At 45.5% G+C, this 115343-nt stretch carries 99 protein-coding genes and 1 riboswitch (1 of these 100 only partly in view); of the genes, 55 read left to right on the top strand and 44 right to left on the bottom strand.

Annotation, left to right across the window (positions count from 1 at the left end):
* Positions 1-432: 432 nt before the first annotated feature.
* A complete protein-coding gene (locus Q4592_RS07150; protein ID WP_303511549.1) occupies positions 433-903 on the bottom strand; it encodes a carbohydrate-binding protein in 471 nt (156 codons plus the stop codon).
* 421 nt (positions 904-1324) lie between these two features.
* Here Q4592_RS07150 and Q4592_RS07145 point away from each other — a divergent pair, with 421 nt between their 5' ends.
* Positions 1325-2359: a carbohydrate-binding protein gene (locus Q4592_RS07145; RefSeq protein WP_303511548.1), complete on the top strand. Its 1035-nt coding sequence runs from the start codon at positions 1325-1327 to the stop codon at positions 2357-2359.
* A 73-nt stretch (positions 2360-2432) separates the two neighbouring features.
* Here Q4592_RS07145 and Q4592_RS07140 read toward each other — a convergent pair whose 3' ends face one another.
* On the bottom strand, positions 2433-3386 hold the full coding sequence (locus tag Q4592_RS07140; protein ID WP_303511546.1) for a choice-of-anchor A family protein: 954 nt from the start codon (positions 3384-3386) through the stop codon (positions 2433-2435).
* A 492-nt stretch (positions 3387-3878) separates the two neighbouring features.
* Between Q4592_RS07140 and Q4592_RS07135 the strand changes: the two genes are divergently transcribed.
* The gene (locus Q4592_RS07135) at positions 3879-7295 is read left to right on the top strand and encodes a DUF5060 domain-containing protein (RefSeq protein WP_303511544.1); all 3417 of its coding nucleotides are present in this window, start codon (positions 3879-3881) and stop codon (positions 7293-7295) included.
* A 90-nt stretch (positions 7296-7385) separates the two neighbouring features.
* On the opposite strand, the gene Q4592_RS07130 is transcribed toward Q4592_RS07135, so the two are convergent.
* Entirely contained in the window at positions 7386-8261 is an 876-nt protein-coding gene (locus Q4592_RS07130; protein ID WP_303511542.1) for a LysR substrate-binding domain-containing protein, read from the bottom strand.
* A 191-nt stretch (positions 8262-8452) separates the two neighbouring features.
* Here Q4592_RS07130 and Q4592_RS07125 point away from each other — a divergent pair, with 191 nt between their 5' ends.
* Together Q4592_RS07125 and fghA are read left to right on the top strand one after the other, a co-directional pair.
* Entirely contained in the window at positions 8453-9583 is a 1131-nt protein-coding gene (locus tag Q4592_RS07125) for an S-(hydroxymethyl)glutathione dehydrogenase/class III alcohol dehydrogenase (RefSeq protein WP_303511540.1), read from the top strand.
* 12 nt (positions 9584-9595) lie between these two features.
* The gene (fghA, locus tag Q4592_RS07120; protein ID WP_303511539.1) at positions 9596-10435 is read left to right on the top strand and encodes an S-formylglutathione hydrolase; all 840 of its coding nucleotides are present in this window, start codon (positions 9596-9598) and stop codon (positions 10433-10435) included.
* Between the two features lie 62 nt (positions 10436-10497).
* On the opposite strand, the gene Q4592_RS07115 is transcribed toward fghA, so the two are convergent.
* Positions 10498-11613, bottom strand: coding sequence for a DNA alkylation repair protein (locus tag Q4592_RS07115; RefSeq protein WP_303511538.1), 1116 nt, complete (start codon positions 11611-11613; stop codon positions 10498-10500).
* Positions 11614-11767: 154 nt separating this feature from the next.
* Here Q4592_RS07115 and Q4592_RS07110 point away from each other — a divergent pair, with 154 nt between their 5' ends.
* On the top strand, positions 11768-13057 hold the full coding sequence (locus tag Q4592_RS07110) for a hypothetical protein (RefSeq protein ID WP_303511537.1): 1290 nt from the start codon (positions 11768-11770) through the stop codon (positions 13055-13057).
* Between the two features lie 41 nt (positions 13058-13098).
* On the opposite strand, the gene Q4592_RS07105 is transcribed toward Q4592_RS07110, so the two are convergent.
* Positions 13099-14133, bottom strand: a complete 1035-nt coding sequence (locus tag Q4592_RS07105) for an acyltransferase (protein WP_303511535.1) — start codon at positions 14131-14133, stop codon at positions 13099-13101.
* A gap of 172 nt (positions 14134-14305) precedes the next feature.
* Here Q4592_RS07105 and Q4592_RS07100 point away from each other — a divergent pair, with 172 nt between their 5' ends.
* Positions 14306-15712: a sensor domain-containing diguanylate cyclase gene (locus Q4592_RS07100; protein WP_303511861.1), complete on the top strand. Its 1407-nt coding sequence runs from the start codon at positions 14306-14308 to the stop codon at positions 15710-15712.
* Between the two features lie 46 nt (positions 15713-15758).
* Here Q4592_RS07100 and Q4592_RS07095 read toward each other — a convergent pair whose 3' ends face one another.
* Positions 15759-16286, bottom strand: coding sequence for a DUF4136 domain-containing protein (locus Q4592_RS07095; RefSeq protein WP_303511534.1), 528 nt, complete (start codon positions 16284-16286; stop codon positions 15759-15761).
* A 152-nt stretch (positions 16287-16438) separates the two neighbouring features.
* On the opposite strand from Q4592_RS07095, the gene tcdA reads away from it, so the two are divergent.
* Positions 16439-17212 (top strand): tRNA cyclic N6-threonylcarbamoyladenosine(37) synthase TcdA, encoded by a 774-nt coding sequence (tcdA, locus tag Q4592_RS07090; protein WP_303511532.1) that lies wholly within the window; start codon positions 16439-16441, stop codon positions 17210-17212.
* A gap of 183 nt (positions 17213-17395) precedes the next feature.
* The gene (locus Q4592_RS07085; protein WP_303511530.1) at positions 17396-19030 is read left to right on the top strand and encodes a methyl-accepting chemotaxis protein; all 1635 of its coding nucleotides are present in this window, start codon (positions 17396-17398) and stop codon (positions 19028-19030) included.
* A 67-nt stretch (positions 19031-19097) separates the two neighbouring features.
* On the opposite strand, the gene Q4592_RS07080 is transcribed toward Q4592_RS07085, so the two are convergent.
* From Q4592_RS07080 to Q4592_RS07070, 3 genes are read right to left on the bottom strand one after another with little or no spacing between them, the layout of a single operon-like run.
* Positions 19098-22169 (bottom strand): efflux RND transporter permease subunit, encoded by a 3072-nt coding sequence (locus Q4592_RS07080; protein ID WP_303511528.1) that lies wholly within the window; start codon positions 22167-22169, stop codon positions 19098-19100.
* Between the two features lie 11 nt (positions 22170-22180).
* Positions 22181-23302, bottom strand: coding sequence for an efflux RND transporter periplasmic adaptor subunit (locus Q4592_RS07075; protein WP_303511525.1), 1122 nt, complete (start codon positions 23300-23302; stop codon positions 22181-22183).
* A 16-nt stretch (positions 23303-23318) separates the two neighbouring features.
* Positions 23319-23885, bottom strand: coding sequence for a TetR/AcrR family transcriptional regulator (locus Q4592_RS07070; RefSeq protein ID WP_303511524.1), 567 nt, complete (start codon positions 23883-23885; stop codon positions 23319-23321).
* 169 nt (positions 23886-24054) lie between these two features.
* On the opposite strand from Q4592_RS07070, the gene rep reads away from it, so the two are divergent.
* From rep to Q4592_RS07050, 4 genes are all read left to right on the top strand, one after another.
* Positions 24055-26079: a DNA helicase Rep gene (gene rep, locus Q4592_RS07065; protein WP_303511522.1), complete on the top strand. Its 2025-nt coding sequence runs from the start codon at positions 24055-24057 to the stop codon at positions 26077-26079.
* Positions 26080-26283: 204 nt separating this feature from the next.
* Entirely contained in the window at positions 26284-27387 is a 1104-nt protein-coding gene (locus Q4592_RS07060) for a phosphotransferase (RefSeq protein ID WP_303511520.1), read from the top strand.
* 274 nt (positions 27388-27661) lie between these two features.
* On the top strand, positions 27662-30667 hold the full coding sequence (locus Q4592_RS07055; protein ID WP_303511518.1) for an alpha-amylase family glycosyl hydrolase: 3006 nt from the start codon (positions 27662-27664) through the stop codon (positions 30665-30667).
* A gap of 68 nt (positions 30668-30735) precedes the next feature.
* Positions 30736-33807 (top strand): alpha-amylase family glycosyl hydrolase, encoded by a 3072-nt coding sequence (locus Q4592_RS07050; RefSeq protein WP_303511517.1) that lies wholly within the window; start codon positions 30736-30738, stop codon positions 33805-33807.
* 87 nt (positions 33808-33894) lie between these two features.
* Here Q4592_RS07050 and Q4592_RS07045 read toward each other — a convergent pair whose 3' ends face one another.
* On the bottom strand, positions 33895-34578 hold the full coding sequence (locus Q4592_RS07045; protein WP_303511516.1) for an ABC transporter substrate-binding protein: 684 nt from the start codon (positions 34576-34578) through the stop codon (positions 33895-33897).
* A 519-nt stretch (positions 34579-35097) separates the two neighbouring features.
* Between Q4592_RS07045 and Q4592_RS07040 the strand changes: the two genes are divergently transcribed.
* Positions 35098-36288 carry an ROK family transcriptional regulator gene (locus Q4592_RS07040; protein WP_303511515.1) on the top strand — a complete coding sequence of 397 codons (1191 nt, stop codon included), beginning with the start codon at positions 35098-35100 and terminating at the stop codon, positions 36286-36288.
* Positions 36289-36347: 59 nt separating this feature from the next.
* Here the strand turns inward: Q4592_RS07040 and Q4592_RS07035 are convergent, their stop codons facing one another.
* From Q4592_RS07035 to Q4592_RS07025, 3 genes are read right to left on the bottom strand one after another with little or no spacing between them, the layout of a single operon-like run.
* Positions 36348-36761 carry a YeeE/YedE family protein gene (locus Q4592_RS07035; protein ID WP_303511514.1) on the bottom strand — a complete coding sequence of 138 codons (414 nt, stop codon included), beginning with the start codon at positions 36759-36761 and terminating at the stop codon, positions 36348-36350.
* The gene (locus Q4592_RS07030) at positions 36754-37182 is read right to left on the bottom strand and encodes a YeeE/YedE family protein (RefSeq protein WP_303511512.1); all 429 of its coding nucleotides are present in this window, start codon (positions 37180-37182) and stop codon (positions 36754-36756) included. Before Q4592_RS07030 ends, Q4592_RS07035 begins: the two co-directional genes overlap by 8 nt.
* Positions 37183-37201: 19 nt before the next feature.
* On the bottom strand, positions 37202-37501 hold the full coding sequence (locus tag Q4592_RS07025) for a helix-turn-helix transcriptional regulator (RefSeq protein WP_137674058.1): 300 nt from the start codon (positions 37499-37501) through the stop codon (positions 37202-37204).
* 241 nt (positions 37502-37742) lie between these two features.
* On the opposite strand from Q4592_RS07025, the gene Q4592_RS07020 reads away from it, so the two are divergent.
* Positions 37743-39425 carry an FAD-dependent oxidoreductase gene (locus Q4592_RS07020; RefSeq protein ID WP_303511510.1) on the top strand — a complete coding sequence of 561 codons (1683 nt, stop codon included), beginning with the start codon at positions 37743-37745 and terminating at the stop codon, positions 39423-39425.
* 60 nt (positions 39426-39485) lie between these two features.
* Here the strand turns inward: Q4592_RS07020 and Q4592_RS07015 are convergent, their stop codons facing one another.
* Entirely contained in the window at positions 39486-41816 is a 2331-nt protein-coding gene (locus Q4592_RS07015) for a starch-binding protein (protein ID WP_303511508.1), read from the bottom strand.
* Between the two features lie 466 nt (positions 41817-42282).
* Here Q4592_RS07015 and Q4592_RS07010 point away from each other — a divergent pair, with 466 nt between their 5' ends.
* Positions 42283-43920 (top strand): alpha-glucosidase, encoded by a 1638-nt coding sequence (locus Q4592_RS07010; protein ID WP_303511506.1) that lies wholly within the window; start codon positions 42283-42285, stop codon positions 43918-43920.
* Positions 43921-43924: 4 nt separating this feature from the next.
* Here the strand turns inward: Q4592_RS07010 and Q4592_RS07005 are convergent, their stop codons facing one another.
* Positions 43925-44170: a DUF2498 family protein gene (locus tag Q4592_RS07005; protein WP_137674062.1), complete on the bottom strand. Its 246-nt coding sequence runs from the start codon at positions 44168-44170 to the stop codon at positions 43925-43927.
* Positions 44171-44290: 120 nt separating this feature from the next.
* Positions 44291-45193: a DMT family transporter gene (locus Q4592_RS07000; protein WP_303511505.1), complete on the bottom strand. Its 903-nt coding sequence runs from the start codon at positions 45191-45193 to the stop codon at positions 44291-44293.
* 189 nt (positions 45194-45382) lie between these two features.
* Here Q4592_RS07000 and Q4592_RS06995 point away from each other — a divergent pair, with 189 nt between their 5' ends.
* Both Q4592_RS06995 and Q4592_RS06990 read left to right on the top strand, forming a co-directional pair.
* The gene (locus Q4592_RS06995) at positions 45383-46255 is read left to right on the top strand and encodes a GyrI-like domain-containing protein (RefSeq protein ID WP_303511504.1); all 873 of its coding nucleotides are present in this window, start codon (positions 45383-45385) and stop codon (positions 46253-46255) included.
* A 13-nt stretch (positions 46256-46268) separates the two neighbouring features.
* Positions 46269-47186 (top strand): transglutaminase domain-containing protein, encoded by a 918-nt coding sequence (locus Q4592_RS06990; protein WP_303511503.1) that lies wholly within the window; start codon positions 46269-46271, stop codon positions 47184-47186.
* A 13-nt stretch (positions 47187-47199) separates the two neighbouring features.
* On the opposite strand, the gene Q4592_RS06985 is transcribed toward Q4592_RS06990, so the two are convergent.
* Positions 47200-47538: a hypothetical protein gene (locus Q4592_RS06985; RefSeq protein ID WP_303511502.1), complete on the bottom strand. Its 339-nt coding sequence runs from the start codon at positions 47536-47538 to the stop codon at positions 47200-47202.
* Between the two features lie 159 nt (positions 47539-47697).
* Here Q4592_RS06985 and Q4592_RS06980 point away from each other — a divergent pair, with 159 nt between their 5' ends.
* Positions 47698-48126, top strand: a complete 429-nt coding sequence (locus Q4592_RS06980; RefSeq protein ID WP_303511500.1) for a hypothetical protein — start codon at positions 47698-47700, stop codon at positions 48124-48126.
* 90 nt (positions 48127-48216) lie between these two features.
* Positions 48217-49584, top strand: a complete 1368-nt coding sequence (gene yegD / locus Q4592_RS06975) for a molecular chaperone (protein ID WP_303511498.1) — start codon at positions 48217-48219, stop codon at positions 49582-49584.
* A 47-nt stretch (positions 49585-49631) separates the two neighbouring features.
* Here yegD and Q4592_RS06970 read toward each other — a convergent pair whose 3' ends face one another.
* A complete protein-coding gene (locus Q4592_RS06970) occupies positions 49632-50891 on the bottom strand; it encodes a sensor domain-containing diguanylate cyclase (protein WP_303511496.1) in 1260 nt (419 codons plus the stop codon).
* Positions 50892-51031: 140 nt separating this feature from the next.
* On the opposite strand from Q4592_RS06970, the gene Q4592_RS06965 reads away from it, so the two are divergent.
* The gene (locus Q4592_RS06965; RefSeq protein ID WP_303511494.1) at positions 51032-51664 is read left to right on the top strand and encodes a hypothetical protein; all 633 of its coding nucleotides are present in this window, start codon (positions 51032-51034) and stop codon (positions 51662-51664) included.
* Between the two features lie 44 nt (positions 51665-51708).
* Here the strand turns inward: Q4592_RS06965 and Q4592_RS06960 are convergent, their stop codons facing one another.
* Both Q4592_RS06960 and Q4592_RS06955 read right to left on the bottom strand, forming a co-directional pair.
* The gene (locus tag Q4592_RS06960; RefSeq protein WP_303511493.1) at positions 51709-53535 is read right to left on the bottom strand and encodes an ABC transporter ATP-binding protein; all 1827 of its coding nucleotides are present in this window, start codon (positions 53533-53535) and stop codon (positions 51709-51711) included.
* 208 nt (positions 53536-53743) lie between these two features.
* On the bottom strand, positions 53744-54958 hold the full coding sequence (locus Q4592_RS06955; RefSeq protein ID WP_303511492.1) for a DUF3179 domain-containing (seleno)protein: 1215 nt from the start codon (positions 54956-54958) through the stop codon (positions 53744-53746).
* Between the two features lie 129 nt (positions 54959-55087).
* Here Q4592_RS06955 and Q4592_RS06950 point away from each other — a divergent pair, with 129 nt between their 5' ends.
* Positions 55088-55981: a LysR family transcriptional regulator gene (locus Q4592_RS06950; protein ID WP_303511490.1), complete on the top strand. Its 894-nt coding sequence runs from the start codon at positions 55088-55090 to the stop codon at positions 55979-55981.
* A 102-nt stretch (positions 55982-56083) separates the two neighbouring features.
* Complete coding sequence (locus Q4592_RS06945) at positions 56084-56833, top strand: hypothetical protein (RefSeq protein WP_303511489.1); 750 nt, start codon at positions 56084-56086, stop codon at positions 56831-56833.
* On the opposite strand, the gene Q4592_RS06940 is transcribed toward Q4592_RS06945, so the two are convergent.
* Positions 56830-57729 carry a LysR family transcriptional regulator gene (locus Q4592_RS06940; protein ID WP_303511487.1) on the bottom strand — a complete coding sequence of 300 codons (900 nt, stop codon included), beginning with the start codon at positions 57727-57729 and terminating at the stop codon, positions 56830-56832. The genes Q4592_RS06945 and Q4592_RS06940 overlap by 4 nt on opposite strands.
* 156 nt (positions 57730-57885) lie before the next feature.
* On the opposite strand from Q4592_RS06940, the gene maoP reads away from it, so the two are divergent.
* The 11 genes from maoP (at position 57886) to Q4592_RS06885 (ending at position 66317) form a co-directional block, all read left to right on the top strand.
* Complete coding sequence (gene maoP, locus Q4592_RS06935; protein ID WP_303511485.1) at positions 57886-58242, top strand: DUF413 domain-containing protein; 357 nt, start codon at positions 57886-57888, stop codon at positions 58240-58242.
* A 42-nt stretch (positions 58243-58284) separates the two neighbouring features.
* Positions 58285-59190 carry a 30S ribosomal protein S6--L-glutamate ligase gene (gene rimK, locus Q4592_RS06930; protein ID WP_303511484.1) on the top strand — a complete coding sequence of 302 codons (906 nt, stop codon included), beginning with the start codon at positions 58285-58287 and terminating at the stop codon, positions 59188-59190.
* A 9-nt stretch (positions 59191-59199) separates the two neighbouring features.
* Positions 59200-60207, top strand: a complete 1008-nt coding sequence (locus Q4592_RS06925) for a succinylglutamate desuccinylase/aspartoacylase family protein (protein WP_303511483.1) — start codon at positions 59200-59202, stop codon at positions 60205-60207.
* A 17-nt stretch (positions 60208-60224) separates the two neighbouring features.
* The gene (locus tag Q4592_RS06920; protein WP_303511481.1) at positions 60225-60779 is read left to right on the top strand and encodes a mechanosensitive ion channel domain-containing protein; all 555 of its coding nucleotides are present in this window, start codon (positions 60225-60227) and stop codon (positions 60777-60779) included.
* Complete coding sequence (locus Q4592_RS06915) at positions 60772-61197, top strand: RimK/LysX family protein (RefSeq protein WP_303511479.1); 426 nt, start codon at positions 60772-60774, stop codon at positions 61195-61197. Before Q4592_RS06920 ends, Q4592_RS06915 begins: the two co-directional genes overlap by 8 nt.
* A gap of 62 nt (positions 61198-61259) precedes the next feature.
* A complete protein-coding gene (locus Q4592_RS06910) occupies positions 61260-62630 on the top strand; it encodes a magnesium transporter (protein ID WP_303511477.1) in 1371 nt (456 codons plus the stop codon).
* Between the two features lie 34 nt (positions 62631-62664).
* Positions 62665-63636 carry a magnesium transporter CorA family protein gene (locus Q4592_RS06905; RefSeq protein ID WP_303511475.1) on the top strand — a complete coding sequence of 324 codons (972 nt, stop codon included), beginning with the start codon at positions 62665-62667 and terminating at the stop codon, positions 63634-63636.
* A gap of 172 nt (positions 63637-63808) precedes the next feature.
* Positions 63809-64102: a hypothetical protein gene (locus Q4592_RS06900; RefSeq protein ID WP_303511473.1), complete on the top strand. Its 294-nt coding sequence runs from the start codon at positions 63809-63811 to the stop codon at positions 64100-64102.
* 29 nt (positions 64103-64131) lie between these two features.
* Positions 64132-64719 (top strand): AAA family ATPase, encoded by a 588-nt coding sequence (locus tag Q4592_RS06895; protein WP_303511472.1) that lies wholly within the window; start codon positions 64132-64134, stop codon positions 64717-64719.
* 211 nt (positions 64720-64930) lie between these two features.
* Positions 64931-65611, top strand: a complete 681-nt coding sequence (locus tag Q4592_RS06890) for a YoaK family protein (RefSeq protein WP_303511471.1) — start codon at positions 64931-64933, stop codon at positions 65609-65611.
* Positions 65601-66317 (top strand): RluA family pseudouridine synthase, encoded by a 717-nt coding sequence (locus Q4592_RS06885; RefSeq protein ID WP_303511470.1) that lies wholly within the window; start codon positions 65601-65603, stop codon positions 66315-66317. Before Q4592_RS06890 ends, Q4592_RS06885 begins: the two co-directional genes overlap by 11 nt.
* A 62-nt stretch (positions 66318-66379) precedes the next feature.
* Here Q4592_RS06885 and Q4592_RS06880 read toward each other — a convergent pair whose 3' ends face one another.
* Positions 66380-67270 (bottom strand): aspartoacylase, encoded by an 891-nt coding sequence (locus tag Q4592_RS06880; protein WP_303511467.1) that lies wholly within the window; start codon positions 67268-67270, stop codon positions 66380-66382.
* 86 nt (positions 67271-67356) lie between these two features.
* On the bottom strand, positions 67357-68535 hold the full coding sequence (locus tag Q4592_RS06875) for a DNA-binding transcriptional regulator (protein WP_137674086.1): 1179 nt from the start codon (positions 68533-68535) through the stop codon (positions 67357-67359).
* A gap of 284 nt (positions 68536-68819) precedes the next feature.
* Between Q4592_RS06875 and xylB the strand changes: the two genes are divergently transcribed.
* The 6 genes from xylB to xylA all read left to right on the top strand — a co-directional run bounded on the left by xylB (position 68820) and on the right by xylA (position 77640).
* Positions 68820-70271 carry a xylulokinase gene (xylB, locus tag Q4592_RS06870; RefSeq protein WP_303511465.1) on the top strand — a complete coding sequence of 484 codons (1452 nt, stop codon included), beginning with the start codon at positions 68820-68822 and terminating at the stop codon, positions 70269-70271.
* Between the two features lie 141 nt (positions 70272-70412).
* Entirely contained in the window at positions 70413-71627 is a 1215-nt protein-coding gene (locus Q4592_RS06865; protein WP_303511463.1) for a XylR family transcriptional regulator, read from the top strand.
* Positions 71628-72097: 470 nt separating this feature from the next.
* The gene (tal, locus tag Q4592_RS06860) at positions 72098-73057 is read left to right on the top strand and encodes a transaldolase (protein ID WP_303511461.1); all 960 of its coding nucleotides are present in this window, start codon (positions 72098-72100) and stop codon (positions 73055-73057) included.
* A gap of 27 nt (positions 73058-73084) precedes the next feature.
* Positions 73085-75088 (top strand): transketolase, encoded by a 2004-nt coding sequence (tkt, locus tag Q4592_RS06855; RefSeq protein WP_303511460.1) that lies wholly within the window; start codon positions 73085-73087, stop codon positions 75086-75088.
* A 202-nt stretch (positions 75089-75290) separates the two neighbouring features.
* The gene (locus tag Q4592_RS06850) at positions 75291-76025 is read left to right on the top strand and encodes a hypothetical protein (RefSeq protein WP_303511458.1); all 735 of its coding nucleotides are present in this window, start codon (positions 75291-75293) and stop codon (positions 76023-76025) included.
* 292 nt (positions 76026-76317) lie between these two features.
* Complete coding sequence (xylA, locus tag Q4592_RS06845; protein WP_303511456.1) at positions 76318-77640, top strand: xylose isomerase; 1323 nt, start codon at positions 76318-76320, stop codon at positions 77638-77640.
* 64 nt (positions 77641-77704) lie between these two features.
* On the opposite strand, the gene Q4592_RS06840 is transcribed toward xylA, so the two are convergent.
* The gene (locus tag Q4592_RS06840) at positions 77705-78061 is read right to left on the bottom strand and encodes a GFA family protein (protein WP_303511455.1); all 357 of its coding nucleotides are present in this window, start codon (positions 78059-78061) and stop codon (positions 77705-77707) included.
* Between the two features lie 117 nt (positions 78062-78178).
* Between Q4592_RS06840 and Q4592_RS06835 the strand changes: the two genes are divergently transcribed.
* Positions 78179-79021, top strand: a complete 843-nt coding sequence (locus Q4592_RS06835) for a DNA ligase (RefSeq protein WP_303511454.1) — start codon at positions 78179-78181, stop codon at positions 79019-79021.
* A 3-nt stretch (positions 79022-79024) separates the two neighbouring features.
* On the opposite strand, the gene Q4592_RS06830 is transcribed toward Q4592_RS06835, so the two are convergent.
* Positions 79025-79561 carry a RimK/LysX family protein gene (locus Q4592_RS06830; protein WP_303511453.1) on the bottom strand — a complete coding sequence of 179 codons (537 nt, stop codon included), beginning with the start codon at positions 79559-79561 and terminating at the stop codon, positions 79025-79027.
* Positions 79562-79687: 126 nt separating this feature from the next.
* On the opposite strand from Q4592_RS06830, the gene Q4592_RS06825 reads away from it, so the two are divergent.
* Complete coding sequence (locus Q4592_RS06825; RefSeq protein WP_303511451.1) at positions 79688-80428, top strand: ABC transporter substrate-binding protein; 741 nt, start codon at positions 79688-79690, stop codon at positions 80426-80428.
* Positions 80429-80431: 3 nt separating this feature from the next.
* Here the strand turns inward: Q4592_RS06825 and thiH are convergent, their stop codons facing one another.
* From thiH to Q4592_RS06780, 9 genes are all read right to left on the bottom strand, one after another.
* Positions 80432-81544: a 2-iminoacetate synthase ThiH gene (gene thiH / locus Q4592_RS06820; RefSeq protein WP_303511450.1), complete on the bottom strand. Its 1113-nt coding sequence runs from the start codon at positions 81542-81544 to the stop codon at positions 80432-80434.
* A gap of 12 nt (positions 81545-81556) precedes the next feature.
* The gene (locus Q4592_RS06815) at positions 81557-82324 is read right to left on the bottom strand and encodes a thiazole synthase (protein WP_303511448.1); all 768 of its coding nucleotides are present in this window, start codon (positions 82322-82324) and stop codon (positions 81557-81559) included.
* 12 nt (positions 82325-82336) lie between these two features.
* Positions 82337-82540: a sulfur carrier protein ThiS gene (thiS, locus tag Q4592_RS06810; protein WP_303511446.1), complete on the bottom strand. Its 204-nt coding sequence runs from the start codon at positions 82538-82540 to the stop codon at positions 82337-82339.
* Positions 82537-83325, bottom strand: coding sequence for a molybdopterin-synthase adenylyltransferase MoeB (locus Q4592_RS06805; protein WP_303511444.1), 789 nt, complete (start codon positions 83323-83325; stop codon positions 82537-82539). The genes thiS and Q4592_RS06805 overlap by 4 nt, the downstream gene beginning before the upstream one ends.
* A gap of 15 nt (positions 83326-83340) precedes the next feature.
* Complete coding sequence (gene thiE, locus Q4592_RS06800) at positions 83341-84879, bottom strand: thiamine phosphate synthase (protein ID WP_303511442.1); 1539 nt, start codon at positions 84877-84879, stop codon at positions 83341-83343.
* Positions 84869-86806: a phosphomethylpyrimidine synthase ThiC gene (gene thiC / locus Q4592_RS06795; protein WP_303511440.1), complete on the bottom strand. Its 1938-nt coding sequence runs from the start codon at positions 86804-86806 to the stop codon at positions 84869-84871. Before thiC ends, thiE begins: the two co-directional genes overlap by 11 nt.
* Before the next feature lie 103 nt (positions 86807-86909).
* Positions 86910-87025, bottom strand: a riboswitch (TPP riboswitch).
* 128 nt (positions 87026-87153) lie between these two features.
* Positions 87154-87696, bottom strand: a complete 543-nt coding sequence (locus Q4592_RS06790; protein ID WP_303511438.1) for a polysaccharide biosynthesis/export family protein — start codon at positions 87694-87696, stop codon at positions 87154-87156.
* Positions 87697-87709: 13 nt separating this feature from the next.
* Entirely contained in the window at positions 87710-88897 is a 1188-nt protein-coding gene (locus tag Q4592_RS06785; RefSeq protein WP_137674103.1) for an outer membrane beta-barrel protein, read from the bottom strand.
* Between the two features lie 118 nt (positions 88898-89015).
* Positions 89016-89927, bottom strand: coding sequence for a 1,4-dihydroxy-2-naphthoate polyprenyltransferase (locus tag Q4592_RS06780; protein WP_303511435.1), 912 nt, complete (start codon positions 89925-89927; stop codon positions 89016-89018).
* Between the two features lie 117 nt (positions 89928-90044).
* Here Q4592_RS06780 and Q4592_RS06775 point away from each other — a divergent pair, with 117 nt between their 5' ends.
* The 8 genes from Q4592_RS06775 (at position 90045) to Q4592_RS06740 (ending at position 99955) form a co-directional block, all read left to right on the top strand.
* On the top strand, positions 90045-91376 hold the full coding sequence (locus Q4592_RS06775) for an isochorismate synthase MenF (RefSeq protein WP_303511433.1): 1332 nt from the start codon (positions 90045-90047) through the stop codon (positions 91374-91376).
* Entirely contained in the window at positions 91360-93114 is a 1755-nt protein-coding gene (gene menD, locus Q4592_RS06770) for a 2-succinyl-5-enolpyruvyl-6-hydroxy-3-cyclohexene-1-carboxylic-acid synthase (protein ID WP_303511432.1), read from the top strand. Before Q4592_RS06775 ends, menD begins: the two co-directional genes overlap by 17 nt.
* A complete protein-coding gene (gene menH / locus Q4592_RS06765) occupies positions 93104-93898 on the top strand; it encodes a 2-succinyl-6-hydroxy-2,4-cyclohexadiene-1-carboxylate synthase (protein WP_303511430.1) in 795 nt (264 codons plus the stop codon). Before menD ends, menH begins: the two co-directional genes overlap by 11 nt.
* Positions 93891-94736, top strand: coding sequence for a 1,4-dihydroxy-2-naphthoyl-CoA synthase (gene menB, locus Q4592_RS06760; RefSeq protein WP_303511428.1), 846 nt, complete (start codon positions 93891-93893; stop codon positions 94734-94736). The genes menH and menB overlap by 8 nt, the downstream gene beginning before the upstream one ends.
* Before the next feature lie 99 nt (positions 94737-94835).
* Positions 94836-95756: an o-succinylbenzoate synthase gene (menC, locus tag Q4592_RS06755; RefSeq protein WP_303511426.1), complete on the top strand. Its 921-nt coding sequence runs from the start codon at positions 94836-94838 to the stop codon at positions 95754-95756.
* Positions 95757-96182: 426 nt separating this feature from the next.
* Positions 96183-97175, top strand: coding sequence for a D-xylose ABC transporter substrate-binding protein (xylF, locus tag Q4592_RS06750; protein WP_137674110.1), 993 nt, complete (start codon positions 96183-96185; stop codon positions 97173-97175).
* A gap of 73 nt (positions 97176-97248) precedes the next feature.
* Positions 97249-98772, top strand: a complete 1524-nt coding sequence (locus tag Q4592_RS06745) for a xylose ABC transporter ATP-binding protein (RefSeq protein ID WP_303511424.1) — start codon at positions 97249-97251, stop codon at positions 98770-98772.
* Positions 98773-98776: 4 nt separating this feature from the next.
* On the top strand, positions 98777-99955 hold the full coding sequence (locus tag Q4592_RS06740; protein WP_303511422.1) for a sugar ABC transporter permease: 1179 nt from the start codon (positions 98777-98779) through the stop codon (positions 99953-99955).
* 310 nt (positions 99956-100265) lie between these two features.
* On the opposite strand, the gene Q4592_RS06735 is transcribed toward Q4592_RS06740, so the two are convergent.
* From Q4592_RS06735 to Q4592_RS06715, 5 genes are all read right to left on the bottom strand, one after another.
* Positions 100266-101984, bottom strand: a complete 1719-nt coding sequence (locus tag Q4592_RS06735; RefSeq protein WP_303511420.1) for a GGDEF domain-containing protein — start codon at positions 101982-101984, stop codon at positions 100266-100268.
* Positions 101981-103021, bottom strand: a complete 1041-nt coding sequence (locus Q4592_RS06730) for an extracellular solute-binding protein (RefSeq protein WP_303511418.1) — start codon at positions 103019-103021, stop codon at positions 101981-101983. The genes Q4592_RS06735 and Q4592_RS06730 overlap by 4 nt, the downstream gene beginning before the upstream one ends.
* A 248-nt stretch (positions 103022-103269) precedes the next feature.
* Positions 103270-104076: a CLCA_X family protein gene (locus Q4592_RS06725; RefSeq protein ID WP_303511417.1), complete on the bottom strand. Its 807-nt coding sequence runs from the start codon at positions 104074-104076 to the stop codon at positions 103270-103272.
* A gap of 19 nt (positions 104077-104095) precedes the next feature.
* Positions 104096-104467 (bottom strand): DUF805 domain-containing protein, encoded by a 372-nt coding sequence (locus Q4592_RS06720; RefSeq protein WP_303511415.1) that lies wholly within the window; start codon positions 104465-104467, stop codon positions 104096-104098.
* A gap of 46 nt (positions 104468-104513) precedes the next feature.
* The gene (locus Q4592_RS06715; protein WP_303511413.1) at positions 104514-105959 is read right to left on the bottom strand and encodes an ATP-binding cassette domain-containing protein; all 1446 of its coding nucleotides are present in this window, start codon (positions 105957-105959) and stop codon (positions 104514-104516) included.
* 184 nt (positions 105960-106143) lie between these two features.
* Between Q4592_RS06715 and Q4592_RS06710 the strand changes: the two genes are divergently transcribed.
* The 6 genes from Q4592_RS06710 to Q4592_RS06685 are packed head-to-tail and all read left to right on the top strand — an operon-like array spanning position 106144 to position 111174.
* On the top strand, positions 106144-107271 hold the full coding sequence (locus tag Q4592_RS06710) for a D-alanine--D-alanine ligase (RefSeq protein ID WP_137674118.1): 1128 nt from the start codon (positions 106144-106146) through the stop codon (positions 107269-107271).
* 10 nt (positions 107272-107281) lie between these two features.
* On the top strand, positions 107282-109063 hold the full coding sequence (locus tag Q4592_RS06705) for a lysophospholipid acyltransferase family protein (RefSeq protein WP_303511411.1): 1782 nt from the start codon (positions 107282-107284) through the stop codon (positions 109061-109063).
* The gene (locus Q4592_RS06700) at positions 109047-109559 is read left to right on the top strand and encodes a DinB family protein (RefSeq protein ID WP_303511409.1); all 513 of its coding nucleotides are present in this window, start codon (positions 109047-109049) and stop codon (positions 109557-109559) included. The genes Q4592_RS06705 and Q4592_RS06700 overlap by 17 nt, the downstream gene beginning before the upstream one ends.
* On the top strand, positions 109560-110351 hold the full coding sequence (locus Q4592_RS06695) for an NRDE family protein (RefSeq protein ID WP_303511407.1): 792 nt from the start codon (positions 109560-109562) through the stop codon (positions 110349-110351).
* Positions 110348-110779, top strand: a complete 432-nt coding sequence (locus tag Q4592_RS06690) for a YHS domain-containing (seleno)protein (RefSeq protein ID WP_303511405.1) — start codon at positions 110348-110350, stop codon at positions 110777-110779. The genes Q4592_RS06695 and Q4592_RS06690 overlap by 4 nt, the downstream gene beginning before the upstream one ends.
* The gene (locus Q4592_RS06685) at positions 110776-111174 is read left to right on the top strand and encodes a hypothetical protein (protein ID WP_303511404.1); all 399 of its coding nucleotides are present in this window, start codon (positions 110776-110778) and stop codon (positions 111172-111174) included. The genes Q4592_RS06690 and Q4592_RS06685 overlap by 4 nt, the downstream gene beginning before the upstream one ends.
* On the opposite strand, the gene Q4592_RS06680 is transcribed toward Q4592_RS06685, so the two are convergent.
* From Q4592_RS06680 to Q4592_RS06660, 5 genes are all read right to left on the bottom strand, one after another.
* A complete protein-coding gene (locus tag Q4592_RS06680; RefSeq protein ID WP_303511402.1) occupies positions 111175-111681 on the bottom strand; it encodes a hypothetical protein in 507 nt (168 codons plus the stop codon).
* A gap of 104 nt (positions 111682-111785) precedes the next feature.
* Positions 111786-111932 (bottom strand): hypothetical protein, encoded by a 147-nt coding sequence (locus Q4592_RS06675; RefSeq protein WP_154675877.1) that lies wholly within the window; start codon positions 111930-111932, stop codon positions 111786-111788.
* Between the two features lie 177 nt (positions 111933-112109).
* A complete protein-coding gene (locus Q4592_RS06670; RefSeq protein WP_303511401.1) occupies positions 112110-113936 on the bottom strand; it encodes a sensor domain-containing diguanylate cyclase in 1827 nt (608 codons plus the stop codon).
* A 7-nt stretch (positions 113937-113943) separates the two neighbouring features.
* A complete protein-coding gene (locus Q4592_RS06665; protein WP_303511400.1) occupies positions 113944-114963 on the bottom strand; it encodes an ABC transporter substrate-binding protein in 1020 nt (339 codons plus the stop codon).
* Between the two features lie 172 nt (positions 114964-115135).
* Positions 115136-115343 carry the final stretch of a multidrug effflux MFS transporter gene (locus tag Q4592_RS06660; protein WP_303511398.1) on the bottom strand. The gene runs 968 nt beyond the window's last position, so 208 of the gene's 1176 nt are visible here — the last part of the coding sequence; its start codon lies off the right edge, out of view — the gene reads right to left on this strand; it ends in the stop codon at positions 115136-115138.

Genomic DNA, 115343 nt, shown 5'->3' with positions numbered 1-115343 from the left:
GATAAAAGTATATTTTTCATTAGCTTACACTGCTGTTTTTTGAAATTATACCCAATAAAAAAACTGATAAACGCAAACAATAATCATATTTTGCTAAATTGAGTTAATAGAACAGCGAATAAATAAACCAAAGGTAAAAAACACCGCAAACCCTTTGTAGAGATTGGTTTAAGAGGAAAAACTAACGTGGACTTAGGCTGAATCATCTTTGTCTTCGATGAGGGCGTTGCGACAAATAAGAAATGCGTGTTTAGAATAGCTTGAGAATAGAGTTGGCCAGTTAACTCGGCAGCTTGTTAAGCGTTTAGGCTAACAAACCTAGCACTTAGCAAGAGTGCTCACTAGCCACAGCCTACCAGCGTGTATAAATACCAATAAAACACAGTGTTAAGGCCAAAGAGCAACAGCGAAATACCCTTTAGCCCAGCCTTACTATTGGGCGATGAGCTCAAACCAATTCATATTGAATAAGTAACCAGAACCGCCTTTAAAGTTAAAACGCAAAGTTTGCGGACCAGCATCTAACATAACGGTAGACTCAATGGTTTTCCAAGCTTGCCAATTGCCGGTGCTTTTAACCTTAACGGTGGCTTTTTCACTGTCATTTGCTAACACCACAAAACGACCACCATCAGTAGCACTCGCAACACGAGCAGTCAGTGTGTAACTGCCGGCAGCAGGCACGTCAATCGCGTATTCAACCCAGTCCCCATTTTCAATGTAACCTATGTTTACACCTCCGCCAGTATCAGAGCTAGACTCGGTTTTAATGCCTTTTTGATTAGTGAAATCTTCAGCTTCAACTTTCACAGAGGCATTGGCCGCTGCGCTAACAAATGTTGCTAAGGCCAATACACATGCAGAACACACTTTAACGAACTTGTTATTAAATAAAACAACCATAGGTTTTCTCCCTTTTAATAAAATATCGGTAGATGGCGAATACGGAGAAAACCTAAGCCTGGCAGAACTACGCACCTATTCATTGCTTATAATTTAACCCGCCTCTGCAGGTTATATAGATTCATTTTTCCAGCAAATTTTAGCCGCGCCATTTGTGATCAAGCACTCGCGCATAGCAATTATTGTTAAATCAAGTAACATTTTGTTAGCGCTAACAAAGCTAATACTCAAAACGAATTGCTTTCAAAAATACCTACGCTTTTATTGAATAAAATGAGGCTAAGCGATACGTCTCTCGTACTAAAGTACGAAACAATTCATACCGCAATGACGATTTACCCAGCAAGCTTAATGCCCGTTGCTATATTCAAACCTGCTCACCGCGTTAAGGATGGTGGGTTTATACAGCAAGGAAGATAATATGAATAAAATACTAACAATAATTAAGATCGCCGCAGCAGGTTTGGCATTCATCGTAAGCGGCGCGCAAGCTGCCGAAGAAGTTAGGCTAAGGCATGCCCAATTTACCCCGTATTTTGAGAATGGCTTTGCTAGCGCAGAGCTAGAAGGCGCGGTAGAAGTGAAAAACATCGGCCCAAACAAGCAAGTGTGGATACACTACCAAACTAGCGATGGCCAATGGCTAGATCATCCCGCCTTTTACATCGCCGCCACCAGCAATGGCTATGAAGCATTTAGCTTTCGTTTACCGCTACAAGGCTCAGTATCTGCGACTCAATTTGCCATTAAATACCAAGTCAATGGCGATACTTATTGGGACAATAACAAGCAACAAAATTACCAATTTGACGCCACCACCCAAACCCATTTAGCCCACCAAGCAGTGGCTTTGGATGAAGCCTACCGTGAATCATCATTAATCACCGTAACCGCCCGCGCCTTAGCCAGCGGTAACGCAGATAAAGTGACAATGGTGTACTCAGACACCAATTGGCAGCATAGCTACCGTACTAATCTTACCCTTAGCCATACTGTTGCCGACGGCAATGGCTTAAGCGGTGTATGGACTGGCCAGCAGTACATTGAATACTACCGCCGCTTTGAGTTTTATCTTGAGTACCAAGATGGTCAGAACACGGTTATTGATAACTACTACGGCAAAAATTATCGACTGTTCAAAACGGGTGAAAGCCTCGGTCGCGGTGAGCTGTTGCAGCGCTATCCTCAAGTGTACTTTCGTGGAGAACCGAGTGGCTGGAACTCATTACCAATGAGCTTAATTGATGATTACACGTGGTCAACAGTAGTGTATTTCGACGGCACTACCGACTTTAAGTTTGATATCTACAATGATTGGTCACGTAATTTTGGTGACGACACTAAAGACGGCTTTGCCAACTTAAACGGTGCCAACATGCAAGTAGACCACGCGGGCTCTATTCGCATCACCTTTAATAGCTTAACTGGCGCTTATCAGGCCACACCCGTTAACTAATACGCTAATAAAAGCCGGAAACAAAAAAGCCTCGAGCATAAACTCGAGGCTTTTAAAACAGTTAGTGTGCTTTTTATATACGGGTTTTACGACGCGACAGCGCTAAAAATACCAAGCCAAAGGCAAATAGCATGGTGGTTGAACCTTCACTTACCACTGCAGGTACTTGAGGAGTTGTCCAGTCAAAACCAAAGCTGTGAAATTCGCGAGCACCGGTATAACTCTTAGCCGCTACACTACCGTCAAATACTGCTCCGCCGGTGATGTCGGCATCTAAAGCGAGTACCGAACCAACAGTGGCTAAGTTATTAAAATCAATGGAATCTGCTTCGTAAAAGTTCCAAAGAATATTGGCCGCACCAATGTTTATGCCGCCCGCTTGAACGCCAAAACCGTTAGTAAGGTTTACCCCGCCACCTACAGTTACATCACTGCCAGATACGTTAATCACCACTGTTTCCGCAGTGCCAGCATCCAAAGACAAGGAGCTGTTCTGAGCAAATACTTGACTAAAATCGAGGTCGAATACAGCCACGCTATCTGCACCGCTATATAATAGCTGGCTGCCGTTTAACACTGCATTACTGCTCAAGCTAGCGAAATAAGCTGAATCGTTACGTAACTCTGTTTCAACATCATCAAAGGCTGCTTGCATGTCAATTTGATTGCCAGCAGTCACACTTTGTACACTAGAACCACCGCCGTTAAGGTTAACATTCCACGCTAAATTGTAGCTGCCACCATAGCTTAAGCTGCCCGCATTAAGGTTAATGTTACCGGCATTTACATCGCCAACAATAGTAACGGTGTCTTTATTAGGTACTGTTGTTTCGCGCGTAGCAAAAGTAGGAGAATGCCCGGCCGCATTTAGATTACCGCCTAATAAGGTGCGTCCTTCTACTTCACCGCCTTGGTAATTGTAATCGCCAGTTAAAATGAGGTTGAAATCGCTAAGAGGGGTAGCCTGAACGAAGCCTGACATTAGCATTGACGCTACTACAATGAGATGTTTTTTACTGCTAAACATGTATTTCTTAATTCCTAATCTTACTAACACGGCGCGCAGGGTTCGCGCTAATCTGTCACTTGTCACTCACCGACCATTTCGGTGGTGAATCAAACAATACACATCACTAAGCACAAATCAGACCACTAAGTAATAGCCTTTATTTATCATACAGTTAAAAGTTAGTACATTATTATGAACACATAGAAATAATATATTTTGTAAAAAAAGTCGACAAATATAAGACTCTAAACTAGTGAACACCAAAAACACTTCCCTTAAGTATTATCAAATTAAAAACTACATTAAAAAATCAATAAAAACAGTAAATTACTACTGGACAGCTTAGTGATAAATTGCTCAAATCCTTGCTGACAAAAAAATCATAATGAATAGTCAATTTTAATACTCAACGCTAAGTACAAACGTTACAGACCAGACGACTGGCTTATCACTGAAAAAGATAAGCCTTCTTTGCACTTTGTTGAACAAACAAACACAAGGAAAAACACAGTGAAACAACATCAACATCGATTAGGAAAAGCGAGAGGTTTTATAAGCCTGCTTTGTTTAGCTTTTTCCTTCTTTGCCAATGCGAATACCAGCAACGACAGCATTGATTTAAACCGCTTACTTAATAGTTTCAGCGCGCAACCGGCTACGTTCCAAGTGGCAGCAGTAACTAGCGATGAATGTAACTTAACCTCTGAATGTAAAAGTATTTATGGCAACAGCGCTTACGATTGCGTTAACTCCCGCAGCTCGCAAAGCTATTGCATGTGTGAAGACGGCGTATGTGCCGACATACAAAGCCCTGTGCTACCGGAACCAGAACCGGACTACGGAGACGAGTGTGACACGACCGCTCAATGTAAAATCATCCACGGAAGTACTGCTAATGACTGCGTAAATTCACGCAGTGAGCAAAGTTATTGTCAGTGTGGAACCGAAGCATGCCGAGATATAAATGACGGCGGTGACAATGGCGGTGACAATGGCGGTGACAATGGCGGTGACAATGGCGGCGACAACGGCGGTGACAATGGCGGCGACAACGGCGGTGACAACGGCGGTGACAATAACGCGCCAGAGGTCACTACCCAATATCAAGAGCTGAATGGCTTAATTATTATTGAAGCTGAGAATACCTTATCTGACTTAGGCGAATGGCAGCGTAAATCTGATGTCAGCGGCTATACCAGCAACGGATACTTAGAGTTTAACGGCAACAGCTATATATCTGGTCCGGTTAACTCTCCCTTGGAGTACAGCTTTACCGCTGCGCAAACGGGTACTTATCACTTACATATGTACGTTGCGAGAGAAACCATTGATAATCGCAGTGATGTAGCAAACGACGGTTATGTGCGATTAGATGGCAACTATCAAGCCATTGATGGCGATGGTAATGCCACTAAAGCCATTTTAAGCTCTGATACTAAATTCTATGGTGGAGCAGATAAAAAATTCGTGTGGGCTTCTGGTAAACGTTTAGATAAAAACCATGCTAAGCACAACGCTATTTATCATTTAAACGCTGGCGAAACATATACCTTTACCCTTTCTGGCCGCTCTAAGTTTTTTAAAGTAGATCGCTTTGTATTCCGCCATACCTCGGTGGGAACTGCTGAAGCACAAAATCTGAATCTGCCAGAAACCCTTGCCACAGCGACAGCAAAAACCTGTGAAATAGTGGGCGAAAATCAACAATGGCATCGAGTGGAGCTTAACTGTAAAGGTTACTTTGCTGATGAAAGTGATACAGCCACCTTCGCTAACCATCGTTTTAATGTCACCTTCAGCCAAGGCAATCAGCGTGTTGTAGTACCGGGTCACTTTGCTGCCTCAGGCGACGCTGCCGACAGCAGCGCTGGCCAAGGTGATGTATGGCGCGCCTATTTTATGCCACCAAACACGGGAGACTGGGATTACCAAGTATCTTTCCGTAAAGGCACTAACATTGCGGTAGATAGCCAAGCGAACTCAGGCCAAGCAATCGCCGGTTTCGATGGAAATAAGGGAACCTTTACGGTTACTGCCTCTACTGCCGATAGCCAAGATTTACGTAGCCAAGGTTTATTGCAGCATATAGATGGCGAACGTTATCAGCGCTTTGCCGGCAGCGGCAATGTATTTATTGAAGCAGGAATGGGTAGCCCAGAGAACATCTTTGGTTACGCTGACTTTGATAACACAGTAAAAGGCAGCGGCGGCTCGTGTAAAGGCATTTTGCACCAGTTTGCTGAGCACGAAAGTGATTGGCAAGTCGGTGATCCAAACTGGTCTGGCGCTCAACAAAAAGGCAAAGGCTTAATTGGCTTAATCAACTACCTAGGTTCGCATCAGGTAAATAGCGCTTACATTATGCTGAACACCGTAAAAGGTGATGGCTGTGATGCCCACCCTTGGTTGATTTATCAAGAAAATGGCAATAACAAACGCACCTTTGATGTGAGTAAATTGGACCAGTGGGAACGCGCCTTTTCACATATGACCCAGCAAGGCATTATGCTGCATATGATGACTCAAGAAACCGAAAACGAAACATTGCTTAACAATGCCAGTTTAGGTTTAGAGCGTAAGCTGTATTACCGAGAATTAATCTCACGCTTTGCCCACCACCCCGCAGTGCAGTGGAACTTAGGTGAAGAGCAAGATGCAACGTCTACAGCAGCCTTAAAAGCCTACTCTGATTATATTCGTCAACTCGACCCCTATGATCACGGTATTACCTTACACACCTACCCTGGCCAACACGATCGTTACGACGACATGTTAGGGCACCCTACATTTAATGGCCCCACGATTCAGTATGGCGGTATTCCAGAAAACGCTAGCGCAACGGCAACACGTAACTCAGTTTATGGGGAAACCATTAGCTGGTTAAACAAATCGGCTGCAGCGGGTAAACAATGGTATGTCACTTATACCGAAGCGTCTGGTGGTGATGCGCCTAAACCTTACCAAGGTGTTAATGCACGCCAGCGGGTTTATTGGATGTGGGCCAGTGTTATGTCGGGCGGTGCTGGTTTCTCTTGGTACTTAAAAAATGACGGTGGCCATGCTTACGACTTGGCGGTAGAAGATTTACGCGAATTTGATCAGTTATGGCAACAAACGGGTCACGTTCACTACTTCTTCAAAGAGGTCTTGCAAGCGCAGTTAGGTTTAAACCTACAAAATCTTGAGGTAGATAATTCAGCCACTTCAAGCAATAACGATTGGGTGTTATCTGATAAGCAAAACAACTACATCATTAACTTGCGCAAAGGTGGCAGCACTAACATTACCTTAGCCAATAACAACCTTTATCAAGTGTACTGGTACAACCCACGCAGTGGATCACTCAGCAAAGGTTTAAGCCTAAGCGGCGGTACTACGCTTAATATTGGCAATCCACCTAGCGAAACCAATCAAGATTGGGTCGCTCTGATCACCAATCGTGAGCTAGGTGAGAATGGCCAAGGTGGCGATAATCCTAGCCAACCTCCCGCGAGTAAGATTGTCTTAGATATAAATAGCTTTGATATCTCAACAGTAAATGGTTTTGTACCTGCTTATAAAGACATTGCCCGCAATGCTTTGGCGGTAAATGCAGGGAGTTACAAAGATAAGTACGCTGCAGCGCGCTACACCTTTAATGGTGATAACGCAGACTATAGCATCACTATCACAACGCTTACTGAAAATGACGGAGAGAGTAACTATCGTTTAGTGGTCAATGGCCAACAAGTGGGTGAATACACTAACCCTAAATCGGCAAACAACTACCAAACCAGTAAACATACTTGGAGCGATATTTCGTTAACTCAAGGTGATGTGATTCAAATTGAATTTAACTCCACCTCTAATGGCGAAGTGATTTCGAGTAACGGACAAGCAGACTACGCACGTGGTCGCTGGCGCTCACTAGAACTAAGCGCGCAATAAACCACACTCAGTGGGCTAAGCTTACTTAGCCCACTTTTAATATACTACTCACCGGTAAACTTCTACTGCACAAGCAAGTTAATCAATCATTTATACTTCCGCGAAATACGCCTGCAGGTGAGACAGCATTAAACTGGCTTTATTAGATAAATAACGATTATGAGGATAGAGCGCCCAAATACCCTCAGGGTCTTTTTGATAAGGCAGCAATAACTCTACCAATGCCCCCGATTGCAAATGCTCTTTCACGTAACTATCGGGTAACTGCACAATGCCCAGCCCTTTCAAGCTAGCGTCTACCAAGGCGTTCCCACTATTACAGCGCAAACGGCCTCTCACTTTTAAGGTAGTACTTTTACCCTGCTCAGCAAACCGCCAATACTCGGCACTTCCCTGAAGACAATTATGCTTGGTAAGTTCATTAACACTATAGGGCGCACCATATTGCGCCAAGTATGCGGGCGATGCACACACATGTAAGCTGCGTTCGCCTAATCGTTTGGCCATCATGCTTGAATCAGGTAAATCACCCAGCCGTATCGCCAAATCAATAGCTTCATCAACTAAATCAATTTTTTGATTAGTTAGCTGTAGCGATACTTGTAACTCAGGATATTGCAGGCAAAAGTCATTCACTGCTGGCGCGATATGCTGCTCACCAAAGGTCACTGGTGCTGTCATGCTAAAGCTGCCACGAGGCACGTTTTGTAACTGGCTTAAACTTCGTTCAGCATCCTGCAAGCCCTCAATCAATGGCCTACACTGTTGGTAGAATAATTGACCACTATCGGTCACCGAGACCCGTCGAGTGGTGCGATAAAAGAGCTTAATGGCCAAGCGAGTTTCCAGCTGAGAAATTTGTCGACTAACTTGGGCTGTGGAAATACCTAAGCGCTGAGCCGCCACTGTAAAGCTCTGCGTTTCAACCACTGCCACAAATTCGTTAATACCGTCCCACTGGAACATAGTGACCCACCTAAGCAAATAACACTGCTGGAAATACGCTTGAGCAAGTCACAGGACTTCAATCAATGATTATTACCACACAGTAAAAGTGAATTAACAAAAAACCAGATTATCACCAAACCAGAAATAAATATAATGTTCGCATTAGATACGCCCAACCTGGCGATCACTAACACCAATGAGGAAGAGCAATGACTGCCCAAACCATTCAATCAAAAGCGGCTGTAGCATGGGCTGCAGGCCAACCATTAAAAATGGAAATTGTGGATGTTGCGCCACCTAAAGCAGGCGAAGTTCGCGTAAAAATCATCGCCTCTGGCGTATGCCACACCGACGCATTTACGCTATCGGGCGATGATCCTGAAGGGATCTTCCCGGCCATTTTAGGCCACGAAGGCGGCGGCATTGTAGAATCCATTGGCGAAGGTGTCACCAGTGTAAAAGTGGGTGATCACGTTATTCCGCTATACACCCCAGAGTGCGGCGAGTGTAAATTTTGCCAATCAGGTAAAACTAACCTGTGCCAAAAAATTCGTGAAACCCAAGGCAAGGGTTTAATGCCCGACGGCACTACGCGTTTTTCTATCAATGGCGAGCCAATTTATCACTACATGGGTTGCTCAACCTTTAGTGAATACACAGTACTGCCTGAGATTTCACTGGCTAAAATTAACCAAGAAGCCCCATTAGAAGAAGTGTGCTTGTTAGGCTGTGGGGTAACGACGGGCATGGGCGCGGTAACCAACACTGCCAACGTGCAACCCGGTGATACCGTGGCGGTATTTGGCTTAGGCGGCATTGGTTTATCAGCCATTATTGGCGCTCAAATGGCCAAAGCGGGTCGCATTATTGCCATCGACATTAACGAGTCCAAGTTTGACTTAGCCCGCAAGCTAGGTGCAACTGATTGCGTAAACCCTAAAAACTTCGACAAGCCAATTCAAGAAGTGATTGTTGAGATGACTGACGGTGGTGTGGACTTCTCATTTGAGTGCGTGGGCAACGTTCACTTAATGCGTAGTGCGCTAGAATGCTGCCATAAAGGTTGGGGCGAGTCGGTGATTATTGGCGTAGCCGGTGCTGGTCAAGAAATATCAACACGACCTTTTCAGTTGGTCACCGGGCGAGTATGGAAAGGCTCAGCATTTGGCGGCGTAAAAGGCCGTTCAGAGCTTCCTGAATACGTAGAGCGCTACATGGCTGGCGAGTTTAAGCTTGATGACTTTATTACCCACACCATGGCCTTAGACAAAGTAAATGAAGCATTTGACTTAATGCATCAAGGTAAGAGCATTCGCACCGTTATTCACTTCGACAAATAGGAGTAGAACGGCATGCAAGACATTGAACTTATCAGTGAAAACAAAAGCTTTGGCGGCTGGCACAAACGCTACAGCCACCATGCTAGCAGTTTAAATGGCGTGGCTACATTTGCTATTTATTTGCCGCCACAAGCCAGCGCTAATCAGCCTGTCCCAGTGCTGTATTGGTTGTCTGGGCTCACTTGTAGCGATGAAAACTTTATGCAAAAAGCCGGCGCACAACGTCTAGCCGCTGAGTTAGGCATTGCCATTGTGGCGCCCGATACTAGCCCACGAGGCAATGATGTGGCCGATGATAGCGGCTACGACTTGGGCCAAGGGGCCGGTTTTTACCTCAACGCTAACCAAGCGCCGTGGAGTTCGCACTATCAAATGTACGACTACATTGTGAAGGAGTTACCAGCACTGATTGAGTCTCGCTTTCCGGTGAGCAACAAAAGGGCGATTTCAGGCCACTCAATGGGGGGACATGGCGCTTTAACAATCGCTTTGCGTAACCCGCAACGCTATAGCTCGGTATCAGCCTTTAGCCCCATTTGTAATCCCAGCGCAGTACCTTGGGGACAAAAAGCTTTTAAGGCATATTTGGGTCAAGACCGACAACATTGGGAACAATACGACGCCAGTTTGCTAATGCGTAAGGCTAGCCAGTATGTACCCGCCTTAATTGACCAAGGAGAAGCAGATCAGTTTTTGCTTGAGCAACTAAAACCTGAGGCCTTAATCGCCGCCGCGAAGCAAAGCAAGTACCCGCTGAAGGTAAACATGCATGCGGGTTATGACCATAGCTACTTCTTCATTGCGAGTTTTATTGAGTCACACTTAGCCTTTCACGCTCAACACTTACTATAACGAGCACTTGAAATAGCGCCAAAAAAGCCAAGCTATGCTTGGCTTTTTTATTTGTTGCGGTTTTAGTCCTGCGTTAATTCAAAGCCCAAACGCGCAATCTCTTGGCCATTGATGTGCAAGGCTACAAAGTGTTCACCGGGATAATATTTGCGGGTAGAGATCGCTTTAAACGAGTGTTGTTTTTCAATCGCAAACATTTCATCTTTGTTTAAGCTAAGGTTCTTCAACTTAAATACCTTGGCGGCGGTTTTCCCATTTGCTTTAACAAAATGCACGGCAAAATCTAACACAAACTTTTGCTTGGCTTGCTTAGCCCGAATCGCCAAGGCAAAAGTGAGTGAATCCCCCATTTTTACTTGTGGCTTAAGTAACGCAAATTCTTCCAACTCAATCTGTGGCTTAGCGGTGTAACCCAACAGAGGGAAACTTAAAGGGTGTCCTTGTTTCACCAAGCTACGAGTAGCATGTTTTATTACCCATTCCACTTCTTCACTGGCCTTGCTTTGCCAACGTTGGCAAAGTGCTAACACCTGCTCGGGGTGATCTTTGCTGATGTCATTTAAGTTATTCGCCACCGAGCGCCGCACGTATAAACTGTCATCTGCTTTAAGCTTATCCAGCAAAGCAAGAATAGGAGTGGGATCGCCAATCAACCCTTTTAACTGCGCCCCCCAAGGCAGCCGCGGGCGGCACCCTTCGCTGGCTAAACGCCTGATGTGCTCATCTTCATCTTCACACCAATCATGCAACCGCGACCACGTTAACTCAGGATACTTTTCAATAAACGGACGAATGGCAAACTCAGCACTAAACAAAGGAGTTAATAGGGCTAATACAGGCAAGGCGCGTTGAGGATCATTTATCCCTGCAACGGCAACATAATCAGTCACAGGCCAAACAGCAAAACCACGCAAACTGTCATCCGGGTCACCGCGATCCCAATGCTTTGGCAGTTCAGACAATATCTTTGCTGTCTCACTAAAGTCAGCCGGTAAGGTTTGCAGTAATACCTCAATAATTTGAGTCACCCGCTGCTTTAGCTCTAAGGCTTCAAGACCATCTAGCGCCAAAGACAAAAAGCGCTCACGATCAAACTGAGGATAAACTGCGGTTATCCCTTTTGAAATACGCTGTAATGCAGGCTCAGCTAAGCCATTTTTCATGAGCATTTGTTCCATCAAACTTCCTCAGTAATCGCTACTGCCACCACTCTATTGACATTAATCACAATTAAATGATGTGTAGCTATTAACAAACGATAGAAACCAATATATTGAATAAAAAGTAATTAATCATCTCAGTATACACAACTGCTCAATCAAGAGGCTATAAATGGAATTATTGCGCCCGTCCAACTTACTCATCCCAGTGTGTTTATCACTAACCCTCGTCGCTTGTGGGGGGGGAGGCTCAGCAAGCTCTAACAATTCACAAACTAGTGAACCCGCGCCAGAACTACCTACTGTAAACGGAGTGATGAAATCAAAAGCAGCTAGCGGCTTTGTCTATCCAACGAATACCCTAAGTATGTATGACAGCAAAATATGTAGAAATTACGATCGTTATTATGAAACTGATAAGGTAATGGTTTTTGGGGGAAGTAATACTTCTACTGAACTATTTGAGCGCTTCGCCAGCTGGACTGAATTTGGATTAACAGATTTACAACAACGAATGGGAACAGATTTACTGGCGCTACAACAACGCTATCCGTTTAGCTTGGAAACATATCTTGTTGCGACTACATTTTTCCAAGAGCATGCCAGTACTTTTGAAGGAAAACAGTTATATCTACAAATCACCGGGGAAGAGCTAACAACAGACTACGACGATCTTATTGACGAGACTTTGCAGAAAAAATACCTTTACCAGAAGATCCGTCATTTAGACAAATCTCAAATGGCTAATTTGATAACAATGATAAAAGAGCAACTAGATCCAAGCTCGTTATCGGATTCCTTTGGGCAGTCTCTCCCTGAAAAACCTATTGTGTGCCTAAATAACGGATTCAATAACACGAATTATTGGGCCACTGGTAACCTGGTTGGCTATACAGCCAGAACTGATGATGACAGACCGACTTCGGCTTATATTGTTACGCATGAGCTGATGCATACCGTGCAGCACCAATATGTGACTTACTTAAGCCAAGTAGATCGCTGGTTTTTAGAAGGCAGTGCCGAGCACGCAATGGGGCACATACCCGATCCCACCACGCATAACAATCGCTATCCTTTAGACGATAAGTGGGAAAGCACTTTAGGCTCAATCGCTTATAGCCACTACGGTATCGCAGTAGGTTACTTAGAAGCCACATCTCCGGGATTTATAATTAATGTGCTTAAGTACATTGCTGACAATGGCGTGTACCACGTGGTTACCCATAAACAAAATTCTGAATATAACTATGATGTTCTCAATCAACCCAACCCCGACTTTAGAGAAGCATTTAATGCTTACGCCAAGCGCCCTGATGGAAGTGCTTTAACTTACTCAGATTTTGAAAGTGAATACCATGAGCTAATTGATCAATGGATAGCTTTACAGCCGCAAGTAGAATCTCGCTCAATCAATACCACAAGCAACCGTTTTTCTTATGATTCTTTTGACTTAAAGCGTTAATACCTTTAGCTAATCGCCTACTTAAATAGGCGATTAGCACTTTAAGGCACTAACCAGCGGGTTAACGATGAACGCGTTAGCAACCAGCTAACGACAAACGCTAAAGATAAAGCCACCACAGTAATTACCAACAAGGCAATGCTTGAGTGGCCGAACCATTGGTAAATCCCATAATCTGGATTTCGCACTGGAATCAGAAAAAGTGGATGGACTAAATAGATACCGAAACTGTATTTTGAAATGGTTTTAATCAACGGCCTAAAACCGTCGGGCACTCTTTCGGCATAGGCTTTAATCAATACAAACAAACTCATAGCAATTACCGCTGTATTCAAGCTTTTGTAACCCATAAATACACTGCTGTATTCACCTTGCTGCCAAATGAAAAAGGCGCTACCGAATACGTTAAACGCTAGAGTTGCCGCGCCAGTGGCAAGCCAAAACTTCAAATGGGCTTGTTGGTCGTTGTTAAATAGGTACCAACCCATAATCAGGTAACCGGTGTACAAAATGATATTTTGACGAAGCGGCGTTTCTACTTTTAGCCAGTGCATTAAGGTCAGCAATAACCAAGCGGCTAGCAACAGCAGAATCCGTTGCTTATCCATTTTATATAGCAAAGGAGCGAGGAGCGGAATCACAAAATACAGAGGGATAAAATCGTAGAAAAACCAGAGGTGATACCAAGTATGTTCATTCGGCGCATTTTCTAATAGCGTTGCCGTTGCCTCCCAAGACCAAGCACTTTCTTGGTAACCACCAACAAAGGCGTAAATCACTGTCCAGGCTAAAAAGGGGAGTAACACTTTGGCTAAACGACGCGGCAAATAGTGAGCAACATTAAAGGGCCGCCGATCCGACATTAACAAAGCACCACTAATCATAATAAAAATAGGTACCGCCCATCGGCTAATTGCGTTGAGGGAAATAGCTGGCAGCCATTCGTGCCACGCTAAGTCTGGGACCATGTCTCGATAAGGGCCGAGCACATGAATTCCCACCACGGCAATAGCAGCAATAAAGCGTAAACATTCAATGTAAAACAAGGACGGACGAACAGCTTGGTCGTTAGCCATAAAAACATTAACCTTTTTATTATTAATGGTTAGAGCCAGCCTAAGCGAGTTGCCTAAGACTAACGTTAACCTTACACTAAAACATTGAATAAAGGCCATAATGCAAGGAGAGCAAGTGCCTATTAACCGTTCATGGAAGGACAAACGTAAGTTATTACTGCTGTTACCACTTATGTTGCTATGCGCATTTTGCTTTACTTCTTGGCTTAGTTATCAAGTGGCGTATAACTCTTTAAAAGAGCAAATCGAAACCACCCATTTACCCCTTACCAGTGATACGGTTTACTCCGAAATTCAACAAGATTTGTTGCGACCAATTTTTATTTCATCACTAATGGCTCAAGATACATTTTTACGAGACTGGGCCTTAGAAGCCGATCCGGATGCTGCGCCAATTATTCGTTACTTAAGTACTATTCAACAACGCTATCAAACTGTGACTAGCTTCTTTGTATCGGCCAGTAGTAGCCGCTATTACCACCCTGATGGGGTGATAAAAAGCCTGTCCATTGATGACCCTGATGACGCTTGGTTTTACCGCGTTAGCCAGCTTCCTCCCTCGCAAGACTATGAAATAAACATAGATTACGACACTGCCGATACAAGCCGTACTACCGTGTTTGTAAACTACAAAGTCTATGATTTTAATGAAAAGCTGATTGGTGTTACCGGTGTTGGGCTAAGCGTAGACACGGTGAAGAAACTGATTGGCCACTATCAAAAAAACTACCAGCGTAGTGTTTATTTTATTGACCCCTTAGGCAACCTCACCTTGAGCGATTCTGGCTTTACTGGGCCTCGTAATATAAAACAGCGCGCAGGCTTAGCCGAGCAAGCTACCTTGATATTAAGTGCCACAGAAGGCCGATACAGCTTTAGCGAAAACGGTTCGCAGATTTATCTCAATGCGCGCTACATTCCTGAGTTTAATTGGTACCTTATTGTTGAGCAGCAAGACCTACCTGCTACTGCTCAGTTGCGGCAAACTCTTTGGATTAATCTGTTTATTAGCCTAGTGGTCACCCTGTGTAGTTTAATTGTCGCTAACTTCACTGTGGGCCGATACCAGCGCCATTTAGAAACGCTGGCCTCTACCGATAAACTCACTGGAATGTCTAATCGACAAAGCTTTGAAGGACATTTGGAGCAAGTGATTGATATTCAACACCGGGCCAATAGCCCCTGTTCGATTATCATTTTCGATATTGACCACTTTAAAACAGTGAATGATAACTACGGCCATAATGTTGGCGATATTGCACTAAAACAAATGTCCGAATTAACCCAAAAGCATATTCGTCAATCCGATGTAATCTGCCGCTGGGGCGGTGAAGAATTTATTGTATTGCTCCCAAACTGTGATGCCTTAGCTGCTTTAGAGGTAGCAGAGAAGATCCGCCTAGCGGTTAATCACAACGAACTAAACATTAACGGCCATCTCATCACCATGACCATTAGCTGTGGTATTGCGCAGATTAAAACCCATGAAGTGCTGGCAAGTTTATTGATAGACCGTGCCGACAAGGCGATGTACCAAGCCAAGCAAAATGGCAGAAATAGAAGTGTTATTGCAGAATAGCTAAGCACTTAGACCCGCTGCATCAATATGCAGCGGGCAATACTCATTATTTAGCTTTAGGCGGGTAGTTTTCTAACATTAAGGCTACTTGCTCATTAATGAACTTAGCACGGCTTTCTGGGCCCATGGTTTCACGTAATTGGCTTTGTGAAATAGAGCGCCATACCAAGGCTTTGGTTTCAGGATCTAAAAACTCCACCACCAACTTACCGTATTTACGTTCCTTATAACGATCTGGCGAACTCACGCCAATCGCCCCGTGTTTGCGGCCAACACCTACCGAAAACGAACCGCCATAAGATTCCAACTCAGTAGCAGTATCTATTCGATAATCCACTAACAAATCGGCCTGTTCAAGCTCTACTATCTGCAAGCCTTTAGCTTTAAGTTGGCTATCCAGCTCACGTTCAATGCGCTGGCCGTCAATGCTGGCTATGGCATCTTCTGGCATCGGTGCAAAGGCAAAATCTTTGTATTGGCTAAAGTCTTGATCTACGTTGTAGTCAACAGCAGGTTTTATGGTGCATGCTGCCGCAGTAAAAGATAAACAAGCAATAATAAACAAGCGATACATGTTTTACTCCAAGCGCTAATTGCGCAAACTTCGTTAAATTAAATCTAACATAAGTCGTCAATTTTACCCTACCCGTTATTTACATGACTAATGCTTAACCGCAGCTCAGCGCTTTGTTATAATCGCCGCCGTTAAAATATTGGTGGTTTATCATGTCTCAATTCGAACAACGCTTTGGCGGTATTGCCCGCCTTTATGGCCAAACAGCCCTTGCTACATTTCAGCAAGCTCACGTATGTGTCATTGGTATAGGTGGCGTGGGTTCTTGGGCGGCAGAAGCACTAGCCAGAAGTGGAATAGGTAAAATCACCCTGATCGACCTCGATGATATTTGCACCACCAATACTAATCGGCAGATCCACGCAACCACTGGCACAATCGGTCAATCTAAAACCGAAGTAATGCGTGACCGAATTCTGCAAATTAATCCTGACTGCGACTGTCGTGAGATTGAAGATTTTGTCACTAAAGACAATTTGGCTGAATACATCTGCAAAGATTTTGATTACGTGATCGATGCCATCGACAGTGTAAAAGCCAAATCAGCCTTAATTGCTTTTTGTAAACGCAACAAGATCAAACTGGTTACGGTAGGTGGTGCTGGCGGGCAAATAGACCCCACTCAAATTCAAATCAGCGATTTAGCCAAAACCATCCAAGACCCATTGGCCGCTAAAGTACGTAACGAACTGCGCCGTTTTTACAATTTTAGCAAAAACCCTAAGCGTAAATTTGGCGTAGATTGTGTCTACTCTACCGAGCAACTTATTTACCCGAGTAGTGATGGTGAAACCTGCATGGCAAAACCTGATTCAGGCGGCAGTATGCGCATGGATTGTAGTGGTGGTTTTGGTGCAGTAACCCACGTTACTGCAAGTTTCGCCTTTGCCGCCGTATCTCGGGTATTAAAGAAACTAGCAGCTTAAATAGCTACTGAAACAAACCTATTAAATATCAAACAAATAGAAACTATTAATTAGTTTTTAATTCGCTCTCCTTACTATCGATTTTAAGCATAACAACCGCGAAAAATACTATTGGCCAAAAGGTTTATCTAGTGTTTTAAGCATGCTGTTCTATGCTTAAAACATCAGCAAAGGAGAGCTACGATGTCTTGGGATAAATCCAGCCTACGCTTCAAAATATTATCAGTACTTATCGCATCACTAGTGTTATTAATGGCGGTGGCCATATACACCGCACTTCATTTAAAAGAAACCGCCAACAATTTTGACAAACTCACCCACAATGAAGTTCATCTTGAAGAGGTTGCCCTGCTTTCCCACATTGCATTTAAAACCCAAATCCAAGAATGGAAAAACGTCCTGCTACGTGGCCACGATGCCGAGCAAAACAAAAAATACTGGGGCCGTTTTCAAGACAAACAGCAACAAGTTCAGCAGCAAGTCACCAAGCTTGTAAGTGAACTTGAAGAAGCCAACTACCCGGAATTAGCGCGCACTGCCAAAGACTTTCTAGCATCACACAAAATACTGGGCTCAGCTTACGCTAAAGGCAAAGCTGAATATGAAGCGGCAGGCTTCGACTTTAAAGTGGGCGATAAAGCTGTAAAAGGCATGGATAGAGCGCCTTCAAAGTCGATGGCCGAACTAAGCGATAAACTGAAAGCGGTTACCGCCGAGCTAGTTGAAAAAAACACAATACAAGCGCACCAAGTCAGCTCCATAACGTTTATGATTATTGGAATCAGTAGCTTATTAGTGATTTGTATTAGCTTCATCTTCATGGAGCGAGAATGTATCAAGCCAATTAACTCCTTGGTGGACGATATTGATTTACTCTCCGACGGAAAGCTCAATGTCACCATTCATCTAGAACGCGGAGATGAGCTAGGTAAACTGGCCAATGCCACTCGAAAACTACAACAGTTTTTGCTGTTAACGGTGTCAGATTTAACCCAGTCAGGGGAGCAGCTGCATAACTCCTCAAGCATGTTAAGCAACATGTCTGAAGACCTTGCCAAAGGCACCCACCAACAGCGAGAAAGCTCAGACTTAGTGGCCACTGCTATTCAAGAGATGTCCCACTCAGCTGACGAAGTGTCGCAAACTGCTGCCAATACCGCAGATACTACCCACAATACTGACCTTACGGCGCACAACGGCGCTCAAGCCATGAAGGAAGTGATTACCAGCATTAACAGCCAAGTAGCCGATATTAGCCACGCTGGGCAGGTGGTAAAAGATTTGGCAGCTGACTCCAACAATGTTGGAGCCGTGCTTGACGTAATTAAGGGCATTGCCGAACAAACTAACTTGCTGGCATTAAACGCAGCCATTGAAGCCGCTCGTGCTGGCGAACAAGGCCGAGGTTTTGCAGTGGTAGCCGATGAGGTAAGAACTTTGGCGCAAAAAACGCAGCAAAGCACCAGTGAGATTCAAAACATTCTTGAAAAAATCCAAGGTGGCGCCAATAACGCAGTAACGGCTATGGAGCAAAGTCAAAGCCGTACCGACGAAGTGGTCACGCAGGTAGAAACTGCCGAGAGCCTGCTCTCAGAAATTGTTACTTCAATTGGCAGCATCAATGAGATGAACCTACACATTGCCTCTGCCGCTAAAGAGCAAACAACCGTCGCCGGTGAGATAGCCAGCTTAATTGAGCGCATCGCCGATGTAGCCGCGCAAAACTCGCAACAAGTTGATGAGTCGAATCAAATCAGTGACCAACTCAACCAGTTAGCCGACGACTTCACCAGCCAGCTGAAACGCTTTGTTTACTAAGTAATAGACAGAAACAAAAAGCCCAGCAATTAGCTGGGCTTTTTTTATGGTTTATTCATCACCAAGATTAATCGGCGACGGTTTCACCTTGTAAGTGTTCAACACTTGGCACCGCTTTATGGTTAGCACCTAAGTATGAATAAATTACCGGTAATACAAACAGCGTAAACACTGTACCAATCGACAAACCTGCACAAATTACCATACCAATATCGAAACGCGCTGCCGCCCCCGGACCAACTGCCAATAACAGAGGAATAAGGCCAGCAACCATCGAGATAGTGGTCATCAAAATCGCTCGTAAACGAATACGTGCCGCATGACGAATAGCGGTAATTTTATCTTCGCCTTTCAGGATCTGGCGCTCTTTAGCCACTTCACACATCAAGATACCGTGTTTGGTAATCAAACCCACTAGGGTAATCATACCAATCTGAGTATAGATATTGAGAGACGCTAAGCCCCAGCCCATCATTAGCAAGGCACCACAAATTGCTAGTGGCACCGACACCATAATCACCAGTGGATCACGTATGCTTTCAAACTGCGCAGCCAATACCAAGAAGATAATCGCTAAGGCTAAACCAAAAGTGGCATAAAGCGCCGAGCCTTCTTGCACAAACTGACGAGACTCGCCTTTGTACTCGAAGCCATAACCTTTAGGCAGTATCTCCGCTGATTTCTGCTCCAAGAATTTCAAGGCATCACCCATGGTTTGACCCGGCATTAATGCTCCGTTCAAGGTGACCGAATTAGTTTGGTTCATCTGCAATAGCGAATCTGGCTGACCAGTTAAATCCCATTCAATTAAATTAACCAATGGTACTGGGCTGCCATCCACTGTTTTCACGTAAAATTGACCAATAGCCTCAGGGCTTAGGCGATCTTCACGTTTCACCTGAGGGATCACCTCATAAGAGCGACCATCGTAGTTAATGTGGTTAATGTAACCATCGCCCATTAAGGTCCCCAAGGTGCTAGCAATATCGGCCATTTTCACCCCGTAAGCACCCGCCTTGTCGCGGTTAACTTTAATATCGAGGGTCGCCGTTTGGAACTTAGTATCTAAATCGGTAAATACGAAGTAACCACTTTGCATGGCCGCTTGTTGAAGCTCTTGCGCCAAGCTCACCAAAGTACGGTAATCACCGGTGCCTTGCAGCACAAACTGCACAGGGAAACCGCCACTTGCACCCGGTAAAACCGGCAGCGGGAATGACGCGACTGATACACCAGCAATGTCGGCAGTTTCAGCTTGAATGGCTTTAACCAAGGTATCTTGATCCATGGTGCGTTGATCCCACACCGTGGTATTCAAAAACCCTAAACCTTGCGTAGCACTAGGGATCCCGGCCAGAGTAAATGAACCAGCAATATCATCTAAAGCCAAACCTCTACGGCCTACTTCAGTGGTGTATTGATCCATGTAATCGATGTTTGCGCCGGCAGGGCCGTTCGCCATAATCATCGCCGCACCTTTATCTTCTGCAGGTGCTAATTCGGTGGGGATAATTTGCAGTAATGGGTATAAAGAACCCATAACAATAATCGCAAATACCACCACTACAGGGCGACGATTAAGCAGTGCCCCCACCATTTTGTCGTAACCACTGTCTAAGCGGTCTAAGAAGTTATGAACACCTACTTCAAAACGGCCAGGGTTAGGATTGTGTTTAAGCAATACCGAACACATTACCGGCGACAAAGTTAGTGCAACAAAGCCCGATACCACTACCGCGCCCGCTAAGGTAAGCGCAAACTCAGCAAACAGTACCCCAGTTAAACCTTCCACCATGGCAATCGGTGAGTATACTGCCGCTAAAGTAATGGTCATCGAGATCACCGGCAAGGCGATTTCACGCGTTCCAACAATCGCAGCATCAAAGGGGTTCATGCCTTGGCGAATATGCCGGTCAACGTTTTCCACCACCACAATAGCGTCGTCCACCACCAGTCCAATGGCTAATACCATGGCTAACAGCGTCAGTAAGTTAAGCGAGAACCCTAAAGCTTGCATGGCCAAACATACACCCACCAATGACAGCGGTATCGCAATCACCGGTATCAGCACCGCCCGCAAGTTACCCATAAACAAGAAGATAACCACCACTACAATAATGGTCGCTTCTACAATGGTGGTGAGTACTTCATTAATCGACGATTCAATATATTCGGTCGAATCGTAGAGCACCTTCATGCCTAAGCTGTCTGGCAAGTTCGCTTCAATGTCTGGCAACATCGCAGTCACTAACTGCGCAACCGTTAGCGGGTTTGCCGTAGGTGTTGGATCAATCGCCACTACTACCGCTGTTTTGGCATCAGCTTTAGCACGCACCGTTTCGCGGGCAGAACCAAGCTCAATTTCAGCGACGTCGTTTAAGCGCACAATACCGTTATCGCTACGAGCAACAATTAGCTGTTCAAACTCAGCCCGCGTTTTTAAATCGGTATCCGCTTCTACGTTATACAAGAAGAAACGACTTTTGGCTTGGCCAGGCGCAGAGCGAAAGTTGTTGTTTTGCAAAGCACTAACCACTTCAGCAGCGGTCAATTTATGGTTAGCCAATTTAACCGGATCTAACCACACTCGCATCGAAAGCTGCGGACCATAAACGTTTGCTTTAGCCACACCGGTAATGGTCACCATTTGCGGCTGCACATTACGGTTTACGTAATCTACAATCTGTGGAGCTTTAAGTTCATCACTGCTAAAGGCGATGTACATGATTGAGGTGCTAGAACCGGTTGAACGCGAAATGTTCGGGTCTAGGGCTTCGCTAGGCAAACGGGCACGCACCGCGTTCACCTTGGCCATCACCTCAGACAAGGCGGCATCTGGGTCTGCACCGGTTTTCATATAAGCAGTAATGGTACTGCTACCCATCGACGAGTTAGATTCTAAGAAATCTAAGTTATCGGCCTCGGCAATCGACTGCTGCAAAGGCTGGGTGATAAAACCTTGAATCACCTCTGCGGGAGCTCCGTAATAAGCGGTACTAACGGTAATCACCGTATTGGTAAGCTCTGGGTACTCGCGAATTTGCAGCTTAAAGATTGATTGAACACCAACAATTAACAGCAACAAACTCAAAGACAGAGATAAGATGGGTCGCCGAATAAAGGCATCGGTAAATTTCATGACCTAAGCTCCTAGTCTTTTGGCAGGTTTTGGTCGCGGTTCAAGAAGCTATCTTCAACAATGCGCACCAAAGCCCCATTGCGTAAGCGTACCTGACCAGAAACCACAACTTGCTCGTCTGCTGCTACCCCTTTATTGATGATAGCAACATCGCCACGGCGCTCGCCCACTTGAATAGTACGCTGCGTTGCAGTCAAGGTTTCACTGCCATCTTCGGCAGTTTGGCTTTCTACAACGTATAAAGACTCACCGTACAAAGAGAAGGAAATAGCCTGCTGAGGAACCACAATCTGATTAGCTTGAACTGGCTGCCAAATGCGCACGCTGGCATACATGCCTGAGCGTAATTGCCCCTCAGTATTAGGGATAGTGGCTTGCACCTGAACCACACCACTTTGTGGATCAACGGTCGGTTCAATGGTTGTAACTTGACCTTTAAACCACTGATCTGGGTAAGCATCAGAGTTAAGCTCAATCTCGGTGCCCAAGGTAATCAATGAGATATCTTTTTGCGGCACAATAAAGCGCAGCAACATATGGTCTAGGTTTTCTAGACGCGCCATATCATCACCCGCTTGCACATATTGGCCGAGGTTGATTTGGCGAATACCCATTACACCGCTAAAGGGCGCACGAATTTCACGACGCTCAATGGTGGCTTTTAAGGCCGCAATATCATTTACCAAGGCTAAGTAATTAGCTTCAGAGTCATCAAATTGGGTTTGCGATACCGAACCACGCTCAAGTAGCGATTTATTTCGCTCCATTTGGCGTTTAACTGCAGGTAGTTTGGCGGTGGCACTGGCTAAGTTGGCTTTTTCTACATCAGCTTCTAAGCTCACCAACAATTCACCCACTCGCACTGTGTCACCCGATGAGAAATGAATTTTAGTCACCAAACCGGCTACCGAACTGGTGATGTTCACCCCTTGATAAGGTTCAATGAAACCAATTGACTCAATCGCTGGCTGCCAATCTTGTGAACTGGCCAAGGCCACCTCTACAGGCATTTCAGGCACCGGACGATTAGCCATAAACTGGGCAATCATTTTCTGCTTAAACAAGTAAAAACCAAACACACTACCAAACAGAATCACTGTAAGGACTAGCATGATTGCCATCCATTTTTTCATTTCCCAACTCCAAAAACTAAGGGTGTATGGTGATAGCATCCCAGCTAGCTAAAAGCGCGGCATCCATGTCTTGCTTTGTAAATGTTACGTCTCTAAAAAAAGAGAACCGACAAATTTCGTGTATTTGACCAAATGCCAAGGCATAAAGCATTTCTCCCGGAAGCGCTTTAAAGCAACCTTCTTCGACACCTCTCGAGAAAAAAAGTTTTACCGGTTCGAATAATTCCATAATCAATTGTTTATGATGTGCATTCTTCGGTAAGGTTTCTAAATGCACCCATAAACGCTGCACGTTCACATGGGCTAAATGATAGTTTAGGGCATTAAGCCACAAACGGCGATGTTGCTCTTTTAACCCTTCATTTGCGTCTACACCCGCCAAAAAAGCATCGGTAAACAAACGCAAATTGCGTTCATGCAACTGTGCCATTAGCTCATCTTTATCTTTGAAATACAAATAGATAGTACCAGCAGCCACTTTCGCTTCTTTGGCCACACGCTGCATCGACAAAGCGTCAATGCCGCCTCGCTCAATCAAGTGTTCGGCTGCCATTAAAATACGTAAGTGTTTATCGGGAATCATAAAATGAACGTTTATTCAGTTGTTGAACGCGATTATAGGCATCATCAAAAAACAATCAATGAATAATTGTTCATTTTTAAAAAATTTACTTTTATTAAAGGTCTCCGTTTACGTAGATCAGCCCCTCTCGATCAGCTAAAATGCCCGACCCGTTTAGAAGGAATGCTCCGTGAAGTTAAACCCCGCTCAAGATAAAGCCGTTAATTTTGTTTCTGGCCCTTGCCTAGTATTGGCTGGTGCAGGCAGTGGTAAGACGCGGGTAATTACCAATAAAATTGCTCACCTCATCCAAAACTGTGGCTACAAAGCAAAAAACATCGCAGCGGTAACCTTCACCAATAAAGCCGCTCGAGAAATGAAAGAGCGTGTCGGCCAAACAATGGGGCGCAAAGAAGCTCGCGGGTTAAGAGTATGTACTTTCCATACCTTGGGTTTAGACATTATTCGTAAGGAATATAAAAGCCTTAAACTTAAACCTAACTTTTCGCTGTTTGACGACCAAGACCAAATGGCCTTGCTCAAAGAGCTCACCGAGAAACAGTTGGAAGGTGACAAAGATTTACTTAAACAGCTGATCAGCACTATTTCTAATTGGAAAAATGACCTAATTCTGCCGCAGCAAGCGGTTGCCCGCGCAACCGGGCAAAGCGAGCAAGAGCAATTGTTTGCTCAACTATACGAGGCTTACCAGCGCCAACTTACCGCTTATAACGCGCTCGATTTTGACGATTTGATTTTAATGCCGACTCTGCTGCTGACCCACGATGCAGCCGTGCGCTCACGCTGGCAAAATACCATTCAATACCTATTGGTCGACGAATACCAAGATACCAATACCAGCCAATATCAACTGGTAAAATTGATTACCCAGGAGCGAGCTCGTTTTACAGTAGTGGGAGACGACGACCAAAGCATTTATTCATGGCGTGGCGCTCAGCCTAAAAACTTAATGCAGTTACAAACCGACTTCCCGGCCCTGCAAGTGATTATGTTGGAGCAAAACTACCGCTCTACTCAGCGCATTTTAAAATGCGCCAATATCTTGATTGAAAACAACGAACACATTTTCGAAAAATCGCTGTTCTCAGAGCTAGCCTACGGCGAAGCTTTGAAGATTTTGTTTGCTAAGAACGAAGAGCAAGAATCAGAGCGAGTTGTGGCCGAGCTAATTGGTCATCGCTTTATGAACAATGCCAGCTACAAAGACTACGCAATTTTGTATCGCGGCAATCACCAGTCGCGCTTATTAGAAAAAACCTTAATGAACAACCGTATCCCCTATAAGATTAGCGGTGGTACCTCGTTTTTTGCGCGCGCAGAAATTAAAGACATTATGGCTTACCTGCGCGTACTGGTGAACCAAGACGACGACAACGCCTTACTGCGCATCATCAATACCCCGCGCCGCGAAATTGGCCCAACAACCTTGGAAAAAGTGGGGACCTACGCTAACGAACAACACATAAGTTTGTTTGCAGCCACCACCCACTTCGCCATGACCAGCATTTTGCCTAATCGAGCACTGAATGCCGTTAATCAATTTAGCCAATGGATTTTAAGTCTGTCGGAGCGCATAGAGCGTGGCGATGCATTACAAGCCGTGCGCGATATGATCCGCGATATTCATTACGAAGATTTTCTCTACGAAACCAGCCCTAGCCCTAAAGCTGCCGAAATGCGCATGAAAAATGTCTCGGAGTTGTTTCGTTGGGTCAGTGGTATGCTGGAAGGTGATAACGACAACGAGCCTATGACCTTACCACAAGTGGTTAATCGCCTTATCTTGCGCGATATGATGGAACGAGGCGAAGAAGATGAAGAGAGCGATCAAGTTCAGCTAATGACCTTACATGCGTCTAAGGGTCTGGAGTTTCCTTACGTTTACCTCATCGGTATGGAAGAAGGCTTATTGCCTCACCAAAGCAGTATTGATGAAGATAACGTAGAAGAAGAACGTCGCCTAGCCTACGTAGGCATAACCCGCGCTCAACGAGAGTTAACTTTTACCCTCACTAAAGAACGTCGCCAATTTGGCGAGTTAATCAAACCTGAGCCCAGCCGTTTTTTATACGAATTGCCTCAAGATGATTTGGTATGGGAACAGCGCCGTAAAAAAGAAACCGCAGAAGAACGCCAAGAGAAAGGCAACATAGGTATTGCCGCATTGCGTGCAGCCCTCAACCAGAAAAAATAGCCTTAGGCCTTAATTCACTCTTAAAATTCATCCAATTATCTTATTCAGCATTTAAAATCAATGGTCTTAAATGTGATCCTGCGCCAATAACCTTGTATGGGCGCAATAGATTTGTGATCGAAACGGTTTTCATCTCAATAAAGCGCCTTACTCCAAGGATTTATGAGAATAAACTCACAAAACTGTAAACAAGGATGGAGCGCAATGATGAATGCACTCGTTGAACAACGCCAGCAGGCGCAACTGCATTTTCAACAAGGGGAACAAAATATCGTGGTGGGCAACGCAGCTGCGTGTCCCTTGCCTCCGGAACAACTTGCGTCCTTAGACATAGATTCCGAATACGTAGTTGAGGTATTTGATGGTGGGCTTACCGCTGTTGTACTGCACTTATGTATTAACGGTCGCCACTACAACCTTAAACGCCGCCGCCCAAAAGCGCTGGTGCATAATGTTGATGGCGAAACCTCGTTTCTTAACGAAGTTCAACGCCGTCGCGACATTCAGGCACTAAAAGATCAACCGGCTACTGCCAAAGCATTTACCCATGTGGTGACCACGCTTTACGCTAACTATCGCCTTGGTTTTATATTGTCACCTTGGATTGATGGCAAACCCTTGTGCAGCTTTAGTCGCGAGATTTTCCGCCAAATTTTCGCCACTCAATTTGCCTTAGAGCAAGCTGGGTTAATGGAATGGGATTTGTCGCCAGGTAACATTATTTACGATGGTCGCCAGATACACCTATTCGATTTTGGCTACATGTATACCTATAATCCGCTTGAGCACTACAATAGCGACGGCCTCGATGCCCCTGCTTTTCATGCAGCAGAGCGCCTAGAAACCCGTAATGTATTTGGCTACTTGTTACGCTATCAAGACGTAATGACGGCCGCCGACCAGCTTGCAATTTATCGTGAGCTAAAAGAAGCCGCGCTAGACGTTTATACTCAAAAGCTGATTTGGCTAAAACAACGTTATGCTCAGCCAGCCATCATTCAATGGCAAACTGACATTATAGAACGTTGGGAATACGCCTTAGATAACGAACGCTCATTAAAGAACCTGTTTGTTGCCGAAAGCTTTCGTTCGCACTGCTTAGATATTGCTGATGACATTAGCGGAAAAAGCTGCACACCAATGACCTTAAAACGCATCGATAAAGTGATTACCATGGCGGCAACGGTTTACCTTCAGCTACAAAACAACGGCGCATTACTGTTTGATAATGCCAGCCTTGAGCAAGTAGACCTGATCAAAAAATACCAAGATTACCGCAGCCTTGCGGCCCAGTATCAACAGAAATAGCCTAGATTATTCATACCGTTAAGCTTTGTTTACAAAGGCATCAAGTATAACTGATGCCTTTGTGATGAAAGCATCACACTTCTGTACATTTTTTACCCTCCCTTAATGTTTTTTCTCTACCATGCTAAAGAGCCCTGAATAGCAGATTGATCTGCTCAGAGCTCTTACAACTATAAAAATGATATTCAATTCACCCTTGTTGAGCGGATCTACAAAATTTTCGCCATAACAGGGTGTTTATAAAAACAGCAAAAACAGTATAAGGAAAGGATCCATGAACAAGTTATCGATCGCTCTCGCGGGGGCGACGTTGCTGTCTGCGCCCGTGGCAGCCGAATGGAACTTTAGGGGTACGCCAAACCAATGGTTGGCCACTCCCCTAGAAGTAGTTTCAGGAACCGAATACAAAACCTGCCAAAGCTTTGGAGACAACGACCCACGATTTAAAATCGACCGTTTTGGCGACTGGAATGAAGCCTACCCCAACGGAGATGTACGAGTAGCAGCCAACAAAAGCTACGAGATTCACTTTTTTAGTGACAGCAAAAACATTACCACTAGCGAAGTGAGCTCTTGTGGTGATGTAATTCAGCAAGCCGATAGTTGGTTTTACCGAGGAACATCAAATGGTTGGGCAGCAACTGCCATGACCAGTAGCGACAACCTAAACTTCTGTACTACACAGAGTTTTGCCAACAATGAACCACGTTTCAAAATTGACCACTACGGTGATTGGAACGAAGCTTACCCAACGGCAGACTTCACAGTAACCGGAAATGCCAGTTATCAGATTTGTTTTAACTCCAGTTCAAAACAAATCACCGCAACCCTCACCAGCAGTGAAGATACCCAAGCGCCAACGGTGAGTGCTAATCCAGCTGCGGGCAGTTACACAGAAGCCCAGCAAATTAGCTTAAGCGTGACAGACAACCAAGACAGTGCGCCGAGTATTTACTGCACCACCGATGGTTCAGTCCCCACTCAAGCCTCAGCCCAATGCAATAGCGCTACTTTTACTGCCAGTGATGTAGTGGCAGATGGGGTGGACTTAAGCCTAAAAGTATTAGCAGTAGACGCTAGCGGTAACTCAGCAGTAAGCAGCTTTGACTACACCATTAGCGATGCTCCAGCCGATACTTGGTACTTCCGTGGTACTTCAAATGGCTGGCAAACTACACTGATGACCACCAGCGACAACAATATTTACTGTACCACTCAAAGCTTTGGTAACAACGACCCACGCTTTAAAGTCGACCACTTTGGTGACTGGACCGAAAACTACCCAACGGCCGATGTAACAGTAAGCCCTGATACCACCTACGATATTTGCTTTAACGCCACCAGCAAGCAAATCACCACCAGCGAGATTGAGGGTGAAGATACTAAAGCACCAGTGGTGAGTGCGAATCCATCGGGCGGCAGTTACACGACCGCTCAGCAAATTAGTTTAAGTGTGACGGATAACCAAGACCCAGCGCCTAAGCTTTATTGCACCACCGACAATAGTCTACCTACTGCAGCTTTAGCGGAATGTAGTCAGCAAAGCTTTACCGCCAGCGATGTAGTGGATAGCGGCATTGATTTAGTGCTGAAAGTACTCGCAGTAGATGCCAATGGTAACCAAGGTATAACTACCTTTAACTACACCATTGACCCAACCATCACCACCAGTGGCGATTTCCGTGAAGAAAATGTTTACTTCATTATGACAGACCGCTTTGCCGACGGTGACACGACCAACAACAACATCTGGGGCGATGAGTACTTACCCAACGGTGAAGCCGATAAGTACAACACTAATACCAGTAAGACCGGTCCATTATCTTACTACCACGGTGGTGACTTCCAAGGCATTATCAACAACCTAGATTACATCCAAGACATGGGCTTTACCGCCATTTGGATTACCCCTGTAGTTAAACAACCAGAAGGTCGACGCTTTAACGCCAGTGATGACTATGAAGCTTCGGCTTTCCATGGTTATTGGGGTTACGACTTCGATAAAATTGACCCACACCTACATTCTCTTGGTAAAGACAATGACGGCTGGGCAGGTTTTGACGCCTTGGTAAATGCACTACATGAACGCGGCATGAAAATTATGCTAGATATTGTGGTGAACCATGGTCAACCAGGTTCCTCGGTAGTGGGTTCAAAAAGTAAGTGGGCCGACCGTGCACTTGAAATTAAAATGGATGGTCAAACCTGGAACTGGGAAACCAACGACCCTTACATGGACGGCGCTAAAAATGGCTTCTTTAGCTATGCCAGCACCGGCAATACTTGGTTGATTGATTTACTCGATTTCAATGAACACGGTGATGACGACCAAAATGCCACTAAGCACTTAATTAATGTTTATAAGCGCTTTATTGACCACGGCGTAGACGCCTTCCGAATTGATACCGTGTCTTACATGACCGCTGATTTTTGGGAGCGCTTTACCCTTGAGATGGACGCTCACGCGCGCAGCTTAGGGAACGACAACTTCTACATGGCTGGTGAAGCATGGACTGGCGATCGTAAGTCTGCGGTAGATCTTATCTACAATGGCCAAGGCAAGAAGTTCCACATGCTGGATCTACACGGTTCATCGATGGACTTCCCAGGTTGGATGGGCAAAGCCTTTAAAGGCGAGGCAGGTTTCGAAGACGGTAATGGTTACGCCCGCATTGCAGGCGCAGATGGCGATGCTTCGGGGATTTACGACCCAACATATTTAGCCACCTTTGTTGATAACCATGATGTAACCCGCGCCAACGGTATTCTTAGCGAAACTCAGTACATGAACAACTTGAACTTTGTGTACTTGTTCCGCGGATTACCCGTAGTGTTTTACGGTACCGAAGTATTGTATTCAAGCTGGCCACATTACATCACCACTACCGAGAAAGACGATGTAGTGGCACGCTGGATGTTGGGCTCAGAAGGAATTAACTACGCCAAAACTAATCAGCCAACGCTATATAAGCATCTAAAAATGCTTAATAACCTGCGTAGCTCCTCTAAGGCGATTCAGAAAGGTCAACAAACGGACTTGTTACTTGATGGTGACCACGCTGCCTTCAAGCGTGATAACGGTTCAGAAGTGGCCTATGTTGCGCTCACCAAAGGTAGTGCGTTCAGCTACACCTTTAGCAACCTGAGCAACGGCAGCTATCGCCTAATCACTCCAAACACTAATGCAGCAAGCTATAACGAGCAAATTGTTACTGTATCTGGCGGCAGCCATTCAGTTAACGTGCCTGCAAATAGTTTTGTGGTTTTAGACAAACAGTAAGCGTTTATATCTCATGCAGGCCTAAGTGCGCTTAGGCCTGCCTGTTTAACTATGGAAGAGTTAACACTATGAAATATTCAGCATTATTGATCGGTTTGTTAGCTGCCAGTAGCGCAGCACAAGCTGATTGGTTCTACCGCGGTACCAGCAATGGCTGGGCAACCAGCGCATTAGAAACCGTATCTGCGACAGAGTTTTCAACTTGCCAAAGCTTTGGCGACAACGACCCGCGCTTCAAGATCGATCGCTTTGGTGATTGGAACGAAGCCTACCCCGGTGATGATGTACGCGTTGACGCGAACAAAAGCTACGACATCCGCTTTTTTAGCGACAGCAAAAACATTACCACCACTGAAGTCAGCAGCTGTGGCGACGTAGAGCCTCCAAAAGACAGCTGGTTCTATCGCGGCACGTCTAATGGTTGGGCAGCTACCGCCATGACCAGTACCGACAACCTTAACTTCTGTACCACTCAAAGTTTTGCCAATAACGAGCCACGTTTCAAAATCGATCATTATGGCGATTGGAACGAAGCTTACCCAACGGCAGACTTTACCGTTACTGGCAACGCCAGCTATGACATTTGCTTTAACGCCAGCTCAAAAGCCATTACTGCTACGCCAGTAAACAGCGAAGATACTCAAGCTCCTAGTGTGAGCGCCAATCCAGCGGCAGGCACCTATACCAGTGCTCAGCAAATTAGTGTAAGCGTGAGTGATAATCAAGATAGCGCTCCAGCAATTTACTGCACCACTGATGGCTCGACGCCATCTGCCAATGCTAGCCCATGTAATGACCTCACGTTTAACGCTACCGATGTAGTGGCTGATGGCGTAGATTTAAGCCTCAAGGTTTTCGCGGTAGATGCCTCAGGTAATTCTGCGATAAGCAGCTTTGATTACATCATTACCGATGCACCAACAGATAGCTGGTACTACCGTGGTACGTCGAACGATTGGCAAACCACATTGATGGCGAGTGCCGGTAACGACAACTACTGTACAACGCAAAGCTTTGGCAGTAACAATCCACGCTTCAAGATTGACCATTTTGGCGATTGGACAGAAAACTACCCAAGCACTGATGTATTGGTTGATGCAAACTCTACCTACAAGATTTGTTTTAACGCAATATCTAAAGCAGTCTCTACCGACAAACAGGGCTGTGAATCAAACTGCGGCACCGACACAGAAACCTTAGGAGCAGTGTATTCAGCATCCAGCACAACGTTTTCTATTTGGTCACCAGATCATAGCAATGTAAAAGTGGTCGTAAACGGCGTAGAGCACAGCTTACAAGCAGTGAATGATTTTGCCGGTTACAGCCAGGTCTACCAAACCACCGTAGAAGGCGATTTGCACCTTAGCCCTTATACCTTTTTGATTAACGGCGTGCAGGTTCGCGACCCTTACGGAAAGATGGTACAGCCGGGTACCGGTGATTATGAAGCCATTAACATTGTAATGGATATGAGCCGCACCGAACCAGCAGGAGGCTGGGCAGCGCGTCCAAGTTTGATTGAGCGCGAAGATGCGATTATTTACGAAGTGCACGTGCGTGATTTCACTATTGATGCAAGCGCTGGCGTAAGTGCTGGCAACAACGGTAAATACTTAGGAATGGTAGAAGCAGGCACCACCCATAATGGCGTGAAAACCGGCATCGACCACCTTAAAGAGCTTGGCGTAACACACGTACAGCTATTACCAGTATATGACTTTGCTACCTGTGACGGTTTACCCGATAGCGACCCGTGTTACAACTGGGGTTACGATCCTCGAAACTTCAATGTACCCGAGGAGCGTTACTCAAGCGTACCCACTGATTATGAAGCCCGTGCCCGTGAATTTAAAACCATGGTAAACGAGTTCCATAAAGCCGGTATTCGAGTGGTGATGGATGTGGTGTACAACCACACCTTTGACGATGAAATGTTTGAAAACATTTCTGGCCAATACTACACCGCCACCGACTTATCGGGCACCGGTAACTCAATTAATGCCGACGTACCCATGGTTAGCCGAATGATTCAAGACTCGCTTGAATATTGGGTAGACGAGTACGGCATTGATGGTTTCCGCTTCGACTTGATTGGTATTTTTTCTTACCAAGAAGTAGAAAAATGGGGTCGTCACCTTAACAATCAATTTGCCGACCGCAACTTGCTAATTTATGGCGAACCATGGAACGGCTATGCTACCGATCCGTTAGAAGAGCAACGAGTGCGTTACGGCACCACCCATCATATGGCTGATGAACATATCGGTGTATTTAATGGCGCGTTCCGTGAGTCACTAAAAGGTTCAAACGATGATGCTCGCACCGGCTACATGTTTAATAATGTAGATGCGGCTGAATCGGGTTGGGCTATTTATGATGGCTTCCAAGGCTCTCCCTACAATCCAAACGACGGCCGAAACAGCACTTGGTTCCGTAATTATGCTGCCGATCCAGAGCAAACGATTAACTACATTTCGGCTCACGATAACTTTGGTTTGTGGGATAAGGTGTACTTAAGCACCTCGAGTAACGTGCAGCAAAACAGCTCGCATCAGGTGATTAGCTTTAATCCTCCTGGCGATCTCACGTACAGCAAGCGGGTAGTGAATTTTGGCATGGGCATGGTACTCACTAGCCAAGGCATACCTTTTATTCACGCTGGCGATGAGTTCCTGCGAACTAAAACCAATAACCAGCAAATTAGTACCCCTTCAGCGTGGAATTACGGGGCTCACGGCGGTACTCACAATACCTACAATGCGCCAGATAGTTTCAATGCCATTCGTTGGTCAAACAAAGCGGACAATATCGCCACATTCAATTACTTTAAGCAGCTGATTGAATTACGCCGTAAGCACGCAGGTTTACGCATGAATACTAGCCAAGAAGTGGCTCAGTACTTAAATGTGAGCCGCCCAGACCAATTTGGTGGACAGGTGATTACTGGCCACATCACCGACCCAAGTGATAGCCATAACCTGTTTATTGTGTATAACAGCGGAAATAATCAAACCGTAAGTTTACCGGCAGGTAGCTGGACTAAGGTAGCTGATGCCTATGGTGCCGCTAACGCTGGTGGCTTATCGGGTAATACCCAAGTAGAAGGCTCAGCAGTGACTATGTTTACTCAAGCTAAATAAACAATAACGCTGACTAAAAAGCCCGAGCAATTGCTCGGGCTTTTTTTATTCGAGGCAGAAAGTACATAAATCCGCGAAATGGGAGTGTTAACGGCACGCTGCTAAAGCAGTGTTAAACTGCGGTAAAAACTGCGGGTATTTCTCCAACCAATTAAAATTAAAATAAGCCGAGAGGTTTGCTTCTCGTAAGTGTTTCACCGCAATTTCTTGAGTGATATGGCCATGTTCTAGCTCAACATAATAGGTGTCAAATGGCGCCATCACAGCATCTAGTCGACCCAGTTGTAGCAACTCAAATAATATATGGTAATCGTAGCGTGACTGTACGTTGGTATATTGATGTTTAGCCATCCACTTGTGCATTGCAGAGCCATGTAATACACCTATATTCATGGCTTTCATTTCAGCACTGTTAGTCTCAAACTCAACCTCTTGCAAACTAAACAAACTGCGATAAGTGACCACTAAAGGATCGCTTGCTTTAGCAAAAGCATCACGCTCGGCCGTTTGGTTAAGAATAAACAAGCCGTCAAACTTTCCTTCTTTCAGCTCTTTTTCGGCGCGGCCAATTGGCCTAACATCCACTTCATAATGAACCCCAACTTCTGTCATGGCACATTGCATAATGCTCACTGTTCTGCCGCTTAAGGCATCACCGTCAACGATTTGATAGGGCGGTAAATGGTGAGTAACCAAGCGCAAAGGTTGCGCCTGAGCGGTGAATAGACAAGCAACAAATAAAGCGCAGCAGAATTTCAGTCGCGGTTTCATCAATGACACTCTTCCTTATGCAGCATCCAGCTCCCCCCATAAGTTTAGTCGCTTAAGCGCTGAGTAATAAATTTTTTGCAAAGCGCTAAGATTTTCATAAGGTGATTTAGATCCCGCTAGTAAATTCTATTAACGGTGCAATAAAGTTTCATAATTTTATATAACAAACTTAGCGATTAAGCTTTAACCATCTTGAACAATGTTCCAGCAAAGCCGAGTTGTAGGGCTGCATTGCACAAGAGAATGGTGGGTGAGATTTACCTTTATCTGCACTCACTGTTCGCAGCATTTCCTTTCCTTTATGGACTAAGTTTCCTAACCCCGCCCTCGTTGGCGGGTTTTTCTTGATACCCGCCAATATTTACAATATTGTCACTTACCTCATAGTGAGATATTTCAGCGCTTAATTGATATGCAGTTTAGATAAGCGTGACAGAAATAACACTTCATCGAGAAACAAATTCTTATTCGCCGCAAAACGCGTATTTTTAATGTGGAAGCAGTCACTTAACCAAAAACATGAAAAAAATTACCGATACAGAGCTAATCAGAAGTGCCAATCGCCGGGAAATCATTCAAACCCTTCGTCAACATGGCGAGCTTGCTAGGGTTGAGATAGGTAATTTCACCCAACTAAGCCCAGCCACCATTACCTCAATAACCTCGGAGTTGGTGCAGCAAGGCTTTATTGTTGAACAGAATGTTGTATTGGATCCCAGCAGTGGTCGTGGCCGCCCTAAAGTAAAACTGCAGCTAAACAAACAAGCGGCATTTTACCTAGCGGTTAAACTATCGATTAACGAAGTACGCTTTATGTTGGGTGATACATCTGGCGCTATTATCGCGCAAGCGACTCTTTCAATGTTAACGGTAACGCTCAATCAATCTCAGTTAGTAGACGCCCTCTCCAAAGCTATCGAAGAGTTTATTCAGCAACATAAAGTTGAACGCAGTAAGCTACTTGGTTTAGGTTTAGCCGTTCAAGGGGTTATAGAGCCCCACGGTGAAGGCATATTGTGGAGCCCTGCCGTTAAAGACCAACAACTTGAGTTAGTTGAGTTACTCGCACAACAAACGCAACTGCCAGTATTTATAGCTAACGACGCAAACTGTTTAGCAGTGGCTTTAAAAAGCCTGCCCCGCTATAGCAAAGTAAATAACCTTGTCGCCATTCAACTGGGTTATGGGGTTGGCATGGGCTTGATTGTAAATGGTGAGTTTTATCAAGATGCTGGCTCAGCCGCTACTGAGTTTGGCCATACTAAATTTAGCTTAAATGGCCCACAATGTCGTTGCGGAGGGCGCGGATGTATTGAAGCCTACGTTGGCGATTACGCGATTTATCGCGACGCTAGCGCAGTGTATAACTTGCCTCCTACCGACATGTTGCACCCTTCAGAAAAGCAAATGCTCGATCTTAATAAGCTAGCCAAAGATGAACACCAAGCTATGAGCCACATTTTTTCTCAAGCTGGTACGGTGTTAGGCATGGGCTTAGCCAATGTAATGGCACTATTTAACCCGCAAAAAATTGTTATATCAGGCCCTGGGGTACGTGCCTTTGACTATATGAAAGAGTCGATGACTAAAACCCTATCTGAAAATCTATTGCCTTATCACAATGTCGATAACGTGGTAGAAAAATACAATTGGGATGAAGACATGGCCGGCATTGGCATGATTGCCATTATGCAGCAGCACACCGACTAATCACGTGCAGCGTAATCAAAAAAGGGAGCTCAGCTCCCTTTTTTAGTTTGGCATTCAACTTACTTAAAGACTCGCTTACTCGCATAGTGGCCTAGCATCATGCTGAGCAAAAACCAGTAAATCGCCGCTTCACCGCGTAATAAACTAGCCACAGCAGGCCCCGGACAAATACCCACCATGCCCCAACCAATGCCAAAAATAGCCGCGCCAATGAGTAGCTTAGGCGTAAGTGTTTTTTGTGTTGAGCACTGAATAGCTTCACCGTTTACCGCGTGGCTGCGCGGTTTAATCAGCAAGTGATAAAACGGCACAAATACTAATAGCGCACCACCAATCACAAAGGCCAAACTCGCATCCCAATGCCCAGTTACATCTAAAAAGTTAGCCACTTTGTAAGGATTAACCATTTGCGACACGTTCATGCCAAGGCCAAATAGTAAGCCAGTCAATAAACCCACTAGTACTTTAAACATGCGCAACTCCTAAACCACCGGTTAACCAAACAACCAAGGCAGCGCTTGCCATAAACACTAGCGTTGCCACGATTGAGCGCAATGAAAATCGACCAATCCCACAAATACCATGACCACTGGTGCAACCGTTCCCTAGTTGAGTCCCCACTCCCACCGCTAGGCCACCTGCAATTAACCAAGCCAAGGAGTAATCAGGCAAGGCCGCCTCACTTAAGCCCAATAAGGGGTTAAATAAAAAGCTCGCGGCCATTGCGCCAATAAAGGCAAGTCGCCAAGGCCACTCATTGCGCGAGGCTCCCCAAATACCCCCTAAAATGCCACTAATACCGCCAGTACGACCACTAAGTAACATTAATAAAGAGACCGACAAGCCTAATAACATGCCGCCCGCGAGCGCACTCCAAGGGGTAAAATCTGTCATTACTTACTCCAAGCTCATTTCATTCACTACAAAATTGTTGCTGTAAACCGGCTAACAAGGTTTTCACCTTGGGGTCGGCTATACAATAAAACACCGTTTGCGCTTGCTTACGCACTGCCACCAAACCTTGTTCACGCAGTACTTTTAAGTGCTGCGAAAATGCCGACTGGCTATTTTGGCTATGTTGACGCAGTTCACCCACGCTCATTTCACCCTCTCGTAATAAACACAGCACTACTAACCGATCAGGATGAGCGATGGTTTTTAAGTACTCACTCACCATACTGGCTTGCTCATGTAACTCATTTCTTGCAGGCATTGAAACCTCCTCAATTAGTAGGAATTATACAAAGCCCATTAAATTAGTCAAACCTAAATTAAATAAAACTTAATTAGAATATTGAGAATTAGATTGAACTAATATATAGTCATTTCAAATTAGTGAACCATCTAATGGCTCACTAACGATCTATATCAACAGTGGACGCTCAGGCTTTGATTAGGCTGTCACCACTAGCTTTGTTTATACATTTATTTGATTTAAATAGTGGGAGAGCAACATGACCAAGATTGTAATTATAGGCGGCGTAGCAGGCGGCGCATCAGCGGCCGCTAGAGCGCGTAGATTAAGTGAACAAGCAGAAATCATTATGCTGGAACGTGGCCCCTATATCTCTTTTGCAAACTGTGGTTTGCCCTACCATATTGGCGGCGATATTGAGCAGCGTGATGCCTTGTTGCTGCAAACCCCTGAAAGCTTTAAAGCCCGGTTTAACGTAGATGTACGGGTAATGAATGAAGTCGTTAGCATCAACCGTAAACAAAAAACAGTCACCATTCGCGATCTTACTACCCAAAAAAACTACCAAGAGTCTTACGACAAACTGGTACTTAGCCCAGGCGCTTCGCCAATCGTTCCACCCATCCCTGGGATTCAAAACTCTCGGACCTTCTCGCTACGAAACATTCCAGATATGGACAAAATCATTGCCAATATTGAGGCAAATAAACCCAAACACGCAACAGTGGTTGGCGGGGGATTTATCGGCATTGAAATGGCAGAGGCGCTGATTCAACGTGGTATTAGCACCAGCTTAATTGAACTATCTGCCCAAGTAATGGCGCCAGTAGATCGTGAAATGGCCACGCCGCTACACCAAGAAATGCAGCACCACGGCGTAGATTTACGTTTAGGCGTGGCACTAGAAGCGGTATTCCCTAGCCAGCAACAATCAGCCGAAGAACTCGCAGCCATAGACGAACACGGCTTAGAACTGCGCCTTAGTAACGGTGAATTACTGGAAACCGAATTGTTGATTATGGCGATTGGCGTTAAACCTGAAACGAGCTTGGCCACTCAGGCGCAGCTTGAGTTAGGTGAATTAGGCGGCATCAAAGTTAATAGCCAGCTACAAACCTCAGACCCAGATATTTTTGCTGTGGGCGACGCCATTGAAGACCCCGAGTTTGTTACCGGTGATGCGGCACTGATTCCCTTAGCAGGGCCAGCCAATCGCCAAGGTAGAATGGTAGCCAACAATATCTTTGGTGCGGGCGAACACTATAAACGCAGCCAAGGTACCGCTATTTGTAAGATTTTCGATATAGCCGTGGCCTCTACAGGTTTAAATGAAAAAACCTTGCAACGTAAAGGGCTAGACTACGACAAAGTGTACGTGCATGCAGCCAGTCATGCTGGCTACTACCCTGGCGCTCACCCCATTAACCTCAAGTTACTATTCCACCCAAAAACTGGGGCAATTTATGGTGCCCAAGCGGTAGGCAAAGACGGCATAGACAAACGCATTGATGTTATTGCCGTAGCTCAGCGCGCGGGCTTAAGTGTATTTGATTTACAAGATTTAGAACTTACCTATGCCCCACCCTTTGGCAGCGCAAAAGACGTAGTCAACCAAGCAGGTTTTGTGGCGGCAAATAGCATTAAAGGGGATACTCGCCTGTGCCACAGTGAAGAGCTCAACCAAGCCACTTCACAACAGCTAATACTAGATGTGCGCAATCCCGGCGAATTAGACAAATTGGGGGTGATTCCTGGAGCAATAAACATTCCAGTGGATCAGCTTCGCGAACGTATTAACGAGCTGCCAAAAGATAAAGAAATATTGATTTATTGCATGGTAGGTTTACGCGGTAACGTGGCGTATCGTCAACTGGTTAATAATGGCTTTACCGCCAAAAACCTTAGCGGTGGGTACAAAACCTGGTTAGCCAACCAAGCTTAAATTACAGCCATAAAAAAGCCCGGTATTAAACCGGGCAAAAGCTGAGACGCATAAAAATGCTTATTGTGCGTTTACCGTAATAGCCTTGCTGGCACTATTAAAGTTAATGCGGTAAGTGGTGTTGTCTGATACTTGGTAATCGGCAGTAGGGTAAGCCTCTGTCCAATTGCCGTTATCAATTTTAAAGCGCGCTGGTGCTTCTTCGCCACTAAAGCTTTGAACCGTATAGTACAAGCCACTCGTACTATCGTAATCTAACTGCGCTTTTCCCCAAGCATTGGCAGTACCGCGGAAGAACCACACTTCATCGCCGCCATTATCTGGATTACTATCACCAACACAGTTAGTTGCCGCTACCCAGCTACCCGCTGCATAACACAAACTATCACCAGTAGTATTTAAGTCGCCGGTTTGGTTAGCACCACTATCATTAAAGATAATGTTTAGGCTACTTAGCTTGGTTCCAAAGTCATGACAGTAGTAACCGTCTTTTTGCACCATAGCTACACCAGGCCACTGCGCATTAGCTACCGCTGTTTCCGCGCTAACCGACCAGTAGTAAAGCGTTGGATTGTTAAAGCCAGCTTGGTTGTCGTAACACACTTCAGTGCCACCAACAGGATCTGGGATTACACCACCGGTAATTTCAAAGCCACAGGCCTCTAAAGTGCTCCACGCGCCGCCTTTATAGCAACCAGCTCCAGCAACGCTTAAGTCTGCTGTTTTATTTGCACCACTGTTACTAAAGATAGCGTTAACGCTAGTAAGCTCTACACCCAAGTCATGACACTTAAAGTCACCATTAGTTTGCATTGCCACACCAGGCCAGCTTGCATCGCTTAGGCTTCCTGCAGGTTGAGCGCCCCAGTAATAAAGCGTTGATAGGCTTTCAGAAGTACAAATTGATGTAGCCGCTACTGGAGTAGCAGGCTTAGGATCGGTGTTACAGTTAGAGGTACATGGGCAATCTGCGCCAGTACATACGTCACCAATTTTAGCACCAACGTGGATAGCTGCCGCGCTATCACCGCCTACAGTAAAGTTAGCTTGTCCGCCGCTTACGGTGATGGTTGCTTGGCCACTTGAGCCTGCTGCTTGATTACATTGGCCGGTGCTTTCATCAAAGTCAGCCTCAATAATATTACAGTATTGGCCATCAGGCATGCCTGTATCAAAGCTTTGGTTAATGTTGCTACCATAACGTTTGTTAATCACAACAAAGCCTAAACCACCACGACCAAAGGCGATTTGATCGTTACCACCTTGCCACCAGTTGGTGATTCGCCACTCTCCAGCAGTATGGTTACGGAAGGCCACCATGTTGGCAATGCCGCGCCACTTATGCTCACATACCCAGTTGCCGCCATTAAATCCACAAGCGTTACCAGTGTGTACACCACTGCCTGGAGGGCCTGCATCAAAGTCGCCGTTAAAGTAGTAACCCGACATGATTTTTGGATAACCATAAGGGTAAGCTAAGGTGAATACATTGGCTAAGAAGTAACCGTCACCTTGTACACCATGCCAAATAGGGCCATTAGGATTATGACGCTCTTCATCATGGTTAGTAACAAAAGTAACCGCATCAGAGCTCGATAGCTCCATTTGGTTACTCACGTCTCTTAGCCACGCAATGTTGCTATCACGAAAGGCTGGGCCAATCGCTCGAGCATAAGCAAATTCTGTTACATCACCAATGTAGGTATATTCAGTAGGACGAACCGGCTCGCCGCCAGCACCAATCACTTCTTGGAAGATATAAGGATTACCGTTTAGCTTGCCTTTAATAGCATCAATATCACCGGCTGGAATATGTTTAGCAGCGTCAATCCTAAAACCGGCAACGCCCATACCGATGGCGTCATTCATGTAGTCTGCAATTTTCTGACGAACATAATCAGAGCTAGTTTTCAGGTCATTCAAACCCACTAAATCACAGTTTTGCACTTGCCAGCGATTGCCGTAGTCAATATCGCTAGTACAAGAGTTAAAATCATTTGGCCCGTAAGGCACTTCAGGGAAGTTTCTGTCGTAGGCCGCCATGTGGTTAATCACCGCGTCTACATAAATATCTACCCCAACGTTTTTACAACGCTGCACCATATCTTGAAATTGACCGCGATTACCGCTGCGGCTTTCAAAGGCATAACTCACTGGTTGGTAGCGGGTCCACCAGGCGTTACCGCCGATGACTTTGTTAGGTGGAGAGACTTGCACAGCGGCGAAGCCTTTAGGGCCAAGGAAGGTTTCACACTCTTGTGCTACATCTTCCCAACTCCATTCGAAGAGGTGTACAAAGGCGGTTCTTGGTGCCGCCATGGCGGTGGACGCATAGCCCAGCGCCGCACCAGCTAGCAGAGCGCTAGTGGCGAGTTTGCTAAATTTTCTCATTGTTACTTTCCCATGTAATCGTTGAGCGTCTCTTTAGACATACATCACCGCCACTCTATGGTGTTTTTTACGGTGAGGCGGTAGACCAACTGTTGGAGAGAACCACAAGTAAAACTTAACCTTAACTATCCGTAGTCAATTTACCTCAAAAACTAATCTACGCTCATTTTTCAATCAAAGGGCAGGGCGGCTTATTTATTGAGCAATCAGTCACAAATAAAAACCAATACGATAGATGATGTTTGACAGTGATCAAACTTCAAACAATTATTCTGATATTTTGTAACATTAGTAAGATAAGCAACTTATTTAACTGTAAATAATTTCCGTATTTAACACTTAATCAAGTGTTTTTACCCATAGTTAATTATGTTTTTTCATTTTATTTTCTATCTGCTCTTCTCTATGTCTAAGTACAACAAAGCTTTACAATGGTACTTTACAGCCAAGTTTGTTGGAATATCTAATGGAAAAGCAGTGGTGGCATTCAGCAGTTGTTTATCAAATTTACCCGCGTAGTTTTTGTGATAGTAGCGGTGATGGCAACGGCGATCTTCGCGGAATAAACAGTAAACTCCCCTACTTAGAAAAACTCGGAATTGATTTAATTTGGCTGTCTCCAGTTTACCTTTCGCCAATGAAAGACAACGGCTACGATATTGCCGACTACCAAGCCATTGATCCACGCTTTGGCAGCATGGCCGACATGCAAACGCTGATTCACACAGCCAAGCAACATAATATTGGCATCATGATGGATCTGGTATTGAACCATACCTCTGATCAGCACCAGTGGTTTCAGCAAGCCAAACAAAGCCGCGATAATCCTTATCGTGATTATTACATTTGGCGAGATCAACCTAACCAAATTCGTTCAATATTTAGCGGCCCTGCTTGGCAGTTCGACAACACCACTAAGCAATACTACTTTCACTTGTTTGCTGATGCCCAACCAGACCTAAACTGGGAAAACCCCAAGGTAGCGACAGAAATACAGCAAATGATTTCTTGGTGGGTAGAGCAAGGTGTTGCTGGGTTTCGCTTAGATGTCATCGATCTAATTGGCAAACAAATTGACCAAGGCATTACTGAAAACGGCCCACGCTTACATCCTCTTCTGCAGCAAATGCATCAAGCTTGTTTTGCCAACAAACCACTCGTTACGGTGGGTGAAACCTGGGGCGCCACCCCAGAAATAGCCAAGTTGTATTCCAACCCCCAACGACAAGAATTGTCGATGGTTTTTCAGTTTGAACATGCCTCGATAGATTGGCACCCAATACATGGTAAATGGCAAGTTCAGCCCTTTGACCTTATTGAATTAAAAGCGGTGATGAGTAAATGGCAAACCTGTTTTGATGGCGATGGTTGGAATGCGCTTTTCTGGAACAACCACGATTTACCGCGCATTGTTAGCCGTTGGGGTAACGACGGCCAATACCGAGAGCGCAGCGCTAAGTTGTTAGCCACTTTACTGCACGGGATGCAAGGTACGCCCTACATTTATCAGGGTGAAGAGATTGCCATGACCAATGTACGGTTTGAGGACCTAGATGATTACGATGACATTGAGATAAAAAATAGTTACCAAGAAAAAGTGCTAGAACAACAAAGTCTCAGCCACCAACAGTTTATGCAGGGTGTATATACCAGCGCCAGAGACAACGCTCGTACGCCTATGCAGTGGGACAATAGTGTCAACGCAGGATTTACTCATGGCAAACCTTGGTTAGCACTTAATCCTAACTATTCAGATATCAACGTGGCTAATGCGCTAGATAGAGCGGATTCGGTGTTTTACCACTATCAGCAGCTCATTGCTTTGCGCAAGTCAGCGGAATATTCAGACACGCTCATCTACGGTGATTTTGCTCTGCTACTAGCAGAACACCCACAGGTATTTGCTTATGTGCGGCAGCATCAGCAGCAACGCTTGTTAGTGATGGCGAATGTGAGTGAACAAGAGCAACAGGTTGGATTGAATTTGTCGGTGGAAAAAGTGGTGCTAAATAACCTTCAGCAGAATGATGAATTAGTCAGTGATTTAGAAGCACTACGCTTAGCGCCCTATCAAGCGATAGTTTATGCGCTAAGCACTAGCTAAAGACTTACTCGCTAAGAGTATATTGCTCGGATAAGCGGTGACATAACCACTTATACAAATTAAAGGCCTTTGGGCTATTTGTGGTAGGCAGTAAGTCATCGTCTAAAAAGGCTTCGCCTTTAAAAGTAAGCACATCCCCGTGTTGGGAAATGTCGCGCACTTCAATGCCAGGAATGTAGTCTTCGTGTTCTCGAAGTAGCTGATTGGCTATATCAATCAGCGCTTGTTGGCTTATGGTTTGTTTAGTCATTACACCTAGATCATCGCTCAATGTTGAGCTTTAGCATACACAGATGCATCCACCGGCAATAGCGCTAAGATCAAAACTTGTGGCGCTTTTCTCAGCTTAAATAAATAACAAAATACGCAACTATTTATCAGTGTTTAAGGGCTTGGTTTTACCGCGCCATTGCTGAATCAATAAGCCACTAATTATTAACAACAATCCTATATAAGTGGCCGATTCAATCTGTTCACCTAAAAAATAGGCAATAAAAAACAAGGACAAAAATGGCGAGATAAAAATCAGGTTACTTATACGAGCGGTGTTATGAGTAAATTTAAGCGCAAGCACCCAGCAAACAAAAGCAATGCCCATTTCAAATAACCCAACATATGCGGCACCCAGCCAGGCTTTGGCATTCCAAGTGGGTAGCCCATCACTCCACCAGCAATACAGCAACACCATTGGCAAACTAAAACAAAAGGCTACCAGCAAACTGGCTACAGGGTCTCCGCTATTTCGAGTATTAATGATCCAATAGCCGGCCCACAATAAGGTGCTAAACAGTGCCAGTAATACCCCCGGAACACTATCAAACTGCATGGCGAGTATGTCTCCTCGCGTGGCTATCACCAATACGCCCAAATACCCTAAGGCCATGGCAATTACATCTTGTTTTCGTAATTGCTGCTTTAAAAAAGGCACCGCCAATAAGGCCAGGGTTATTGCCCAAGTGTAATTTAGTGATTGCGCCTGCTGGGCGGGTAGTAAGTCGTAAGCTTTGAACAACACCAGATAGTAAAGAAAAGGATTAATGGCTCCTACCAACATAAAAAAGCCCGGCCGCCGCTTAGCATAAACCCAAGCCAAAGACAGTTTTCGCTGCCACAGCAATACGCCAGTCAGCAATAAAATGGAGCTAATAGAAGCCAATAACACCAATTGAATTGGAGTAAGCCATTGCAGCGCAAGTTTGAATGCGGTGGCTACCGTAGACCACATCAGCACTGCTGAAATGCCAAAGGCATAGGCTTTAGTTTGTGTTTTCATCAAGACATTAATATTTACGACTAAAGCGCCAAGTGTATGCGGCATAACTCGCTAGGGCTAGCCTTAAATAGGCACTAATGCAGCGGTATTTATAGCCCTGCGACAAAATCTCTATATTGCGCAAGAATGGAAAAGAATCTTGGTCTGAATCTGGCTAAACTGATCTCAAATCGATGATTTGAGCAAAAAATGACAAGCCAAAGTGAGCGCATTCGCCAAGTAAAGCTGCATATCGAAAGTACTCTAGACCAAGCGCTAGATATCGCTACGCTTGCGTCACTCGCTGGTTTCTCAGCCTTTCATTTTTGTCGTTTATTCCAAGCTTATGTTGGCGAGAGCATTTATGCCTATCGAAAACGCTTATTGCTTGAACGCTCCATTAAACACCTGCAATACACCGATTTAGCTCTAAGTGAAATAGCTTACCGCAGTGGTTATCAAAACCAATCATCCTATAACAAAGCCTTTAAATTGCAGTTTGCGCAAAGCCCAAATCAGGCAAGGCAACAAAAGAGCAGTGTGACAACGCAACCAGAGCAGCCAATACTTTCTTCCCATCCCCCATTGTCAGCTGCCGAGGTAGAAGTGGTAAAACTCCCTGCCATGTCAGTGCTCAGTTATCGCACCAGTGGCCGTTACTTAGAGGCTGCTCCGCTAGCTTGCCAAGGTCTATTTCAGCGCTGTGAGCAACTCGGCCTCGCAATTGAGGATAGCCAGTTAATTGGTTTGCCTCACGATGACCCTAGCGTGACTCACTCTGAGCAAATTCGCTTTGACGCTTGCTTAAGCCAAAGCAACACTCTGCCAGCGAATTTATTGGTAGAGCTAGGTTTACAACAGCAGCAGTTACCTGCAGGCACCTATGCAAAATTAAGGCACCATGGCGCTTACCAGCACATATTCAGTAGCTACCAAGTGTTGTTATTGCATTGGCTGCCTCTAGCCAGCTACCAGTTGCGCGACAGTGTGTGTTTAGAGTTTTATCTAGATAAGCAACCACAAAACCTTCAGCCAGACGCTTTAAACACCGACATCTATTTGCCCATTCAAGCTTCGTTATAAACGGGATCTATCCATGAATCTGCCCACTGTTTACTACACCAGCCATAGCGCAATCAGCGATCCTAAGCATTACCTGGCGCAAGCTAAAGATTGTGGTTCTGATATTCAACGCTTAGTGACCATGGTTCAACAAAACTTGATTCACCCCTACTGGCTTGAGCACTATCAACTAACCACGCCTTTTCAAACCCGCTTAGACGAGCTGCAAACACGGAACGTGGAACAAAAGCTTCGCTGGTTAAGTCATAACAGCAAGCCAGCGCTTCAGCCTAAAGCACCACGGCAGCGAATGATGGGAAATTGCCGAGACTTTAGTTTACTGCTGGTAAGCCTGCTGCGCAGCCAAGGCATCGCCGCGCGGGCTCGTTGCGGCTTTGCGCGTTACCTAGGTATCTACCAATTTGAAGACCACTGGATATGCGAATACTGGTACCAATCACAACAGCGCTGGGTGATGGTGGACGCCCAACTAGACCTTATTCAACAAGATATTCTGAATATTCAATTTGACCCGCTCGATGTTCCACAAGAACAGTTCATTTTTGCCGGAAAAGCTTGGCAAGACTGCCGCCTAAATCCACAGCTCAGCGAGCAACACGGCATTTTGAGTTTTAAGGGTTGGCCGATAATACAGGGCAATGTAATCAGAGACATTTTTGCCCTGAGTAAAGTGGAATTATTGGCGTGGGACTGTGGTTGGGGTTTGCAAGCGCACTACTTACATCACAGCGCTAAAACCGATGACATTGAATTATTAGATACACTTGCCATGGCCAGCACGACCTCCAATAGCCAACTAGCCATTGAACTAAGTCAGCACCCTAAGGTGGCTCTACCTAAAAACTGGAACTGGAGAAAGGCTCAAAGCATTTGCAGTTTGCTTGCTGAGCTAACAACCAAGGAACCTCTGCCACTCAATAACTCAATTTGAGTGCTTAGGCATACTAGCAGGCTTCGCTCCATTCTAATGCAGTCGACAAACCAAAACGTAAACTGTCGAATACTAAAAAGTTTGCCTCGCCAAGCTTGTTGTCTACTTGAGCAACTTGAACGTCGCCGTTAAACCCTACCGCACTGAGCTTTTTGGCCAGTTGCTCTGGTGCTTTTTCAAACACGACACTCATAAAAGGCAATAAATCACTGCGCAGCACTCCGTGATGATTAAACTGCTCAATGGCCGAACTCAACTGGTCACTATCTGTAAACTCGATAACGTCTAAAACTTGTTGCAACAACATGACTAAATAAATTCCATTTTTATCAATAACTTGATTAAGCAGCATAGATTCTACCTTTTTCTGCGCCTCAGCGTTACCGGGAATAGTCTATTTTTAAATCAAAAGCCCATCAACATGCCACGGAAAAAGGGAGATAAAGCAAATTGACAAAAAACATATTTAAGGTATATTCCGCGAGTCTTGAACCATACGAAGCACTGATAAATGTTTAGCGTTAAAAACAACATTGTTTGGTTAGCAGTATTGCTGGGTGTTACTGCCTGCAATAGCGACAAACCACTAACCGACCAAAGCTACACGCTGCACAGTAGTTACTCCATCGAAAACCTGAGTAATTACCCCTTCAGCCTTAGCATTACGCTTAATCAGCAAGTGATGACTCTTGGCGCTAGCCCTTTTAGCGGCACTATCGCCCCCGGCGAACGCCGCAGCTTGCTAGAGTTTGTTGATATTGCTAATGCTACTAACCCGCCTTCAGCTAGCTTTGAGCAATTCACTATTCAAGCTGATTTAGGCGACGGTATGCGTACGGTATACCAACAAGTCACAGACCAAGACTGGCAACACACGATAGGTAGCAATAGCAAAGAAAACTACCTGCTCACGCTGGTCGATGCAGATCTCGCCTTATAAACGGCTACAATAAAGCCGCTTAGGCTGCTGTACCCACAACCGTAAATTTGCTACCCTGCGCGGCCTTTTTATCAGTACGAGGCGCCTACCTTGAGTCAATCTATCGCTGGTTTCGACTTTGGAACATCTAACTGTGCCGTAGGCATCATGCAGGACCAACAAGCACAGTTGGTGACGTTACCCGAACACGGTAACTACATGTCCTCAACCTTATTTGCCCCCCAATCAGAAATGATTTGTGGCTGGCTCTATCAGCAACTAGAGCAGCAAGGCAAAGCCGAGCGTTACAAACAAGCCCGCGTAAACCAATTAAGCGCCAGCTTACGCTCAATCAAAGAACTCAAGTTAGATGGTTACGATGAGCATTTAAGCTTTGGCCAACAAGCACTTAAAGAATATCTTATCGACCCCGCCGATTGTTATTACGTACGCTCGCCCAAATCATTTTTAGGCGCTAGTGGTATTCGCGAACGTCAACAGCAGCAGTTTGAAGACATTGCCGCCGCTATGATGTGGCACATTGCTGAGCAGGTAAAACAAACCGGCCAAGCTGAGCTAGAAAAAGTGGTGATTGGCCGTCCGGTTAACTTCCAAGGTTTGAACAGCGATCTGAGTAATCAACAAGCCATTTCTATTTTAAACAATGCCGCCAGCTTTGCTGGTTTTAAGCAAGTTGAGTTTTTGTTCGAACCCATGGCGGCCGGACTTAGCTATCAGCAACAGTTAAGCGAAGAAAAACGCGTGCTAGTGATTGATATTGGTGGCGGTACCAGTGACGTATCAATGTTAGTAATGGGACCCGATTATCTCGCTACTCGCGATCATAACAACCTAGTACTGGGTTACAACGGCGAGCGAATTGGTGGTAATGACTTTGATATTGCCCTCAACTTTGAAACCTTAATGCCAAGCCTTGGCGCAAAACTTCACTTGGCCAGTGGCCAACCCATGCCTATTAAACCGTTTTGGGATGCTGCCGCTATTAACGATTTTCCAGCACAAACTCGCTTTTATGAGAAAGATACCCGCTTGTTATTACAACGCTTACTCAAAGAGCCGCAATTATCGCCCCTTAAAGGTTTACTGCGCCTCAGCGATGAGCGATTAACCTACCAAATGAGCGCATCTGCAGAACAAGCCAAAATAGCCTTAAGCAGCAGTGAACAAAGCGTGGTGGATCTTAGTTATTTAGCAGAACAGCTCGAAGTAACGGTTGAGCAAACAGCTTATCAACAAGCGGCCGAGCGCTTACTTAACAGCATAGCCATGTTAAGTGATGATGTTATTACCCAAGCTGCTTGCCAACCCGATGCGATATTTTTAACCGGTGGTAGTGCTAACTCACCGATGATTAAAAACTTTTTGGCGCAACGCTATCAAACGCCGTTAGTGAGTGGTGATAACTTTGGTAGTGTCACCAGTGGCTTAACCCTGTGGGCTAATCACATTTTTTCTTAAACCCTATAACTGATAAACCTGCGGGCTAATCACATACTTGCTTGGCCTTATAACTCATAAACCTGCGGAGCCAATTCCACGCGGTTTTTGCCTTTTTCTTTAGCGAGATATAAGGCACTATCTGCTCGCGCAACTAACGCCTCTGGACTCACATCGTAAGCCGTAAGCATGGCTAAGCCCATGCTTACGGTTGCCGAAAACTTCACGCTAGCCTCAGCTTCCACCTTAAAACTCGCTAAATGCTCGCGTACTCGATTGGCAATAATCAACGCTTGCTCTTGTAAGGTATTAGGTAGCAGCAATAAAAATTCTTCGCCGCCCCAGCGACTTAAATAGTCTCCGTTGCGTAATACTTTTAGGCTTTCGATGGCAAAAATCCGCAGTGCTTCGTCACCCGCCGAATGACCATACTGGTCGTTGATTTGCTTGAAGTTATCGATATCGAGCAATATACAACATAACGGTTGAAGCGAGCGTTTGCTCACTGCATATTCCTCAATCAAGGTTTTACTCATGGAGCGACGATTCATTAAACCAGTGAGGGAATCATGATTAGCCTGAAACTCCAAACGGCGCTGATCTTGATGCTGTTGTGTTACATCCATCATTACTGACTGCACCGCAGGTTTACCATTCCAACTAACTACCGCCTCACTGATGTGTATCCAGGCAGAGGTGCCGTCTCGACGGACATTTTCTGTCACTACACTGTTAGTTTCGACTCGGCCTTGAATCAATTGCTCATGAAGCTGAATCGCTTTTTGTTGGTTTTCTTCGGGGATTAACGACAGCAAGCTACTTAACTTAAGCACCGCTTCCGGGCTGTCGTAACCCAAAATACTTGCCATTGCTTGGTTACAATACAGCGGCTCAAAAAAACGATGCACCACAATACCTTGTAGCGACGACTCTAGTAACAATCGATAACGTTGTTCGCTAGCATGTAATTTCTTCTCGGCTTCTATCTGCTGAGAAAAATCCACCAAGGTAATTTGCAAAGCGGGTTGGCCTTGCCACTCGGTAACATGGTCAATGGTGAGCACCGAAAACTGCTCCCCATTTTTTTTGGTGTTTTCAAAGACGCGGATTTTTGGTCTAGCTTTGCCACTGATAACCGATTCATAGGCATTAATCGCCTCTTGCTGATCGTCTTCAGCAATCAGTTCGAGCAGTGAAGGTAGCGCCAGTATTTGCTCAGCGGATTCGTATCCAAACATTTGGGCATAACGGTCGTCAGCAAACAAGGGCACAAAATTACGATGAATCACCATTCCATAATAAGCGCTAATATCACTAACCTTACCCATACGTACCTACTATTGCTAAGTATCTTTAAAGCGTAGTCAGGCTCTAGCGCTAACTCAAATAAGCGCGCTTAACTATCACTTAATTAATACTACTGTTACATTTAAATACTCTGTGGCGATTCTTTTGGTAAGGACACAAAGTGTTAGCTGTGATCAAAACTGTAATGCTGTTTATTGGTTTAAGTTTAATTCTCCCACTCAGCGCAGCTGACAGCGACACCGAAGCAGCAAAACTCGACCCTCCCCAACTTAACATGCAGTTAAATGTAGAAGTAGTGGGTATAGAGCAAGCAGCTCTGCAAGCATCGCAAGCACTTAGCGACATTGCTGCTAGCATCGACCAATTAGCGGTAAACCCAGAGATGAGCGAGCAACAACAGCAACAGTTTGAACGGGCGTTTTTAGCCGTTGAACAGCTCAGCACTCAACTAGATACCAGCTTAAAACAACTGCCCAATACGGTGAGCCAAAGCACCAAGCCGGTGATTAAACTGGCCGATGAACTATCCGACAATATTCAGCGTTGGGTGCTGATTATCTTGGCGGCCCTAGTGTTGATTATTATCGTTGCTTTAGTGGCCATTTATTTTACGGTGTTGGCCCCCACCAGCCGGGCAGTAATTACCGCCACTAGCCAACTCAATCAGCTAGCCAGTAGCTTAAAAGTCACCGCTCAATTAGTAGAACAAACATCGGCTCAAAACCAATCATTACTGCTTCGCTTAGAGCCCCCTAAAACACCGCGTTTTAAACAGCGACACATTAGGCAATAAAAAAGGCCAGCTCACTGGCTGGCCTCGCTTATTCACTAAGCAACTTACTCTCCCAAAAAGCCACCCGTTTGATGTGACCATAATTGGCTGTAGATACCATCACCTTGAATTAACTCAGCATGAGTACCTTGCTCAACAATTTCACCTTGGTCGAGCACAATTAAGCGATCCATTGCGGCAATGGTAGATAAACGGTGGGCAATCGCTATCACGGTTTTGCCTTCCATCAAATGATTCAAACTGGTTTGAATCGCCGCTTCCACTTCTGAATCCAACGCAGAGGTAGCTTCGTCTAATACCAAAATAGGCGCGTCTTTAAGCAAAACACGGGTAATCGCAATTCGCTGGCGCTGTCCGCCCGAGAGCTTAACTCCACGCTCACCTACGTGTGCATCGTAGCCAGTACGACCATCTTGATCAGTCAAACTTAAAATAAATTCATGCGCCTTGGCCTGTTTGGCAGCGGTAATCATTTGCTCTTCGCTAGCATCAGGTCGCCCATACAAAATGTTGTCGCGCACCGAGCGATGCAGCAGCGAGGTATCTTGCGTCACCATGCCGATTTGGGCGCGTAAGCTGTCTTGGGTCACTTCGCTAATGTTTTGATCGTCGATCAAAATAGCGCCGCCCTCTACATCATGAAAACGCAGTAATAAATTTACAAGGGTGGTTTTACCCGCGCCAGAGCGCCCTACTAAACCAATTTTCTCACCGGCTTTAATGCTCAAATTCAGCTTATCAATCACGCCACTCTCTTCACCATAGTGGAAGCGAATATCTTGATAGTGAATGCGACTTTCTGTCACTTTAATCGGTTTAGCATCCGCTTTATCGGTAATGGTTTGCTCGGTGGTTAAGGTGGTCATGCCATCGGCTACCGTACCAATATTTTCGAACAGTGAACTGATTTCCCACATGATCCACTGCGCCATACCGTTAAGGCGCAAAACCAAAGCAATCGCCACTGCTATCGCGCCTACCGATACATCGCCTAAGGTCCATAAATAAATAGATAGAGCCGAGATACCAAAGGTCAGTAAATAGTTAGATAACTGCACCGAAAAGTTAAGCCCTGTCACCAAGCGCATTTGCTTGTGAACAGTAACCAAGAAGCCATTCATGCCCTCTTGAGCATAATCGGCTTCACGCTGGCTATGCGAGAACAGTTTTACCGTAGCAATGTTCGTGTAGCTATCAACGATACGACCACTCATTAAGGAGCGGGCATTGGCCTGTTCAGTAGAGATCCGCTTAAGCCTTGGTACAAACACCAATTGAATCGCAATATAGGCCAACAACCACAACAGCATTGGCCAAATAAGCCTAATATCGGCTTGTGCGACCAGCACCAGCATTGAGAAAAAGTACACTAAGATGTAAACCATCAGGTCTAACAGCTTCATTACGGTTTCACGCACCGCCAAAGACGTTTGCATCACTTTAGTGGCAACTCGACCAGCAAAGTCGTTAGCAAAAAAGCTCACGCTTTGACGCAATAAATAACGGTGAGCTGACCAGCGAATAGCCATTGGGAAATTGCCCAACAAGGCCTGATGAATCACTAAAGAATCCAACAAAATCAGCAGCGGCATAATAATTAATAAGGTAATCCCCATTAACCACAAGCTACTGGCCTCTTCAGTTAAGAAGGTGGCGGGATCTTTAGTGCCCAGCCAATCAACTAACTGGCCCATAAAGCCAAATAAGGCGACTTCACAAATAGCAATTAACGCCGATACCACAGACATCACTAACAGTGGTTTGCCCATACCTGCGCAATAGTGCATACAAAACTGGTATAAACCTTTAGGGGGTTGCTCAGGCTCTTGTTTTGGGAAAGCGACCGTAAGCCGCTCAAAAAAACTAAACATTAAAACATTCCTTGTAATAAATCTCAGGGTTACAACGAATTAACTCGTGATTGTACTGTAGCGCAATTAGTCAGTGATGCGCAGCCTTGCTGACCAATAAGCGACAAATTATTAGCATTGCCAATAAAACGCCCATTGCCACTGAGAAAAAGGTCAAAGAAAGTACTTTGACCTTTATTACATTGCCGCCTAGCGATCAATGTCTTCACTATTTAGTGGGGTTTAGCTCGGTTTGAGGAAAGAAGTTTGCCCATACAATCCAAAAGATCCCTGCTTTTAGCGTTTCAACACGCTGCAACTGCTTACCATTTTCTAAATAGCCGGCAAAATCGAGTTGTTTAACGGGCTGTTTGCTGGGGTTGTAAAACACCCCTAAACTTTGCATCTCTTGGTCATAGTTCACCACAATGCTTTGCCCATCAACCACCAGGTTAACCACACCACCTTGGCTTACAACAAACTCTTCGGTGTAGGCAATGTAGTGTTCCCCCACATTAAAAGCCCATACCAAACGCTTGCTAGGTAAGCGTTTATCAACATGCTTAATGGTAGGAAAAACCGGTTTGTCTAAGTTGTGTTGAGCATTAATTGCTAGACCAAAAATAAGCTCAATCATTCGGTCGTATAAAAATACCGCGGGGTTTTCCCAAAAGGTCACTCGCATGCCTTTTTCTTGGTAGTCGTTCACAAATACCAAGCCTTCTGGGTAAGCCTGTTTAAACTTAGCAAAGGGCATTCTAAACGTTGCCACTTGCTGCATTTCACCGTCAATCCCAGCATTAATATCGCATTCTCTGCGAGCCCAAAGCTGCTGTACTGGTTGGTCGGTATTGGCATCAGCCATTACCAAGTTGTTTTCTAACTGCAGCACTGGGCGTAGCGATAAAGCTTGGCCATTAATCTCTGGCACTACCGCCATGCCCAAATTGGTTAAACCACAATAGGTCATAACAACATTAGACTGACCATGTTTTTGGTCACCAACCACATGCGGGCGCACCAGCTGCTTATCAGAATGAGCACGCGCTTGTCCGTTATGCTCATAAACAATCACACTTTCATCATCACGATAAAACTGTGCAGCTTGCTCAGGGCTTAAAAATACCGCATTTTCTTGGCGAGCGCGCATCATAATGTCTGGATTAATCGCCCCAGAGAAATACATCACTAAGATAATGGCACTCACCACCAGCATCATTAACAATGAAATGTGACTAGCCAGCAACAGCCACCCTAACCAAGCAACAGCCAAGCTGATTAAGGTATTGCGACTCAAGGTTTTACGCTTGTGCCAGGCCCGCATCGTTTTTTTCCGCGTAGACTTCACCACCCATTGGCCAAAGTCGCCTAATTCCATAAAAATAATAAAGGCGTAATACATCGCCACCGCCAAGCCTGCACCAATCAATACACTAGATAACATATACACCTCAATTCGATAAACCCATTAAACTGCAGCCAGTGTAGGATTTGTGAACAATGAGAAAAATCCACGACATCAAAACCCTTTGTTGCATATAATGGAACAAATCAAGCTTGCAAGGATCGCCAGGTGAATTTAGAAGATATGGATCTATTTGTTCAGTTAGCTAAACACGGTAGTTTTACCAAAGCAGCTGACGCAACAGACATTCCAAAATCAACCATTAGTCGACGCATCACCAACCTAGAGAAACACCTTGGTGTGCAACTGCTGGCCCGCACCACCCGCAAGTTAAGCCTTACCGAAGTGGGTGAAAACTATCTGCAAGGTTGCCAGAGTTTAATCGAGCAAGCTAAGCGTTTAGAACAAGATACCCAGCAGCAAAACGACGAACCCAGCGGCACTTTAAGCATCTTTATCCCCAATACCCTGTTACGTGTTTTTTGGCCGGTAGTGATAGAGATGATTAACGACTATCCCGAGTTAAAATTTGAAGCGTTTAGCAGCGAAGGACGCCAAGAAGATCAAACCACCACCCGCTACGACATTATGTTTCATGTTGACGAACCCAAAGATTCATCGCTGATTGCCCGTCGTGTATCCATTGTTGAATACGATTACTATGCAAGCCCTGCCTATATCGCTAAACATGGTTTGCTCCAGCAACCCAGCGATGTAGAAAAACATCAGATTATCTTCAATTCTGTATCTCAATCACCGGTTCACTTTTGGCGTTTTGACTACCAAGGCGAAATCGTCCAGCAAGCTATTTCACCCTTCTTTAGTGTGCAAAATCCCGAACTGGGTTTAGATTTATGCTTGCAAGATAAAGGCATCGCCTTGGTCCCGCATATGTTGTCTAAAGAGTTAGTGCAACAAGGTAAACTAGTAAAAGCTTACGCCCAGCCGCAGCAACTGAGTGGCTACATTTATGCCATTTACCATTCAAGAAAATTCTTACCAGCCAAGGTGAGGATATTTATCGACAAGCTACAACGTTTTTTAGAAGCGAAGTTTAATTAGTTCATAAATTGGAACAATGCATTGCATCGAGAGGGATTTTTCGCGGCTGACGGTTTGCCTACACTATGCCCATCTTAACGAGCACATTGCAGGTATTACTTAATGAACATTAAAACTTCTGTTTACGCCCTTATCTTTGCAGGCCTGATTTCCAGCACAGCCCATGCAGCCAACATTCAGCTAAAAGACGGCCGCGCTTTGCAAGGCAACATTGTGTCGCAAAATGCCGAAACATTAGTGTTAGACATGCAAGGCATTGAAGTTAAATTACCCACTGAGCAAGTGGCCAGCATTGATTTTAACGACACCAATAACATCGTTACTTCTGCCCCCGTCGCAGAAGAACCGGTTACCTCTCAAGTCTCAAACGAACCAGTAGAAGTACCAGCAGGCACTATTCTTACTATTCGCATGAGCGAAGGCGTGAATACTCGCCAGCACGAAACAGGACAACGTTTTACTGCCACACTAGAGGCTAACTTAATGTCTGGCGACACAATCGTTGCCAAGCGAGGCAGCACCGTTTACGGCGAGCTGAGTGAAGTGAAAAAAGCAGGTCGAATTGCCGGCTCAGCTGACATGAGCATCACCCTAACCAGCATATTGATTGACGACCAAATGCAGAACATTCATACCGACATACTTAGTTCTAGCGGTGCAAATACCGCTGGCGACACGGTTGGTAAAACCGCACGAGCGGCAGCCATTGGTGGCCTAGTAAATGGCAGTAGCGGCGCTAAAAACGGTGCCAAAGTAGGTGTGGGTGCATCAATCATCACCCAAGGCAACGACATTGAGCTGCCAAAAGACAGCTTGATTGAGTTTACTTTAGCCACCCCACTAGTGGGTTAGGCTTCATCAGCAGGTGGTAGCTCAGCCGCCTGCTGCAAAATAAAGGCAGTAGAAGGTTCGGTTTTATCCAACAGTTTTTCAACTTGTTTAATCTGGTCTAATGCTGCCGAGTCTTTACGGTAACTCAAATACACAGGCTGTAACCAAGGTTCAGCTTCTTCAACATTAAACAATTGCTGGCTGTCGATAAAAGGTTCAACCATAGAAGCAGGCAAGTAGCTTGCCCCGCCTTTTTCCAGAATAAAATCTAAAGCAATTCGGCCCGTAGAGGTGCGCAAAAACGGTGGCGGCATTTTGCTGTGTCGAGAGGCATGTTCAGAGCTAAATCGTGTTCCCCAATCAACATACACATAGCTTTTCGCTAACGCCGATAGCTGATTCTGCTGCTGAGTAGAGACCAGCACCAACTCCAAATCTGCCACCTTACTACAGACTAATTCATCAGACTTTAGCTGATCGAGCCCCACCCCAATATCAAGGGTTCGTTCTACCAACGCTCGATGCATGTGCTCACGGCCTAAACTCTCGGCGCTAAACGCATACCCTTGAAAGGTATCAGTAATCACGCTTAAACAATGCTGCAAATAAGCGTCCCACACATTCGGCGTACCCGCTAACGCAAGCTGAATAGCGTGGGCTTTGCTCAACAGTAATTCGGCTTTAGATTGCTCTAAAGTACGCACCATGTTTTCGGCGTAGGCAATTAAACGTTCGCCAGAACTGGTGAGTTTTATGGCGTTACGATCTCGAATAAATAATTGAGTATCAAAAAAACTTTCTAGCTGTTTAATCCGCGCACTCACCGCCGCTTGGGTGATATACAGGTTCTCAGAAGCTCGCCCAAAGTGCTTAACTTTGGCCACTTCCAAAAACGTTCGGAATACTTTTACATCCATTCAATAGCCCCTTTCCCGCTAACTCGAGGTTAACAAACAAAATTTGTTCATACGATAAAAACAATTCGTTTTCATCTTGAGCAAATATTCTCTACCTTGCAGCCAAATTACCCACGGCTGTTAAAGCCGCTTCACTACTTAGTTGGAGTAACCGCAATGATGATCGATTTTCGCTTTGGCAACAAACGTTTCTACGACGATAAACGCTTTAAACACGGGTTTCGTAAATCTGGTGATTTCACTCTACTTGAGTCCGAGTTGCTCAGTTTATATGGCGAAACAATGAGAGCGCTAGATGCGGGAGAAATGATGCCCGAAGGGCAGCAAGAACAGCACTTTTTATTGGTCTGTAGTAAGCAACTTGAAGCAGGCACCAAACTAGAAAAAATTTGGACTAAATACAAAGACCTAGCCTATTCAAGACGGCGTTTTCATACCTTGAATAGTCGCTCTAAATCTCAGGTAGATAATCTTGAGAATGAAGATGAAACATTTGTCACTGAAGATGGCTAAGCCCATTTATTTAAGCTAATCATAAATTAATAGGATCGAATCATGCGTGTAGCCATTTTATCTCGAGGTGAAAACCTTTACTCCACCCGCCGCTTAAAAGAAGCAGGCGAAGCGCGTGGACACCAAGTAGACATCATTGACACCTTGCATTGCTATATGGATATCACCAGTAGCAAGCCTACGGTACGTTACAACGGCGAAGTACTGCCGCAATATGATGCGGTGATTCCACGCATTGGTTCGTCGATTACCTTTTATGGCACAGCAGTGGTGCGCCAATTTGAAATGATGGGTACTTTTTGTGTCAATGAGTCGGTAGCAATTAGCCGTTCTCGCGACAAACTGCGTTCACTACAGTTGTTGTCTCGCAAAGGTATTGGCTTGCCACGTACCGGTTTTGCCAGCAAACCTGACAAAATTCAGGATCTGATTAAAAATGTTGGCGGAGCTCCGTTAGTCATCAAACTGCTAGAAGGCACTCAAGGCATAGGCGTGGTATTGGCCGAAACCAACAAAGCCGCCGAAAGTGTGATTGAAGCGTTTATGGGCTTAAAAGCCAATATTTTGGTACAAGAGTTTATTAAAGAAGCCGGTGGGGCCGATATTCGCTGCTTAGTGGTAGGCGGAAAAGTGGTTGCGGCCATGAAACGCCAAGCGGCCGAAGGCGAGTTTCGTTCCAACCTACACCGTGGCGGCGCCGCACAGTTGGTGCGCCTAAGCAAAGAAGAACGCGCTACTGCGATTAATGCTGCTAAGGCCATGGGTTTGAACCTATGTGGTGTAGACATATTGCAATCAAATAACGGCCCAGTGGTGATGGAGGTTAACTCTTCTCCGGGCTTAGAGGGCATTGAAAGCGCCACCGGTAAAGATGTCGCCGCTATGGTATTCGAGTTTATCGAGAAGAACGCCAAGCCCTTTGCCACCAAAACACGCGGCAAAGGGTAGAGGTAAGCCATGATTATTGCTGGAACAGAGATTAAGCCGGGTGAGCAAAAGCAACTACAAATTCCGGTGGCCAAGCTCTATACCGACACCGACATTTCTATTCCGGTACATATCACCCGCGCCAAGCGCGCGGGGCCAACGGTATTTATTAGCGCGGCGGTACATGGTGACGAGCTAAACGGGATTGAGATTATTCGCCGCTTAACTCGCTCATCTAGCTTTAAAATTACCAAGGGCTGCCTAATTGCGGTGCCGATGGTTAATATTTACGGGGTGCTAAATCAAAGCCGTTATATGCCCGATAGGCGCGATTTAAATCGCTGCTTTCCAGGCTCAGAAAAAGGCTCGTTAGCTGGTCGACTGGCACATATATTTCTCACCGAGATTGTGGCGCATTGTGACTACGGCATTGATTTACATACGGGCGCGATTCATCGCTCTAATTTGCCGCAAATTAGAGCCAACTTGAAAGACCCAGAAACCCAACAACTGGCGGAAGCTTTTGGCGTGCCAGTATTGCTAAATGCCGATTTACGAGATGGTTCGTTACGGGAAGCGGCGGTAGATAACGATACAAAAATACTGCTTTACGAAGCGGGTGAAGCACTACGCTTTGATGAGCTATCGATACAAAGTGGGGTAAAAGGCATACTAAAAGTTCTGTCGCATTTAGGTATGATTAAAAAGCGCCGCAGCAGTAAAAAAGCGTCGCCATACGTAGCCTATAGCAGCGCCTGGTTACGCGCATCCGCCAGCGGTATTGTGACTGAATATGCACAGCTAGGTGATTTGGTGGATGCCGGTGACATCATGGCAGACATTAACAGCCCTTTTGGCGAGTTAATTAATCAAGTACGCGCAAAACGTTCTGGCATAGTAATAGGTAAGCAGAACATACCCTTGGTACAAGAGGGTGACGCCATGTACCACTTAGCATTTTTTGGCGCAGAGCAAGATGAAGTCGCCGAACAAATAGAAAACTGGCAAGAGTCGATTAACCCTTCGACCGGCCCTTAACAGAACAAGGTAAAACAATGAGTATTACTACCATTTTCCTGATCGCAGTAGCTTTTGCAGCCTTTTTTATTGCTCAAAGCAAACTTAATCAAATGGTGCTTAGCTACGGTGAAGAGCGCAATATTGCCAAAACACGGATTCATTACGTCAGCTGGGTATTGCGTAGTGTTTTAGTGCTGCTATTCGTCATGGTTGTTAGCGTGGTTAGTGATCTTGGCTTCAACGACTTTGGCATATTTCTCTCTTCGGTATTTGCGGTATTAGGTGTCGCGCTATTTGCCCAGTGGTCTATTTTAAGCAACGTAACTGCCAGTGTTATTGTATTTTTCTTTTTCCCTTACCGAGTCGGTAACCGAGTAAAAATACTCGACGGCGACAACTCTATTGAAGGGCGTTTAGAAGAAATCACCCTGTTCCACGTTATTTTGCTGGCAGACAATGGCGCTAAGCTCACTTTTCCTAATGCCATGGTATTTCAAAAAGCGGTTGTCATTGGCGAACACCAACCCACTAGAGCCGTTGAAAAGAAAACCCCAGCAGCGGCGGAGCCTGAAGAAGATAATAATGGCTAAATTAATCATAGGTAACTTAGAAACTTGCCACCTGCCCGACTTAGGGATTAGTGATTTACAGGTGCGTGTAGACACTGGCGCAAAAACCTCGGCCCTGCATGTAGATAACTTAGAGCGAACCAAAGTAAACGGTAAGCCACATATTAGCTTTGATTTACATCCAGACATTTATAACTTGGATCAGGTGAGCCGTTGCAGTGCGCCAGTATTTGATACGCGGAAAATAAAGTCATCTAATGGCGATGTTGAACAACGTTATGTTATTCAAACTCGATTTCAATTGGGCGAACATGTTTGGCCTATTGAAATAACACTAAGTAACCGTAAAGATATGACTTATCTAATGTTATTAGGCCGTGAAGGCATGGGTGACAATGTGTTGGTCGATCCTTCAAAAAGCTTTTTGGTGAATACCTAAGGGGTATCGCCCATTTGCAGCATCGAGGAATAGATCACTAACCACCAATAAGGACAGCCACAATGACCAGCGAAGCAAAGACAAGCTCCAACCAACAAACCTTTGATGGTCACCATGACGCGGCACTACGCCGCGTTTTGGATGCGCTTGACCAAGAGCAACAGCCGGCCGATCTCAGCTTTATTAGCCAATACGACAACGCGATATTAGCTAACCTTATCGAATCACTGCCCGACGGTTACCGCCAACACATTTGGCCGCAATGCAGCGCCGAGCGCTACTGGGACATACTGCACTTAATGCAGTATGAAACGGTTAAGCACCTACTTAGCCAATTTAGCCAACAACAACTCAACGATTTACAGCATTTCGTTAGTGATACCGAAATTGTTGAGTTTGCCGATATTCTTCCAGAGTCGATGGTGGATATTTATCTTGAACAACAAGATGAACTCACCGCCGCACAGCTGCAAGACGCATTAAGCTACGAAGACGAACAAGTTGGCCGCTATGTAGATACCCACATTTTACGTGCCCGACCAAATTCTACTGTAGAACGCATTAAACAACGTTTAAGCACTCGGAGTAACAAACACGTCGCCATTTACTTGGTAGATGCCAACGGGCAATTTCAGGGTGCCTGCAGCATGACCGATATCAGCAATGCCAGTGACCACACTCGGCTCAGTGAACTCGGCCAAAGCATAGAAGTATTCGACCACCAGCAAATGCTGGCCGATATAGCTTTGTCACTGAACGTTGTGCCGGGGCATGCTTGGCATCCGGTGCAGAGAGACGGAAAAATTATTGGTGCGATTGCGCTATCTAACATTGTGCAATGGCTGCAAGAACGTAGCTTAGATATTGCCATTAGCGATTCCCCTTCTGACGAGGAAGATCTGTTCACCCCTGTGCCCACAGCCGCCAAAATGCGCGCAATTTGGCTTACTACCAACCTAGCCACTGCGTTTCTAGCCTCTTGGGTGATTGGTTTATTTGAAGGCGCTTTGCAGCAATTAGTTGCACTCGCTATTTTAATGCCGGTAGTGGCCAGCATGGGCGGGATTGCTGGTAGCCAAACCTTAGCAGTAGCCCTGCGAGGTATTGCGCTAAACCACTTACAACAAAGCAACCTTAAGCTGCTGTTAAACAAAGAACTTAAAATTGCAGCCTTTAACGGCTTAATGCTAGGTTTGGTGATAGCCGGCGTGGTGAGCTTGTGGTTTCAATCACTGCCATTAGGCATGGTGATTTTTGTCGCCATAGTATTAAACAGTTTGGCAGCCGCAGCTTCGGCCACCATGATCCCCTTTGTACTGAAAAAAATGAAGATTGACCCTGCGGTAGCGGGATCGGTAATACTTACTACAGTGACCGACATTGTAGGCTTTGTCGCCTTTTTAGGCCTCGCTTCACTCTTTTTAATAAGCTAGACAAGGGCTTAAGTCAGCCCAGTAAGGATAAACCATGATAAGAACCTGGTTAAGCACCGACAAAGAAGCGCCTATTCACGGCGATGAGGCACAGATAAATACCTGGTTTGAGAGCACCGATAGCTGCATTTGGATCGACATAGATTTAAGCACCTTTAGCCAAGCCAAAGCGGAACAGTTACTCAAACGTTTTGCTTGCCACCCTTTGGCCATTGTTGATGTTTTTCGCTCTCGTCACCCACCCAAAATCGAGCTATTTGAAGAACAAATATTCATGCTGTATCGCGGTATTCAAAGCTGCTTAGGCGAGTTGCGGTTCGAGCATATGCAACTAGCCATGTTGGTAGGAAAAAACTACCTGATTACTTTGCACCAAGGGCAGTCACAAGGTATAGAAAACTTACTCACGCAGAACTTTCACAAGTATCTTCAGCACCCGCTCAGCTTAGCTAGCCGCATTATGCACAGTGCATCAACTTTGTATTTGAATCAGCTATTGGCATTTGAAGATCAACTCAGTGAGCTAGAAGAACAACTTAGCGATCATGGTGACGACCAGTTACTCAGCACTATTACTCGACAAAAGACCGACATATTGCGCTTAAATAGGATCTTTAATTACCACTTAAGCTTAAGCAAAAAGCTACTCAGCTTAGAGCAGGAACAAAGCCTAAACGGGATCGCTATCGATCAACCCGTACTGCAAGATTTGCACGAGCGCTTCGAACGTTTGCACAGCCTAAGCAGCATGTATTATGAAATATGCGGCGACCTTGTTGACGGCTACTTATCGATTAGCTCTCATAAGCTAAATAACACCATGCGAGTGTTAACCTTGATCACCGCCATCTTTGTCCCCTTAAGCTTTTTAGCCGGCATTTACGGCATGAATTTCGAGATAATCCCAGAGCTACACCACCCCAATGGCTACTTTATCTTAATCGGTGTGATGTTCACTATCGCACTAAGTTTGATTGGGCTATTTAAATGGAAGCGCTGGTTTTAAGCCTATTAGGCAACTAATAGAAACTACTGCGTCTTTATTCAGCACAAAGTGACAAACAAACTCGTGTTCATCATTGCCCCTACCTTGCAATAAATAACAAATTAGTTATTAAGACAGGTAAACTAGTGTCGTTAATTTCATGCACTTGTATTTACCCGCTTTGGAGATCGTAATGGATTGGATCGCTCTACTGGCCGCAGCAACAATAATTGCTAGCTTTATCTTTATCATTTATTTAAGCAATCGGCTCACTAATAAATGGTTTCGTTATGCGCTTAGGTTGCTCGCTGCGCCGTTAGCTCTGATGACGATTGTGATTTACACTCTGGCTTTTGATATGCCGCTTAAGTCATCTGAAAAAGCCGGAGCCTACTTATTATATTTGGCCATAACCCTAGGTGTCGTTTATCTATTTATGCGGCATAGAAAAAACTCAAAGGCGATAGCTGCTCAGCAAGCCTCGTAGAATACGAATTAGCAAACAACGGAATGATAATGAAACGATTAATCTTGGTCACCTCTCCGCCTGCCAGCGGAAAAACCTATATCTCTAAGCAATTAGCCAAAGCACTCAAGCACGTTGTTTACTTAGATAAAGACACACTTATCGTGTTATCTCATCAAATTTTTAAGCTGGCCAATGTGGAAGTAAACCGCAGTTCAGATTTCTTTGAAGAGCATATTCGCAACTACGAATATCAGGCTACCCTGGCCCTTGCTATGGAGGCATTAGATTACGACGATATCGTTTTAATTAATGCGCCATTTACCCGTGAGATAAGAGACACCGCTTACATCGATGAACTAAAAAAACAGTTGGTAGAGAAAAATGCTCGACTCACTGTGGTGTGGGTAGAAACCGATGTTGATGTAGTGAAACAGCGCATGATTGACCGAAACTCATCAAGAGATACTTGGAAATTAGAAAACTGGGATGAATACATTAAGGGAGTCGACTCTTCTGTTCCTCACTGTATTGATAACCCAGAAGTGGTTGACGACTTACTGTTATTTAAAAACTCTAATCAGCAGCAGTACCAGCAGTCGATGCAGGACATTCTTAAGGTGCTAGAAGCCAAATAACCTTGTACGACTAAACCTTTAAAAATGCTAACTTAATGCGAAAAGGCGAGCCTAAAAGATCCGCCTTTTTCTTGTTTAACGCAAATGCTAGTAAAACTAATTCAATGAAGACCTTATAATGCTAGATTCTGTGCTCACTATTCCACTTAGGTTTGATTGAGCGGTTTAGTTAACGCGCTGCTTCTCACCCCCTTCAGCGTAAAGGATTAATGTGATTTCGAAGTTACCCCGCTGGGTAGAATATGGTTCATTTGTATTGGCCCTTGTCGCTGGGCTAGTCAATGCAATTGGCTTATTAGGTTTTAAACACCAAGCTATTTCTCATTTATCAGGCACTGCCACACTGATTGGCACTGGTATCGTAAACTCAACACTGTCAGATTTACTGCACTTAAGCCTGGTAGTGGTTAGTTTTCTGGCGGGGTCGGCAATATCAGGATTTTTTCTTCGCAGTGGCTCGTTAAAGCTAGGGCGTAACTACAGCGGATTGCTCACGCTAGAAGCGTTTTTCTTGGTCGCCTCGGTGTTTTTGCTATCGCAAGATTCCATGCACGGGCACTACTTAGCCTCGGCCGCCTGTGGCCTACAAAATGCCTTAGCCACCACTTACAGTGGGGCGGTTATTCGCACTACCCACCTTACCGGCATCTTCACCGACTTAGGAATTATGTTTGGCGCAAAACTGCGTGGAGAAGCATTTGATAAACGCAAAGCGATGCTGTTTTTGATCATCATTTCTGGCTTTGTCGCGGGCGGAACGTTAGGAGCCTTATCTTTTAATACCTTACATTTTAAGGCACTGTTTATTCCCGCCAGTATTTGCTTATTACTCGCCGTTTCGTATTCAATTTACAGCGCAAGAGTCAGGCATAACTCTAATAATGCTCGATAGAAAAAGCCTTCACACCCAAGCAATTGTTGATGATTTTATGGCACCTGTTTGCGATGAGTCGGTGGATATTTTGTATCAAGACCAAGATATCTTGCTAATCAATAAACCCAGCGGTTTACTGAGTTTGTCGGGTAAAAATCCTCTCAACTGGGACTCCGTACATTATCGCTTAGTACATGGCCAAGCCGGAGTAAGCCCGGCTTTTCCTCAAGCATTATTACCCCACCGATTAGATTTAGGCACATCGGGCATTATGGTTGTTGGCTTACATGCAGCCGCCGCACAGCACCTTAACAAACAATTTCAAGCACGTACCATTCGCAAACGTTACCTAGCCATTGTAGAGGGCTGGCTAGAACAGGAGCAAGGGCAGATAAATCTCGCCATCGCTAAAGATAAGCGGCTCTTTCCTAAAGTAAAAATTTGCCTCAGTACTGGTAAAGCAGCTATTAGCCAATACACGGTATTAAAGCGTCTAGAGCACCCACGCAGAAGCGTAGTACAGTTTGAACCGCTCACAGGGCGCACTCATCAATTACGGATCCACAGCCATGCAATCGGCCACCCTATTCTTGGCTGTGATTTGTATAAGAGTAAAGACAGCCAACAGCTGTCTACACGTTTGCAATTGCACGCCAGCGACTTGTTCTTCGCTCATCCAAGTAGCGGTGACGAAATACATGCAAACAGCCCTAGCCCATTTTAACGAGTTGCTAAACGCCACAGAAATACAACAAGCCTTAACGACATTCAGCCAGTGTGAGTCGGCTAACTTAGCTCTAAACGTACTTTGTCTAACAAAGACATAGCCAGATCGTTATCGTAATAAGCCGCTTCATTGATAAAAGCGGGATACACGGTTTTGTTCCCCTCATAGCAAATATCTTCGCCAGTAAAGGTTCTAAAAATAGGGTCGCCGGGATTAATCGGCTGGTAGTCATTGTCTTGCACATTACTGTGTACAGTAGCAATACGTTCGCCCTGTTCATCTAGTGGCAGTTTAATGCTGTCGAGATATAAAAAGGCTTCTACAGAGTGAGGGAGTTCAGGTAACTGCTGTTGGTTATGCAAGTCAACAAAATCCAGAATATGGCCTGTCATGGTTTCCATTTGCTCAAGAATATCTTGGCGCAATACCGATTGCGGCTGCGGGCCCACTTCAATTAATACGCCGCGCCGCCCGCAACTGGCAAGGAATCGATGATTCGCCAAATCGTCTTCTGGTTCATCTAAAAATACCACTGTTTCCGGCATCAGCATTTTTACATAGGCCGCCAGCTGCAGATCAAAAGGAGTTTGATCCAACAAAATTAGCGTTGGCCCCATGTTTGAGGTGGTATTGTGCAAATCAATCACCAAATCCATGTTTGGATTAGTTTTAGGACCAAGCTGTTGATGCAGCACTTTAGCCCGAGATTGTTCGTAATTAGCTAAAGAAAAATCAGCTAATTCGCTGGCGCTAAACTGACGGTTTAAATCGGCATCAATATAGCGTTTGTTTTCGCCATAGGCTTTTGGATTAGCAAATACTGTTTCTACACTCAGGCTAGAACGGGCCAATAACTGCGGATGTTGTTGCCATTTCTTCAGCAAATAAATGCCGCTAAATTCGTTTCCGTGGGTACCGCCAACAATGGCGATATTGCTGATTTTAGACAAGCGAGGCATTCCTTTTAAGCATTGCAAACAGCCTTGAGCTTAAAAGGAAACGCGCCCTGACTCAAGCCAAAGCGCGGGCATTGTACTTACTCTTCTTGTTCTTGCTTGCTGATGCGGTAAGCCTTAGGGGTTAGCTCTAAATCTTTCTTAAATACCGCGTACATGTATTGCAGTGAAGGATAACCACATAGCTCGGCGATGTCTGAGGTAGATAGCTCGGTATTACGTAGCAAACTCATGGCTTGTTCAAGTTTGGCGCAGTGAATCTCTTGGTGCACAGAGTGACCAATATCATCCTTAAAACGCTTCTCAAGATTTGAACGTGACACTTTTACGTAGTCCAGCACTTGCTCTACCTTAATGCCCTTACAAGCGTTATGACGAATGAAGTGCATTGCTTGAATCACATAAGGGTCTTTTAGGGCTTTGTAATCGGTAGATTGACGTTCAATAACCTGCTCAGGGCCGACCAACTCACGTACTTTACGTAACTCTTGCCCCTGTAATTGGCGGTGCAGTAGCTTAGCGGCTTGGAAACCAATTTTACGACAGCCCTGCGCCACAGAACTTAAAGAAACACGGCTTAAGTGGCGAGTTAAGTCTTCGTCATCAATACCAATAATCGACACTTTATCGGGAACAATAATGCCTAAATGGTCACACACCTGCAGTAAGTGGCGAGCACGTGCATCAGATACCGCCACAATACCCACCGGTTTTGGCATTGATTGAATCCAATCTGCCAAACGGTTCATGGCGTATTGCCAAGACTCAGGCGTGGTTTCCATGCCACGATAAACGGCACATTCATAACCATCACTAGCAACCAACTGTTGGAAAATCGACTCTCGTTCCATCGCCCAGCGGTTGCCATCATTTGGCGGCATGCCGTAGTAAGCAAAGTATTCCAGCCCTTTGGCTTTTAAATGCTCGTAAGCAGAATTAACCAAGGCGCGGTTATCGGTAGCCACGTAAGGAAAATCAGGGTATTGGTCTGGGTTCTCATAAGAGCTGCCCACGGCCACAACGGGTACCCGCAAACCGGTAAGCGCTTGTTCTATTTCAGGGTCATCGAAATCGGCAATAATACCGTCGCCAACCCAGTGTTGTAGTTTGCTGATCCTGCAGCGAAAATCTTCTTCCAGAAAAATATCCCAATCACACTGCGAAGCCTGCAAGTAGTCACCGATGCCTTTAATAATTTGGCGGTCGTAGACCTTGTTAGCATTAAATAGCAGAGTAATTTTGAAACGTTTAGCAAACATGTGGGGCTCCTAAAGCACGGTGCCTATCTAGATTTAATTTAATATGTAAAAAAATAACCCTAAGCGCTACTGTGAAAAATCATAATGTGATTATGATCATGCACATTTCAAGCAAAACTGTGAACTCAGACACGTCGTGGAAAAACGCTATCACGCAAGCAATTTTCATAATTGAGTACCGTTTCCGATCCACGGCAGGATGAGGCAACAATTAAACATCTTTGCTGCCAACCAAAACACCTTTAACCAGGCCGAGCAGCCCGCGTCCAATTAAGGAACTACTTATGTATATCGGTATTGATTTAGGCACCTCTGGGGTAAAAGTTGTGCTTCTCGCTGAAAACGGTGACATTTTAAACCAAGCCAACGCAAGCTTAACGGTATCTCGTCCTGCGCCGCTATGGTCTGAGCAAGCCCCGCAAGATTGGTGGCAAGCCACTCAAGATGCGATGACCAGCTTAAGCAAGCAACACTCTTTAGCCCAAGTAAAAGCGATTGGTTTAAGCGGACAAATGCACGGTGCCACTTTACTTGATGCTAAAGGCGAAATTTTACGCCCTGCCATTTTGTGGAATGACGGGCGCAGCGCCGCTGAGTGTGAAGAAATTGAAGCCGCCGTGCCTAACTCTCGTAAGATAGTTGGCAACTTAATGATGCCTGGTTTTACTGCACCAAAACTACTATGGATTAAGCAAAACGAACCAGAGATTTTCGCCCAAGTAGACAAAGTATTGCTGCCAAAAGATTACTTACGTTACTTGTTGTCGGGCAACTTCGCCTCAGACATGTCAGATTCTGCCGGTACCATGTGGTTAGACGTTGCCAAGCGTGATTGGAGTGAAGAGATCTTAGCCGCTACCGGCTTAAGTCGGGCCAATATGCCAGAGCTATTTGAAGGCAGTGAAGTGACCGGTAACTTAAAACCTGAATTAGCCGAACGCTGGGGAATGCCAGCGGTACCACTAGTGGCGGGCGGTGGTGATAACGCTGCAGGTGCAGTGGGAGTGGGTATAACCAAACCTGGCCAAGCGATGTTGTCGCTAGGTACCTCGGGCGTTTACTTTGCGGTAAGTGACGGCTACCTAAGCAATCCTGAATCAGCACTACACAGCTTTTGTCATGCCTTACCCAATGCTTGGCACTCTATGTCGGTGATTCTGAGTGCTGCATCGTGTTTAGACTGGGTAGTCAACTTAACCGGTCAAGCTGACGTACCCAGCATGCTAGCCGCTGTAGAAGCCGCGCCAGAGAGTGATAACCCAGTATTCTTCTTGCCTTACTTATCGGGCGAGCGTACTCCACATAACAACCCAGAAGCCAAAGGTGTGTTCTTTGGTATGACTCACTCAACTGGGCCATTAGATTTATGCCGCGCGGTATTAGAAGGCGTGGCCTTTGCTTTTGCCGATGGCCTAGATGCTTTACATGCTACTGGCTTAAAACCCGATGAAATCACTTTAATTGGTGGCGGTGCACGCAGCCAGTTTTGGCGTCAAATGTTAGCCGATGTATTTGGCCAGAGCGTGAGTTACCGCTTAGGCGGCGAAGTAGGCCCAGCACTTGGAGCAGCACGTTTAGCCCAACTAGGTGTGGCTGAAAGCCCAGATTTAGATGTGATTTGCCCAGTACCAGAATTAGTAGAAGTGCATCAAGTCAATAGCCAGCGTCACGCTATGTACAGCAAACGTCGCGAAACATTCCAAGCACTTTACCCGGCTGTAGCGCCATTGTTTTAAAAGTTTATAAAAAATGAAAATTAGCCATAGCACAGCTATGGCTAATTTGATCCAACAGCGGTTAGCACATTCGATAGATCAGCATTTATCGAATGTGGTCACCTTAGCTGAATAAGCGTAGTAATACGGAAGATAAATACTATGGCAAGAAACAACCGCGTAGCATTGCTATTAAACGCGAACATGGCCTACGACCGTGGCATTATTACCGGCATATCATCATTTGTGAAAAATGGTGCGCCATGGAACCTGTTTATTGGCGAACAAAACTTGTTCTCAGTAGATGACTTTAATAAATGGCAAGGCGATGGGGTAATTGCTGATTTTGATCACCCGGAAATTCGTGACGCAATTAAGTCACGTAATATTCCAGTAGTTGGTATTTCTAGCAGCGAGATGGTTGCCAATACCATGCAAGACTACCCCGTAGTGATGTCTGACAATAAACAAATCATCAACATGGCGGCACGCTTTTTAAAAATGCGCCGCTATACCCACTTGGCATTTTGTGGTTACCCCAATCGCCCGTTTAACGATTGGTCGGCAAACCGCGAGCAACTGCTGCGCGACTGGTGTGAACGCAATCAATGCGCCTACAGCCAGTTTAGCGCCAAAGATAATATCGATACTTGGGACAGCGACTTACAGTGTTTATGTGATTGGCTAAGCCGTTTGCCTAAACCGGTGGGTATTATTGCCGCCAACGACGTACGCGCTCGCCAGCTCAGTTACGCTTGCCAACTGGCCAACATTAGCATCCCTGAAGATGTATCAATAATGGGCATTGATGACGACGAGCTAAACTGCACCTTAAGCTTGCCAACCCTGACTTCGGTTCGCCAAGGCACCCGCGCTATGGGCTACTTAGCCGCTTCATTATTACAACCATTAATGGATGGCAAAAACTTGGCTAAGCGCCACCATTACGTGCAACCTGAACGGGTTATTGGCCGCGACTCTACCGATTTCTTCCACTTTAAAGACAACTTAGTGCGTGGTGCTTTAAGCCTAATTCGCATTAATCAGGGCAATATTAAAGTCAAACAAATCTTAGCGGAGCTGGGCTGTTCACGTGGCGCAATTGATAACAAATTTCATGACGAATTAGGCATGTCATTGCATGCCTATTTACTCGATAGCCAGCTAAACCTAGCGCTAGAATTACTGGTAGATACCGAGCAAACCTTAAGTGAAATTGCCAAAGTAGTTGGCTTTAGTAGTCCTCAGTATTTGTCTTGTGCCATTAAGAAACGCTGGAATATGACGCCGGGCATGTTACGCGAGCAGAAAGGTGTAACAAACCGAGAGCTAGCTCCCCTTATTGAGGATGAAGGAGAAATACTAAAAGAGGCCTAGTTTCATCTACTTGGCATAAACCTTTAGTAACATTTAGTCATCAAAGCCAGTGAATAACTGGCTTTGACACAATTATTACTGGTCACTAATGGCGGTATGCAATAGCTAAGTTCGCCCTTAGCGCATCCAACAAATATGGTGAAGATCAAAAAAACATCATAGTGATTATTAAAACTCTGGGGCGAGGCCGCGTTTCTTTTTTCAACAAATCGGCGCACCATGCTGTGGAGTGTGACAAAACCATGAATCTTGTGCAGTAGATCCACCGAAAACGCCAAATAAAGCGTGATCTAGATCGGGACTGCGAAAATTCAACATTAGCGCTAAAAAAAGCGTAATTGCGCTCAAATGCCAGTCTGGCACTTTAATACGGACATGAAGCTTAGCTTGGTCATTGACCTTCAACCAATAATGAAGGCCCACCAAACAAGCCGCACATTTTGTTTTAACCACAAGGGTCTATACATCTTATGAGTTCTCTACTTACACAGCTAAAACAATACACCACGGTAGTTGCCGATACTGGCGATTTGGATACCATGCGTAAATTTTCACCAGAAGACGCAACCACTAACCCATCGTTAATTGTTAAGGCTCTAGGTTTGCCTGAGTACTCAAGCTTGCTAAAAGAAGTGGCTGATTGGGCTAAAACTCAATCAAACGTGCAAGCCGAGCAAATCGAAATGGCTGCCGACAAGCTGGTAGTCACCATTGGTTGTAAAGTGTTGGAATTAGTACCTGGCCGCATTTCTACTGAAGTAGATGCGCGTTTATCTTTTGATACCGAAGCCAGCATTGCTAAAGCACGCCGTTTAATCGAGCTTTACCAAGCGGCTGGCATTAGCAAAGAGCGCGTATTAATTAAACTGGCCTCTACTTGGCAGGGCATTCGTGCTGCTGAACAGTTAGAGAAAGAAGGCATTAACTGTAACCTAACCTTGTTGTTCTCATTTGCTCAAGCCCGTGCATGTGCTGAAGCAGGTGTATTCTTAATCTCTCCTTTTGTTGGCCGTATTTTAGATTGGTACAAAGCGAGCAACGCTGACGCAGATTACGCTGGCGCGAAAGACCCAGGCGTTATCTCTGTATCTGAAATTTACAGCTACTACAAAGACCATGGCTACAACACGGTAGTGATGGGTGCCAGCTTCCGTAACATTGGCGAAATCGTTGAACTAGCCGGTTGTGACCGTTTGACCATCGGTCCTGCACTACTTGAAGAGTTAGACCAAACTGAAGCGCAACTAGACGTGCGCCTTCAAGACAAAGGTGTTAGCCAAAACCGCCCTGCTCCAATGACCGAAGCAGAGTTCTTTTGGGCACACAACGAAGATGCAATGGCCACAGAGAAACTGGCTGAAGGTATTCGTGCCTTTGCCGTTGACCAAGTGAAATTAGACAAGATGCTAATCGAAGCGCTTGAAGCTTAAGAATTACTTAATATTAGGAAATTAAAGATGACTCACCCTCGTCAACAATATGCAAACGCTATTCGTGCTCTAAGCATGGATGGTGTACAACAAGCTAAATCAGGCCACCCTGGCGCACCGATGGGCATGGCTGACATTGCTGAAGTACTGTGGCGCGACCACTTAGCGCATAACCCAAGCAACCCAAGCTGGAGCAACCGCGACCGCTTTATTTTGTCTAACGGTCACGGCTCTATGTTGTTGTACTCGCTACTTCACCTTAGTGGCTACGCATTGCCGATTGAAGAACTAAAGAACTTCCGTCAATTGCATTCTAAAACACCAGGTCACCCAGAATACGGTTACGCACCAGGTGTTGAAACAACTACTGGTCCACTAGGCCAAGGTATTGCTAATGCCGTAGGTATGGCACTAGCAGAGAAAATGTTAGCGGCACAATTCAACCGTGACAACCACGATATTGTTGATCACTTCACCTACTCATTTATGGGCGACGGTTGTTTAATGGAAGGTATTTCTCACGAAGTATGTTCATTGGCTGGCACCCTAGGCTTAGGCAAGTTAATCGCCTTTTGGGATGACAACGGCATCTCTATTGATGGCCACGTTGAAGGTTGGTTCACCGACGATACACCAGCACGTTTTGAAGCTTACGGCTGGAACGTAATTCGTGATGTTGATGGCCATGATCCTGAGCAAATTAATGCTGCGATTGTAGCGGCTAAAGCCGACATCACTAAGCCTACGCTTATTTGTACTAAAACGGTGATTGGTTTTGGTTCTCCGAACAAGTCAGGTTCACATGACTGTCACGGCGCACCATTAGGTGACGAAGAAATTAAAGCAGCACGCGAGTTCTTAAACTGGCCACATGCTGCCTTTGACATTCCAGCAGACGTTTACCAAGCTTGGGACAACAAAGACAAAGGTAGTGAGCAAGAAAACACTTGGAACGACAAGTTTGCAGCCTACAAAAAAGCCTACCCTGAGCTGGCTTCTGAATATGCTCGCCGCGTAGAAGGTGAGCTACCAGAAAACTGGAAAGCAGAGACGCAAGCCTTATTACAGCGCCTACAAAATGAGCCTGCTAACATTGCTAGCCGCATGGCGTCTAAAAACACCCTAGACGTGATTGGTAAGATTTTGCCTGAATTGCTAGGTGGTTCAGCTGACTTAGCACCATCAAACCTTACCTTCCACGCAAGCTCTAAATCAGTGAGCGCAGAAGATGCATCAGGTAATTACTTACACTACGGTGTACGTGAATTTGGTATGTCGGCAATGCAAAATGGTATTGCTTTGCACGGCGGTTTTGTTCCTTACTCAGCCACCTTCTTAATGTTTATGGAATACGCGCGCAACGCGGTACGTATGGCAGCATTAATGAAGCAGCGTTCTATTTTTGTTTACACCCACGACTCGATTGGTTTGGGTGAAGATGGTCCAACTCACCAACCGATTGAGCAAGTGGCTAGCTTACGTTTAACACCCAACATGGAAACATGGCGCCCTTGTGACCAAGTAGAGTCTGCGGCTTCTTGGATTAACGCGGTAGAGCGTAGCGATGGCCCAAGTGCACTTATCTTCTCTCGTCAAAACTTGGCCCAGCAAAAGCGGAGCGGTGAGCAACTAGAATTAATTAACCGTGGGGCTTACGTGCTTAAAGATTGTGCTGGCACGCCAGAGCTTATCTTGATTGCGACGGGCTCTGAAGTTGAACTAGCTGTAGACGCAGCCGCTAAGCTGAGCGAGCAAGGCAAACAAGTTCGCGTAGTGTCTATGCCTTGTACCGAACGTTTCGACAAGCAAGATGCTGCTTACCGAGAGGCTGTATTACCTAAAGCAGTACGTGCTCGTGTAGCCGTTGAAGCACTTCAAGCTGGCTTCTGGGGCAAATACGTAGGCCTAGATGGCGTAACCGTAGGCATGACTACCTTTGGTGAGTCGGCACCTGCTGGCGAACTATTCAAGTTATTTGGCTTTACCGTAGAAAACGTAGTAGACCAAAGCTTGAGCTTACTAAACAGTTAATTCTACTGTTTGTACTAAGACTAAAAGCAACGCTCGTTAGCGTTGCTTTTTTGTTTTGTAAAACCGTCACTTAACTAATCACCCACCAAGTTCACAAAACACTTAAATAAGCCCTCAACAACTTTGCCACTCAAGCTATTTGCTAACTACGCTTACCAGTAATAATCACCGTAAATCACTATGATTTATCCATTTAGGTTCAATGTTGCTGATAAGACTATTTGCTGTTGCCTTTCTTTTTAGTTATTCGGCCCTTGCCGAAGACTTGCGTTTGGTTTATCCACATTTTCCGCCGTATACCAAACAGCAACAGCCTTTGGCGGCGGGTAATTTTCTTGTAGAGAAAATAATGCAGCAATTGCAGCAGGGTTACAGCACCAAGCAAGTGCCCAACTACAAGCGCGCCTTAAGTGAAGTGCAATATGGCGAGGCCGACGGCTTCTTCTTTGCCTCGCAAAACAGCCAGCGAGATAGCGTAGCGGTGTTCTCAAAATCTGTTTTATACAATAACTGGAGCTGGTTTTTCCGTTACGACCGTTACCTAGACCCTTATTCGAGCGAGTTTAAAAGCGATGCAAAAGTCGCCTCTATAGAAGGTACAAACACCTTACGATGGCTAAATACCCACCACTACCATGTGGTAGGCAAACAAAGCAACGTGGCTAAACTGGCCATTATGCTGTTTGATTTAGAGCGGATAGATGCTGCCTTTATGTCGGCCGACGTATTCAAAAGTAGCGAAGTGCATCCCAACCTTGTGAGGGGGGAATACATTGAAGTAGTGCAACGTTCGGCCCCCTTTGGTATTTACATCTCTAAAGCTTATCTAGAGCAACACCCTGGCTTTATGCAGCGCTTAAATAGTGCCATTAATGTGGTACAAAAAACCTACCTCGATAGCTCTTACACCTTACCAGGCCTAATTCGAGAACCTTAACCCGCAAACCCCTTCATCAATTCACCTTTGCCCGCCAAAAAATCGATGCGCCGACACCATTGTCACCAATAGATGGCATTATGAAATTTCACATTTCGCCAATGTTATGACCCAATCGTTGAAATATCCTAAAAAAGATTCATTTAAAACGCGAGATAGCGCACGAAAAGTAAATAGCTGAAAAAAGACCGCATTTTTCATAATTGAGGGAAAGGCCGCTAGGGCTAACAATAAGCTCACAGATGGAGATTGATTCTCCAATGAAACCGAATTCTTTTTAGGAGTAGTTCCAATGGCTCAATATTTTGACCAGTTTGAAAAAATCGCTTATGAAGGACCAGAGTCCACTAACCCACTAGCATTTCGTCATTACGATGCTAAAAAAGTGATCCTGGGTAAAACCATGGAAGAGCACTTACGTTTTGGTGCATGTTACTGGCATAACTTCTGCTGGGACGGTTTTGATATCTTTGGTGCTGGCACCTTTGACCGCCCTTGGCAAAAACCAGGTAACGCACTTGAAATGGCGAAAATGAAAGCCGATGTTGCTTTCGATTTCTTCTCAAAAGTTGGCACGCCTTTCTACTCATTCCACGATGTTGACGTAGCGCCGCAAGGTAACTCTATTAAAGAGTACTCAGAAAACATGAAGGTGATGATGGACGTTCTTGCTCAGAAGCAAGACGAAACCGGCATGAAGCTTTTATGGGGCACAGCCAACGCATTCTCAAACGCACGTTACATGTCTGGCGCTGGCTCTAACCCTAACCCAGAAGTATTTGCTTACGCTGCAAGCCAAATCTTCACCGCAATGAACGCAACTAAAATGCTAGGTGGTGAAAACTACGTATTGTGGGGCGGCCGTGAAGGTTACGAAACACTACTTAATACTGATTTACGCCAAGAGCGCGAGCAGTTAGGTCGCTTGTTCCAAATGGTAGTAGAGCACAAACACAAAATTGGCTTCACTGGCACAATCTTAATTGAGCCTAAGCCAGCTGAGCCTACTAAGCACCAATACGATTACGACACAGCCACTGTTTACGGCTTCTTGAAGCAATTTGGTCTAGAAGACGAAGTGAAAGTAAACATTGAAGTTAACCACGCTACTTTAGCCGGTCACTCCTTCCATCACGAAATTGCTACTGCAATCTCACTAGGCCTATTTGGCTCTATTGACGCCAACCGTGGTGACGCACAACTAGGTTGGGATACAGACCAATTCCCTAACAGTGTTGAAGAGTGGACGCCGGTAATGTATGACATCTTGCGTTCTGGTGGTTTCACTACTGGTGGTTTGATGTTTGATACTAAATTACGTCGTCAAAGTATTGATCCAGCTGACTTCTTCCACGGCCACATTGGCGGCATGGACACTTGTGCATTAGCACTTGAGAAAGCAGCAAGCTTGTTAGAAAGCCAAGACATCAGCAGCGTAGTTGCTGAGCGTTACGCTGGCTGGAGCGGTGATTTAGGTAAAGCAATCATGACTGGCGATTACAGCCTAGAGTCTTTAGCCACTCAAGCAATTACAGACAATATTGACCCTAAACATGTATCTGGTCGCCAAGAAGAACTAGAAAATATTGTTAACAAACATATTTTCAGTAAGTAAAACATAGTATTTTCCTTATAAGTACCAATGTTGCCGACGCTTAGCGTCGGCTTTTTTGTGGCTGTTATTCACTGGATAATCCAGCACCATTAACCACACTGACATCCAATGCTAAAGGATTAATGCCATCTAAACAGCCGGCATTAACCCGAGTTAATTCTGGTGCGGTACGTGGATTGTGGAAGGTATAAATACCACAGTGTTTGCAAAAATAGTGGTTCGCTACCTTGGTATTCCATTTATAGAGCGTTAAGTCTTGTTCGCCCTGTAATAAACGAAAGCTATCATCCTCTGCAGTTACCATCACAATGCCTTTACGTTGGCATAAACTACAGTTGCAGCGCACGGCAGAGTCTAAATTTGTGCTTAGGCTAAATTTCACAGCGCCGCAGTGACAACTTCCTTGATATTGTTTACTCATTGTATTCACCTTAAGTAAGTTTGTTGCTAATAAAGTACTGCTAAAGGTGATTATAGCTAGCGAGCAATAGGCATTTGCACTACCATTAATAACAATTAACTCACTACGGAGTAGGACATGGATCGTTCACTCAGCGCCAAGCTCAGCGTTTGCTTGTTTTTAGCCAGCGCTAATGAGGGGCTTGCCCAGCAACAGCCACCACAACTTATTTTAGCCACAGACTACCAACAAGGCTTAGATCTGCAGCGCTATTGGGTATGTGAGAAATATGATGGAGTACGAGCCTACTGGGATGGGAAGCAGTTACTCACTCGCAATGGCCATGTTATTGGGCTCCCAGCATCCATTGCACAACAACTGCCGAATGTAGCTGTAGACGGCGAACTCTGGTTGGGTCGAGGGCAGTTTAGCGCCTTGGTAAGCTTAGTTAAGCAGAAAAACTCTCATGTAGAACAATGGCAAGATGTGCGCTTTGTGGTGTTCGATTTACCAAATTACCCCGGCCCTTACCAACAGCGTTACCGCCAGTTACAAACCTTAAGTAGCACCAGCGCCTTTATGACAGTGCCCAGTTATCGCGCTTACCCAGGGCGACCAAAGCTGGAACAAGAGCTAGCAAAAATTAGCGCCGAAGGTGGCGAAGGATTAATGCTGCGCGACCCCGAATCTATGTATATACCCAGCCGTAGCAACGCCTTAATTAAGTATAAAAGCTATCAAGATGCTGAAGCCGAAGTCGTGGCTTATAGTGGCGGGAAAGGCAAGTACAGTGGTAAATTGGGCGCGTTAGTAGTGCAGGATCAACAAGGTAGAAGATTTAAAATAGGCAGTGGTTTAAGCGACCAGTTACGCTCAAATCCACCTCCTATTGGCAGCTTAGTAGAGTATCGTTACAACGGCTTAACTGAACACGGCAAACCCCGCTTTGCCCGCTTTGTACGAGTACATCAAACCTTATAAGCTTTACTTTAAATGTTTGTTGCGCTCTACATCTACCAAGTAATCGCCCTCTAACCAGTTGCGGCCTATTAGCAACTTATAGTGCATTTTACTGCGGTCTCTTAGGTTTACATCTACGGTTTTAGCGCGGCCTTGCCATTCCACAGCTAAGGCAACTTTATAGCGAATTTCTAAGCCTTGAGAGTTACGTACCGCGGCTACGTCGGTAATCAAGGCTTTGCCTTGGTGCTTCTCGCCACCTTCATTCTCGGTGGTAAATTGCAAATACTTGCCAATATTTTTACGCATAAGAGGGCGCACTATCGATTTTTGTTCCGCTTCACTGTAGTCGTCTGGATTAATGTTTTCGCCATCTAATACCGTCATGTTTTCTGCATGCATTGAGGTACTCGCCGCACCCGTATCGATACGCGTTAGAAACATAAGGTTTGCCTCTACAATACGCACATGCTCTGCGGCACCCACGGTTAGCTTTTCAGCCATTGCACTGCTTGTATAAGTGATGACTAATACTACTGCTAACAGTAAATTCTTTAACACTTCACACCTCTTTATTCTGTTAGTTAAGGCAAACAGCCCATTAATCACATAATAACTGCCGCTTCAGGTCGCATACCATAGCACGATTCTCTATAATTTGAGTTAGGCTCAAGGATGAAGAAACAGATGAAACCGCTGGTAGTTTTCCTATTATTTGTTAGCAGCACACTATGTCATGCTAAAACCGTTGAAATACAAAGCTTTGTTTTTCCGCCTTACATTATGGTTAATGACCAGGGAAAAGCAGAGGGGATCATTGTAGAGCTTATTGAACAAAGTTTTCAGCAGCTCAATGCAGATGCTGACTTTCACATTAGTAACTGGGCCAGAGCATTCGCCAAGGTAAAAAGCCATCAAAGCCAAGGGCTTATTCCCACCATGCGCACTGCAGATAGAGAAGCATTTTTTTATTACCCAGATACTGCCTTTCTACTCTTAGACCAACACCTGATTACCTTAAACGCTTGGCCAACAGACACTTTCTCTGGTGACTTTGCTGAGTTAGATGATTACCGCATTGGTAAAGTGCGCAATGCGCGTATTTCGCCTCCTTTTGACCAAGCTTTAGCCAAACACACTTTCGACGTAGAGAAACACAATAGCGTAGAGGGTTTGGTAAAATCACTGTTACGCGGTCGTTTGGATATGATAGCGACCGATAGCCGCCAAGCATTATTAGTGGCAGCGCAAGAGGGTAAGCCGAACGGTCTAAAACTGATAGAGCCAGCCTTAGGTCAAGTACCGGTATATTTGGCTTTTAGTAAACAACAAGTAGACCAAGAATTTGTGCTGGAGTTTGATAAACAGCTAAAGCAACTGCTAGAGCAAGGAGCCTTAGCTAAATTGGAAGCTAAGTATTTGCAATAAACACTAGCCGAGTACCCGATCCCAGTCTTTCCACACAACCTGATAGCCAGCTTGCTTGACTGCATCGGCCACCACTTCAGGACGACGCTCGTCGCTAATTTCAAACTGCTCTAAGGCTTTTTCACTGGTATCTGCATAGCCCCCCGGTTGAGTGCTAGAAAAGGCACTCATGCTAGTAATACCCAATGGGATCGCATGGTTGCGGAAATGCTCAGATTCGCGGGTAGATAAAGACAATTCAACGTCTGGGTTAAACAAGCGATAAGCACAAATCAACTGCACCAATTGTTTGTCGCTCATCACTGATTTAGGCTGAAAGCCACCTTCACATGGACGCAGACGTGGGAAAGAAATAGAAAACTTACTCTTCCAATATTTACGCTCTAAATGCTGCAAATGCGCCGCTACATAGAAACAATCACTGCGCCATTCATCCAAACCAATGAGTGCGCCAATGCCCATTTTACGAATACCTGCATCACCCAGGCGTTCAGGCGTGGCCAAGCGGTAATCAAAATCACGCTTTTTACCCTTAGGGTGAACCTCGGCGTAACGATGGCGATTATAGGTCTCTTGGTAGACCATCACCGCGTCTAAACCTAAGCTGATAAGCTCTTCATATTCATCTTGGTCTAGCGGCTGTACTTCCATCGATACATGCGAGAAACGCGCTTTGATTTTAGGCAATACTTGGCGGAAATACTCCATCCCCACTTTACGCTCAGACTCGCCGGTCACTAGCAAAATATGGTCAAAACCCAGTTGCTTGATGGCATCCAGCTCGGCGTCTAGCTCCAGCATATCTAAGGTAACACGACGAATTTTGTTACCCATCGAGAAGCCACAATAATCACATACATTGCTGCACATATTGCTTAAATAAAGCGGTATATAGAACTGTTGAGTTTTGCCAAAACGTTGCTGCGTTAAACGCATGCTACGTTGGGCCATTTGTTCCAAATAACCCTCTGCCGCAGGGGAAATAAGCGCCTGAAAGTCATCTAAATCCAGCTTATCTTTCGCCAGTGCACGCTCTACATCAGCAATAGTTTTACTGTTAATACTTAAATGAACGGCTGCGCTATCGTATTGGGCTAATTGCTCGGCAAAACTCATTATATTCTCTATTTACAAGGTATCTAAAAAGGCAGTTAAAGGACTAGATGCCTCGGCGTGGCGAAGCTCAGCGCCCAGACCAGCTAGGTAAGCACTGCGTCCCGCGTCTACGGCTTGAGCGAAAGCTTTCGCCATAGCAACGGGGTCTTTGGCCACCGCCATGGCAGTATTCACTAACACGGCATCAGCACCTAACTCCATGGCTAAAGCCGCATCTGAAGGAGCACCAATACCGGCATCAACCACCACTGGCACATTAGCTTGCTCAATAATAATCTCTAAGAAGTCACGACTACGCAGGCCTTTGTTGGTGCCAATAGGCGCACCCAATGGCATTACGGCCGCACAACCCACGTCTTCTAAGCGCTTACACAATACCGGGTCTGCGTGTACATAAGGCAACACTACAAAGCCCTGTTCGACCAGTTTTTCTGCGGCAGCTAGTGTTTCAATAGGATCGGGCATTAAGTACTTAGGATCGGGGTGAATCTCCAACTTAAGCCAATCGGTGCCAAGCGCTTCTCGCGCTAGATTAGCAGCAAAAATCGCTTCTTCTGCATTGCGGGCACCCGAGGTGTTAGGCAGTAAATTCACTCCGGCCTTTATTAAGGGGGCCAGAATATCGTCTTGCTGATCTTGCGCATCTACACGCTTCATCGCCATGGTAACCAATTGGCTGCCACTGGCTTGAATGCTTTGGCTCATCAACTCAGGCGTCGCAAACTTGCCAGTACCGGTGAATAGCCGGCTGGTAAAACTTTTATCTGCAATCTTTAACACAAGGTTTCTCTCTTATCCGCCAGCAATGGCGCGAAATACTCGTACTTTAGCGTGGTCATTTAATAAGGTATTTGCCCATTCGCTACGGGTCACAATATTGCCGTTTAGCACCACTGCAATCCCTTGAGGTTCTTGGTGTTGATGGGCAAGTAGCTGCTCAATGTTAAGCGCTGCGGTGAGCTCGGTAGTTTCGCCGTTAAATTCTATCGTTATCATGATTTGTCTTTTTGATTACTACAAACAGGGCAATTAGCGTCGGCATTTACGCTTAAATGAAACCACTCAAGACTGTGGGCATCAAAGCTGGAAAATCGCCCTACTTGTGCCGATGGAATATCAGTAATTAGCTTAATGGTTTCCAAGGCCTGCAAGCTACCAATGGTACCAACCACAGGTCCCAGTATGCCGGCATTACTGCAATTCAGCTGCTGCTCACTGGCATTTGGGAATAAGCAGTGATAGCAGCCTTGTTCAGCTTTGCGAAAATCAAACACCATCAACTGACCATCAAAGGCAACCGCTGCGCCACTTACCAGCGGTACCTTAGCCTCGACACAGGCTTGATTCACAGCATAACGGGTGGCGATATTATCGCTGCAATCCAGAACCACATCGGCTTGAGCCACTTCCATCGCCAGCAACATAGCGTCCATTTTTCGATTCACGCTGCGAATTTGAATATTTGAATTCAAAGCCTGTAAATGCTGCTTGGCCGATTCAACTTTCGGTTGTTTAATATCACCTTCGCGATATAGCACTTGGCGCTGAAGATTAGAGCTATCGACCTCATCAAAATCAGCCAATACCAATCGACCAACGCCGGCGGCGGCTAAGTACAAGCTAGCAGGTGCACCTAAACCGCCCATACCAATCACCAATACTTGCGCATGTTTAAGCTTTAGCTGCCCAGCCTCACCAAGATCTTTTAATAATAAATGACGGCTATAACGCAAACATTCATCGTCACTTAAGGCTTGGTCACTATGCTGGTATTGGCTCATGGTTTGGCTTACTCGCTAATTGGCTGCTGATTGATTCACAATGGCTTCAAGCTCGGCAACCGCAGCAGCTGGGTCAGCGGCTTCAGTTATGGCTCTTACCACGGCCACACTGCCCACACCACATTGCCAGACTTGTTTAGCGCGAACTAAATCAATACCGCCAATCGCTACCAAGGGATAATCATGCATTAAAGCGGCGTAGCGATTTAACTTCGCCAAACCTTGTGGCTTAGACGGCATGTCCTTGGTAGTAGTAGGGAAAATGTGTCCAAGAGCAATATAACTTGGTTGCAGCTGGCTAGCACGTAGCAATTCAAAATAACCATGGGTACTAATGCCTAAACGTAAACCGGCTGCCGCAATTTGCTGCAAATTGGCCACTTCTAAATCCTCTTGGCCTAAGTGCACGCCATAAGCGCCATGTTTTACCGCAAGCTGCCAATAGTCATTGATAAACAAACGCGCTTGATGCTGATGACCAAGTTCGATAGCACGAATAACATCGGCTTCTACTTCGGCATCGGTTTTATCTTTGATTCTTAACTGCAGGGTTTTAACGCCCATATTAAGCAAGCGCTCTATCCACTCAACACTATCTACCACAGGGTAAACACCCAACTTAGTGGTATCGCAAGGTGTAAAGGGAACCGCTTCCGGCCAAGACTCGCTGAGGCCAAACTGCTGTCCTAGCGATGTTTGCGCCGACTCCACTCGAGGAAAATGCTCACGCAAAGTTGGCCAACCAAGGTGAGCTAAGTTACCTCTGCCCACCACTTGTTTTAAACCTTGATAAACATAAGCTTTGGCTAATACCAAAGCGTCTTCCATAGCAAAGTCATGCGCTAAAGCAGACGCTAAAGCGGAAGCAAGCGTACAGCCAGTACCATGGGTATGTGGCGCATCAATCATCTCGCTCGACAAAACGATTTCTCGTTGACCATCACTAAAGTAATCTAAGGCAATATTTGGCGTTAACGCTAAATGCCCGCCCTTCGCCCATACCGCTTTTACACCCTGTTTCAGTAACTTAGCACAGGCCTGTTTTAAGGCAGTAACGCTGTTTAACTCAATACCACTTAAGCTAGCAAGCTCGGTGGCGTTAGGTGTAAGTACATCGGTTTGCGCCAACAACGCAGGCAAGGCTTGCATTAGATCATCTAAAGCTAGGCTAGCGCCAGAACTAGCCACCAATACCGGATCACACACCACCAAGGGCGGCTCAGCCCAAGTAGCTTTGTAAGTGGCCAGTTTATCGGCCACTACTCTTACCAACTCGGCACTGCCTAACATGCCAATTTTAATCACTTTGGCAGGGTTAGTGGCCGCTAAAGCATCTAACTGCGCAGCTAACAACTCAGGCGATGAGGGCTGAATAGCCGTCACCCCTTCGATGTTTTGCGCAGTAATCGCGGTCACCGCCGTAGCACACTCTATTTGAAAGTCGTGCGCGGTAAGCAAATCAGCTTGTAAGCCTGCTCCCGCACAACTGTCGCTACCCGCGATAGTCCAAATTTGCGGGCGTAAGTTGTCGCTTAAAGGCAACTTAGACTTCATCGCTGGTCTCAGCACGCAGTGGCGAGTGGTAAATCTCGGCACCTTTGTCTCTGAATTCAGCCGATTTCTCTGCCATGCCCTCGGCAACAAAACCTAAGTCAGCTAAAGGTTCGTCGAGCAGCTTAACTTCTAACTCGTTGGCGTAATCGCGCACTTCTTGCGAAATCTTCATTGAGCAGAACTTAGGCCCACACATCGAACAGAAATGCGCGACTTTAGCCGATTCTTGCGGTAAGGCTTCATCGTGGTATGCGCGAGCGGTGTCTGGGTCTAAGGCTAGGTTAAACTGGTCTTCCCATCGGAATTCAAAACGTGCCTTGCTCATGGCGTTATCACGAATTTGCGCGCCAGCATGGCCTTTGGCTAAATCGGCGGCGTGAGCAGCAATTTTGTAGGTAATCATGCCTTGTTTAACGTCTTCTTTGTTTGGTAAACCTAAGTGTTCTTTAGGTGTTACGTAACACAACATGGCACAACCAAACCAACCGATCATCGCGGCACCAATGCCTGATGAGAAGTGGTCATAGCCGGGAGAAATATCGGTAATTAGTGGGCCAAGCGTATAGAACGGTGCTTCATGACACTCTTCTAACTGCTTTTCCATGTTCTCTTTAATCAATTGCATTGGCACATGGCCAGGGCCTTCAATGATCACTTGAACATCGTATTCCCAAGCTACTTTCGTTAGCTCACCTAAGGTTTCTAACTCGGCAAATTGAGCTTCGTCGTTAGCATCGGCAATCGAGCCAGGGCGCATACCGTCACCTAAAGAAAGTGATACATCGTAAGCGGCACAAATTTCACAAATCTCACGGAAGCGCTCATACAAAAAGCTTTCTTTATGATGGGCTAAACACCACTTGGCCATGATCGAGCCACCGCGAGAAACAATGCCAGTAACGCGCTTGGCGGTCATTGGCACGTAACGCAGCAATACACCAGCATGAATGGTGAAGTAATCCACCCCCTGTTCGGCTTGTTCGATTAACGTATCGCGGTACACTTCCCAAGTAAGATCTTCAGCAACGCCGTTCACTTTTTCCAAAGCTTGGTAAATCGGTACGGTACCAATTGGCACTGGTGAGTTACGAATTACCCATTCGCGGGTTTCGTGAATATAACGACCAGTGGATAAATCCATCACGGTATCGGCACCCCAACGGCTCGCCCAAACCAGTTTTTCAACTTCTTCTTCAATTGAAGAGGTCACTGCCGAGTTACCAATATTGGCATTTACTTTAACCAAGAAGTTACGACCAATAATCATTGGCTCGGCTTCAGCGTGGTTAATGTTAGAAGGGATGATCGCGCGGCCACGGGCCACTTCGTCACGTACAAACTCACCGGTGATGTGTTCTGGTAATGACGCTCCAAACGAGTGACCTTTCTGCTGCTCTGCTAGCAAGTCTTCACGAATTTTATCGCGGCCCATGTTTTCACGGATAGCAATGTATTCCATTTCTGGTGTAACAATGCCTTGGCGAGCGTAATGCAGCTGGGTCACTGTTTTACCCAGTTTGGCTTTACGTGGGGTGGGTAAACTTTCAAAACGGATATGTTCTAAACCTTCATCAGCTAAACGCTGCTGAGAGAAGTTAGAACTCAGACCGGTGAGTTCTTCAGTATCGCCACGCTCTTCAATCCAGGCTTTGCGCAATTGTGGCAAGCCTTTATGTACGTCTAATTCAGCGTTCTCATCAGTGTAGATACCAGAGGTATCGTAAACACGTACCGGCTCGTTTGGCTCAAGTTTTGGTTCAGTTTTGGTGCCGCCAACCAAGCTGTCGGCCAAGTTAATTTGGCGCATCGCTACTTGGATATCGTCACGACTTCCCTGAACATAGATTTTTTCTGAATTTGGAAAAGGTTGGCCTTGCAGATTATTAATATATTGTTCTGCTGCAGCTCGAGTTTCGCGTCTTGACATGACTGGCCTCTAAATAAAAAATTTAAGAATGAGGCTTGTCGGATGTAGGAAAAGTAACCCAGTGTTAAACAGTGTCTAAGTACACTTAAAATAACAGAAGGAAGCGGTTACTCATCTTGTTCCCTGCGCAGGCATTATCCTGATCAAGTTATACGGATCCCACACAACAGTAGCAACGCTACAAGTGGTCTCAGCCTTTCGGCACTCCGACAAGAGAGCCGAGTATAGGGCTGAAAAAACCAAACCACAATAGCGATATCAAGAAAGGCAATAACGAAATTCGCTGTTTTGTTAAAAAGCTACTAACAAATAGCTAACACAACATAAGCGGTAATTGATTGAATAACTTAGAAGAAACTCTGTGGGATATTGAGCACGTCGCCTGCCGAGACTTTGTCTTCCAAGCTGACTCTTTGGCGTTGTTCTGGGCTAGCCTTTTCAGCTTGAATGGTAATTTTACTTTTCCCAGCACGCTCGGTAAAACCACCCGCCAGAGTTATTGCACGATTCACGGTTAAACCTGGCTGATAGGGGTAAGCACCAGGGCGAGCAACTTCGCCGTTAATGAAAAATGGCCGGTATTCCACCATGGTTACTTGTACCATTGGGTCCACCAAGTAATCACCCTTCAAGCCATTTTGAATGTGTAATTGCAATTGGTTAACGGTGAGCCCTCGGACTTCAATCTCACCCAGAAAGGGATAACGAATAAAGCCGTCGTTGGCTAAACGCGTTTCCATATTTAGCTCTGGTTCACCATATACGCTCACCCTAAAACTATCTCCCGCTGCTAAGCGGTAATCGTCATTTGCATCGGCTGAGGCAGAAAAACATAGCACGCTGGCTAGCATATAAAGCCAGTTCTGAACGCGTACTATGAGTTTTTGCATGGTATTCCCTTGGCTATAAGCTCAGTCTCAATTTAAGACTCGTTACTTGCTTATCATAAGTAACGGCCTCAAGCGTAGAATCTTTATCTCTCCATAGCTGCCACAGAGAAATTTCTAGCCAGCGACGAAATTGATAACTGACGCCAATTCTACCTTCGTAGATTTTATCTTGGCGAGTAATACCAACATAATCATTGTTGTCGTAAGCCACAGTAAAGTAAGTAGCTAGGCGCTCTTGCCAATAGTGTTCCCAATCCAAATTGATATTGGTATTGTCAATCACATCGCCATCTTGCTCTGGCGCTTTGGCTTGACGCCCACCTTCCAAACTAAAGGTTGAGTAACTACGAGGTGACCAATCGGCCGCTATCGACCAACTCAAATCACTAAAGTCCTCGCGTTCACCTTCTTTAAACTGGCGTTGCTGCCAACCTACTTTAACCCGACCTTTGGTTTTACCTGTTACAGCCCAATCGCCACCAGCGTAGGCAAGTAGGTCGTTAAAATCACGATTAGCGGTATTCGCTTCGGTGGTTTTGTAATCGCTTTGCGCCGCTTTAAGTTCTGCCAGCAAACGGGTGGCCGACGATACTCGGTAAAAGAACCGCGCACTGCCATCAAGCAAATTACGGTCACGATACTGAGTGGTTTCTCGAAAGTTTTGATAATCTAACCGTCGAGCATTTGCCTCAAACTCCAACTGAGCAGTGGCACTTTTTACGCCATACCCGTACAAACCATGTAACCAATGCAAGTTGTATTGCACCGGTTCGTCAATCGCGTTGCCTAAACCAGAGGATATTCCCTCACCACGTTGTTCGTGATTACGACGAAAATCGTAACGTAAATCTGCACGATGTCGCGCCGAAAAATCCCATTGACCATTTAACCGTAAATGATGGTCTACAAAGTTATCTTCTGAGCTATCAAAGTACTCGCCCCATACCAGTCGGTAAGCGGCATAATAAGCACTTTTATCTTGTTCAGAAATGGCAGCAATCGCCGGAGACACAATGGTTCCCCAAGACGATATTTGATCTTTATTACTGTTGGTTAGGTTGCTGTCGTATAAACCCAAAACTTCTACGCTGGGTACAACACCTACTCCGTCTGCACTATACCACTTAGCAGGTTGCATGGCGGCCAAACTTTGACCTGCAATTGCTAGGGTTGGCAGCAAGATGATCCCTATCTTGCGCATCAATAATCCTCCAAAACATATAAGGCTACCTTAGCAAAGGCAGAGGACTAGGCTCAATGCTTTTTGTAAGCCAAGTGCTGAATAAGTGTGAATATGATGGTTCTTGGAGTAATAAGCCTTAAAATTGGATCTGCAAACCGATGCTAAATAATAGCGCCACCACAAAGCTCAGCTTAGCGGTAGCCTGCAGCTGCTGATCGAGAATGTGATGCTGGTAATGAGTAAACACGGTGTTGGCTACCTTTACTAAGGCTAAGCCCGGCAATGCAAATAACCACGCTAAACTGCTAGGCGCCTGCCAAGCCACAAAGACAGCCAGCAACAACAAGGCAGAAAATATCAGCAGCAAATGATAATAACGCGCTCTGGTTTCCCCTAAACGCACGGCTAAAGTCAACTTCCCCGCTTGCTGATCTGGTTTAAAATCTCGTAGGTTATTAATATTGAGCACTGCCGTGGCCAGTAATCCGTTGGCAGTGGCCACCAATACTACCGCAAGATTGATCGATTGAGTGTGTAGGTAATAACAGCCCAATACACCTAATAAACCAAAGAACAGGAATACACTAATGTCACCAAAGCCTCGATAACCGTAGGGCCTTGCCCCCATGGTATAAGCCATTGCCGCCACAATGGCTAAGCCTCCCAAGCTAATAAAGCCTAACCAAGCTTGTAAGTTAGCCCCCAAACTAACGGCTAACAGGGCTAAACCACTGCCTATCGACAGCAACGCCACAACCACAATGGCGCGTAGCATTTGCTGCTTAGTGAGCAAACCCGCTTGAATCGCCCGCTTTGGCCCCACCCGAGAATCATCATCTAGCCCTTTTACGGCATCGCCATAATCATTGGCCAAGTTAGATAGAATTTGCAATAACAAAGCGGTGACCAGTGCCAAGCCAAGCACACCAGCACTAAACTGCTGCTGCGAAAATGCCAGCGCAGAACCTAAAATAATCGACGCACTTGCCAAGGGAAGGGTCCGTAAACGCGCCGCATGAAGCCATGATTTCAAAGTAATATTCAACATTAATATAAGAACTTAGCGTCTATTATTGCTCAGCATCAAGGCTGAGCCAAATCTGACTATGATGTTGTAACAAAAACAGCTACATTGAAACGGTATTCTCGAGCAGGAATAGTTAAGGTGAGACTCACTGCTAGCCAATTTAAGATTGCGATTAACCAGCTTAGGCAAGTGCCTCAGCAGGGTTTTCAGCAGGTTTGCATAAAACTGCCCAAACTCGATTTACTCGCCTGGCTCAATCAGCAACAGCACACCACTCGCGGTTATTGGAAAAACAAACACAAACAGCAAGTTGCGTTTGTGGGCGCCGCCAAATCAATCTTAGATCTTGAGCAACTGCAATCGGTTTGCGATCAACTCGACCCCAGCAATAATCAATTACGCTTTTATGGTGGCATTGCCTTTGCTCGGCAAAGCGCTCAATGGTCAGGCTTCCCGCATCGGCGTTTTATTTTACCGCGCTTCGAAATCCGCTGTGACGGCGAATACACCCGTTTATTTATCAACGCCAATTTTGAACATCAGCCAGAGCTAGAATATCAACGCATCGAAAAAGCATTTCTGGCGTTAAAACCAACTCAGCCTTTGCCTCAGGTGAGTTTAAAAGCGTTAAGCCGCCAAGATCAGCCCAGCCGTACTCAATGGCAAGGTTTAGTCGATCAAGTCACCAGTGAAGAATTCCAACAGCATACCGCTAAGGTAGTGCTTTCGCGGCAAACCAATATTCAGCTCAACGCCGAACTAAACGCCTTTGCCTTATTACAGCAGTGGCAACAAAAAGAACAAAACTGTTATAGCTTCTTATTTCAATTTGATGGCATTAGTAGCTTTTTGGGTTGCAGCCCTGAGCGATTGTATTCACGCGAAGGCAGTCAACTGGTCAGTGAGGCGCTGGCAGGCACTGCACCTCGCGGGATAACCCCCGAACAAGATGCGCAATTAGGCAAGCAGTTGTTAGATGACGCAAAAAATCAGTTAGAAAACCAGTTGGTCGTTGATGACTTAACCCGTCGCCTTAAAGAGTTGAGCTTACACGTGCGAGCGCTAGACCAAATAGAGCTGGTGAAGTTAGATAGAGTTCAGCATTTAAAAAGGCGGATTCAAGCCAGAGTAAGCCCAGCATTAGATGACCGCTCTTTACTGCAAGCACTGCACCCAACCCCAGCCGTCGGCGGTTTGCCTCGTTCATCGGCGGTACAATATATACTTAAAAATGAAGGATATGCTCGCGGCTGGTATGCTGGAGCGGTAGGTTGGTTAAGTGGCGCTCAAAGCGAGTTTTCGGTGGCTATACGCAGCGCTTTAGTCACTCCTCAACATTTAAGTACTTTTGCTGGAGCGGGCATTGTTGCTGGTTCTCAGGCCGAACAGGAATGGCAAGAATTGAATCATAAAATCGCCACGGTATTGCAGCTAGTCGACGAGGATGCTCTGCTTGAATCAGAACATTAATATTGCTTGGGCTCAGTGGTTAATAGAAGACTGCACCCGCCACGGCATTACCCATTTTTGCATCGCGCCAGGCTCACGTTCTACCCCCTTAACTCTCGCGGTGGCTAATCACCCAAAAGCAATAAGCCATTGCCATTTTGATGAGCGCGGCCTCGGATTTTTCGCACTCGGCTTGGCAAAAGCCACGCAACAAACGGTGGTAGTAATAACCACCTCGGGCAGCGCGGTAGGTAATTTGTATCCTGCCGTTATCGAAGCCAAGCAAAGTGAGATCCCCTTGCTGATTTTAAGTGCTGATCGCCCTCATGAGTTACTCTCGGTAGGCGCAAATCAAGCCATTGAACAACAAGGTATATTTGCTCAATATCCAGTTTATCAAGCCCAACTGGCCGAACCAAATCTCAGTAATCTACCGCAAGCGATGCTCACCGAGTTGGGCCATGCGTTGGCGATTCTGCAGCAACACTCTGGGCCAGTGCATTTAAATTGTCCCTATCGTGAACCTTTTTACCCACAACAAGCACAACAAGATCTTCGCCAACATGCAGCAGGTTTGCATACTTGGTTGGCTGGCACTCAACCTTTTTACCAACAGCACCAAAACGTAACCTTGGTGAATCAGCTTCACGACTGGACCGTCCTAACCAACAAACAAAAAGTGCTGGTGGTGATTGGCCAACAGAGCCTTGAGCAAAGCCAAGCCATCATTGCTTGGGCGCAACAACTTGGCTGGCCGATAGCGGCAGACTGTCAAAGCCATTGGCAGCAGAGTCACGCCAAACTAGACCCAACTTCGCAAAAGGTCATTAGCCAAGCAGAATTGCTATTAGCAAATCCACATTTTGCCCAGCAGGTGCAAGCCGAAGTAGTTATTCAATTCGGTGATAAGCTGGTCTCTAAGCGTTTAAACCAGTGGCTAGCGGCATCACCAGCCTTACACTATGTGATTGCAACTCACTCTCAGCGTATCAACCCAAGTCACCACACCCAGCAGCGCTGGCAATGCGCGGCCACAGCTTGGTTAGCAGCTCACCCAGCAAGCGCTAGCAAGCATAATTCAGATTATACGACGCTGTGGAGCACTGCCCAGCAAGCCATTGAACATGATGTAAATACAGTAAAAACCCAATACTCAGAGTTATCGGTTTGTGCGCAAGTATCCGCCTTACAAGCCAGCGACTCGGCCCTATTTATGGGTAACAGCATGATAGTACGAATGTTTGAATTACTGGGGCAACCCTGTAATGCCAAGCATTACTTTGCCAATCGCGGCGCCTCTGGCATTGATGGTTTAGTGGCCACCACCGCCGGAATTACCGAAGGCCTAGGCAAAGCGACAACACTGGTGATTGGCGATACCTCGCTATTACACGACCTAAATTCGCTCGCACTCGCCAGTCGTAGCAAAAGTAGCTTAACCATTGTGCTCTTTAACAACGATGGCGGAGAGATATTCAGATTATTGCCGAACTTAGATGACAGCGTGGTTGAAGCCAAACATCAACAACTGGCTAGCGAGTTTTACCAATTGCCTCACCAAACTAATTTTGCCGCTGCCGCCGCTAGCTTTAATTTGCCCTACACTGAAGTCTGTAATAACCAACAATTTGAGTACGCCTTTCAGCAGGCACAGCGCAATTCTGGGGCAAGTTTAATCGAAGTTAAGTTTGCTCCAAGCGACGCCAGCTCTCGTTATCAGGCATTATTAGCAGAGGTTGCCAGTAAAGATGCACTTTAGTGTTTATGGTCAAAGCCAACATCCTTGCTTGGTGTTTTTACACGGCTTTTTGGGTTGTGGCAGCGATTGGCAAAAAGTGATTACTGAGCTGAGTGAGCACTATTATTGCGTGACCATTGATATCCCCGGCCACGGTATGAGTGCCAACGAACGCTTAAAACCGCGCGCCGCGTTTAAAGACTTTAGCCACCAGTTAAGTGCTTGCCTAAAACGACTCAAAATCTCTCAGTATCAGCTAATTGGCTATAGCTTAGGTGGTCGCTTGGCACTGCACCATGCTTTATTAGCACCAAAAGGTTTGCAATCACTGATTATAGAGTCGGCTCATACTGGCTTAAGCGACGATGATGCGCGACAGCAGCGTTTAGTGCACGACAACCGCTGGGCCGTTCGTTGGTTAAAAGATCCAATTAACCAACTGCTGAGCGATTGGTACCAACAAACGGTATTTGCCAACCTATCTGCGGAACAGCGCCAGCAGTTGATTCAAAAACGGCAACAGCAAGATCGCCAAGGCATCGCCGCCGCATTACGCGCCTGCAGCATCGGTTTACAGGCCGACTTAAGCAAGCAACTGGGACAGTTGAAAATGCCGCTAGATTTTATTGGCGGTAGCCTAGACAATAAGTATCAACTGCTAGCCCGACAGCTACAACAAGATTACCCTCGCCTGCGTTGGCATAGCATCGACAAGGCTGGTCATAATTGCCATTTTGAACAACCGACACTGTTTCTTCAGCAACTATCCAGTGTCTTAAATAACCATAGAGAAGAGAATGACTAAGATTGATAGCACAGCAGTAAGCTGGCAAGACGCCGACAACGGGTATGAAGATATTCGTTACCATAAATCGGCCTGCGGCATCGCCAAAATCACCATTAACCGCCCACAAGTGCGTAATGCCTTTCGCCCTTTAACGGTACAAGAAATGATGCACGCTTTAAATGATGCCCGCATCGACCCAGAAGTAGGGGTGATTATTTTAACGGGTGAAGGCGAATTGGCGTTTTGTTCAGGCGGTGACCAGTCAGTGCGCGGAGATTACGGCGGCTATCAAGACGACCAAGGCACGCACCACCTCAACGTATTAGACTTTCAACGACAAATTCGTACTTGCCCTAAACCTGTGGTTGCCATGGTAGCCGGTTACGCGGTAGGTGGTGGCCATGTACTGCATATGATCTGTGATTTAACCATTGCCGCAGACAACGCCAAGTTTGGTCAAACCGGGCCTAAAGTGGGCTCGTTTGATGGTGGTTGGGGCGCGAGCTACATGGCACGCATTGTAGGCCAAAAGAAAGCCCGTGAAATTTGGTTCTTATGCCGTATGTATGACGCTCAAGAAGCCTTAGATATGGGCCTCGTGAATACCGTTGTACCTTACGCCGAACTAGAAAAAGAAACCGTACAGTGGTGTCGAGAAATGCTACAAAACAGTCCTATGGCGCTGCGTTGCTTAAAAGCGGCCTTAAACGCTGACTGTGATGGGCAAGCCGGGTTACAAGAATTGGCTGGCAATGCCACCATGCTGTTTTATATGACGGAAGAAGGCCAAGAAGGGCGCAACGCCTTTAATGAGAAACGCCCACCAGAATTCAGTAAATTTAAACGTAACCCTTAATAACAAAAGCAATTGTTATTGCGGAAAGTAGCCGAGAAATGATAAGTTTGAAGGGTAACGATTTTTGCTTACCCTTGGTAAAATTTGTGAGGACTCGGCATGCTCTGTAATTGGCAAAGCGCCACTCTTAGTCGCTATACTCAAGCGTTGCATACACCACTGCAATTTGGTCCGCTGCAAATTACTCATCGCCATGGTTTATACCTAGAACTTCACTTCACCGATGGCCGAGTAGGTCGCGGCGAAATAGCCCCACTGCCTGGTTTTAGTGACGAAACACTAGAACAAGCCGAGCAGCAAATTCGTGATTACCTGCAAGGCCACGCTCAGCGTAAACTCTACCCTAGTGTCGCTTTTGGAATGGATTGTGCCATGGCTGGCTTCCCCCCCAATTCACCAATCGTCTCCGGTTATCCATTACTCAACGGTGATTTTGCGCATTGCCAACAAATACTGTCCCTGCACAATACTAAACTGGCAAAACTCAAAGTGGCCCGCCAATCTCCTAAACAAGACGTAGCGCTCATTAATCAATTGCTAGAGCATGATCCTGAGTTACGCTTACGCCTAGATGCCAATAGAGGCTGGATCTGGAACCAAGCGATATACGTACTAGAAAACATTGATTTAAGCCGCATTGATTATATTGAAGAACCCTTAATGAATAGCCAACAATGTGCGCTGCTAGCCCAACGTACTGGCGCAGGGATTGGCTTAGACGAAACCTTACAAGACAGCAGTTACCGTTATCACTACTTTGAGGGGTTGCGTTGCTTGGTGATAAAACCCAGCTTACTAGGCCCTTGGCGAGTTTGCGCTAATTTGGTCGAGCAAGCTCATGCAGACCAAGTAAGCTGCGTATTAAGCTCGGCTTACGAAAGTGAATTTGGTTTGCAATGGATAAACACCATGGCCAAACAATACACCCCAGACCAAGCACCTGGTTTGGATACCTTAAAAGCGTTTAGCGAGCAAGCAGCCAACATCGAAGAACTGGAAACATTTCAGCATAAACTATAAACAAGCTGTTAACTTTGCCGCGCCATCAAAAAAACCTCTAATGCAGGTCATCCGAGTCTTTTAAGGCTTGTCACACTTTTATCTTTATTTTCAATAAATTAAATATACAAAAAGAGAAAAACTCGCTGAAAGTGTTATTGTTTCAAGTGCTAAAAAACTCAATAAGCCATAAAAGTGTGACTCAACTATGATGCCAACTTTAAAGAAAATTTAACATTCCACAAAAACAGGAAAACGTTTTCTAGAGGCATGTCACATAGTGGTGCAGTATGTGAATATTCATTATAGCCGTACAAAAAAGCGTCATTGGTGCTCAAGGGTTAAGCGCCTAGTCTGGTTGTCGAGGAATGAGTAATTGGGATTACCTCTTCAACCTAAAATTAGCTAAAACATTATAAAACAAGCTATATAGCAAGGAGCCAAAACATGAAAAAACTGACCACACTATTGTGCGCAGTCGCGTTAGCAGTTTCCGCCCCCGTTTTTGCCAAAACCGTTAAAATTGGTATGGCCATCGATGACCTTCGCCTAGAACGCTGGCAAAAAGATAGAGACTTTTTTGTCGAAAAAGCCGAATCGCTCGGCGCCAAAGTATTTGTACAATCATCCAACAGTAACGAAACCGCCCAGATTTCACAGATCGAAAACATGATCTCTCGCGGCGTAGATGTACTGGTGATTATTCCTTACAACGGCAAAGTATTGTCTAACGTGATTGCTGAAGCCAAATCTGAAGGCATTCAAGTACTTGCCTACGACCGTTTAATTAACAATGCTGATATCGATTTCTACCTATCGTTTGATAACGAGAAAGTGGGTGAGCTACAAGCCGAAGCACTGATTAAACATAAAGCCGACGGTAACTTTTTCTTGATGGGTGGCTCACCGGTTGATAACAACGCCAAGCTTTTCCGCCAAGGACAAATGAACGTACTGCAACCGCTTATCGATAAAGGCGACATCAAAGTAGTGGGCGACCAATGGGTTGATGGCTGGTTAGCTGAAAACGCGCTTAAAATTATGGAAAACGCCCTAACCGCTAACGACAACAACATTGACGTAGTGGTTGCCTCTAACGACTCTACCGCTGGCGGTGCAATTCAAGCATTAGACGCACAAGGCCTAGCAGGTAAAGTGTATATCTCTGGTCAGGATGCTGACTTGGCAGCGAGCCGCCGCGTAGTAGCCGGTACTCAAACCATGACGATCTACAAGCCAATTAAACTACTGGCAACTACCGCCGCTGAACTTGCTGTACAAATGGGTAACGGCCAAATGCCAGAAGCTAACTCAAGCTTAAACAATGGCACTAAAGACGTTCCTTCATTCTTACTTACACCTATTCCAGTGGATAAATCTAACATTGACCAAACGGTAATTGCCGACGGTTTCCACACTAAAGCCGACGTTTACCAATAAAAACGCAGCACTATTCACTATGCAGTAAAAAAGGGTGGGGCCAGCGCCCCGCCCTTTTTATTAGGAGTTAAAGATGAGCCAAAGTAGCTTATTGATGATGTCTGACATCGTTAAAAAATTCTCCGGAGTGATTGCGCTAAATGGGGTTAATTTCAACTTAGAACGCGGTGAAGTGGTATCACTTTGCGGCGAGAATGGTTCTGGTAAATCCACCTTAATGAAGGTACTTACTGGCGTTCACCCCCATGGTAGTTACGAAGGACAAATTATTTACAAAGGCGAGCCACTGGTTTCGCATAGCATTAGAGACAGCGAAGCAAAAGGCATCGCAATTATTCACCAAGAACTCACCTTGGTGAAAGAGCTGTCGATACTTGAGAATATTTTCCTGGGTGCTGAAATCACTCACTATGGCGTTTTAGATCACAGCGCGATGTTTAAACAAACAGAAGCGCTGTTGAACCGAGTCAAGCTAGATGTGTCACCCGATACCGTGATTCGAGAGTTAGGTGTTGGCCAGCAGCAATTGGTTGAAATTGCTAAAGCCTTATCTAAAAACGCCGAAGTGTTGGTGCTAGATGAACCCAGCGCACCGTTAACTGAATCAGAAACTCGAGTCCTGTTAGATATTGTAAAACAGCTACGCAGCGAGGGCGTTAGCTGTGTTTACATCTCTCATAAGCTCACCGAAGTGAAAGAAATTTCCGATCGGATTTGTATTATTCGCGATGGCGAACACATTGGCACTCAAGATGCCGAACGTATGAGTACCGACGACATTATTAGCATGATGGTAGGTCGCGAGCTTAAACAACTGTTCCCGCGTGAAGAACACCCGATTGGCGAGGTTATTTTAAAAGTGGGTCCGGTAAACGCCCAACTCAGCAAAAGCGCCAACTTAAAACAAGTCGATAACATCAGCTTTAGCTTACACAAAGGCGAAATTTTAGGTGTTGCTGGTTTGGTAGGTTCTGGACGTACCGAGTTAATGCAGTGTTTATTTGGCTCTTACGAAGGCATCTATAAATGTCCGGTAGAGTTAGATGGCAAACCGATTAAAATTCGCCATAACCGCGATGCGCTAAACCACGGTATTGCCATGGTGCCTGAAGACCGAAAACGTCACGGTATTATCCCTATTATGGGGGTTGGCCAGAATATTACCTTAGCCGGTCTGAATATGTTTAGCGGCCTAGGTCAAACGGTGAATGAATCGGCTGAACATGCCTCTATAAACCAATCAATTCAGCGCTTAAAAGTAAAAACAGCTTCACCTGAATTAGCCATTAAAAGCCTCAGCGGCGGTAACCAACAAAAAGCCATTTTAGCTAAGTTTCTGTTGTTAGAGCCGCGCATTTTGATCCTCGATGAGCCTACTCGCGGCATCGACGTAGGCGCAAAATATGAGATTTATAAGCTGATGTATCAGCTGGTTAAACAAGGGATTAGCATCATTATGGTGTCATCTGAATTGCCTGAAGTACTGGGCATTAGTGACCGCGTATTAGTGATGCACGAAGGAAAATTAAAAGGCCTATTAGACAATCAAGACCTGAGCCAAGAAATGGTGATGGACTGTGCATTGGCCGAGGAGTAAGCAAATGTCGAGTCAAGAAACTACCATCACCAGTACCGAAGCTAAGGGAAGCCTGATGAGCAATTTAAAGAAAATGAAGTTACAAGTATTGGTGATGTTTGGCGCTATTGCGGTCATCATGCTGTTTTTTTACTTCGCTACTGAGGGTAGCTACTTAACCCCACGTAACATTTCAAACTTACTACGCCAAACCGCCATTACCGGCATTTTGGCAATTGGCATGGTGTTTGTCATTATCTCCGCCGAAATTGATTTGTCGGTGGGTTCAATGATGGGATTGTTGGGCGGCGCAGCAGCCATTATGGATGTGTGGTGGGAACTGCCACTGCCTTTAACCATTATTCTCACCTTAGGTGCAGGCTTTTTGTTAGGCCTTTGGAATGGTTGGTGGGTGGCCTACCGCAAAGTTCCTTCATTCATTGTGACGCTAGCAGGCTTACTCGCCTTTAGGGGAATACTGATTGGTATTACCGGCGGTAGCACCGTTGCGCCAACCACCGCCGACATGGGCATTATTGGCCAAAGCTATTTGCCTGATATGTTCTCAATGATTACCACGGTGGGTGCATTAGCGGTATTTTTCGCCTGGCAAGGTAAGCTGCGTAAAAATCGCACCGAGCACAAACTGACTAACTCACCAATAAGTGGTGATATCTTTAAGTTTGGTTTAATTGCTATTTTTGCCCTAGGTACAGTGTTATTGCTTAATGACTACCGCGGCGTACCAACCCCGGTATTGTTATTAGTGGTACTGATGTTTATCGCCGCATTTATGGCTAAGAAGACCGCTTTTGGACGCCGTATTTACGCCATTGGCGGTAACTTAGAAGCCAGCCGTTTATCGGGCATTAATGTAGAACGCACCAAGCTAAGCGTATTTGCCATTAACGGTTTGTTAGTGGGTGTTGCCGGGCTTATTTTGGCCTCACGCTTAGGAGCCGGTTCACCATCTGCAGGTACTGTGGCAGAGTTAGATGCTATCGCGGCTTGTGTAATTGGCGGCACCAGTTTAGCGGGCGGAGTGGGGACTGTATTTGGTGCAGTAATGGGCGCATTTATTATGGCCAGCTTAGACAACGGCATGAGCATGATGGACGTGCCGACCTATTGGCAGTCTATTATTAAAGGCGGCATTCTACTGCTTGCAGTATGGATGGACGTTGCCAGTAAAAAACGCGCATAAGATAACAAGCCAGAGCCTCGCTCTGGCTTTTCCATCACTAATATTGGCTAAGCGATTCATTAGATTATTTAGCCTGCAATAGAACAACACACTTCATTTTAATTCCCTCCTCAACTTTACTCAAAGCCAAGCGATAAGCGCCTTTCATAGGCTGTCAGCAAAGTTAGTAACAGCGTTTACTATCTAAAGGGAAAACTCGATCATAAACCAGAATGTCGTAGGAGAATGTGGCTTTTTGGGGTAAGCGACTCTAGGCCGATTGAAGGGCAAAGCAATAATGATTCAAGCATACTCAAGTGGCAGATGTTAACTAACCAATAAGATCCAAATCAAAATAACTATATTGATTTCGACCGCTAGATTTGGCTTTATACATCGCGGCATCAGCATTACGAATCAGCATTTCAGGATCGGTACCGTTAGCTGGGTAAAGGCTAATTCCCACACTGGCATACACGGGTTGAATATGCACACCTAAGCTCACTTCCTGGGCTAAGCGGCGTAATACGGTGGCCACCACTTCTGAGGCTTCATCTTCGTCGATAGACTCCAACGCTAACATAAACTCGTCGCCGGCAAAGCGAGCGACCGCATCTTCAGCGCGCACTACATCTCGTAATACCTTTGCCACTTCTTGTAGCAAATGATCGCCGGCTTCATGACCGAGATTGTCGTTAACTTGTTTGAAGTTGTCTAAATCGATAAACACCACGGCTAGGCCACTTTGTTTGCGCTGAGCCCGATTAATCGAGATTTTTAACTGCTCCAAAAACAAACCACGATTAGGTAAGCCCGTTAAGCTATCGTGACTCGCCATATGCCGCAGGTTCACCTCATTACGCTTTAGCTCTTCAATTTGTTTATTAATTTGCTGCGACATTGCCCCAAAGGTTGTGGCTAATAAGCCTATTTCGTCTTTACGCTGGCTAGGCAGCAACCTTTTAGCAGGCAAATTCCCCGTGGAAAACGCCTTAACAGCCACCACCATATTACGAATAGGCTGAGACAATACCTTGGCGAAAAGTAATGAAGTCAGTAAACCCAATAAACTTAGGGCTAAACACACCTTAATCATTGAGCCGGCTAATGAGTCGATAATATTGCTCAAGGTAGGCAAAGGGCTTACCAAAGCTAAAACCGCTAATTTTTGACTAGAAGCAGGACCGTAAAACAAAGGAGTAAACGAGACAGCTCGTTCGTACCTAATCGCAGCAGATGGATCCAAAACAAAAGTACGCGGCTGAAAATCACTAAACAACGCTTCCATTTGGGGGAAATCACGCTGCATCAAATAACGATGGCCATAGTGAAAGCCAAACTGCTTGTCGGGATTAGGATTAACCAGATAATCGCCCTTCTGGTTCGCTAAATAGATTTCGACTCCAGAGGGTAAATCGGCTTGTAGCAAACTAAAGAGATTTTCTAAACCTACATTCACTACCACTAAGCCAAGAGCTTTACCGCCACTAAATACCGGCGAAGCCACTTTTAAGGTTGGCTGATGTTGGCCAAGCTCAACACCTTTTTCGTTATGAATATCAACATCAGACAAATAGCTGTCTCCGTCACCTAAACGAAGGGTGCGAAACACATAGGGGTAGTGAGCTTTTTCTTCTAGCTGCTCTGCTTCAATAGCAATTAAGCCATCACTTAAGCGATCCACCCTAATCAGCTCTTGCCCAAAATTGTCAGCGCCAATAAAGCGAAGTTGAAAATAGGAGTTATTAAGTCTGAGTTTTTGCTTGAAGATATCGGTTAGTTGCTTCGCCAGCAGCGGTTTATTTGAAGATTGAAAGTATCCGGCAGTTTGTGGAATTGAAGCCAAAAATAATACATCTTTGGCGATTTCGTTAATGCTGTGATTAAACTCGCGCGAGAGAATATGAGTAGTGGTGGCAAGTTCACGCTCAGCGCTTTCAGCCAATAGTTCTCTGCTTTCATGGTAACTAACGGTAGCGGTGACCACCGATGCCAAAATACCAAACATCGCAAACCATAAACCAAAACGCAGCGAAATTGAGTTGATCATGGTAGCGCCATTGTCTGTAAGGTTTTACCACTTAAAATATTTTCCCAATAATCCGTTCTACGCTGATTATCCTCTACTCGCTCTAGCCAAATAATCTTATCTTCAGCCACACTGCGAGTATCTTGCACAATGGTATTGGCTAAACCTTGGCGCTCGGTAAGCAACTCACTCACCCAAGGCTCTAAGGTAAAGTTAATCCACTGATGGGCTAACTCTCGGTTTTGTACACCATTCGACAATGCCCAGCAGTCTAACCAAGCTAAAGCGCCCTCTTTGGGAATGGTGTAACCAATGTCTGCGCCTGAATCTTGCAGCTTTTTGAGCTGTTGAGCGCCGTAGTTGGCAAATACTAGTGCCACAGATTCTTGGTTAAAGTAATCGAGCGCTTCTTCTGGTGAGCTATAAAAGGTGAGAGCATTACGACGCAATGCTAATAAACGCTCGGTACTAGACGTAAACTCTTGATTAGTTTGCTGAAAAGGATTGCTAACACCGGCAACCAAACCCGCTAAGGAATAGTTATGTGCGCTGCCATTATAAGCTAACACCTTTCCTTGATATTGTGGGTCCCATAATACCTGCCAAGACTCTGGTGGTGTATCGAAGTAATTTCGATTATAAATCAAGCCCATTTCAGAATAGGTATAAGGAATGGCATAAACTTCATCACCACGTGTTGCTCCGGGGATATCACTTAAACGACTAAAGCGAGGGAGTTGCTTGGTGACGTTATCAATACTGTTTGGGTCGATGGCCACAGCCAAATTAGCATCAATATAACGTTGTAACTCGGCGGTATTTACCGCAAAAACATCGTAATCAGCACCTTGTTTATTGCCCATTCTCAGCCACATTTCATCATCATTGGTGATGTAACTCACCTTAACTTTCACTTTGTGGCGTTTTTCAAAGGCAGCAACCATGTCTGCGTCGGCATAACCCGGCCATGCCAGTACTCGCAAATCAACTTGCTCTGCCGCAATCGGTAGGCTAATTAAACTGAACAATAAACCCAAGGTAGATAAAACTCGCAACATTCCCTGTTCCCTAACGTACGTTGTGCTGCTAGCTAATGAGCTTCTTGCTACTAAGCTAATGGAGTGACCGTTTAGTATACGATCTCAAACAAAATAGTGAACCAAAAGTTAAACTTAAGTCAAAATATCGTGAACCACTTTGGCGGGCTAATTCACTGCGTTTAACGCTGTAGATAGTTGATGAACTCAACACTTAACTACTCGGTCAAATACTGCCAATCCAATAGTTATTTTTCAAGTTTTCTGCTTCAACTTTGCGAGTTCAACGCTTGGCCTAATAGCGCAAAGTAATCAACCATTGCCTCGCCTATCAGGTTTAGATGTGCAGCGTCTGGGTATCCACCAGCCTTAGCTAAATCAGTTTGCTTGGTACCATTAACTAAATAGCTATTTTTTAGCTCGTCTCGGCTTTGCACCCACGCCTCAAAAGCACGTGCCATCATTTCGGTAGGTAAACTAAAGTATTGCAGCCCGCGTTGCTTGTCTAAGGCGACAGAGCGCGCTACATAAGGGTGTAAGTCGGTGCCTTCATGACTTAACAACACCACCTTAAACAACTGACTTAAACGCTGATTAAGGGGATGCTGACGCTGTGGGTCGTCAACTAACCAGCGGGTTGCGGCAAACTCATTGGGCCTAGCTGCGCTAATAAACAGTTTATCGGCCATGTAATGATCAAAAGCGTGCCACCACTCATGAGCCAAAGCCCCTGCTCCGGCATTTTTTGCAAGGGCTAAGGTTTGGCTACCCGGAGCATAATGCGCTTGCACATTACGCTGGCCGCCAGTGCCAAAAGCTAAATTTAGGCTATTGCGCAAACCCAAGGCCTTAGGCGGCAAATTTAACAAAAATGCTAAATCTGCCAAGGCATCAAATACTAAACTGGCCGCGCGCTGCTTTTCTGCTTTGGTCACCCACGCGCCAATCGCTAGCCCAGCAAAACCAAAAGTGTGTTTTACATCGGCAAAATCCACTTCATCCCCATGCCGATAATCTGGGCCACGACGATAGTATTCACGCTGTAAGCCGGTACCTTTATTGTCATTCAAAGACATCAGTAAGCACGTGCTAGCATTAAGCGTGAGTCAATTTGGGGTTCGCACCGTACTGGTTGCTCTCAGATTGGCTGTCTGAACAAAAGAAGTACAACAACACCAGTACCCCAATGATTGGCAGTAACACTATCCATAACCACCAGCCTGTACGACCAGTATCGTGTAAACGACGCATCGCCACACCAATAGAAGGTAGTAACACCGCAATACCATAAATACTGCCTAATATGCCCATTCCAGATTCTACGTTGACCGAGCCAATAGCTTGGTCAACAACACTCAGCAACACGCTCACAATGCTGTTAATCAGCACAAACATCCAATATTCTTTGCGACGAGAACGGCCTGAAAAAACCAAATACTGCTTAAGTACGCCAATGTACCACTGCATAAATCTGCCTCTATATAAACGGTTAAAACGTGCTAGCCACTCAGTGTTATTGAGTAAGCTCTCTGGTAGTTGAACTAACCCGCACTGCGCCATCATCAAAATCTACAAAGTGCTTAATGCTGGGTAGCGCATCCTCTTGATGATGAGTCACATACACTAAGTGACTCAAGGTATTTTTAGCCACTAATTCTAGAGCATTAATCACCGTGCTGCGATGCAAAAAGTCTAAGCCTTGGCAGGGTTCATCTAACAACAGCAAACTAGGCGCTTTTATCATCGCTCGTGCAATAATCAATAAACGCTGCTGGCCATAGGATAAAGATTTGAAATACTGTTTCTCTAGCGTTTGCATACCAAAAAGTTGCAGCCATAAACGGGCTTGAGCCAGCTCTAATTCACTGGGCTGTTGATAGATGCCAATAGAGTCATAAAGCCCAGACAACACCACCTCTATGGCGCTACAGTTAACTCGGTATTGTAAATGCAGCGCTGCTGATACCATGCCAATACGCTGCTTAACCTGCCAAATGCTCTCGCCAGAGCCACGTTGGTAACCCAAGACCTGAATGTGATTACTGTAACACTGTGGGTGGTCACCAAAAATCAGATTTAATAATGTGCTTTTACCACAACCATTAGGCCCTCGTACCTGCCAATGCTGGCCTCGGCTTATTTGCCAGTCCAAACCACTAAAAATCGTCTCGCCAGCGTAACTCACACTCCCTTGAGTAATAGAAAACAATGGTTCTGGAATATCTTGTTGCTGATGTTGCCGCAGCGCTTCCACTATTGCCATTGACTGCTTCGCGGCCAATCTCTGCAACATTTTCCGTTCTGGATGCTCTCGCCACTGCTCAATGGTGAGTTGTTGGCTTAAACCCTCCTCATCTAACACCGCTACATGGCTAATTGATGCTGGCAACTCTTCGTCTCGCGAGGTAATAATCACCAGTTGGCAGCACTCGGATAACACTTCTAGCAGCTGCAATAAGCGTTGCTGATGAGCAATATCTAGCCCAGCAAAGGGTTCATCGAGGATCAATAACTGAGGATCGGTTAACAAGGCACGCGCTAGCATTAAGCGGCGAGTTTCACCGGTAGACAACATTCTAAAACCGCGTTCAAGCAAGTGGCTTAAGTCGCATTGCTCAAGCACTTCACTTATCTTTTGCGAATCGCAGCTGCTTATTGCTAATAGCTCGGCCACACTGTGGCCAGCATCACTTTCATCGCTAAAGTCGCTGTCATCTTCTGCCAATTCATTTTCTAGCAATGCTTGCTGTAGCTCTAAGGATACCAGCGCTACTCGCTCTGGTCGGCCTTGGCACTCGCCTCGCTCTGCACTTAACTCACCATTTAACCAGGCGCCAAACAAAGATTTACCACTGCCGCTATGACCAAAAATTGCCCAATGCTGACCTACGGCTAATTCCCAATGCTTTATGTTTAACTGTCGCTCACCTACCACCAACAGTAAATCTTCAACAATCATTTCGCCTGCCTATCCTAAAGTCTTACATTTAATCGTAACTATCTTCGCTTAGACTGAAGGATTAATACACCGTATTGGGTTAATCATTGAGCTGAACTAGACTAAATCTAACGGAGTTTGAATTATTTATCAGCTTACGCAGGTCTGATAAGACAGATAACATGCAACAGGAAGTGCCGACACTGTGACCGAACAATTAAACAACCAGTCTTCTAGCCCCTACGTATCGCCGGGCATGCCCGCGCTAGATATGAACGGTAAAACCACTTCTTTTTTTGAATTTTGGCCTACTTGGGCTGTTTATATTCCGGTTGTGCTGCAATGGCTGGTATTAGGTTTACGCCACCGTTCGTTTACCCTTCCCTTATTAGCCAACCCTAAACTGCCTCTGGCAGGTATGGTAGGAGTTGGCAAAAGTGAACTATTAGCCCAAGCCACCGGCCACTGTGATGCCGCGGTATTATCTTGGATGAAGGTCAACCGCACTGGCGCGCCAATAGAACATCAAGTAGAAGATTTACAGCAGCAAATGCAACAGCGCGGGTTGGCATTTCCGCTAGTGGGAAAACCAGATATTGGCTGTCGTGGTGCAGGCGTAAAACTGCTGCATAACCAGCAGCAGCTGCGAGACTGTTTAGATAACTACCCGATTAATTCAGCGTTAATGCTGCAGAAATTGGCCACTTATGAAGCCGAAGCAGGGGTGTTTTTTGTTCGCCATCCCGATAAACCAGAGGGCGAAATCATTTCGCTGGCACTTAAATACACACCTTATGTAGTCGGTGACGGCAAATCCACCCTCAAGCAATTGATTCAAGCCGATCCCCGCGCCAGTGAGTTACAGCACTTATATTTAAGTCGTCATCAAGACAAGCTTGAACAGGTTATTGAAGAGGGCAGCCCCTACAAATTGGTGTTTGCTGCCAGCCATTGCCGCGGCGCTATTTTTAGAGATGCCAATGCCTTAATTACCCCAGAGCTAAACAACGCAGTGAATCAAATGATGGCTGATTTGCCAGAGTTTTATTACGGACGTATGGACATTAAATTTGCCGACATTGACCACCTACAGCAAGGAAAGAACCTAGAGATTGTTGAAATAAACAGTGCCAGCTCAGAGTCCTTACACATTTGGGATAGAAAAACCCCTTTTCTCGAGGCCATGCGCTCTTTGTTATTTCAATATAAAACGCTATTTGAACTTGGTGCAGCTAACCGCAAGCGCGGCTATCAACCACCCAAATTTAAAGAGCTGCTAGTACGCTGGAAACACGAACGTGAGCTCACCGCCTGTTATCCAGAAACGGATTAAGGAGTAATCCATGCAGAATAAGAAAAATCCTTTTCGGCTCAGTATGCGCCCGCAGTGGCTAGCACGCATCATTGAAAAAGGCTTGGCACTAAGCCAACTAGCCAAGCACTACGATGAGCGCCCTCGTTTTGCAGATGATGGCAAAACTGCCTTACATTTCTTACGCCACACCATGCGCTGTTTAGATTTTTCATTACTGGCCAACAACCCAGAGGTACTAAAAGACATACCGCAACAAGGCCCGCTGTTAATTGTGGCTAATCACCCACTGGGTGGTTTAGAAGGGGTAGCCATGAGCGAGTTATTGTTGCAAGTACGCCCTGACTTAAAAGTACTCACTAATGAGTTACTGGCGAATATTCCTGAATTTGAAGACTTGTTTATTGGCGTAGATGTATTGTCAGAAAAAGCCGCCAAGAAAAATGCCCGTGGGATTAGAGTGTCTTGCCAGCACCTTTCTAAAGGCGGCGCATTAATGATCTACCCAGCGGGCATGGTGTCGGCGATTAATACTGAAAATGGCCAGATTGAAGACCGTGACTGGAACAATTTGGTGGGCCGTTTAGCAAAACGTTATAAAGCGCATGTATTGCCCTGTTTTGTAAGTGGCCGTAATTCTAAGTTATTTTATTTAGCGGGTTTAATACATCGCCGCCTGCGTACCGCGATGCTACCACGTGAGTTGATAAACAAACGCGGCCGTGAATTTACCATGCAAATTGGCGAGTTAATAAAACCCAAAGATTACCAAGACTTAAGTGATGAACAAGCGGTCACTGACTACCTTCGCGTAGCCACCGACTTGCTGAGTTTACCGCTCAACCCTCAAGCTAAAGTCCCCCCTAAACATCCTCCGCTGCACTTAGTGGAATGTTTACCCAATGGCCGACAAAACTTACGCGACCAGCTAGACACATTAGAAGATTGTGCATTGGTGACTCATCGTAATTTTACTGTTTACTGTGCCCCCTACCAACGGCTTGGCCCAATTATGGACGAGATAGCCTTAGCGCGTGAGGTCACCTTTAGAGCCGCTGGCGAAGGTACCGGTAAAAATCTAGATAGTGACCAGTTCGATCCTCACTATCTACATTTATTTGTGTGGGATAACGACACTCACTGCTTGGTGGGAGGGTACCGACTCGGTCACGCCAACGAAGTGGTAGAAAAACATGGCATTAACGCCTTGTACAGCCGTTCGCTTTACGACTTTGATCAAAACTATTTAAAACGGATGGGTGATTGCTTAGAAATGGGCCGCTCGTTTGTTGTACCTAAATATCAGCGTCATCCTCGAGCGTTGGATTTGTTATGGCAAGGCATTGGTCATTACGTGGCTAAGCATCCGCAATATCACACCTTATTTGGTTGTGTGAGCATTTCGCAAGAACACTCAGAGCTCGCTCAAGCCTTTATTTCAGACTCAATGATCTCTGCATTTCGTGCCGAACAACGGTATTTAAATGACGTAAAACCCATTGTGCCCCTTAAAGTAAAAGGCAAAGTGTGGACCAGCAAAGTACTGGCGTCGTTAAGTAACATAGCCATATTAAACAAGTTAGTCGGCCAATGTGAACCGGGGAAATCGATCCCCATTTTACTTCGCCATTACTTGGCTCTAAATGGCCGCTTTGTCTGTTTCTCAGTGAATAACAGCTTTAACCAATCTTTAGACGGTTTGATTATTGTTGATCTAAGAAAAACCCCTGAGAAATATTTACGCCGTTACCTCGGTCAAACTGGTAGCAAGATATTTTTAAGTAAATGGAGAAAAAATGAAGCAGCTGCGTGAGGCTACCGTAGACGCACTTCAACAAGTGCAGCAACTAGTAGAAGCGAGTGAAGGAACACTCTATAACCAGCCTTCCATGCATAGTGAGTCGGGCATTGGTCGCCATGTGCGACATATACTGGACCATTTTTTAGCGCTACAACAAGGTCTTGATAAAGGCAGTATTGATTACAATACTCGCCATCGAGATAGTGATATTGAAAATAACCCTAGCCTTGCGTTGCAGTTAATTCAGCAGCTATCGAATTGGTTTTTGCATCCACAATCGGCAATTGATGAGCGAGCGATTAAAGTGGAATCAGAGATTTCGCTAAAGCAGCAACAAACTATGCAGTTTGATAGCAGCCTAAGTCGCGAGCTTTGTTATCTCATCAATCATACTGTGCACCATGTGGCTTACGCCAAGTTAGTCGCCAAAGAGCTTGGTCTATTGGTAGACGAAAACATGGGCATTGCCCCTAGCACTGCCAGTTACTTGCGCCAACAGGGTTCTTAAATGTGTACGCTTAGCGTGTTGCGCCTTAATGAGCGCACCCTCGTCACCATGAACCGAGATGAAGCTCGCTCGCGCCATGAAGCAGGTTTAAAACAACAAGCTTCAGCGCTGACCGAAAGCATCTATCCGGTAGACGGCCAAGCAGGAGGAACGTGGTTTGGTATTAATAACCATGGTGTGGTGCTAGCCTTACTCAATCGCTACCAAGATCCACAACATAGCCCTGCACCTACCCGTGGGCAAATCATCCCTCAGGCCTTATTACTTGGCGCGCCAAGCAAAGTAAGTGAACATTTAGCAGAGCAATGCTACCAGGGCTATAACCCTTTTGATCTAGTGTTAGTGGCTAATAACACTAGTGAGCATTTCACCTGGAATGGTCAGCTGCTCAGTCGAACTCATATCAAACAAGCAGCCTTTCAGCTAAGTTCGTCTGCCCTCAATACCGAGCAAGTATTGGCAATTCGTAAACAACGCTTTGAACAATGGCTACACAGTACCCAAACCCGCAGCGCCGGCGCCGTGCTGCAAGATATTCATCTACAACAATGTCGGGATAATCGCGATCACTCAGTGTTAATGGATCGCGAAGATGCCCACAGTAAAAGCATTTGTCAGGTAGTACTTAGCCCACACACCAGCGAGCTTAATTACTACCCCGAGGCGAGCTTACAGATATGGCGAGAGCAGCTCCACCAAGCCAACACTAAGCCACTCGTTACAGAACTAAATAAACAACACCATCAATTTTCACTGCTTAACCGCAAATTCAGCGAAGAGGTATCATCATGAGAAAACTGCTATTAGCGCTTTTGTTTGTTTCTGGTTACAGTTTTGCCGCCGACCCCATTTACACTCCTTGGTTTAATAATCTAGCGATAAAAGGTTACGACAGTGTGGCCTACTTCACCGAAAACAAACCCGTAGAAGGTAAAGAAAGCTTTGAATATGAATGGCAAGGGGCGACTTGGCGCTTTAGCAGCGCCGACAACTTAGCTAAGTTTAGCGCCGAGCCTGAAAAATATGCTCCGCAATATGGTGGCTATTGCGCCTACGCTGTAGCCAAAGGTAAAACAGCCAGCATTGAACCGGAGCAATTCACCGTGCTAGACGGCAAGCTTTACCTCAATTACAACGCTAGCGTGCAAGAAAAATGGCTCACCAAACGCGATGACTATATTCAAAGTGCCGATAACAACTGGCCAAGCGTTATAGAATGATTGAACGCTACCGCCAGCTAGTTAACCAGCTAAGTCCTTGGCAAATAGCGCTGTTAGCCGCCTTGGTATACGGCGCTTGGGCCGCTTTTGTTAATAGCGAACATGGCAATGCCGTGGCGCTTAAAGCCGGTTTAGTGCAAGGCAGTTATGCTTTCGTTTCTACTTGGCTAATAAGCTTTATTGCCAAGTGGATGTTACTGCGGTGGGGCTTTAGTCAAACGGTACGCTGGTCTGCCATGTCGGTAAGTTGGTTGGTTATGTTGGCCATTCCGGTGGTATTACATACTTGGCAAAAAACACCCGACTTAGTCGAGGCTATTTTACCTGGGCTTGCGATTGGCAGTTTGTATTTATGGAGTTATTGCCAGCAATTGCAGGCACCGAAGCCAGAGTAATTACTGCTCGTGTTGGGATTTTTTAGCCTCGTGTTCTGGCGGCGGGATGACCGGGTTCAAATACGCAAAATCTATTTTATCTTGCTCTTCTTTGGCTCTGCGGCGCTGCTGCTGATAGGCCTGTAAACGCTTAACTTTATGAGATTGAGGGTTGGTCCACGCCACATACAGCAGCACACCCAAACTCAGCATACTGGCGGTACTCAACAAAGCAGCAAAGGCAGACTCCACTAAGCTGGTAGCAAAAATCATATTGAGAATGTGTACCACCGCTACGCCGGTCAACATCAAGCGACCGTGAAAACTATTATGCAGCAAGGAATACGCAGCGATGAGGCTGAGAAACAGTAATACTAAAGCGAATTCAAAACGTAGCGGAAATATCCAAATCCGTTGCAGCAGCAAATTATCGGCATAAGCGCCACTAAAAGCCGTCGCCAAAAATGCCAGTAAAGCACAGATGACATAAGCCGTAATGGCTAGTTTTAAAAATTTGGTATGACTCATACGCAGGCACTCACTCCTAGTCAGCCAATATTTATAGTATAAAACATATACGCCAATTAACTGATAAACAAGCTACTAAGTGGCTAGCCTGCGTAATAAGCCCGTTACTCTTGGCTTTCCATACCCAAGAAAAGCATCAGCTCTGCCGCTAGGGCCGCAGAACTAAGTGCTAAACCCGTCACAATAAAAATGCCGATGTATTTGCTTAACACAATGCTTAACGCGAGAACCCGTAATAAACGTTCGTTCATCTTCCTCTCCTTGCAACACGCTATAGTGACCCATTGTTGTAAAATTGTTCGCCAATAGATGCGACCAAGCTCACCGCTTTCCCCATGAATAATCAGATCAGCTAAGACCATGATCAGTAACAACAAGTATCAAGATAGAAGAAGTAATTGTAGGAATTTTGAACTGAAACAGAGTCGCTATACGTCGAGGTCAAGCACCGCTCTATTGCGCCCTTGGTGCTTGGCTTTATACAAACATGTATCGGCCATTTCCAGTAAGTTGGTTGGGTCCAGCACATCATCAGGCTCCACCAATATACCGCCAAGGCTAATGGTTAATACTTCAGAAATCTGCGAGCCTTGGTGCTCAATATTTTGCGCCGATACCTCTTGAACTATCCGCTCTGCCATTTGCGGTAAATCTTGCTGATTAACATCGGAGAGCAATATCGCAAACTCTTCCCCACCAACTCGCGCCACACAATCTTCACTGCGTTTAACTACCGAAGATAGCGCTTTAGCTACCAGCTTTAAGGCCTCATCACCTTGCAGGTGACCATAGCGGTCGTTATAGGCTTTAAAGTAATCAATATCGGCCATCATTACTGCAATTTGCGAGCGATGACGCCTAGCGCTAGCAATAGCGCGGTTTAATTCCCGTTTAAACGGTCGGCGATTCACCAAGCCAGTGAGTTCGTCGGTTTCTGCTAATACTTGCAAGCGCTCATTCACTTGCAGTAACTCGTTTTGTAGTCGCGCCATGGCTAAGGCATTTTTTTCTTGAATTAACAAACCACTAATTGCCGCGGCAAACTGCCCAAGTAGTGCAATCTGGTGGTCGTCCCACAGCGCGCAATAGCTCAAACTGACACAGTTAAGCAGGCCAAAGGCTTTGTTGCCATCACTTAACGGAAAACCGGCAAACGACTTAATACCATGCTGTTTAAGCAGCTTATATTCTTCTTTAGCTTGGCGCTTAATCTTCTCTACATCGTTCACAACAATCGGCGCAACATTCACTAAACGCCGCTTAAGTTCACTTAACTGGCTTAGATCTATCGGCTCTATTGGCGCTAAATGGCCGGGCACACTCCATACGTCTCGGTAAATAGCCTGCTGGCGTTCAAACTCTAATATCACCACTCGCTCCACTGAGAACAAACTGCCAATCGCCGACGTTGCGCGCTGCAATAGGGCTTTAGAGTTTCTTGGGGTTTGATTAAGAAATGATAGTGATATCTCAGACAGCAACTGGTTAGCTTCGGTTTGCCAATTTAACAGTGCGGTACGTTGTTCTACGGTTTCCTCTAATATCTGACGGTGCTGATGAAGCTGTTGCTCGGCTTCTAGCCGGGCATCTAAACCACGTTGCAAACGTTGCTGCAATTGCTGCATTGAGCTGGCCACTAAACCAATTTCGTCATTACGCTGAATCAGCTTGCTAGGCAATTGCACTATTTGTTGCTCTTCGGTAAATATTTGATCGGCTGCCTCGGCCAAGCGGCGTAAGTCACCAGTCACTAAACGCCCAAGCAAAAGCAATATAATCAGGCTCATCAAAAAGGTTTTTAAGCCGTTAGTTAACAGTATCACCAAGGCTTGTTCGGCGATGTCTTGCTTTATTAACGACAAGTCTAAACCAACGGTTAATTGGCCAATATCTCGTTCACGGTAACTAAGCATATAAACGTAGAATTTCTGGTTTAAATTGGCATCTCCAATACTCAAACTAATGCCATCGCCGGAGCTAAGGTTAACCGTGGCAACATATTGCTGCTGTACAAACCCCTGCAGTAACTCATCTAATAGCTGATAGTCTACATCCCAAATAGCCCGTTCTATGGCCGCCATATTGGCTTGATTGTATTCATCAACCCACCGCTCTGCATTTTTCACCGCACCAGAAAAATTGAAAGCAAGTTGCACTGCCACCGAGACCAGCGCAAATAGGGTGCTGGCACCCACGATTAAAATGAGTAATCTTTTGGCAATCGGAGTGTGTAGCTTGAAAGAACCTTTCACCATAGTCACCTCATTGCACGACGGGGAAATTAAAAGACTTGTCCCGTTCTAGCAACAAGGTATCAAAGGAGATATCGCTCCAGTTTTTGTCTTTCAATTGCTGGTACTCCTGGGTTCCCGGAACCAGTAGTTGAAACATATTAGAGTTAACGGTAGCTGGAATAGGTTTGCCCAACTGATGTAAATAGATAAGATTTAAGGCTAAGCCTGCAGCACTAAAATGGCCACCGCCTAAGGCACTTATCTCGCCAGTTTCACGCAGTTCTAAGGCTTTTTCTGAGGTATTCACGGTACCAACAAATATATCTTTTCCTGCTTGTTTACCCGCTTCTTTAATGGCTTTCAGGCTGCCAAATGCCATGTGGTCGTTGGCCGTCCACAAAAAACGTAGCTGCGGATAACGCTGCAATAACACTTTGGTTTGGTAGTAGCTACGTTGTTCGTCCCATAGCCCATAAACAATTTGGCGCATATTGATCGATGTTTGCTGCAGAAAAAACGCCTCTGCCCCCGCTTCTCTGGCCACTGAGGCGGGAGTGGCTTTGTCACCGGAAATAATCACTGCATCACCGCCGCCTCCCTTCGCGGCAGCATGCATGGCTTGAGCGGTCGCATAGCCAATCGCGTAGTTGTTAGGGACTAGGCTACTTAATAAGTACTTTTGCCAATGTGGATTTAGCTTGCGCAAGGCCAGCTGATCTTCATCTAAATCGTTTAATATCACAACCACATAAACCGCATGCCCTTCTAACAAACTAAGCATACGCGGCAAGGCTTGGCGCTCGTTTACTAACATTAAATAGTCGGGTAATTGCTGGTTCTCAATCATCCATTCAATATGCTTGAGCTTAGAGTAGTGATTACGTTCACTGTGAAAAGTTTGTAAATCTAGGTCCAGCTGTTTAGCGGCAACGGCTGCAAAAGTGTCTACGTCCTGCCAAAAACTTTCATCTGCTTTACCAGGGTTCAAAAACACCACAGAGCCTTGCCCCCATACCAACGGGCAAAACACTAACAATAAAATAACCACGTTTCTTTTCAAATTAGGGCAACCAGCAAGTATTGGTTTTGCTTAGTTAAAACTATAAACCACCCTGCAGATTTAGCCTGTTTAGTTTGTTAAAACTCGCCCTAACCACCTTAATAAACGCAAAAAGCGCCAAGTGGCGCTTTTAAACAAATAACTCAACAAATTCAAATAACTATTTGTAAGCCTGATTATTTAGTGGTGAGCCAAACAAACCAGCAAACATCAGTACGCAAGGTAAGGCCATTAACAAGGCCAGCTGTTCGCTACTGGCTAATCCACTCACGCCTAGTATGCCCACCAAACAGGCAGAGCCAGTCATTTGAATAAAACCCAGCAACGCAGACGCAGTACCCGCTTTATTGCCAAACGGCGATAAAGCG

Origin of the sequence: Agarivorans sp. 1_MG-2023 (genome assembly GCF_030548385.1) — a bacterium.
In the GTDB taxonomy this organism is placed as follows: Bacteria; Pseudomonadota; Gammaproteobacteria; order Enterobacterales; family Celerinatantimonadaceae; genus Agarivorans.
This window is presented reverse-complemented; position numbering and strand designations above follow the sequence as displayed.

Coding starts and splice junctions, on each gene's coding strand:
- thiH (WP_303511450.1), bottom strand. CDS start 81,544: ATGAGTTTTGCCGAGCAATTAGCCCAATACGATAGCGCAGCCGTTCAT.
- Q4592_RS06690 (WP_303511405.1), top strand. CDS start 110,348: ATGAGAAAACTGCTATTAGCGCTTTTGTTTGTTTCTGGTTACAGTTTT.
- Q4592_RS07030 (WP_303511512.1), bottom strand. CDS start 37,182: ATGACAGATTTTACCCCTTGGAGTGCGCTCGCGGGCGGCATGTTATTA.
- Q4592_RS06970 (WP_303511496.1), bottom strand. CDS start 50,891: ATGGGTAAGGTTAGTGATATTAGCGCTTATTATGGAATGGTGATTCAT.
- Q4592_RS06865 (WP_303511463.1), top strand. CDS start 70,413: ATGGCAAGAAACAACCGCGTAGCATTGCTATTAAACGCGAACATGGCC.
- Q4592_RS07015 (WP_303511508.1), bottom strand. CDS start 41,816: ATGAGAAAATTTAGCAAACTCGCCACTAGCGCTCTGCTAGCTGGTGCG.
- Q4592_RS06915 (WP_303511479.1), top strand. CDS start 60,772: ATGGCTAAATTAATCATAGGTAACTTAGAAACTTGCCACCTGCCCGAC.
- thiS (WP_303511446.1), bottom strand. CDS start 82,540: ATGATAACGATAGAATTTAACGGCGAAACTACCGAGCTCACCGCAGCG.
- Q4592_RS06740 (WP_303511422.1), top strand. CDS start 98,777: ATGTCGAGTCAAGAAACTACCATCACCAGTACCGAAGCTAAGGGAAGC.
- Q4592_RS06670 (WP_303511401.1), bottom strand. CDS start 113,936: ATGGTGAAAGGTTCTTTCAAGCTACACACTCCGATTGCCAAAAGATTA.
- Q4592_RS06985 (WP_303511502.1), bottom strand. CDS start 47,538: ATGCTGCTTAATCAAGTTATTGATAAAAATGGAATTTATTTAGTCATG.
- Q4592_RS07145 (WP_303511548.1), top strand. CDS start 1,325: ATGAATAAAATACTAACAATAATTAAGATCGCCGCAGCAGGTTTGGCA.
- Q4592_RS07035 (WP_303511514.1), bottom strand. CDS start 36,761: ATGTTTAAAGTACTAGTGGGTTTATTGACTGGCTTACTATTTGGCCTT.
- Q4592_RS06885 (WP_303511470.1), top strand. CDS start 65,601: ATGCTCGATAGAAAAAGCCTTCACACCCAAGCAATTGTTGATGATTTT.
- menB (WP_303511428.1), top strand. CDS start 93,891: ATGACTAAGATTGATAGCACAGCAGTAAGCTGGCAAGACGCCGACAAC.
- Q4592_RS07115 (WP_303511538.1), bottom strand. CDS start 11,613: ATGGAACAAATGCTCATGAAAAATGGCTTAGCTGAGCCTGCATTACAG.
- Q4592_RS06785 (WP_137674103.1), bottom strand. CDS start 88,897: ATGCGCAAGATAGGGATCATCTTGCTGCCAACCCTAGCAATTGCAGGT.
- menH (WP_303511430.1), top strand. CDS start 93,104: ATGCACTTTAGTGTTTATGGTCAAAGCCAACATCCTTGCTTGGTGTTT.
- Q4592_RS07055 (WP_303511518.1), top strand. CDS start 27,662: ATGAACAAGTTATCGATCGCTCTCGCGGGGGCGACGTTGCTGTCTGCG.
- Q4592_RS06780 (WP_303511435.1), bottom strand. CDS start 89,927: ATGTTGAATATTACTTTGAAATCATGGCTTCATGCGGCGCGTTTACGG.
- Q4592_RS06700 (WP_303511409.1), top strand. CDS start 109,047: ATGAAGCAGCTGCGTGAGGCTACCGTAGACGCACTTCAACAAGTGCAG.
- thiC (WP_303511440.1), bottom strand. CDS start 86,806: ATGTCAAGACGCGAAACTCGAGCTGCAGCAGAACAATATATTAATAAT.
- Q4592_RS06805 (WP_303511444.1), bottom strand. CDS start 83,325: ATGAGCCAATACCAGCATAGTGACCAAGCCTTAAGTGACGATGAATGT.
- Q4592_RS06910 (WP_303511477.1), top strand. CDS start 61,260: ATGACCAGCGAAGCAAAGACAAGCTCCAACCAACAAACCTTTGATGGT.
- Q4592_RS06725 (WP_303511417.1), bottom strand. CDS start 104,076: ATGTCTTTGAATGACAATAAAGGTACCGGCTTACAGCGTGAATACTAT.
- Q4592_RS06735 (WP_303511420.1), bottom strand. CDS start 101,984: ATGATCAACTCAATTTCGCTGCGTTTTGGTTTATGGTTTGCGATGTTT.
- Q4592_RS06720 (WP_303511415.1), bottom strand. CDS start 104,467: ATGCAGTGGTACATTGGCGTACTTAAGCAGTATTTGGTTTTTTCAGGC.
- tkt (WP_303511460.1), top strand. CDS start 73,085: ATGACTCACCCTCGTCAACAATATGCAAACGCTATTCGTGCTCTAAGC.
- Q4592_RS06995 (WP_303511504.1), top strand. CDS start 45,383: ATGACAAGCCAAAGTGAGCGCATTCGCCAAGTAAAGCTGCATATCGAA.
- Q4592_RS07110 (WP_303511537.1), top strand. CDS start 11,768: ATGGAATTATTGCGCCCGTCCAACTTACTCATCCCAGTGTGTTTATCA.
- Q4592_RS07095 (WP_303511534.1), bottom strand. CDS start 16,286: ATGTATCGCTTGTTTATTATTGCTTGTTTATCTTTTACTGCGGCAGCA.
- Q4592_RS07150 (WP_303511549.1), bottom strand. CDS start 903: ATGGTTGTTTTATTTAATAACAAGTTCGTTAAAGTGTGTTCTGCATGT.
- Q4592_RS07005 (WP_137674062.1), bottom strand. CDS start 44,170: ATGACTAAACAAACCATAAGCCAACAAGCGCTGATTGATATAGCCAAT.
- Q4592_RS07045 (WP_303511516.1), bottom strand. CDS start 34,578: ATGAAACCGCGACTGAAATTCTGCTGCGCTTTATTTGTTGCTTGTCTA.
- Q4592_RS06840 (WP_303511455.1), bottom strand. CDS start 78,061: ATGAGTAAACAATATCAAGGAAGTTGTCACTGCGGCGCTGTGAAATTT.
- Q4592_RS06790 (WP_303511438.1), bottom strand. CDS start 87,696: ATGCAAAAACTCATAGTACGCGTTCAGAACTGGCTTTATATGCTAGCC.
- Q4592_RS06955 (WP_303511492.1), bottom strand. CDS start 54,958: ATGTTATCTAGTGTATTGATTGGTGCAGGCTTGGCGGTGGCGATGTAT.
- Q4592_RS07025 (WP_137674058.1), bottom strand. CDS start 37,501: ATGCCTGCAAGAAATGAGTTACATGAGCAAGCCAGTATGGTGAGTGAG.
- thiE (WP_303511442.1), bottom strand. CDS start 84,879: ATGAAGTCTAAGTTGCCTTTAAGCGACAACTTACGCCCGCAAATTTGG.
- fghA (WP_303511539.1), top strand. CDS start 9,596: ATGCAAGACATTGAACTTATCAGTGAAAACAAAAGCTTTGGCGGCTGG.
- Q4592_RS06925 (WP_303511483.1), top strand. CDS start 59,200: ATGATTATTGCTGGAACAGAGATTAAGCCGGGTGAGCAAAAGCAACTA.
- Q4592_RS06745 (WP_303511424.1), top strand. CDS start 97,249: ATGAGCCAAAGTAGCTTATTGATGATGTCTGACATCGTTAAAAAATTC.
- Q4592_RS07060 (WP_303511520.1), top strand. CDS start 26,284: ATGATGAATGCACTCGTTGAACAACGCCAGCAGGCGCAACTGCATTTT.
- Q4592_RS06960 (WP_303511493.1), bottom strand. CDS start 53,535: ATGTTTAGTTTTTTTGAGCGGCTTACGGTCGCTTTCCCAAAACAAGAG.
- Q4592_RS07130 (WP_303511542.1), bottom strand. CDS start 8,261: ATGTTCCAGTGGGACGGTATTAACGAATTTGTGGCAGTGGTTGAAACG.
- Q4592_RS06900 (WP_303511473.1), top strand. CDS start 63,809: ATGGATTGGATCGCTCTACTGGCCGCAGCAACAATAATTGCTAGCTTT.
- Q4592_RS07010 (WP_303511506.1), top strand. CDS start 42,283: ATGGAAAAGCAGTGGTGGCATTCAGCAGTTGTTTATCAAATTTACCCG.
- Q4592_RS06940 (WP_303511487.1), bottom strand. CDS start 57,729: ATGGATGTAAAAGTATTCCGAACGTTTTTGGAAGTGGCCAAAGTTAAG.
- maoP (WP_303511485.1), top strand. CDS start 57,886: ATGATGATCGATTTTCGCTTTGGCAACAAACGTTTCTACGACGATAAA.
- Q4592_RS06685 (WP_303511404.1), top strand. CDS start 110,776: ATGATTGAACGCTACCGCCAGCTAGTTAACCAGCTAAGTCCTTGGCAA.
- Q4592_RS06990 (WP_303511503.1), top strand. CDS start 46,269: ATGAATCTGCCCACTGTTTACTACACCAGCCATAGCGCAATCAGCGAT.
- Q4592_RS06715 (WP_303511413.1), bottom strand. CDS start 105,959: ATGATTGTTGAAGATTTACTGTTGGTGGTAGGTGAGCGACAGTTAAAC.
- Q4592_RS07105 (WP_303511535.1), bottom strand. CDS start 14,133: ATGGCTAACGACCAAGCTGTTCGTCCGTCCTTGTTTTACATTGAATGT.
- Q4592_RS07125 (WP_303511540.1), top strand. CDS start 8,453: ATGACTGCCCAAACCATTCAATCAAAAGCGGCTGTAGCATGGGCTGCA.
- Q4592_RS07050 (WP_303511517.1), top strand. CDS start 30,736: ATGAAATATTCAGCATTATTGATCGGTTTGTTAGCTGCCAGTAGCGCA.
- Q4592_RS06905 (WP_303511475.1), top strand. CDS start 62,665: ATGATAAGAACCTGGTTAAGCACCGACAAAGAAGCGCCTATTCACGGC.
- menC (WP_303511426.1), top strand. CDS start 94,836: ATGCTCTGTAATTGGCAAAGCGCCACTCTTAGTCGCTATACTCAAGCG.
- Q4592_RS06730 (WP_303511418.1), bottom strand. CDS start 103,021: ATGTTGCGAGTTTTATCTACCTTGGGTTTATTGTTCAGTTTAATTAGC.
- Q4592_RS06945 (WP_303511489.1), top strand. CDS start 56,084: ATGAACATTAAAACTTCTGTTTACGCCCTTATCTTTGCAGGCCTGATT.
- Q4592_RS07070 (WP_303511524.1), bottom strand. CDS start 23,885: ATGATTCCCGATAAACACTTACGTATTTTAATGGCAGCCGAACACTTG.
- Q4592_RS07075 (WP_303511525.1), bottom strand. CDS start 23,302: ATGAAAAAATGGATGGCAATCATGCTAGTCCTTACAGTGATTCTGTTT.
- Q4592_RS06920 (WP_303511481.1), top strand. CDS start 60,225: ATGAGTATTACTACCATTTTCCTGATCGCAGTAGCTTTTGCAGCCTTT.
- Q4592_RS06850 (WP_303511458.1), top strand. CDS start 75,291: ATGTTGCTGATAAGACTATTTGCTGTTGCCTTTCTTTTTAGTTATTCG.
- Q4592_RS06875 (WP_137674086.1), bottom strand. CDS start 68,535: ATGTTTGCTAAACGTTTCAAAATTACTCTGCTATTTAATGCTAACAAG.
- Q4592_RS07080 (WP_303511528.1), bottom strand. CDS start 22,169: ATGAAATTTACCGATGCCTTTATTCGGCGACCCATCTTATCTCTGTCT.
- tal (WP_303511461.1), top strand. CDS start 72,098: ATGAGTTCTCTACTTACACAGCTAAAACAATACACCACGGTAGTTGCC.
- xylF (WP_137674110.1), top strand. CDS start 96,183: ATGAAAAAACTGACCACACTATTGTGCGCAGTCGCGTTAGCAGTTTCC.
- rimK (WP_303511484.1), top strand. CDS start 58,285: ATGCGTGTAGCCATTTTATCTCGAGGTGAAAACCTTTACTCCACCCGC.
- tcdA (WP_303511532.1), top strand. CDS start 16,439: ATGTCTCAATTCGAACAACGCTTTGGCGGTATTGCCCGCCTTTATGGC.
- xylB (WP_303511465.1), top strand. CDS start 68,820: ATGTATATCGGTATTGATTTAGGCACCTCTGGGGTAAAAGTTGTGCTT.
- Q4592_RS06705 (WP_303511411.1), top strand. CDS start 107,282: ATGCAGAATAAGAAAAATCCTTTTCGGCTCAGTATGCGCCCGCAGTGG.
- xylA (WP_303511456.1), top strand. CDS start 76,318: ATGGCTCAATATTTTGACCAGTTTGAAAAAATCGCTTATGAAGGACCA.
- Q4592_RS07140 (WP_303511546.1), bottom strand. CDS start 3,386: ATGTTTAGCAGTAAAAAACATCTCATTGTAGTAGCGTCAATGCTAATG.
- Q4592_RS06835 (WP_303511454.1), top strand. CDS start 78,179: ATGGATCGTTCACTCAGCGCCAAGCTCAGCGTTTGCTTGTTTTTAGCC.
- Q4592_RS06980 (WP_303511500.1), top strand. CDS start 47,698: ATGTTTAGCGTTAAAAACAACATTGTTTGGTTAGCAGTATTGCTGGGT.
- Q4592_RS07000 (WP_303511505.1), bottom strand. CDS start 45,193: ATGAAAACACAAACTAAAGCCTATGCCTTTGGCATTTCAGCAGTGCTG.
- Q4592_RS06895 (WP_303511472.1), top strand. CDS start 64,132: ATGAAACGATTAATCTTGGTCACCTCTCCGCCTGCCAGCGGAAAAACC.
- Q4592_RS06675 (WP_154675877.1), bottom strand. CDS start 111,932: ATGAACGAACGTTTATTACGGGTTCTCGCGTTAAGCATTGTGTTAAGC.
- Q4592_RS07085 (WP_303511530.1), top strand. CDS start 17,396: ATGTCTTGGGATAAATCCAGCCTACGCTTCAAAATATTATCAGTACTT.
- Q4592_RS06695 (WP_303511407.1), top strand. CDS start 109,560: ATGTGTACGCTTAGCGTGTTGCGCCTTAATGAGCGCACCCTCGTCACC.
- Q4592_RS07040 (WP_303511515.1), top strand. CDS start 35,098: ATGAAAAAAATTACCGATACAGAGCTAATCAGAAGTGCCAATCGCCGG.
- Q4592_RS06680 (WP_303511402.1), bottom strand. CDS start 111,681: ATGAGTCATACCAAATTTTTAAAACTAGCCATTACGGCTTATGTCATC.
- Q4592_RS06825 (WP_303511451.1), top strand. CDS start 79,688: ATGAAACCGCTGGTAGTTTTCCTATTATTTGTTAGCAGCACACTATGT.
- Q4592_RS07020 (WP_303511510.1), top strand. CDS start 37,743: ATGACCAAGATTGTAATTATAGGCGGCGTAGCAGGCGGCGCATCAGCG.
- Q4592_RS07100 (WP_303511861.1), top strand. CDS start 14,306: ATGTTGCTATGCGCATTTTGCTTTACTTCTTGGCTTAGTTATCAAGTG.